General features: G+C 68.6%; 118 protein-coding genes and 3 pseudogenes (2 of these 121 cut by a window edge). 61 read left to right on the forward strand and 60 right to left on the reverse strand.

From position 1 onward, the window contains the following. Both ACWCPQ_RS03025 and ACWCPQ_RS03030 read left to right on the forward strand, forming a co-directional pair. A protein-coding gene (locus tag ACWCPQ_RS03025; protein WP_449894017.1) for an FAD-dependent oxidoreductase crosses the window boundary here: on the forward strand, window positions 1–352 show its 3' portion. It extends 908 nt beyond the left edge of the window; only the last 352 of its 1260 coding nucleotides appear in the window; its start codon lies off the left edge, out of view; it ends in the stop codon at window positions 350–352. A 163-nt stretch (window positions 353–515) separates the two neighbouring features. Next, window positions 516–1676, forward strand: coding sequence for a hypothetical protein (locus tag ACWCPQ_RS03030; protein WP_449894019.1), 1161 nt, complete (start codon window positions 516–518; stop codon window positions 1674–1676). Window positions 1677–1713: 37 nt separating this feature from the next. Here ACWCPQ_RS03030 and ACWCPQ_RS03035 read toward each other — a convergent pair whose 3' ends face one another. The 5 genes from ACWCPQ_RS03035 to ACWCPQ_RS03055 all read right to left on the reverse strand — a co-directional run bounded on the left by ACWCPQ_RS03035 (window position 1714) and on the right by ACWCPQ_RS03055 (window position 6796). Beyond that, complete coding sequence (locus ACWCPQ_RS03035; RefSeq protein WP_449894021.1) at window positions 1714–3267, reverse strand: AMP-binding protein; 1554 nt, start codon at window positions 3265–3267, stop codon at window positions 1714–1716. Between the two features lie 177 nt (window positions 3268–3444). Then, window positions 3445–4251, reverse strand: a complete 807-nt coding sequence (locus ACWCPQ_RS03040; protein WP_449894024.1) for an ABC transporter ATP-binding protein — start codon at window positions 4249–4251, stop codon at window positions 3445–3447. Beyond that, complete coding sequence (locus ACWCPQ_RS03045) at window positions 4244–5089, reverse strand: ABC transporter permease (protein WP_449894025.1); 846 nt, start codon at window positions 5087–5089, stop codon at window positions 4244–4246. The genes ACWCPQ_RS03040 and ACWCPQ_RS03045 overlap by 8 nt, the downstream gene beginning before the upstream one ends. Beyond that, window positions 5067–6089 (reverse strand): ABC transporter substrate-binding protein, encoded by a 1023-nt coding sequence (locus ACWCPQ_RS03050; RefSeq protein WP_449894027.1) that lies wholly within the window; start codon window positions 6087–6089, stop codon window positions 5067–5069. Before ACWCPQ_RS03050 ends, ACWCPQ_RS03045 begins: the two co-directional genes overlap by 23 nt. After that, window positions 6086–6796 carry a TenA family protein gene (locus ACWCPQ_RS03055; protein WP_449894029.1) on the reverse strand — a complete coding sequence of 237 codons (711 nt, stop codon included), beginning with the start codon at window positions 6794–6796 and terminating at the stop codon, window positions 6086–6088. Before ACWCPQ_RS03055 ends, ACWCPQ_RS03050 begins: the two co-directional genes overlap by 4 nt. A gap of 268 nt (window positions 6797–7064) precedes the next feature. On the opposite strand from ACWCPQ_RS03055, the gene ACWCPQ_RS03060 reads away from it, so the two are divergent. Then, complete coding sequence (locus ACWCPQ_RS03060; protein WP_449894030.1) at window positions 7065–7706, forward strand: hypothetical protein; 642 nt, start codon at window positions 7065–7067, stop codon at window positions 7704–7706. A 39-nt stretch (window positions 7707–7745) separates the two neighbouring features. Here ACWCPQ_RS03060 and ACWCPQ_RS03065 read toward each other — a convergent pair whose 3' ends face one another. From ACWCPQ_RS03065 to ACWCPQ_RS03120, 12 genes are all read right to left on the reverse strand, one after another. Beyond that, window positions 7746–8390: a LysE family translocator gene (locus ACWCPQ_RS03065; protein ID WP_449894032.1), complete on the reverse strand. Its 645-nt coding sequence runs from the start codon at window positions 8388–8390 to the stop codon at window positions 7746–7748. Window positions 8391–8479: 89 nt separating this feature from the next. After that, on the reverse strand, window positions 8480–8785 hold the full coding sequence (locus ACWCPQ_RS03070) for a gas vesicle protein K (RefSeq protein WP_449894034.1): 306 nt from the start codon (window positions 8783–8785) through the stop codon (window positions 8480–8482). Further along, on the reverse strand, window positions 8782–8976 hold the full coding sequence (locus ACWCPQ_RS03075; protein WP_449894412.1) for a gas vesicle protein: 195 nt from the start codon (window positions 8974–8976) through the stop codon (window positions 8782–8784). Before ACWCPQ_RS03075 ends, ACWCPQ_RS03070 begins: the two co-directional genes overlap by 4 nt. Then, window positions 8970–9758: a GvpL/GvpF family gas vesicle protein gene (locus ACWCPQ_RS03080; RefSeq protein ID WP_449894036.1), complete on the reverse strand. Its 789-nt coding sequence runs from the start codon at window positions 9756–9758 to the stop codon at window positions 8970–8972. Before ACWCPQ_RS03080 ends, ACWCPQ_RS03075 begins: the two co-directional genes overlap by 7 nt. Continuing rightward, window positions 9755–10138, reverse strand: a complete 384-nt coding sequence (locus ACWCPQ_RS03085) for a gas vesicle protein (RefSeq protein ID WP_449894037.1) — start codon at window positions 10136–10138, stop codon at window positions 9755–9757. Before ACWCPQ_RS03085 ends, ACWCPQ_RS03080 begins: the two co-directional genes overlap by 4 nt. Further along, window positions 10135–10470, reverse strand: coding sequence for a gas vesicle protein GvpO (gvpO, locus tag ACWCPQ_RS03090; protein ID WP_449894038.1), 336 nt, complete (start codon window positions 10468–10470; stop codon window positions 10135–10137). The genes ACWCPQ_RS03085 and gvpO overlap by 4 nt, the downstream gene beginning before the upstream one ends. Beyond that, the gene (locus tag ACWCPQ_RS03095; protein WP_449894040.1) at window positions 10467–10733 is read right to left on the reverse strand and encodes a gas vesicle protein GvpG; all 267 of its coding nucleotides are present in this window, start codon (window positions 10731–10733) and stop codon (window positions 10467–10469) included. Before ACWCPQ_RS03095 ends, gvpO begins: the two co-directional genes overlap by 4 nt. Before the next feature lie 4 nt (window positions 10734–10737). Then, window positions 10738–11529, reverse strand: a complete 792-nt coding sequence (locus ACWCPQ_RS03100; RefSeq protein ID WP_449894414.1) for a GvpL/GvpF family gas vesicle protein — start codon at window positions 11527–11529, stop codon at window positions 10738–10740. Next, window positions 11529–11930 carry a gas vesicle protein GvpJ gene (gvpJ, locus tag ACWCPQ_RS03105; protein WP_449894043.1) on the reverse strand — a complete coding sequence of 134 codons (402 nt, stop codon included), beginning with the start codon at window positions 11928–11930 and terminating at the stop codon, window positions 11529–11531. The genes ACWCPQ_RS03100 and gvpJ overlap by 1 nt, the downstream gene beginning before the upstream one ends. After that, the gene (locus ACWCPQ_RS03110; RefSeq protein ID WP_449894045.1) at window positions 11927–13156 is read right to left on the reverse strand and encodes an SRPBCC family protein; all 1230 of its coding nucleotides are present in this window, start codon (window positions 13154–13156) and stop codon (window positions 11927–11929) included. The genes gvpJ and ACWCPQ_RS03110 overlap by 4 nt, the downstream gene beginning before the upstream one ends. 6 nt (window positions 13157–13162) lie before the next feature. After that, entirely contained in the window at window positions 13163–13774 is a 612-nt protein-coding gene (locus ACWCPQ_RS03115) for a hypothetical protein (protein ID WP_449894047.1), read from the reverse strand. A gap of 336 nt (window positions 13775–14110) precedes the next feature. Continuing rightward, window positions 14111–15490, reverse strand: coding sequence for a cytochrome P450 (locus tag ACWCPQ_RS03120; RefSeq protein WP_449894049.1), 1380 nt, complete (start codon window positions 15488–15490; stop codon window positions 14111–14113). 100 nt (window positions 15491–15590) lie between these two features. On the opposite strand from ACWCPQ_RS03120, the gene ACWCPQ_RS03125 reads away from it, so the two are divergent. After that, on the forward strand, window positions 15591–16202 hold the full coding sequence (locus ACWCPQ_RS03125; protein WP_449894052.1) for a TetR/AcrR family transcriptional regulator: 612 nt from the start codon (window positions 15591–15593) through the stop codon (window positions 16200–16202). Here the strand turns inward: ACWCPQ_RS03125 and ACWCPQ_RS03130 are convergent. Together ACWCPQ_RS03130 and ACWCPQ_RS03135 are read right to left on the reverse strand one after the other, a co-directional pair. After that, the gene (locus ACWCPQ_RS03130) at window positions 16193–16807 is read right to left on the reverse strand and encodes a hypothetical protein (RefSeq protein WP_449894054.1); all 615 of its coding nucleotides are present in this window, start codon (window positions 16805–16807) and stop codon (window positions 16193–16195) included. The two genes, ACWCPQ_RS03125 and ACWCPQ_RS03130, sit on opposite strands and share 10 nt — an antisense overlap. Before the next feature lie 10 nt (window positions 16808–16817). After that, the gene (locus ACWCPQ_RS03135) at window positions 16818–17804 is read right to left on the reverse strand and encodes an SDR family NAD(P)-dependent oxidoreductase (RefSeq protein ID WP_449894056.1); all 987 of its coding nucleotides are present in this window, start codon (window positions 17802–17804) and stop codon (window positions 16818–16820) included. A 98-nt stretch (window positions 17805–17902) separates the two neighbouring features. On the opposite strand from ACWCPQ_RS03135, the gene ACWCPQ_RS03140 reads away from it, so the two are divergent. The 3 genes from ACWCPQ_RS03140 to ACWCPQ_RS03150 all read left to right on the forward strand — a co-directional run bounded on the left by ACWCPQ_RS03140 (window position 17903) and on the right by ACWCPQ_RS03150 (window position 20804). Further along, window positions 17903–18496 (forward strand): TetR family transcriptional regulator, encoded by a 594-nt coding sequence (locus ACWCPQ_RS03140; protein WP_449894058.1) that lies wholly within the window; start codon window positions 17903–17905, stop codon window positions 18494–18496. A gap of 197 nt (window positions 18497–18693) precedes the next feature. Further along, window positions 18694–19674, forward strand: a complete 981-nt coding sequence (locus ACWCPQ_RS03145) for an endonuclease/exonuclease/phosphatase family protein (RefSeq protein ID WP_449894060.1) — start codon at window positions 18694–18696, stop codon at window positions 19672–19674. Between the two features lie 263 nt (window positions 19675–19937). Further along, complete coding sequence (locus ACWCPQ_RS03150) at window positions 19938–20804, forward strand: sulfurtransferase (protein WP_449894062.1); 867 nt, start codon at window positions 19938–19940, stop codon at window positions 20802–20804. Between the two features lie 72 nt (window positions 20805–20876). Here ACWCPQ_RS03150 and ACWCPQ_RS03155 read toward each other — a convergent pair whose 3' ends face one another. Next, the gene (locus tag ACWCPQ_RS03155) at window positions 20877–21836 is read right to left on the reverse strand and encodes an NmrA family NAD(P)-binding protein (protein ID WP_449894064.1); all 960 of its coding nucleotides are present in this window, start codon (window positions 21834–21836) and stop codon (window positions 20877–20879) included. A 50-nt stretch (window positions 21837–21886) separates the two neighbouring features. Here ACWCPQ_RS03155 and ACWCPQ_RS03160 point away from each other — a divergent pair, with 50 nt between their 5' ends. From ACWCPQ_RS03160 to ACWCPQ_RS03170, 3 genes are all read left to right on the forward strand, one after another. Next, complete coding sequence (locus ACWCPQ_RS03160; RefSeq protein WP_449894067.1) at window positions 21887–22639, forward strand: TetR/AcrR family transcriptional regulator; 753 nt, start codon at window positions 21887–21889, stop codon at window positions 22637–22639. A gap of 402 nt (window positions 22640–23041) precedes the next feature. Then, complete coding sequence (locus tag ACWCPQ_RS03165) at window positions 23042–23275, forward strand: hypothetical protein (protein WP_449894069.1); 234 nt, start codon at window positions 23042–23044, stop codon at window positions 23273–23275. 674 nt (window positions 23276–23949) lie between these two features. Next, window positions 23950–24285, forward strand: a complete 336-nt coding sequence (locus ACWCPQ_RS03170; protein WP_063000782.1) for a hypothetical protein — start codon at window positions 23950–23952, stop codon at window positions 24283–24285. Between the two features lie 52 nt (window positions 24286–24337). Here ACWCPQ_RS03170 and ACWCPQ_RS03175 read toward each other — a convergent pair whose 3' ends face one another. Further along, window positions 24338–24826 carry a hypothetical protein gene (locus tag ACWCPQ_RS03175; protein WP_449894431.1) on the reverse strand — a complete coding sequence of 163 codons (489 nt, stop codon included), beginning with the start codon at window positions 24824–24826 and terminating at the stop codon, window positions 24338–24340. After that, complete coding sequence (locus ACWCPQ_RS03180) at window positions 24733–25035, reverse strand: NERD domain-containing protein (protein ID WP_449894072.1); 303 nt, start codon at window positions 25033–25035, stop codon at window positions 24733–24735. Before ACWCPQ_RS03180 ends, ACWCPQ_RS03175 begins: the two co-directional genes overlap by 94 nt. Between ACWCPQ_RS03180 and ACWCPQ_RS03185 the strand changes: the two are divergent. Next, window positions 24989–25198: pseudogene (locus ACWCPQ_RS03185) on the forward strand (integrase core domain-containing protein); the annotation flags it as partial. The gene ACWCPQ_RS03180 and the pseudogene ACWCPQ_RS03185 overlap by 47 nt on opposite strands. Here ACWCPQ_RS03185 and ACWCPQ_RS03190 read toward each other — a convergent pair. Further along, window positions 25192–25857, reverse strand: coding sequence for a TetR/AcrR family transcriptional regulator (locus ACWCPQ_RS03190; RefSeq protein WP_449894416.1), 666 nt, complete (start codon window positions 25855–25857; stop codon window positions 25192–25194). The pseudogene ACWCPQ_RS03185 and the gene ACWCPQ_RS03190 overlap by 7 nt on opposite strands. On the opposite strand from ACWCPQ_RS03190, the gene ACWCPQ_RS03195 reads away from it, so the two are divergent. Further along, window positions 25856–26779, forward strand: coding sequence for an NmrA family NAD(P)-binding protein (locus ACWCPQ_RS03195; protein WP_449894074.1), 924 nt, complete (start codon window positions 25856–25858; stop codon window positions 26777–26779). The genes ACWCPQ_RS03190 and ACWCPQ_RS03195 overlap by 2 nt on opposite strands. A gap of 684 nt (window positions 26780–27463) precedes the next feature. Here ACWCPQ_RS03195 and ACWCPQ_RS03200 read toward each other — a convergent pair. Further along, complete coding sequence (locus tag ACWCPQ_RS03200; protein ID WP_449894076.1) at window positions 27464–27862, reverse strand: helix-turn-helix domain-containing protein; 399 nt, start codon at window positions 27860–27862, stop codon at window positions 27464–27466. Between the two features lie 298 nt (window positions 27863–28160). Here ACWCPQ_RS03200 and ACWCPQ_RS03205 point away from each other — a divergent pair, with 298 nt between their 5' ends. Next, window positions 28161–28736, forward strand: a complete 576-nt coding sequence (locus ACWCPQ_RS03205) for a TerD family protein (RefSeq protein WP_449894078.1) — start codon at window positions 28161–28163, stop codon at window positions 28734–28736. Between the two features lie 201 nt (window positions 28737–28937). Continuing rightward, window positions 28938–29128 (forward strand): annotated as a pseudogene (locus ACWCPQ_RS03210) (hypothetical protein); the annotation flags it as partial. Between the two features lie 162 nt (window positions 29129–29290). Here ACWCPQ_RS03210 and ACWCPQ_RS03215 read toward each other — a convergent pair. Next, complete coding sequence (locus tag ACWCPQ_RS03215) at window positions 29291–29482, reverse strand: hypothetical protein (RefSeq protein ID WP_449894432.1); 192 nt, start codon at window positions 29480–29482, stop codon at window positions 29291–29293. Between ACWCPQ_RS03215 and ACWCPQ_RS03220 the strand changes: the two genes are divergently transcribed. Both ACWCPQ_RS03220 and ACWCPQ_RS03225 read left to right on the forward strand, forming a co-directional pair. Then, complete coding sequence (locus tag ACWCPQ_RS03220) at window positions 29462–29599, forward strand: hypothetical protein (RefSeq protein WP_449894418.1); 138 nt, start codon at window positions 29462–29464, stop codon at window positions 29597–29599. The genes ACWCPQ_RS03215 and ACWCPQ_RS03220 overlap by 21 nt on opposite strands. A 200-nt stretch (window positions 29600–29799) precedes the next feature. After that, window positions 29800–30273 carry an RDD family protein gene (locus ACWCPQ_RS03225; RefSeq protein ID WP_449894080.1) on the forward strand — a complete coding sequence of 158 codons (474 nt, stop codon included), beginning with the start codon at window positions 29800–29802 and terminating at the stop codon, window positions 30271–30273. A gap of 323 nt (window positions 30274–30596) precedes the next feature. Here the strand turns inward: ACWCPQ_RS03225 and ACWCPQ_RS03230 are convergent, their stop codons facing one another. Both ACWCPQ_RS03230 and ACWCPQ_RS03235 read right to left on the reverse strand, forming a co-directional pair. After that, on the reverse strand, window positions 30597–31028 hold the full coding sequence (locus tag ACWCPQ_RS03230) for a DUF5994 family protein (protein WP_449894081.1): 432 nt from the start codon (window positions 31026–31028) through the stop codon (window positions 30597–30599). A 469-nt stretch (window positions 31029–31497) separates the two neighbouring features. Next, window positions 31498–31926, reverse strand: coding sequence for a hypothetical protein (locus tag ACWCPQ_RS03235; RefSeq protein WP_449894083.1), 429 nt, complete (start codon window positions 31924–31926; stop codon window positions 31498–31500). A gap of 157 nt (window positions 31927–32083) precedes the next feature. On the opposite strand from ACWCPQ_RS03235, the gene ACWCPQ_RS03240 reads away from it, so the two are divergent. From ACWCPQ_RS03240 to ACWCPQ_RS03260, 5 genes are all read left to right on the forward strand, one after another. Further along, window positions 32084–32749, forward strand: coding sequence for a DUF998 domain-containing protein (locus ACWCPQ_RS03240; RefSeq protein WP_449894086.1), 666 nt, complete (start codon window positions 32084–32086; stop codon window positions 32747–32749). Between the two features lie 60 nt (window positions 32750–32809). Beyond that, a complete protein-coding gene (locus tag ACWCPQ_RS03245; protein WP_449894088.1) occupies window positions 32810–33181 on the forward strand; it encodes a YciI family protein in 372 nt (123 codons plus the stop codon). After that, a complete protein-coding gene (locus ACWCPQ_RS03250; protein ID WP_449894091.1) occupies window positions 33178–34410 on the forward strand; it encodes an RNA polymerase sigma factor in 1233 nt (410 codons plus the stop codon). The genes ACWCPQ_RS03245 and ACWCPQ_RS03250 overlap by 4 nt, the downstream gene beginning before the upstream one ends. A gap of 239 nt (window positions 34411–34649) precedes the next feature. After that, window positions 34650–35567, forward strand: coding sequence for a universal stress protein (locus ACWCPQ_RS03255; protein ID WP_449894093.1), 918 nt, complete (start codon window positions 34650–34652; stop codon window positions 35565–35567). A 503-nt stretch (window positions 35568–36070) separates the two neighbouring features. Next, window positions 36071–36208 carry a hypothetical protein gene (locus ACWCPQ_RS03260; RefSeq protein ID WP_449894095.1) on the forward strand — a complete coding sequence of 46 codons (138 nt, stop codon included), beginning with the start codon at window positions 36071–36073 and terminating at the stop codon, window positions 36206–36208. A 54-nt stretch (window positions 36209–36262) separates the two neighbouring features. Here the strand turns inward: ACWCPQ_RS03260 and ACWCPQ_RS03265 are convergent, their stop codons facing one another. Further along, window positions 36263–37405, reverse strand: coding sequence for a Glu/Leu/Phe/Val dehydrogenase dimerization domain-containing protein (locus ACWCPQ_RS03265; RefSeq protein WP_449894420.1), 1143 nt, complete (start codon window positions 37403–37405; stop codon window positions 36263–36265). 366 nt (window positions 37406–37771) lie between these two features. On the opposite strand from ACWCPQ_RS03265, the gene ACWCPQ_RS03270 reads away from it, so the two are divergent. The 3 genes from ACWCPQ_RS03270 (at window position 37772) to ACWCPQ_RS03280 (ending at window position 40250) form a co-directional block, all read left to right on the forward strand. Then, window positions 37772–38761, forward strand: a complete 990-nt coding sequence (locus ACWCPQ_RS03270) for a LysR substrate-binding domain-containing protein (protein ID WP_449894098.1) — start codon at window positions 37772–37774, stop codon at window positions 38759–38761. Window positions 38762–38875: 114 nt separating this feature from the next. Then, complete coding sequence (locus tag ACWCPQ_RS03275; RefSeq protein WP_449894099.1) at window positions 38876–39973, forward strand: WD40/YVTN/BNR-like repeat-containing protein; 1098 nt, start codon at window positions 38876–38878, stop codon at window positions 39971–39973. A gap of 4 nt (window positions 39974–39977) precedes the next feature. Beyond that, entirely contained in the window at window positions 39978–40250 is a 273-nt protein-coding gene (locus ACWCPQ_RS03280; RefSeq protein ID WP_449894101.1) for a MoaD/ThiS family protein, read from the forward strand. Between the two features lie 28 nt (window positions 40251–40278). Here ACWCPQ_RS03280 and mug read toward each other — a convergent pair whose 3' ends face one another. From mug to car, 5 genes are all read right to left on the reverse strand, one after another. Next, on the reverse strand, window positions 40279–40863 hold the full coding sequence (gene mug / locus ACWCPQ_RS03285) for a G/U mismatch-specific DNA glycosylase (protein WP_449894103.1): 585 nt from the start codon (window positions 40861–40863) through the stop codon (window positions 40279–40281). Window positions 40864–40959: 96 nt separating this feature from the next. Beyond that, complete coding sequence (locus tag ACWCPQ_RS03290; protein WP_449894106.1) at window positions 40960–41541, reverse strand: carboxymuconolactone decarboxylase family protein; 582 nt, start codon at window positions 41539–41541, stop codon at window positions 40960–40962. Further along, entirely contained in the window at window positions 41541–41867 is a 327-nt protein-coding gene (locus ACWCPQ_RS03295) for a hypothetical protein (RefSeq protein WP_449894107.1), read from the reverse strand. The genes ACWCPQ_RS03290 and ACWCPQ_RS03295 overlap by 1 nt, the downstream gene beginning before the upstream one ends. A 157-nt stretch (window positions 41868–42024) precedes the next feature. Further along, window positions 42025–43137: a serine hydrolase domain-containing protein gene (locus tag ACWCPQ_RS03300; RefSeq protein ID WP_449894109.1), complete on the reverse strand. Its 1113-nt coding sequence runs from the start codon at window positions 43135–43137 to the stop codon at window positions 42025–42027. 186 nt (window positions 43138–43323) lie between these two features. Then, a complete protein-coding gene (gene car, locus ACWCPQ_RS03305) occupies window positions 43324–46824 on the reverse strand; it encodes a carboxylic acid reductase (protein WP_449894111.1) in 3501 nt (1166 codons plus the stop codon). 115 nt (window positions 46825–46939) lie between these two features. Between car and ACWCPQ_RS03310 the strand changes: the two genes are divergently transcribed. Beyond that, window positions 46940–47554, forward strand: coding sequence for a TetR/AcrR family transcriptional regulator (locus ACWCPQ_RS03310; RefSeq protein ID WP_449894114.1), 615 nt, complete (start codon window positions 46940–46942; stop codon window positions 47552–47554). Here ACWCPQ_RS03310 and ACWCPQ_RS03315 read toward each other — a convergent pair. Then, the gene (locus tag ACWCPQ_RS03315) at window positions 47537–48571 is read right to left on the reverse strand and encodes a hypothetical protein (RefSeq protein WP_449894116.1); all 1035 of its coding nucleotides are present in this window, start codon (window positions 48569–48571) and stop codon (window positions 47537–47539) included. The two genes, ACWCPQ_RS03310 and ACWCPQ_RS03315, sit on opposite strands and share 18 nt — an antisense overlap. Before the next feature lie 96 nt (window positions 48572–48667). On the opposite strand from ACWCPQ_RS03315, the gene ACWCPQ_RS03320 reads away from it, so the two are divergent. From ACWCPQ_RS03320 to ACWCPQ_RS03330, 3 genes are all read left to right on the forward strand, one after another. After that, on the forward strand, window positions 48668–49180 hold the full coding sequence (locus ACWCPQ_RS03320) for a MarR family winged helix-turn-helix transcriptional regulator (RefSeq protein ID WP_449894118.1): 513 nt from the start codon (window positions 48668–48670) through the stop codon (window positions 49178–49180). 82 nt (window positions 49181–49262) lie between these two features. After that, the gene (locus tag ACWCPQ_RS03325) at window positions 49263–50570 is read left to right on the forward strand and encodes an MFS transporter (RefSeq protein ID WP_449894422.1); all 1308 of its coding nucleotides are present in this window, start codon (window positions 49263–49265) and stop codon (window positions 50568–50570) included. A 29-nt stretch (window positions 50571–50599) separates the two neighbouring features. Then, window positions 50600–52537 (forward strand): potassium transporter Kup, encoded by a 1938-nt coding sequence (locus ACWCPQ_RS03330; protein ID WP_449894120.1) that lies wholly within the window; start codon window positions 50600–50602, stop codon window positions 52535–52537. Between the two features lie 36 nt (window positions 52538–52573). Here the strand turns inward: ACWCPQ_RS03330 and efeB are convergent, their stop codons facing one another. From efeB to ACWCPQ_RS03360, 6 genes are all read right to left on the reverse strand, one after another. After that, window positions 52574–53854: an iron uptake transporter deferrochelatase/peroxidase subunit gene (gene efeB / locus ACWCPQ_RS03335; RefSeq protein WP_449894122.1), complete on the reverse strand. Its 1281-nt coding sequence runs from the start codon at window positions 53852–53854 to the stop codon at window positions 52574–52576. Then, a complete protein-coding gene (efeO, locus tag ACWCPQ_RS03340; protein ID WP_449894124.1) occupies window positions 53838–54992 on the reverse strand; it encodes an iron uptake system protein EfeO in 1155 nt (384 codons plus the stop codon). Before efeO ends, efeB begins: the two co-directional genes overlap by 17 nt. Next, window positions 54989–55888, reverse strand: coding sequence for an iron uptake transporter permease EfeU (gene efeU / locus ACWCPQ_RS03345; RefSeq protein ID WP_449894126.1), 900 nt, complete (start codon window positions 55886–55888; stop codon window positions 54989–54991). The genes efeO and efeU overlap by 4 nt, the downstream gene beginning before the upstream one ends. Before the next feature lie 297 nt (window positions 55889–56185). Continuing rightward, window positions 56186–56590 carry a hypothetical protein gene (locus tag ACWCPQ_RS03350; RefSeq protein WP_449894128.1) on the reverse strand — a complete coding sequence of 135 codons (405 nt, stop codon included), beginning with the start codon at window positions 56588–56590 and terminating at the stop codon, window positions 56186–56188. A gap of 106 nt (window positions 56591–56696) precedes the next feature. Then, window positions 56697–57053 carry a hypothetical protein gene (locus ACWCPQ_RS03355; protein WP_449894130.1) on the reverse strand — a complete coding sequence of 119 codons (357 nt, stop codon included), beginning with the start codon at window positions 57051–57053 and terminating at the stop codon, window positions 56697–56699. Between the two features lie 38 nt (window positions 57054–57091). Continuing rightward, window positions 57092–57895 carry a peptidoglycan recognition protein family protein gene (locus ACWCPQ_RS03360; RefSeq protein WP_449894132.1) on the reverse strand — a complete coding sequence of 268 codons (804 nt, stop codon included), beginning with the start codon at window positions 57893–57895 and terminating at the stop codon, window positions 57092–57094. A 260-nt stretch (window positions 57896–58155) separates the two neighbouring features. Between ACWCPQ_RS03360 and ACWCPQ_RS03365 the strand changes: the two genes are divergently transcribed. Continuing rightward, the gene (locus ACWCPQ_RS03365; protein ID WP_449894134.1) at window positions 58156–58431 is read left to right on the forward strand and encodes a helix-turn-helix domain-containing protein; all 276 of its coding nucleotides are present in this window, start codon (window positions 58156–58158) and stop codon (window positions 58429–58431) included. Here the strand turns inward: ACWCPQ_RS03365 and ACWCPQ_RS03370 are convergent. The 4 genes from ACWCPQ_RS03370 to ACWCPQ_RS03385 all read right to left on the reverse strand — a co-directional run bounded on the left by ACWCPQ_RS03370 (window position 58393) and on the right by ACWCPQ_RS03385 (window position 62026). After that, window positions 58393–58584, reverse strand: a complete 192-nt coding sequence (locus tag ACWCPQ_RS03370) for a hypothetical protein (RefSeq protein ID WP_449894136.1) — start codon at window positions 58582–58584, stop codon at window positions 58393–58395. The genes ACWCPQ_RS03365 and ACWCPQ_RS03370 overlap by 39 nt on opposite strands. A 422-nt stretch (window positions 58585–59006) precedes the next feature. Beyond that, complete coding sequence (locus ACWCPQ_RS03375) at window positions 59007–60542, reverse strand: acetyl-CoA acetyltransferase (RefSeq protein WP_449894137.1); 1536 nt, start codon at window positions 60540–60542, stop codon at window positions 59007–59009. Window positions 60543–60582: 40 nt separating this feature from the next. After that, the gene (locus tag ACWCPQ_RS03380) at window positions 60583–61353 is read right to left on the reverse strand and encodes an enoyl-CoA hydratase/isomerase family protein (RefSeq protein WP_449894139.1); all 771 of its coding nucleotides are present in this window, start codon (window positions 61351–61353) and stop codon (window positions 60583–60585) included. Window positions 61354–61558: 205 nt separating this feature from the next. Next, window positions 61559–62026 carry a nitroreductase/quinone reductase family protein gene (locus ACWCPQ_RS03385; protein WP_449894140.1) on the reverse strand — a complete coding sequence of 156 codons (468 nt, stop codon included), beginning with the start codon at window positions 62024–62026 and terminating at the stop codon, window positions 61559–61561. Window positions 62027–62169: 143 nt separating this feature from the next. Here ACWCPQ_RS03385 and ACWCPQ_RS03390 point away from each other — a divergent pair, with 143 nt between their 5' ends. From ACWCPQ_RS03390 to ACWCPQ_RS03400, 3 genes are all read left to right on the forward strand, one after another. Beyond that, window positions 62170–64680: an ATP-binding protein gene (locus ACWCPQ_RS03390; RefSeq protein ID WP_449894142.1), complete on the forward strand. Its 2511-nt coding sequence runs from the start codon at window positions 62170–62172 to the stop codon at window positions 64678–64680. A 231-nt stretch (window positions 64681–64911) separates the two neighbouring features. Further along, window positions 64912–65787, forward strand: coding sequence for an SDR family oxidoreductase (locus ACWCPQ_RS03395; protein WP_449894144.1), 876 nt, complete (start codon window positions 64912–64914; stop codon window positions 65785–65787). Continuing rightward, window positions 65784–66731 carry a patatin-like phospholipase family protein gene (locus ACWCPQ_RS03400; RefSeq protein WP_449894147.1) on the forward strand — a complete coding sequence of 316 codons (948 nt, stop codon included), beginning with the start codon at window positions 65784–65786 and terminating at the stop codon, window positions 66729–66731. The genes ACWCPQ_RS03395 and ACWCPQ_RS03400 overlap by 4 nt, the downstream gene beginning before the upstream one ends. A gap of 56 nt (window positions 66732–66787) precedes the next feature. Here ACWCPQ_RS03400 and ACWCPQ_RS03405 read toward each other — a convergent pair whose 3' ends face one another. Both ACWCPQ_RS03405 and ACWCPQ_RS03410 read right to left on the reverse strand, forming a co-directional pair. Beyond that, window positions 66788–67492 (reverse strand): YoaK family protein, encoded by a 705-nt coding sequence (locus ACWCPQ_RS03405; RefSeq protein ID WP_449894148.1) that lies wholly within the window; start codon window positions 67490–67492, stop codon window positions 66788–66790. 233 nt (window positions 67493–67725) lie between these two features. Then, on the reverse strand, window positions 67726–70029 hold the full coding sequence (locus ACWCPQ_RS03410) for a M28 family peptidase (RefSeq protein WP_449894149.1): 2304 nt from the start codon (window positions 70027–70029) through the stop codon (window positions 67726–67728). A gap of 255 nt (window positions 70030–70284) precedes the next feature. Here ACWCPQ_RS03410 and ACWCPQ_RS03415 point away from each other — a divergent pair, with 255 nt between their 5' ends. Beyond that, complete coding sequence (locus tag ACWCPQ_RS03415) at window positions 70285–71496, forward strand: LLM class flavin-dependent oxidoreductase (RefSeq protein ID WP_449894151.1); 1212 nt, start codon at window positions 70285–70287, stop codon at window positions 71494–71496. An 11-nt stretch (window positions 71497–71507) separates the two neighbouring features. Continuing rightward, complete coding sequence (locus ACWCPQ_RS03420; RefSeq protein ID WP_449894154.1) at window positions 71508–72887, forward strand: NtaA/DmoA family FMN-dependent monooxygenase; 1380 nt, start codon at window positions 71508–71510, stop codon at window positions 72885–72887. Here the strand turns inward: ACWCPQ_RS03420 and ACWCPQ_RS03425 are convergent. Then, a complete protein-coding gene (locus ACWCPQ_RS03425) occupies window positions 72857–74797 on the reverse strand; it encodes a hypothetical protein (protein ID WP_449894156.1) in 1941 nt (646 codons plus the stop codon). The genes ACWCPQ_RS03420 and ACWCPQ_RS03425 overlap by 31 nt on opposite strands. A gap of 1304 nt (window positions 74798–76101) precedes the next feature. Between ACWCPQ_RS03425 and ACWCPQ_RS03430 the strand changes: the two genes are divergently transcribed. Continuing rightward, window positions 76102–77181 carry a saccharopine dehydrogenase family protein gene (locus ACWCPQ_RS03430; protein WP_449894158.1) on the forward strand — a complete coding sequence of 360 codons (1080 nt, stop codon included), beginning with the start codon at window positions 76102–76104 and terminating at the stop codon, window positions 77179–77181. A 77-nt stretch (window positions 77182–77258) separates the two neighbouring features. On the opposite strand, the gene ACWCPQ_RS03435 is transcribed toward ACWCPQ_RS03430, so the two are convergent. Further along, complete coding sequence (locus ACWCPQ_RS03435; protein WP_449894160.1) at window positions 77259–77762, reverse strand: thioesterase family protein; 504 nt, start codon at window positions 77760–77762, stop codon at window positions 77259–77261. 152 nt (window positions 77763–77914) lie between these two features. Here ACWCPQ_RS03435 and ACWCPQ_RS03440 point away from each other — a divergent pair, with 152 nt between their 5' ends. Both ACWCPQ_RS03440 and ACWCPQ_RS03445 read left to right on the forward strand, forming a co-directional pair. After that, window positions 77915–78721: an SDR family NAD(P)-dependent oxidoreductase gene (locus tag ACWCPQ_RS03440; protein ID WP_449894163.1), complete on the forward strand. Its 807-nt coding sequence runs from the start codon at window positions 77915–77917 to the stop codon at window positions 78719–78721. Window positions 78722–78797: 76 nt separating this feature from the next. After that, on the forward strand, window positions 78798–79784 hold the full coding sequence (locus ACWCPQ_RS03445) for a YihY/virulence factor BrkB family protein (RefSeq protein WP_449894165.1): 987 nt from the start codon (window positions 78798–78800) through the stop codon (window positions 79782–79784). 16 nt (window positions 79785–79800) lie between these two features. On the opposite strand, the gene ACWCPQ_RS03450 is transcribed toward ACWCPQ_RS03445, so the two are convergent. Next, window positions 79801–80652 (reverse strand): oxidoreductase, encoded by an 852-nt coding sequence (locus ACWCPQ_RS03450; RefSeq protein ID WP_449894167.1) that lies wholly within the window; start codon window positions 80650–80652, stop codon window positions 79801–79803. 147 nt (window positions 80653–80799) lie between these two features. Between ACWCPQ_RS03450 and ACWCPQ_RS03455 the strand changes: the two genes are divergently transcribed. The 4 genes from ACWCPQ_RS03455 to ACWCPQ_RS03470 all read left to right on the forward strand — a co-directional run bounded on the left by ACWCPQ_RS03455 (window position 80800) and on the right by ACWCPQ_RS03470 (window position 84817). Further along, window positions 80800–81378, forward strand: a complete 579-nt coding sequence (locus ACWCPQ_RS03455) for a TetR/AcrR family transcriptional regulator (protein ID WP_449894168.1) — start codon at window positions 80800–80802, stop codon at window positions 81376–81378. A gap of 62 nt (window positions 81379–81440) precedes the next feature. Then, a complete protein-coding gene (locus ACWCPQ_RS03460; RefSeq protein ID WP_449894170.1) occupies window positions 81441–82142 on the forward strand; it encodes a response regulator transcription factor in 702 nt (233 codons plus the stop codon). Next, the gene (locus ACWCPQ_RS03465; protein ID WP_449894172.1) at window positions 82139–83233 is read left to right on the forward strand and encodes an ATP-binding protein; all 1095 of its coding nucleotides are present in this window, start codon (window positions 82139–82141) and stop codon (window positions 83231–83233) included. The genes ACWCPQ_RS03460 and ACWCPQ_RS03465 overlap by 4 nt, the downstream gene beginning before the upstream one ends. A gap of 177 nt (window positions 83234–83410) precedes the next feature. Then, window positions 83411–84817, forward strand: coding sequence for a DUF4153 domain-containing protein (locus ACWCPQ_RS03470; protein ID WP_449894174.1), 1407 nt, complete (start codon window positions 83411–83413; stop codon window positions 84815–84817). A 26-nt stretch (window positions 84818–84843) separates the two neighbouring features. Here the strand turns inward: ACWCPQ_RS03470 and ACWCPQ_RS03475 are convergent, their stop codons facing one another. Next, window positions 84844–85659, reverse strand: a complete 816-nt coding sequence (locus ACWCPQ_RS03475; RefSeq protein ID WP_449894177.1) for an SAM-dependent methyltransferase — start codon at window positions 85657–85659, stop codon at window positions 84844–84846. Between the two features lie 273 nt (window positions 85660–85932). On the opposite strand from ACWCPQ_RS03475, the gene ACWCPQ_RS03480 reads away from it, so the two are divergent. The 3 genes from ACWCPQ_RS03480 to ACWCPQ_RS03490 all read left to right on the forward strand — a co-directional run bounded on the left by ACWCPQ_RS03480 (window position 85933) and on the right by ACWCPQ_RS03490 (window position 87991). Continuing rightward, window positions 85933–86607: a HEAT repeat domain-containing protein gene (locus tag ACWCPQ_RS03480; protein ID WP_449894424.1), complete on the forward strand. Its 675-nt coding sequence runs from the start codon at window positions 85933–85935 to the stop codon at window positions 86605–86607. Beyond that, window positions 86601–87614 (forward strand): HEAT repeat domain-containing protein, encoded by a 1014-nt coding sequence (locus ACWCPQ_RS03485; protein WP_449894178.1) that lies wholly within the window; start codon window positions 86601–86603, stop codon window positions 87612–87614. The genes ACWCPQ_RS03480 and ACWCPQ_RS03485 overlap by 7 nt, the downstream gene beginning before the upstream one ends. A 74-nt stretch (window positions 87615–87688) precedes the next feature. Then, window positions 87689–87991 carry a hypothetical protein gene (locus ACWCPQ_RS03490; RefSeq protein ID WP_449894180.1) on the forward strand — a complete coding sequence of 101 codons (303 nt, stop codon included), beginning with the start codon at window positions 87689–87691 and terminating at the stop codon, window positions 87989–87991. A 124-nt stretch (window positions 87992–88115) separates the two neighbouring features. Here ACWCPQ_RS03490 and ACWCPQ_RS03495 read toward each other — a convergent pair whose 3' ends face one another. Then, window positions 88116–88808, reverse strand: coding sequence for a DUF3159 domain-containing protein (locus ACWCPQ_RS03495; RefSeq protein WP_449894182.1), 693 nt, complete (start codon window positions 88806–88808; stop codon window positions 88116–88118). A gap of 155 nt (window positions 88809–88963) precedes the next feature. Between ACWCPQ_RS03495 and ACWCPQ_RS03500 the strand changes: the two genes are divergently transcribed. The 3 genes from ACWCPQ_RS03500 to ACWCPQ_RS03510 all read left to right on the forward strand — a co-directional run bounded on the left by ACWCPQ_RS03500 (window position 88964) and on the right by ACWCPQ_RS03510 (window position 91703). Beyond that, window positions 88964–89656, forward strand: a complete 693-nt coding sequence (locus ACWCPQ_RS03500; protein WP_449894184.1) for a PhzF family phenazine biosynthesis protein — start codon at window positions 88964–88966, stop codon at window positions 89654–89656. A 130-nt stretch (window positions 89657–89786) separates the two neighbouring features. After that, on the forward strand, window positions 89787–90956 hold the full coding sequence (locus tag ACWCPQ_RS03505) for a phage tail tip lysozyme (RefSeq protein ID WP_449894186.1): 1170 nt from the start codon (window positions 89787–89789) through the stop codon (window positions 90954–90956). 387 nt (window positions 90957–91343) lie between these two features. Then, window positions 91344–91703: a hypothetical protein gene (locus ACWCPQ_RS03510; protein WP_449894187.1), complete on the forward strand. Its 360-nt coding sequence runs from the start codon at window positions 91344–91346 to the stop codon at window positions 91701–91703. Between the two features lie 101 nt (window positions 91704–91804). Here ACWCPQ_RS03510 and ACWCPQ_RS03515 read toward each other — a convergent pair whose 3' ends face one another. Further along, window positions 91805–92233, reverse strand: coding sequence for a hypothetical protein (locus tag ACWCPQ_RS03515; RefSeq protein ID WP_449894189.1), 429 nt, complete (start codon window positions 92231–92233; stop codon window positions 91805–91807). Next, window positions 92230–92670: a hypothetical protein gene (locus ACWCPQ_RS03520; RefSeq protein WP_449894191.1), complete on the reverse strand. Its 441-nt coding sequence runs from the start codon at window positions 92668–92670 to the stop codon at window positions 92230–92232. The genes ACWCPQ_RS03515 and ACWCPQ_RS03520 overlap by 4 nt, the downstream gene beginning before the upstream one ends. Window positions 92671–93037: 367 nt before the next feature. Between ACWCPQ_RS03520 and ACWCPQ_RS03525 the strand changes: the two genes are divergently transcribed. Continuing rightward, complete coding sequence (locus tag ACWCPQ_RS03525; RefSeq protein WP_449894193.1) at window positions 93038–93400, forward strand: cupin domain-containing protein; 363 nt, start codon at window positions 93038–93040, stop codon at window positions 93398–93400. Window positions 93401–93600: 200 nt separating this feature from the next. Here the strand turns inward: ACWCPQ_RS03525 and ACWCPQ_RS03530 are convergent, their stop codons facing one another. Next, entirely contained in the window at window positions 93601–94905 is a 1305-nt protein-coding gene (locus ACWCPQ_RS03530; protein ID WP_449894195.1) for a cytochrome P450, read from the reverse strand. Between the two features lie 352 nt (window positions 94906–95257). Here ACWCPQ_RS03530 and ACWCPQ_RS03535 point away from each other — a divergent pair, with 352 nt between their 5' ends. From ACWCPQ_RS03535 to ACWCPQ_RS03575, 9 genes are all read left to right on the forward strand, one after another. Continuing rightward, complete coding sequence (locus ACWCPQ_RS03535; protein WP_449894197.1) at window positions 95258–95935, forward strand: TetR/AcrR family transcriptional regulator; 678 nt, start codon at window positions 95258–95260, stop codon at window positions 95933–95935. 105 nt (window positions 95936–96040) lie between these two features. Beyond that, entirely contained in the window at window positions 96041–97243 is a 1203-nt protein-coding gene (locus ACWCPQ_RS03540) for an ABC transporter substrate-binding protein (RefSeq protein WP_449894199.1), read from the forward strand. Further along, window positions 97240–98115, forward strand: coding sequence for a branched-chain amino acid ABC transporter permease (locus ACWCPQ_RS03545; RefSeq protein WP_449894201.1), 876 nt, complete (start codon window positions 97240–97242; stop codon window positions 98113–98115). The genes ACWCPQ_RS03540 and ACWCPQ_RS03545 overlap by 4 nt, the downstream gene beginning before the upstream one ends. Next, window positions 98115–99107 (forward strand): branched-chain amino acid ABC transporter permease, encoded by a 993-nt coding sequence (locus ACWCPQ_RS03550; RefSeq protein WP_449894203.1) that lies wholly within the window; start codon window positions 98115–98117, stop codon window positions 99105–99107. The genes ACWCPQ_RS03545 and ACWCPQ_RS03550 overlap by 1 nt, the downstream gene beginning before the upstream one ends. After that, window positions 99104–99904 carry an ABC transporter ATP-binding protein gene (locus ACWCPQ_RS03555; RefSeq protein ID WP_449894205.1) on the forward strand — a complete coding sequence of 267 codons (801 nt, stop codon included), beginning with the start codon at window positions 99104–99106 and terminating at the stop codon, window positions 99902–99904. Before ACWCPQ_RS03550 ends, ACWCPQ_RS03555 begins: the two co-directional genes overlap by 4 nt. Beyond that, a complete protein-coding gene (locus ACWCPQ_RS03560; RefSeq protein WP_449894207.1) occupies window positions 99901–100602 on the forward strand; it encodes an ABC transporter ATP-binding protein in 702 nt (233 codons plus the stop codon). Before ACWCPQ_RS03555 ends, ACWCPQ_RS03560 begins: the two co-directional genes overlap by 4 nt. Next, the gene (locus ACWCPQ_RS03565; RefSeq protein WP_449894209.1) at window positions 100602–102221 is read left to right on the forward strand and encodes a class I adenylate-forming enzyme family protein; all 1620 of its coding nucleotides are present in this window, start codon (window positions 100602–100604) and stop codon (window positions 102219–102221) included. Before ACWCPQ_RS03560 ends, ACWCPQ_RS03565 begins: the two co-directional genes overlap by 1 nt. Further along, on the forward strand, window positions 102214–103065 hold the full coding sequence (locus ACWCPQ_RS03570; RefSeq protein WP_449894211.1) for a mycofactocin-coupled SDR family oxidoreductase: 852 nt from the start codon (window positions 102214–102216) through the stop codon (window positions 103063–103065). Before ACWCPQ_RS03565 ends, ACWCPQ_RS03570 begins: the two co-directional genes overlap by 8 nt. A gap of 140 nt (window positions 103066–103205) precedes the next feature. Continuing rightward, the gene (locus ACWCPQ_RS03575; RefSeq protein ID WP_449894213.1) at window positions 103206–103874 is read left to right on the forward strand and encodes a hypothetical protein; all 669 of its coding nucleotides are present in this window, start codon (window positions 103206–103208) and stop codon (window positions 103872–103874) included. Between the two features lie 88 nt (window positions 103875–103962). Here the strand turns inward: ACWCPQ_RS03575 and ACWCPQ_RS03580 are convergent, their stop codons facing one another. Beyond that, window positions 103963–104196, reverse strand: coding sequence for a hypothetical protein (locus tag ACWCPQ_RS03580; protein WP_449894214.1), 234 nt, complete (start codon window positions 104194–104196; stop codon window positions 103963–103965). A gap of 18 nt (window positions 104197–104214) precedes the next feature. Between ACWCPQ_RS03580 and ACWCPQ_RS03585 the strand changes: the two genes are divergently transcribed. Continuing rightward, window positions 104215–104871, forward strand: coding sequence for a hypothetical protein (locus ACWCPQ_RS03585; protein ID WP_449894216.1), 657 nt, complete (start codon window positions 104215–104217; stop codon window positions 104869–104871). 43 nt (window positions 104872–104914) lie between these two features. On the opposite strand, the gene ACWCPQ_RS03590 is transcribed toward ACWCPQ_RS03585, so the two are convergent. Together ACWCPQ_RS03590 and ACWCPQ_RS03595 are read right to left on the reverse strand one after the other, a co-directional pair. Next, entirely contained in the window at window positions 104915–105241 is a 327-nt protein-coding gene (locus tag ACWCPQ_RS03590) for a histone-like nucleoid-structuring protein Lsr2 (protein ID WP_449894218.1), read from the reverse strand. 281 nt (window positions 105242–105522) lie between these two features. After that, complete coding sequence (locus ACWCPQ_RS03595) at window positions 105523–105897, reverse strand: WDGH domain-containing protein (protein WP_449894220.1); 375 nt, start codon at window positions 105895–105897, stop codon at window positions 105523–105525. A gap of 63 nt (window positions 105898–105960) precedes the next feature. Here ACWCPQ_RS03595 and ACWCPQ_RS03600 point away from each other — a divergent pair, with 63 nt between their 5' ends. Then, window positions 105961–106920, forward strand: coding sequence for an ADP-ribosylglycohydrolase family protein (locus ACWCPQ_RS03600; protein WP_449894222.1), 960 nt, complete (start codon window positions 105961–105963; stop codon window positions 106918–106920). 58 nt (window positions 106921–106978) lie between these two features. Here the strand turns inward: ACWCPQ_RS03600 and ACWCPQ_RS03605 are convergent, their stop codons facing one another. After that, window positions 106979–107332 carry a UBP-type zinc finger domain-containing protein gene (locus tag ACWCPQ_RS03605; RefSeq protein ID WP_449894224.1) on the reverse strand — a complete coding sequence of 118 codons (354 nt, stop codon included), beginning with the start codon at window positions 107330–107332 and terminating at the stop codon, window positions 106979–106981. 173 nt (window positions 107333–107505) lie between these two features. Next, window positions 107506–107751 carry a hypothetical protein gene (locus ACWCPQ_RS03610; protein WP_449894435.1) on the reverse strand — a complete coding sequence of 82 codons (246 nt, stop codon included), beginning with the start codon at window positions 107749–107751 and terminating at the stop codon, window positions 107506–107508. Window positions 107752–107777: 26 nt separating this feature from the next. Between ACWCPQ_RS03610 and ACWCPQ_RS03615 the strand changes: the two are divergent. Both ACWCPQ_RS03615 and ACWCPQ_RS03620 read left to right on the forward strand, forming a co-directional pair. Next, a pseudogene (locus tag ACWCPQ_RS03615) lies at window positions 107778–108464 on the forward strand (IS110 family transposase); the annotation flags it as partial. 29 nt (window positions 108465–108493) lie between these two features. Then, window positions 108494–108874 carry an inorganic diphosphatase gene (locus ACWCPQ_RS03620; RefSeq protein WP_449894226.1) on the forward strand — a complete coding sequence of 127 codons (381 nt, stop codon included), beginning with the start codon at window positions 108494–108496 and terminating at the stop codon, window positions 108872–108874. Between the two features lie 215 nt (window positions 108875–109089). Here the strand turns inward: ACWCPQ_RS03620 and ACWCPQ_RS03625 are convergent, their stop codons facing one another. Beyond that, window positions 109090–109171, reverse strand: the 3' portion of a protein-coding gene (locus ACWCPQ_RS03625; protein ID WP_449894228.1) for a helix-turn-helix transcriptional regulator. It continues 869 nt past the right edge of the window; the window shows 82 of its 951 coding nt (coding positions 870–951); its start codon lies beyond the right edge, outside the window — the gene reads right to left on this strand; it ends in the stop codon at window positions 109090–109092.

Below are 109171 nucleotides of genomic sequence, written 5' to 3' on the forward strand. Positions count from 1 at the left end.
GATCATGGCGATCGAGGACGGATGGGTGCTCGCCGAACATGTGCGGCGGTTACGGGGCCGGGACGGTGCGGTGGACTGGACGGGTGCGCTCGCAGCCTACGAAGCGGTCCGGCCGGAACACTGCCGCCGGGTGGTTCTGACCGCTCGCGTGTGGGGTGAGCTGTGGCATCTCGACGGAATCCGGCGGGCCCAGCGCAATGTGCTGCTGCGGGAGCGGGAGGTCGCCGACTACTCGTTCACCGACTGGGTCTACGGCCCGACGGCACTGTTCCCGGCGGACGAACCTCCGATGTTCGAACCGATCCCGCTCGCCTCGGCCGATCGGGTGGGCGCCGACCGGCAGACGCCTTAGTCTCGCGGCGAGCCGCCCGCCGATCGGCACCGGCGGGCGGCCGACGCGCACTGGAGGAAACGGACCGAGTTCGAACCCGCTGCCGACCGGCGTGGCACGATCGTCGATACAGGTGAGCTGCGTGGGGTATGCACCGCTCATATTCGAATGATGCTATTTTGCAATGGCCCTGAGAGTGCGGGTTCTTAGCTTTGGGGGGTGGATGTACGACGCAACCACCGCTGCGGTTCGCGAACTCGCCCAGCGCCTGGCCGTCGATCTGCGGCAATGGGCCGAACGCCGAGCCCGGGTCGGGCACGAGTTCGCCGATTCACCACGAGGGGCGGCGACAGTGCTGCCGGAGGCCGGCCGCAGCGGCGCAGAACGGCTCAAACGCATCATGCCGGATACGCCGCATCGGTACGCGGGCGGAACGGAAGGTAGGAGAGTCGATCCGCGACTCGCCTACCGGCCCCCCGACCGGAAGATGCTCGCGGAATACAACGAGTTGTACAAGCTAGGGCGCAGCGCCGGCGACAACCCGTCGCTCCAACCCGAGGTAGTGCGCCGCAATCGCGAATATTTCGAACGGTACCCCGAAGCCAAAGCCTCGGCCACGGGGCGCCAACTAGCTCACTTCAACGCGCTCCACCGCACAATGGAGACGATGTCGAAGGAGCTCGGCATCGGCGTCCCGGAACTGCGGACCCGCATGAAAACCGAGTTGAGCGGACTCTTCGCCGGAAAATCGGTGGGGATTCGGACATCCCCGGAGTCATTGGCGAAGATACTGGAGAGCGGCCGGTACCGACCGGACCCGACACACACCACCGGGCGAAAACGCAACGAGGAGTCCTGGTTCGGATATCCGCAGGACCACCCGCCGGAGCAACGTCCGGTCTACGGGTACGTCATGATCGACGGTGAGCGCGCCGCCGGTTCACCCGAGACCGATATGTTGTCGAACTACGGGCGCTGCGAAATCGTCCTCGGCTCGGAAGTCCGTGGTCGGACGACGGCCTGTATCGGCGACTCCGATTACTATTCGTCGGGGTCGTGGGGTGGCGGGCCGAGAACCGCGCCTTCGCCCCTCGTGGACCCCGAACCGGAATCGTTCGGCTTGGTCGAACAGAGCAACCGAGAGCGGCAGAACGAGCCGCTACGCGGCATCGACCGCGATTACAGCAGCGAATCGTTCCGCCAGCGGCAATTCGCCGAGGCTCAGATCCACGGGGGCGTGACACTGGCCGATATCGACCATGTCAACCTTCCGGAATCACCCCCGACCGCATTGCGGGAGGCCTTGGACAACGCGGGAATCCAGTGGCGCGTTCTGGCGTCGTAGCCGGGCCGGCAACGGCCCGCCACCGGTCCACCGTATTTCAGTTGACCTGGCGCCCGCGCCCACTCCAATACGGTGCGCGCAGTTTGAACTTCTGCAGTTTGCCGGTCGCCGTCCGAGCCAGCTCTTCGCGGAACTCGACCGACGTCGGCGCCTTGTAACCCGCCAGCCGCTGTTTGCACCAGGCGATCAGCTCCGATTCGGTGGCGTTGCTCGCGTCGATGCCCGGGCTCAGCACCACCAGCGCCTTGATCGTTTCGCCCCATTTCTCACTCGGCACCGCGATCACCGCCACCTCGGCCACCGCGGGATGGGAGAACAGGCAGTCCTCGACCTCGATCGAGGAGACGTTCTCGCCACCGGTGATGATCACGTCCTTCTTTCGATCGGCGATCGTCAGGTAGCCGTCGTCGCCCACCACACCACCGTCGCCGGTGTGGAACCAACCGTCGGCCAGCGCCTGTTCGCTTTCCTCGGGCCGCCCCCAGTAACCTTCCATCACCACGTTGGAGCGCGCCAGCACCTCCCCCGCGCCCGCTTCGGACTCTTCGACCCGCAACCGGACACCCAGTGCCGGGGCGCCCGCACGGGTGAGTTCGGCTGCCCGGTCCTCCGGTTCGAAGTCGTCCCATTCCGCCCGCGAACGGTTGACGGTCAACAGTGGGGAGGTTTCGGTCAGACCGTAGATCTGGATGAACTCCCAGCCCAGTTCCCGCTCCACGCGGGCGACGGTTTTCGTGGGCGGCGGGGCGCCCGCCATGATGATCCGGACCCGGTCGCGCCCGGGGATCTCGCCTTCCCAGGTCTGTGCGGCTTCCAGGACCGCGGCGGCGACCGCCGGAGCGGCGCACATCACCGTGACACCGTGATCGCGGACCCGGCGCAGGATCTCGGCGCCGTCGATCTTGCGCAGGACGATGTGCCGGGCGCCGACACCGGTCATCGCGAACGGCATACCCCAGCCGTTGGCGTGGAACATCGGCAGAGTGTGCAGGTAGACGTCGCGATCGCTGATCGTGGCGTGTAGGCCGAAGGTGACCGCGTTGACCCAGATATTGCGGTGGGTGATCTGTACGCCTTTCGGGCGGGCGGTGGTGCCCGAGGTGTAGTTGATGGTGGCGGTGGCGGATTCGTCGGGTTGCCAGGCCTGCGGCACCGAACCCGGCGCGGCGTAGAGGTCGGTGTCGGAGCCGAGGACGAAGGTGTGCTCGCAGTCGATCTCGGCGAGGGAGTCCGCGAGTTCCGGATCGACGTACAGCGCCCGGGCGCCGGAGTCCGCCACGATGTAGCGCACCTCGTCGGGGCGCAGGCGGAAATTGATCGGTACCAGCACCCGGCCCCATCCGCTCACCCCGAAGAAGGAGGTCAGCAACCGGCTCGAATTGTGACTGGCGATCGCGACCCGGTCGCCGGGTCCGATACCGAGTTCGTCGAGGCGGGCGGCCTGTCTGCGCGCGAGGTCGGCGACTTCGGAATAGGTCGCTGCGCCCTGACCGGGTGCGGGCTGGACGGGTTCGTCGACGATACCGACCCGGTCGCCGTACACGGTTTCGGCGCGGTCGAGGAAATCGGGGACGGTGAGCGGGACGAACATGGTCCTCCTAGGAGATCGTGCGTGCGCCCGGGAGACGATTCCGCGGACCTTCCGGCGGTCCGATGATTGTCTCCCCGAACCGGCCCCTGCCGGGCCGGAATTATTACGGCGGCCGGCCACAGTCCGGTATGCGGCGATTCCGGTGCGCCGCGGAGCGCCGCCCGCGGCGCGTGGGACTCAGGCGTCGCGCTGAGCCAGCGCGTGGCGCGCCTCTTCGTGGAGCACCTCGAGCAGTTCCTGCTCCGCGACGACGAACTCGGGCGCCGTGATCATCCCCAGTTCCCGGGGCCGGGGCAGATCGACCCGCACCTCACGACGCACCGTGGCCGGTCGCGCCGACAACACGATGACCCGATCCGACAGATACACGGCCTCACGGATGTCGTGGGTGATCATCAGCACCATCCACCGGTACCGCTGCCAGACCTCCTGTAGCCACGACTGCATCTCGGTGCGGGTCAGCGAGTCGAGGGCCCCGAACGGCTCGTCGAGCAAGAGCAGTTCCCGCTCCTGGACCACGGTTCGCAGCAGTGCCGCCCGTTGCCGCATACCACCGGAGAGCTGGGACGGGCGGGCGTCCTCGAAACCGGACAGACCGAAAACGGGGAACAGCTCACGAGCCCGGCGGCGCGCCTCGGCCTTGGCCACCCCGTGCACCTGCAAGCCCAGGATCGTGTTGTCGAGGACCGTTCGCCAAGGGAACAGCAGATCCTTCTGTGGCATGTAGGCGCAGTGCGCCGCGGCGGGCTCCCCGTCGCCGGTGCCGAACCGGATACTGCCGGAGTCGGGGGTCTCGAGGCCGGCCAGCATATTGAAAACAGTGCTCTTACCGCAGCCGCTCGGACCGATCACGGATACGAATTCGCCCGGCTGCGCGGTGAACGACACCCCGCCGAGTATCTGCCGGGCGGGACGCCGGCCGGGCCGGGCGAACGATTTGGTGAGGGCCTCGACGACGATCCGGTCCCCGCGCGCGTCAGTCACGCCCGCTCCTGTTCTCCGCACGCGACCACGGTGCGACGAGACGTTCGATCGCGAAGGTCAGCAGGTACAGGGCGATACTGATGAACGCGGTCACGAGTACGGCCGCCAGCACCAGATCGGTGCGGAAGGAGTTCTTCTGCAGGCTCATATAGATGCCGAGACCTTCGGTGGCACCGACGTACTCGGCGAATACGGCGCCGACGACGGCATAGGTGATCCCGATCCGCAGCGCGGTGAAGAAGCGCGGGATCGCGGACGGCAACCGGACGTACCGGAACACCTGGACAGCCGAGGCGCCCATACTGCGCAGTAGCGCACCGGCCTCCCGGTCGGCCGCGGCGAACCCTTCGATCAGCCCGATCGCCATCGGGAAGAAAGTGACCAGGGCGACGACGAGGACCTTGGGGAGCAGCCCGAAGCCGAACCAGATGATCATCAACGGCGCGATCGCGATGATCGGCAAGGTCTGGGAGGCGACGAACAGCGGTACGAACGCGCGCCGCAGCCAGGGCGAGAAGTCGACCACGACGGCCAGCAGCCAGGCCAGGCTCAGCGACACCGCGAAACCGGCCAGTGTCACCTGGAGGGTGGCGGCGGCGTGCGTCGCGAGCTCGGCACGGTGTGCCCACCCCTGCGTCGCGACCCGGGCGGGGGACGGCAGCAGCTGCGGCCGAATTCCGCTGAGCACTACATAGGCCTGCCAGAGCCCGACGAGCACCGCAACCGTCACCACCGACGGTATCGCCCAGCCGGCCCCCGCGGATCGGCCGGAAATCCTACGGACGACCGCGATCCGGCTATCGGCGCCGGTGTCGCTACGGGGTGGCGAGGTATTCATCGGTGAAATAGCTCGACCAGTCGGGTTCCTCGGTGAGCGGTTTACCGTCGGGCCCGGTGAGCAGGCCTTTTTCGTACAGGAACCCCGAATTGGCTGCCCACTGCTCCCGGGTCTGGGCGCCCACCCGACCGTCGGGACCCTTCATGAACTGATCGGCCAGCATGCGCTGACTCTCGAACACCAGGCCTTCGTCGTTGAACGCGCCGGGGTTGGCGTCGATGAGATCTCGGGCGGCCGCGTCCGGGTCGTCCGCGGCGAATTGGTATCCGCGCTGCAGCGCCTGTACGAATTTTCGGGCACGGTCGGGGTTCGCGGTCAGCCAGTCCTGGTTGGCGTCGACGACGATGGCGTAGGCATCGGGAAACCCGAAATCGGTATAGCGGAAGTACCGCATCGGGGTGCCGTGGTGCTCGGCCTCGATACCCTCCCACCCGAGGTAGGAGACGGTGAAATCGGCCTTGCCCGAGTAGACGGCCTCGTAGGCCGAGGTGCCGAGCGTGACCGTCGTGAATTCGCCTCTGCCGCCGTCGTTGCGGATGACCTGCTGGAGTGCCTCCACCTCGCCGGGGTCGCCGAATCCGGCGTAGGTCTTGCCGTCGAGGTCTTTCGGACGGGTGATATCGGCACGGTCGGCCTTCACTCCGATACCCGTCGCCCAGTGTTGCAGGGGTGCCAGCACCGACACCGTATGCGCGCCCGAAGCACGTGCGAAAGTGGATGAATTGTGGGTGCTGACGCCGAATTCGGCATTCCCCGCGTCGATGACCGTATCGACCGCGGTGTTGTTGTAGGGCAGGATCTGTACGTCCAGACCGGCATCAGCGAAATAACCGCGTTGCTGCGCGACGAACAGGCCGGTGTGGTTGGTGTTCGGGGTCCAGTCCAGCGCGAACCGGATGGTTTCACCGTCGCCCGGTCCGGGAGCGCAGGCGGTGAGTGCGGACAGTGCCGCCACGACCGCGACCACCGCCGCAAGGGCGCGGCGCAGGCCGCCGCTCATGACGCGGGCCAGGGCTGCGGGTGCAGGGCGGTATCCCAGAACATGAGTTCGTACCGGGTGGCGACGGTGAACGCGGTCGCCATCGCCGCCCGATCCCGTTCGCTCGCGAGCTCGGCCACGGCGTCGACGAACGAGCGGGCCGACGCGGCGGACTGCTGGAAATCCTCGGCACCGTAGGTGGACACCCATTGCGCGTAGGGGTGGTCGGGGTCGGCTGCGAGGACCTCGGCCGCGCTCGCGGCCAGGTCGCGGCCCACCTCGGCGTAGATCCAGAAACACGGCAGCGCGGCCGCCGCACCCACGGCGTACGACTCGGTCGCGGCGGTCGCGATCAGATAGGAGACGTACCCCAGGCAGGCCGTCGACGGTTCCGGCTCCCCTTCCCTCGCGGGGAGCCGGCTGTCACTCAGCAGATCGTTGTGCAGCGCCGATTCGACGGCGACCGCCGTCGCGGCCGATCCCGCCCAGAACTGCGCGGCCTGCGCGTCCGGCGCCTTCGCCGCGAGCAGGGCCAGCACTTTGGCGTAGCCGGCGAGATAGAGCGAATCCTGCTCCACGTAGGTACGGAAGGCCCCGAGCGGCAGGGTGCCGTCGCCGAGGCGGCGCAGGAATTCGAGTTCGTCGATGGCACCGCGCAGGGTTTTCGTCCGATCCCAGAGGTGGTCGGTGAAGCTGCCGGATTCGGTGGTGTGCGCGCGTAGAGCCAAGACATTCCTTCGTCAGCATTACCTGGACAGGTTCTCGGGTATGTTCTCAGCCCCGCGTTCGCGGAGCACCCCGTGTCAGAACGCATCCGACCATAGCAGTGACGCGGCGCGCGGTGGGGCGCAGGTGGGCCGCGGGCGCACCCGCTCCGTGCGGATCGTGCACCTCGGTCGACGATGGCCCATGTGCGCCAGTAGCCGTGACTTTGCCGCGACCCTTTCGTAATCTAACAGTGATCTTGTCAGTCGAGCGTTACGAGTGGTCGTCATCATGCCTGGTCAACACCGCAAACCGGCCCGTCCCAAGAAGATCGCGCCACTAGCCGGGAGTGCGATCGCGGCGACGGCGGTGATCGCACTGTCGGTCGCGACCCGGCCCGGTCCGGCCGCGCCGCCGGCCGCCGCCGCGGTCGATTCGCCCGCGATACCCGCCGGTATGGGCAAGGCCGCACAGGACCCGGCAGCGGACTCGCCCGGTGGCCTGCTGCCGGTCGTCGCCGTCGATCGGCCGCGGGAGCCGCCCAGATACGCGAAGCGGCTCGCACCGCCGGCCATCCCCTGCTCGACCGAACTCGCCGGGGCACAGCCGCACGTGGCGCAGGTCGGCAATCTGATCGACAAAACCTTCGGCATCGCCGAGATCGGCGGCGCCAACGGCCGGTACGACGGTGAACACGGCGCCGGTCTGGCGCTCGATTTCATGGTCTCCGACCCCGCACGCGGCGATGCGATCGCCGACTTCGTCCTGGCCAACAAGGAACGGTTCGGGGTGTCGTACGTGATATGGCAACAGCGGTACAACGACGGCAACGGCTGGTCGTATATGGAGGATCGCGGCAGCCCGACACAGAATCACTACGACCACGTACACGTATCCTTCGACTCGGCCGCCGATGTGCACGTGACCTGCTGATCGCGGATCGTCCCTCCGCCGCCGAACGTCGCAGTTCGGTCAGCGTCCGGAGAACCCCTCCTCCACCGCAACCGACGCGCCCAGCCCGACGATCAGCGCTCCCCCCGTACCACCGACCGCCTCCAACCGCTTCGGCGACCGTGCGAACCAGTTGCGGGCCGAGGCCGCGAGCAGGGCCCACGCGGTATCGCTGACCAATGCGATCACCAGGAAGAACGAGCCCAGCACCAGGAGCTGGAGCGGCAGCGATCCGGATGCCGCGTCGGTGAAATGCGGTAGTACCGCTGCGAAGAAGACGATCGCCTTGGGGTTGGTCACCCCGACCACCACGCTCTGCCGGAACACCCGGCGGCCACTGGTCGGCTGCGCGGGCGAACCCAGCACCTCACGCAACGCCTTGCGCTCCCGGAACGCCTGCACCCCGAGGTGGATCAGATACAGGGCGCCCGCCACTTTCACGATCGCCATGGCTGTCGCCGAGGCCGCGAGTACCGCGCCCAATCCCACCGCGACGAACAGCAACGCGATCTGCACTCCCAGCGAATGGCCGAGCACCGAGATCAGGGCCGCGCGCCGCCCCAGCGTGAGCGCACGCCCGATGGTGAACAGGACACCGGGCCCGGGGACGACGACGATGAGCGTGGCCGCGGCCACGAATGCGAGCAGATTGGCGGCGGGGACCATCACCGGATTCTAAGTGGGAACAGCCTCGACGGCGATCGGATTACAACCCCGTTCGGGATCCGGTCTCGGTCCCGGATCGGGATTCTCGGTCACCGTCCCGAGGGGTTCTCGGGGAGCAGCGGACCGAGTGGCCCGAGATCGATGTTCAGGTCTTCCGGAGTGAGTCCGAAATGTTCACGGAGCTCGTCCATCCGCTGTTCCAGCAGCATCAGCGTCGTGCCGATGCGTTCGACCTGGTCGTCGCTCAGATCACCGGCGTCCACCCGGCGCAGAGCCTGTCGTTCCATCAGCTGGCGTAACAGTTCCACCAGGGTCAGGACGAGCGTGACCAGACCCCGCTCCACCGTTTCCGGGTCGGTGTCGATACGCGGTGACAGCCCGTCGAATTCGGTCATCGCGGCCGCTCCGGGGCCGGACCGTACAGGGTGCTGATCGAGGAGATCAGGGCCCGCAACGAGATCTGGACCAGGTCGACATCGGCGATGGCGAGTTTGATGTCGCCGGAGACGACCACCCCACCCGCCAGTACGCGATCCAGCAGGTCGACGAGTGCGATACGGCGCTCGCTGTCGACGCTGTTCACGATGCCTCGCGGTCCACACCCGCGAACGAGTACGGCGGCCACGGCCCGGTGAGTTCGAGCCGGATACCGGGGAATTCGGCACCCAGGGTGTCCACGGTCGCGGCGAAATCGTCGGCGCGGTCGTCGTCCACCAGATAGGTACCGTTGAGCACCATCCAATCGCTGCGCCCGCTCAGCGCGGGATCGGTGGTCGGCTGGCGCCTACCGGCCGCGGCCCGGCGGCTCAACCTGGTGTGGATGGTCTCCGCGCGCCGCGCCGCATCGGCTTCCACGGTCTCCTGAGCGGACAGCTGAGCACGGCGGCGGGCGAGGTAGGCCGCGCCGGCACCCTGAGCGGTCGCGTCGGCCCGGGCCTCGGCGACTGCCGCGGTGAGTGCGGCGCGGTCGCCGTAGACCTTCACACCCCATTCGGCGCGACCGCTGACCAGGACAAGCGCCGCCTCCAGATCCGCCTGCCGTTCACGGAGCAGTTCACGCACCCGCGCGTCATCGAGAAAAACGGTCGCCAGCCGCAGCGGCGCCGCGGGTGCCCGGCGCACCGCGGCCGATACCACCGCGTCGTGCGCCCGTGCTGTGGCGGCCAGCCAGTCCAGGTCCTCCAGGTTACGGCTCAGCGGCTGCGCTCCGAACACTGCGAGCGGGACCGACCCGACCAGCGCGGCAAGCGGTTCCGCGGCCACGACGCGGACGGGTTCACCGGCCACTCCGGTGAGCCCGGCGAACCCCGCCGCCGCGTCCGCGGCCGCGATCACCGCGTACAGCCAGACGCCGGTGTCGCCGGTCACGGCCGCTTCTTCTCCCGCTGTTCGTGCCGGGGCTCGACGGCCTCCCGGCGGCCGGCTTCGAGTTCGGCTATCCGGTCTCGTAATTCGCGATTCTCGAGTTCGAGATCACGGTCCTGCCGCTCCAGGGTCCGGGCCTTGCTGTTGAGCCACGGATCGGTCTCCCACCAGTCGATGCCCACCGCCTTGGCCGTTTCCAGGGACGCGACGACCAAACGCAGTTTGATCGTGAGCAATTCGATATCGAGCAGATTCACCTGGATATCACCGGCGATCACCAGGCCCTTGTCGAGGACCCGCTCGAGAATATCGGCGAGGTTGGTGGACTGGTGCCCGCCGCCGTAGGGTTGCGGCTCGTACGATCCGCCACCGACCACCGTCATCGCCGCCCCCGTCCGCCGATCTCGGTGCTACCGCGGGCGTAGCGGGTGGTCCGGCGGTAGGCCAGCAGATTTCCGTCGAAATCCACCTCCACCTCGTAGAGCGCCAGCATATCCGCCGACGAGGGGATGCGGTGATCCTCGAGTACTTCGATCTCCACCAGCCGGCCGTCCTCGAGCGGCTCCATGGACGTGACGCCTTCCACCTGCTTCGATGTCAACTCCATCAGGTGCTCGACCGCTGCCGCCGCGGCCTCCCGGGCAGTGAGCGGTTGCGGCCCGTCCGGATCCTGATCGACGCCCTCGGCATCCTCGGTGACCGGCCTGCGGCTCATAGTGGCTCTCTCCTCTCACCGGTCGGCGGGGATCCTCGGGCCGGGCGCCTGATCCGGGAGAGAACCTCCCGCAATGCCCGGTCCCGCTCGTCCGCGGAGATCTCACCGGCCCGGGCGGCCTCCTCGATCTCTTCGATATCGCGCCGGACAGCGGCCGGACTGCGCCATTGCCGATCGACCTGCTCCTCGATCACTTCACCCAGCCAGATCACCCCGCGGACCGGAGCCAGCGGCAACAGCACGATCGACGACAGCAGTCCCATGTCCTCACTCCGGGACTTCGCCGACGGCGACGAAATCGTAGGGCGCCATCGGCCCGAGCAGGTTCAACCGGACCCGTCCGTCCCACTCCTCGCCGAGTTCGGTCAGTGCTCGCAGCAGATCGTCCTCCTGGGACAGCTCGAGTAGCACGGCGAGGTGCACCGCCTCCTCTTCGTGCGTGGGTTCACGCTCCCGAACGGTCGGATCGAGATCGCTCAGGGCCGCCGCCACCCGGCGGGTGTCCGCGGCGCGTTTCGCCTCGATCTCCCGGTTCACGATCTCGCCCAACCTGATCCGCTCGTTCCGGGTGGCTTCTTCGGGTTTGTCGCGGATCTCCGCGCGCAATCGTGCCGCGTCGGCATTCTCGTCCACGATCTCCTGGAGCACCGTGTTCTCGGTATAGCGTCCGCGGATCACGTACTGGGCGCGGCCCTCCAGATCGTCGAGCGCGCTGCGGAACTGGTCGTGGTTGGGGGCGAGGAGTTCCTTTTCCACCGCTTCGGTATCGGTGACCACGCCGCCGAACTGCAGCGGCAGCACGGGGGCGACCGCTGCCGTCCCGTCCAGCAGGCGGGCGTGCGCGGTGAGATCGTCGGGCATGCCCAGCGGGCGGTCGAGCGAGACCTCGCTGACCAGGGCGGCGATATCACCGTGTCGTACGACGGCGACCCCGGCAGGGGGGTCACCGACACCCTCGGCGTGCGGTTGCGGCTCCACATCGGCAGTCACGATGCCGTAGACGTACACCCCGGTCCGCTGATCGCGATCGCTCTCGGCTGCGGTGCCTGCGGTGGACATCATCGCTTCCCTCGTTCGGAGGCCCGGGAGGTCTGGCGCTGGTCCTGCACGTCCCCGAGGAAGTCCTGCACCTTTTTGCCCGCCGCTTCGATGGCGCCTTTCGTCTTGTGTTCGGCCGCGCCCTCGGTGACATCGCCTACGAGGTCGGTGAGCCCCTTGGGCTCGCTACCGGAGATCTCCAGACGGTTGACGGCCTCGGCGAAACGCAGATACGTGTCGACGCTGGCGACCACGACGCGGGCGTCGATGGTCACCAGCTCGATACCGACCAGCGACACCCTGACGAACGCGTCGACGACCAGTCCTTTGTCCAGGATGGTGTCGACGACCTCGGCCAGGCCCGATGAGTTCGGACGGGCGACAGCGCCGCCGCCACCACCACCCGCGGGTTCTATGGTCATGTGCGCGCTCCTCGCCTTTCGCGAGCACGGCGTGGTGCGGCGGCGCGGCGCCGGGCACCCGGGCGGCGCCCAGGCTCCGGTTCGGCCTCGTCCGCCGCGTCGTCTTGCGCCGGATCCTCTTCGGTCTGGCCGTCCTCGTCCTCGTCGAGTTCGCCTGCTTCGTCTTCTGCGCCGTCTTCTTCTTCGCCGTCTTCTTCTTCGCCGTCTTCTTCGCCTTCGGCGGCTTCCTCGTCCTCGCCGGTTTCTTCCTCCGCGCCCTCGTCCTCGGCGCTCTCCTCTTCTTCCCGGCGCCGCGCGGTCTCGTCGTCCTCGACGACCTCGCCGTCACGGATCTCGCCGTGCCAGCCCACGATGTCGTCGGGACTCAACACTGCCTCGGTCATGACATAACGCTCGAAATGCTTGAGCTCCAGGCGGCATCGGCGCCCGGCCGCACGCCAGATGTTGGCGGTCTTCTCGAAAAAGCCCTGCGGATGATATTCCAGAACCACCAGCACCCGGGTGAAATGCGGGCCCAATTCGTGGAAGGTGACCGCGCCGTCGATATAGCCTTTGGCCCCTTTGGAACGCCAGACGATCCGCTCGAACGGCACCTGTTCGAGGATGGTGGACTCCCAGATCCGCCGCGACCAGAACACACGCCCGGTCCAGGAGAGTTTCTCGTCGGCGACCTGTTCTACCTGTTCCAGCTTCTTCATGAATTTGGGGAATTCCGCGAACTGGGTCCACTGGTCGTACACGAGCTCGACCTCGGCGCCGATATCGATGTGCTCGACGATATTGGCGAGTTTGAGTTTCTTCCCCTTGCCGCCCTTGCCGCCCCCGCCGGTGAGCGCGTCCTTCGCGGACGACACGGTGCCCTTGACCGACTGGCCGAGTTTGCTCACTCCCGCGCTCAGGGCCGCCCGCATCGGGGACGCGCCTTCGGAGAGCTTTTCGACGCCCGTCAACGCCGCGAGCAGGTTGCCACCACCCTGGCCTTCGGCATAATCGTTCAATCGCTCGGCCGCACCCGACACCCCGCCGGACAGGCCGGACACGGCCCGCTGGGCAAGGGTTCCGGCGAGATTCTGCGCCGACTGCCGGAGCAGGTCGCCGGGGCTTGCCTGCGCCGCGGTCTTCCTGGCCGTCGAACCGGCCGATTTCGCGGCCCCGGTCGCCCGGTCGGCGGTGCCGGTAGCCGCCTTTCCGACGCCCGAGGTGGCGTCACGCAGTACTTTCGCCATGACTGGTCACCGCCTGGTGCGCCGTACGGGCGCCTCGTCGGTATCGGTCGTCGCGCGGCGCCGACGCGCCGCGGTGTTACTGCTCTCCGCGGATCGGGACGACCGGGCCGGGGTACGAGCACCGGAACGCGATGTCCTGGCCGCAGTCGATCGGCGCGCACGCGGCCGCGGCGCGGGGTCGCCGGCTTCTTCCTCGTCCGGTTCTTCCTCGTCCGGGGACTCGTCGGTCTCGTCGCCGGTTTCCTCGTCCACCGGCTCGGGCGCGGCGTCCTCCGTCGCTGCTGCAGCGGCCCGCCGGCGGCCACCGCCGTCCTCGTCTTCGGTCGACACGGGTAGCTGCAGCCGCTCGTTGAACGCGTCGAGGCGGTTGCTCGCCGCGGTCACGGCCGCCGACCGCACCGCGTCGAGCAGTTCGCCCCGCACGGTATCGGTGATCTTTCCCAGCTCCGCGGAACCACCCAGCGTGGATGCGCCGCGTTCGAGCAGTTCACCTGCGAGCCCCGTGGATCGTTTGGTCATCGCCGCGCCCGCCAGTCCCATGGCCCAGCGCATTTTGCGGGTACGACCCAGGAAATATCCGATCCCCACCCCTAACGCAATTCTTGCTCCGCCCTTCATGCTCACTCCTCGCCGACTCGGGTACCGCTACACCTCACGACGGGAGCGGCCGAAACCTGAGACCCCAGAAACGGGATAGACCACAGTACGGTGGACGGTTTCCAGCGTATTCCTGGTTACCCGCATGGTCGATAGGAGTACAGGGCAAGAAACGAACACGGCGGCGGACCGGCGAGACCCCGTAGCGACCATTTCTCCGACAAGGGCCCGGCCAGCCGGCCCGATCCGGACCGGGAACTCGTATTCGTGTAGAGCGGTAGTCGCGGTCCGGCTTGCGAGTTCCAGGTGAGAATTCCGCCGAAAGCGACCGGCCCGGAGGCCGGGGCTCCGGCGGCTTCAGTTACGGATCAAGGTGATCGGCAGGCCGTCTTTAGGAAACGGCAGCGAGTGGTAGTCCATCGGCGGCACATAGCCGGGATCGACGGTCCAGTGGTACTCGCGCAGCAATTTGTGCATGATCGCCTTCACCTCCAGACCCCCGAAATACATTCCGATGCATTTGTGTACGCCGCCGCCGAACGGTTCCCACGCGAAACGGTGCGATTTGTCCTCGCGGCGTTCGGGGCCGAACCGGTCGGGGTCGAAGGACAGCGGATCGGTCCAGTAGTCTTCCATGAGCTGGGTGAACTGGATTCCCACGATGACATCGGTACCGGCGGGGATCCGAACGCCCTCGACCGCGGTGTCCTTCACCGCGTACCGGACCAGCACCGGAACCGGAGCCCGCAGGCGCAGTGCCTCCCGCATCACCAGATCGATCGAGACCAGCTTGTCCAGCTCGGCCGTCGACGGCGCCGGCCCGAGGGCGAGCGCCTCGGCCCGGCAACGCTCCTGCCAGTCCGGATGCTGACCGAGGTACTGCAGCATGGTGGAGGTCGTGATGGTGGAGGTGTCGTGCGCCGCCATCATCAGGAAGATCATATGGTTGACCACGTCGTCGTCGCCGAACCGCTCGCCGTCCTCGTCTTCCACATGGCAGAGCACCGAGAAGATGTCGTCGGTCCGCTCGGCGCGTTTGGCGGGCAGATAGTGGCGGAGGAAATCCTCGAGCACCTTGCGACCGCGATAGGCCCGGCCCCAGCGAGTGAACGGCGCGTTGATCCGGACGATCCCGGCAGCGGCCTGCACACAGGCGATGAACGCTTTGTTGATCCGGTCCATCTCGGCCTGCCCGGTGTCCTGCACACCACCCATGAACAGATCCGCGGCGATATCGAGGGTGAGCTGCTTGAGTTTCCAGTACGACGGGAACTCGGTACCTTCTTCCCAGGCCGCCACCCCCTGTTCGATGGCCGGATGCAGACGCTGGGTGTAGGCCTCGAGTCGAGTTCTCGTGAATGCCTCCTGCATGATCCGCCGGTGCGTCAGGTGCTCCTCGAAGTCGATGAGCATGAGACCGCGATGGAAGAACGGGCCGACGAGTTCGGACCAGGCCGGTTCGTTGGCGAATGCCTTGTCCTTGTTCTGTAGTGCCGCACCGCAGGCGTCGGGCCCGAGCAACATCACCGCGTTCTTCCCGAGCGCCCGGAACGGGGCCACCGGCCCGTAGCGCTCCCAGCGGCCGCGGCACAGCGCGACCGGGTCCTTCGCGTATTCCAGGACCTGCCCGAGCAAGGGCAACCCCCGATCGTCCCGGTGCTGGGCCGGAATCGGCCGCAGCTCCGCCGTACCCTTCGCAGCCGCTTCTTCGCGTGGTTCCAGGGCCTCGGCCTTCATGGCTCACCTCATGCTGATGTGGCAGTGATCACGTCCAGATTGATTCAGGAAGGGCATCCTGTCAACCTTGGCCGCCGAATCCCTGTGGCATGCTGAGAGCATGGCCGTGCAATCGGGGGTCTACCGGGGCGTGAGCGCGGCCGAACGCGTCGCCGAACGCCGCGGGCGCCTGCTCGAAGCGGGCCTCACAGTGTGGGCGAACCCGGACACACGGACCACGATGACCGCCGTCTGCGCCGCGGCCGGACTCAGCGAGCGCTACTTCTACGAGAGTTTCTCCGGGCTGGACGCACTGCTCGAGGCGGTGATGGACCGGATCGCGGCCGAGATCGAGGAGACCGGCCGAGCTGCCGCCGAGCAGGTCGGCGTGGATCCGGCGGCGCGGGCCCGGGCCTCGATCCGCGCGTTCGTCCAGCTGCTGCTCGACGACCCGCGCAAGGGGCGGGTCGCCATCGTGGAATCCGTTGCGATCCCGGAACTGCGCCGGCGCCGGACCGAACTGCTGCGCCACCTCGCACATCAGTCCGCGGTGGAGGCCCGCGAGTTCTTCGGCCCCCGCGACCGCAGCGAGAACGCCGACGAAACCGCCGGCCTGCTGTTCGTGGGCGGTATGGCCGAACTCGTCACCGCATGGCTGGACGGCACCCTGCGGGCCTCCGCCGACGAGATCGTCGAGGCGGCGTCGCGGGCGCTGGTCGGCCTCTACCGCTGATCGCCGGCGACACGATTCCCCGCCGGCCCGGACAGCGGGGAGCCGATCGACGAACCGGCGCCGCCCCGGCGCGCGGCTCGGTACGGCAGCACGAAGAGATACAGCCCGGAGCCGAGCAGCAGGGCCAGCGGGATCAGCGGCAGGTAGGACACCCAGACGATCGGATCCGGCAGTGACAGTGCGACGAAGGTCGCCAGCACGGTCACTGTGAAGGCAGCGGCTGCCCCGCGGTGCAATCGCCGGACCCGGGGTGCGCCGGAACCGGCCCGCGCTTGCGGCCCGCGATCCGCCGGCCGCCGACCGCGCCGAACCGTGCGGACATACCGCACATACAGGTAGAGACCGGAGAACAGCAGGAATGCCAGCGGCGGCAACGGCAGGTAGGACACCCATTCCGGACCCTGGAACGCCAGCACAGCGACCGCGACGACCACGGTCGCCGTGAACAGCAACGCCAGCACGCGGTGCGTCTGCCGGATCCGCCGGTTCCAGTCCATCATGTCCTCCTCGGGCGAACTCGCGTTCCCGGCGCCCTGCCGCGCGAATGTCGATGCCGCCGACGTTAACGACAGCGCCACGACCAGCGCTTCTCGATTCCCGATCACCTGCCCCGCGTCAGCCGGCCGGGGTCGCGCCGTCGAGCTGCGCCGCGACCAGTTCTTCGAGCTGCGCCCGCCCCGCCGTGCCGAGGGCACCGCCCAGGGCCGTCGCCAGCCGTTCGAAAGGATCCTCCAGCGGCAGCGCCGCCAGCCGCGCCGCGAGTTCCGGAACCGTCCACAACGCGCCCTTGTCGATCTGCTCACCGCGATACCAGCCGTGGTTCACCGCGACCGAACCACCGCGCACCGACAACACCTGACCGGTCAGCGGGCATCCGGCCCCGACGAGATAGGCGACCACCGGCGCCAGGGTCACCGGATCTTTCGGGTCGAACTCGTCCGCCGGCGGCACCTCGTCCATCGTCGGCACCGATTCGGTGAGCCGGGTACGCACCATGGACGGACTCACACAGTTGACCCGTACACCGAACCGTCGCAGTTCCAGCGCATGCACGGTCGTCATCGCCGCGACTCCGGCATTGGCGGCGGCGTAGTTCGTCTGGGTGGGTAGCGGATTGAGCAGACCGGAACCCGACGAGGTGTTGACCAACGAACGGTCGATGCGATCACCGGCAGCGAACCGGTCGCGCCAGTAGGCCGCCGCGTGCCGGCTCACGGCGAAGGTTCCCTTCAGTTTGACTCCGACCACCTCGTCGAATTCGGCCTCGGTCAGCCGGTCCAGCGGCCGGTTGGCCTCGATCGCGGCATTGTTCACCACGGCGTGCAGATCCCCGAATTCGTCCACGGCCCGGGCGATCATGGCTTCGGCGGCGGCCCAGTCGGACACACTTCCCGTATCGGCGACCGCGCGACCGCCCCGCGCTCGGATCTCCGCGACGACGGCCGCCGCCACCGACTCGTCGCCACCGGACCCGTCGATCCGCACGCCCGGGTCGTTGACCACCACGTTGGCGCCCGCTCCGGCCAGGTACAGGGCTTCGGCTCGCCCGATCCCACGCCCCGCACCGGTCACCAGGACGGTCCGACCACTCAGTTCGCTCATTGTCTCTCCTTCGCAGGCACCGACTCACCGCCGTATTGATGCACTAGTGTAATTCTGCACTAGTGCATGCAGGGGTGGCAAGGCGTTAGTCTTCTCGAATGGGCGAGACGACAGGGCTTCGGGATCGGAAACGTGCGGAGACCCGTGCCGCCATCATTCGCGCCGCCACGGATCTCTTCCTCGACCGCGGATTCACCGCGACCTCGGCGACCGATATCGCGAACGCGGCCGGTGTCTCACGACGGACGTTCTTCCTCTATTTCCCCGCCAAAGAGGACGTCCTCTTCCACCATCTGGAAGGGCATATCCGGGCGGCGGTGGAAAGCGTCGATCGGCTGGATCCCGTTGCCACTCCATGGGATTCGGTGCAGGCCGCGGCACTCGCGCTGGTGGACGCCTTCGATACGGCGACCGACCGCTCCGACGAACTCGCCGATGTGCGCGCCGACGTGGTGCGCGCCGCGCGGGGCATACCCGGATCGCTGATGCTGCGACTGCAATCCGCGTATACCGGACTTTTCGAATCACTGCGGAAGCGGTTCACCGACCCCGAACTGTGGCCGACGCTGGCCACCCACCTCGGCGCCTGCCTGGGCGCGGCGGTCGCCGCCGCCGTATCGACCGCACCGTCCGCGCGCGCGACCGCGATGCGCGCCGCGATCGCCCACGCCGGAGCCGGTTTCGCCGATTGACGCCCGGCCGGGCAATACCGGCGACGTCGGGATCACCACACCGCAGGGCTCACCCCGCCCTCGACCACAGGCGGGATCACGAGCCACCCGACCCGCACCGGGAGCGATGGAAGTGGTGTCCGCCGAGCGACCGCCAGGGGCGGTCACCACCCCGGGGACGATCGGCACGACCCGAATCGTGTGCTTCGCTTGCGAACGTGAACTCCACACCGCTCCGGATCGCCGCCGATATGCTCGCCTGGTCGGCGACCCTTGCCGGTACCGCCGGAATCGGGCTGCATTTCAGCCGTTCGGCCGCGCGGTTTCCGGTACTCGCCGCGGCCGGTGCACCGTATCTGATGGGCTCCGCGCTCATCGGCGCCGCCGCGTTCGCCGCTGGACGCCGCTGGAGCGGTGCCGGTCTGGCGCTACTCGTCGCCGCGGCCGGGGTGTGGACGCAACTTCCGCTGTACCGGTCCCCCGCAACAACCGATACCGGGACCACGGTGACGATCATGCAGGCCAACCTGCTCTTCGACGGCGCCGATCCGCGGGCGCTGGTGGACGAGATCAGGGCCCGACGGGTCGAGCTGCTGACCGTCGACGAACTCACTCCCGCCGCCGTCGAAGCGCTCGGCCGGGCCGGGCTCGACGCGATCCTGCCCCACCGATACCTCTCCCCCGGCAGGACCGCGGCCGGAACCGGGATCTGGAGCAGCTACCCGTTGTCGGAAACCGTCGAATACGACGGATACGTGCTCAACCAGCTCTCCGCGACCGCGACCGTCCCACAGATCGGCCCGGTGACCGTGTACGCCTTCCATCCGGTACCACCGGTGTACGGAACGCGGATATGGGCCGACGAGCTGACCCGGTTGGGCGACATCCTCGAACGGTCGCCCGCGGACCGTCCGGTGATCGCCGGCGGCGATTTCAATGCGACCTACGATCATGCGCAGTACCGCGCGCTGCTGTCCGGGCGCTTCGGTGACGCGGCCGTGCAGGCGGGTGCCGGGCACCTGGTCACCTACCCGACCGATAAACGGTGGCCGCCGCTGGTCGGCATCGACCACATCCTGGTGGCCGGTGGGCGAGCGGTGGAAGTGGAAACGGTCGGCCTGCCGGGCGCCGACCACCGGGCCCTGGTGGCCCGGGTCGCGTTGCCGCGAAACGGTACTCACGACAGCGGCGGTCGGTGATCGCGGAAATCGGCAGCCGATTCCGTGCCGAACCTGTCCGGCGGTGGTTTCCGCAGGCCAATCGGCCGAGCGCCCGCGCACAGTTCACCTCGCGACGATTCGAATCCGGCAGCACCGCCGGAGCAGAACAGTGGCGCCGCAGCCGCCGACACCCAGCCGTCCCGCTGCTAGCATCCGGCTGTGTCGTCGCCGGCCCCGCCGGGCCGGCCACCCTACGGGGTGCGAACTCGCGACGGCAGACCCGCAGAGGTGGAGGCTGTTCGATGGCTACTCGTGCCGCGGTGTTCACCACCGCGGGTGAACTGGCGGATACGCTCGCGGCCGGAGCGTCCGTGACCCTGCTCGATGTGCGCTGGCGGCTGGACCGTCCCGACGGCCGGGCGGACTATCGGGCCGGTCACCTACCCGGCGCCGTCTACGTCGACCTCGACAGCGAGCTCTCCGACCATTCGGTGGCCGGCCGCGGCCGCCATCCACTGCCCGACGGCGCCGCGCTGCAACGGAACCTGCGGGCGTGGGGTGTACGCGACGGGGTCCCCGTGGTGATCTACGACGATTGGAATCGTGCGGGATCCTCGCGTGCGTGGTGGGTGCTCACGGCCGCCGGCCTGCACGATGTGCGCATCCTCGACGGCGGTCTCGCCGCCTGGCGCGAATCCGGCGGCGCCCTCGAGCGCGGGACCGTCGTCCCCGCTCCCGGCGACGTGACGGTCACCCGGCCCGATCTCTACGCCGGGGCGCTCGGCGTCGTCGCCACCGGGCAACTGGGCGATATCGTCGCGAACGGGACGCTGGTCGATGCCCGGGCACCGGAGCGATACCGGGGCGAGAACGAACCGGTCGACCCGGTGGCCGGGCATATTCCCGGGGCCGTCAATGTTCCGGCGACGAACCTGCTCGACGATTCGGGCCGATTCCGGCCGGACGACGAAGTGCTCGCCCGGTACCCGGGATCGGATACGGAACCCCTGGCCGTCTACTGCGGTTCCGGTGTGACCGCGGCGATCGCCGTCGCCGCACTGACCGCGGCCGGGCGCGAGGCGAGCCTGTTTCCCGGGTCGTGGTCGCAGTGGAGCGCGGACTCGTCCAATCCCGTCGAGATCGGCGATCCGGCGGTGACCGACGCCTGAGACCCGGCGGCGGCCTCCCACCGCGACACGGCCCGGGCACGGCGCGCCCGTGCCCGGGCGTCGCTGCCCGTCCTACTTCACCCGCCCGGCCCCGGTGAGGTGGTCGCGCAGCACAGCGGCACCGGATTCCGCGAGCCAGTCGGCGAATGTTCGCAGGCCGGGGTGGATCACGCGCAGTGCCTCGATATCGGCGTGCCAGCGGTGACCGGCACGCCAACGTTTCCCGACCCCGGCGATTTCCGGACCGAGGGCGGCAGCCTCGTCGTCGGTGAGCTGTTCGTACCGCACGGTGACCCCGGTGGCCGCGCTGATCGCCGCCACCGCCGCGACCGGAGTCGGCTGATCACCGGCGAGTTCGAGGGTCCGGCCGGCGAAGCGGGACGGATCGGTGAACGCGAGCACGGCGAATTCGGCGATATCCTCGACCGCGATGACCTGCATCGGCTCGTCCGGCGGGAACAGGTGCCGATGCACCCCACCGGATATGCCGTCGATGCCGGCTACCGCCAATCCGAGATAGTTCGTCATGAAGCGGACCGGACGCAGCACGGTGACAACGGCGATGTGCTCGCGCAGGTACTGCTCGATCTCGGCTTTTCCGGCCCATCCCGGTGTGGGCGCCGAAGTCGTAGCGACCGTGCTGAACACGATCTGTTCGACTCCCGCGGCCGCGGCCGCATCGATCAGCGACCGGCCCCGCGCGGCTTCCAGTTCGGTATCGGCGCCGGGCGGCCCGAAGGCCACCGGCGGTACGCCGAACACAGCGGCGACACCGTCCAGCGCGGGAGCCAGACTGGCCGGATCGTCGAGATCCCCGTGCACGAGCCGGGCTCCGGCAGCCGCCAGTGCCACCGCCGCCGGGGCCGTCGTATCCCGGACCATGGCACGTACCGGTCGTCCGGCGGTGAGCAGGCGCCGCGCGGTGGCACCACCCTGCTGGCCGGTTGCGCCGGTGACGAGGACAGGTGCGGTGGTATCGATCGCGTTCTCGGTGGTCATGGTGTCCGTTTCGTGAGTGGTGGATACTGGCACGATCCGGAATCATCCGCCCGTTTCCGTTCCACGAACAAGGATTACGTGACATGACAGCTGCAGCCGTGCCCGCCGTCGTCCGCGCGGACGCCCGGCGCAACCGCGAACTCGTACTGCGCACCGCCGTAGAGGTATTCGCCGACGAGGGCCCGGAGGTGTCGATCGGCCGGATCGCCCAGCGCGCGGGGGTGGGTGCCGGGACGGTCTACCGCCACTTCCCCAGCAAGGAAGCACTGGTGGAGGCGGTGCTGGCCGAACACGTCGCGGGCCTGGCCCGCGCGGCGGATCGGTGGGCCGCGCGCGCCACCCCCGGTGACGCACTGTTCGGGTTCCTGTTCGAAGTAATCGAGAAATCGGCCGGCCGCAAACAGATATGCGATGTACTCACCGCGGATCGGAGTTGGCCGCACGCTGTCCTCGCCACCGCGGGGCAACAGTTCGGTGCGGCGCTGGAACGTCTGCTGCACAACGCGAAGCAGGCACGGGCCGTCGACCCCGATGTGCAGGTCGCCGATCTGACCGCGCTGACCGTAGGCGGCGCGGCGGTCTGGTCGGCGCACCGGAACCGGACCCGCGGCGCGCGGCTGGTCCGGCAGCTGCTCGACGGACTGCGGACCGCGCCGGTAACGGAAAGCGGGATGTTTCGTGACAATTCGCGGCGCCGCCGTCACGAAACCTCCGCCGTCGCACAGCTCTGCGCCGAATGCGGAACCCGGCTGCCCGCCCGCGGCACCGGCAGACCGGCCCGCTATTGCGGGCCGACCTGCCGGCAGCGCGCGCACCGGCGGCGCGCGGCCGGCTGACGGTCGCTTCGGGCGGCTGCCGCCGCCCCGCTGCCGCGCTAGGTGACGCCATGACCGAGACGCCGCATACTGATCGAGTAGATAGCCGCCGGTAGGCAGTCGCAGTGTTACCACAGCACCGCGTTCGCCTGCCGCGGTCACTCGACCCGGTAGTGAGGAAAGCCGATGTTCAACCGTGCGCGCGCGTGCGCGATCTTGACGAGCGCACTCGTCGGTTCCGCAGCAGTGGCCCTGGCTGCCGGACCCGCCTCTGCCAGCGATATCGACCGATTGACCTCGGTTGACAACGCCCTATATCTGGTCCGAAGTCCAGATCATGATGCGACGGTGTACTTCAGATCCCCGGATGGGCGAGCCTGCGCGATCTATCTCGAGGGGCTTTCGGGCTGCGATGCTGTGCCGATGGACGCTCCACCCGGTACGAACCAAGTCCGTGTCACCGGTGAGGTGCCCGCTCATTACTCGGCCTCCGTCACGGCCACCTTCACCTACTCTGGCGAAACGCATGTACTGCCGGAGGGGCACAAGGTCTCGTTGGGGTATGCCACGTGCGGGGTGGGTCTCCAGGGCACGGTCACCTGCGAGATCCTCGATCACGGGTTCACCATTGCCGCTACCTACGGTGTTCTGCACTGACGCTCGGTTCCCCGGATCGCGTCGCCGGCGGTCAGCGCTCGAGACAAGGTATCGGCGAGTACGCCGATCGACGGGCTGAGGGCGGCTGCCTCGTAGAACACGCTGTGGCGTAACACGCCCTGCGCGCCAATTCCATCCAACCCTCCGCCCGCACAATCCCGCCACCGATCATTTTGACCGCGTACTCGACATCGGCCGGATCGTCGACCGACCGATCCTCCTGACGAGTACAGATCTCCAGCTGGTTTCCCCGGATCTCCCAGTACATGACCCAAACCTGCTTGTCCGCATCTGCCCTGGTGAGGGCCACACAGCATCCAGACCCTTCTTCAAATCCGTGTTGATCTGGGGGAACTTCGAGGCATGGCTCCAATCACGCCAGGCGGATTCGAAGGCCAGGTCCACACCGATCTTGTCGAACGGCAACACAGCCCGGCCGCACCTGAGAAGCCCGAGCGCGGCTCCTTCCGAGACCGCATTGCGTTGCCGGGTAGAGGTAAGCGTGCTCATCGAACAACTCTCCATCTGTGTTGCCGGCTTCAGGGCGCGGGCCGGGGACATGCGCGGACTGTGGCCGCGGCGGGAATCCGCTGTCAGAGCCCTTCCATCGGTGGGGAGCTGCCGTGTTGACGGATACCCTTCGGCAACTTCACAACTCGTTCGAAAGGCGAGCAATGATCTCGAACAATGTCGTCAAAACCGTCGTCGCCTCGACGCTGCCGCTGATCGCCGCCACGGTCGTCGCCGGAGGCGCTTCCGCCGACGCCGGGCCGATGGCCGATGTGCAGGCCACGCCGATCGCCGGTATTCCGCTGGAGGAGCCTCAGGACGTCAAAACCAACCCAGGCGCCCAGTACCCCGATCCCGTGTTGAACGGCGCCGCTCTGGGCGCCGGTATCGGCTCGGCAGTCGGTTCGGCCACGGGTTCCGGTGGGCCGATCCTCGGTGGGCTGATCGGCGCCTTGGTCGGTGCGGTGAATCCCGACGTGGTCCCGCAGGTTCTTCCCTGAACTGACTAGTGTTCCGCGCCCGATATATCCAACGGATTTCAGGCGCGGAACACTAGCCGGCTTCGGTGGTGTCGTGATCTTCGTTCTTGGACGGCCACGGCGTACTCGCAAACCATCGGTCCCACAGATCGGTGACAATCGGGTTGTCCGCGGGTCTCAGGCCCTGCACCGCGCGACTCAGAGTTGCAGGCGTGGGGTCGTCGAAGGTCAACGCGGTCAGCAGCCGGGCACCGGCATCCGGTGCTTGCGCGAGAGCCGGCAGGACCTCTTCCAGGTCGTGGGCACAGACCGTTGCCGATTCGACGGCGTTGGCTCCTTTGAGCAGGTCATCGAAGATGTAGGTGTCGATCAACGGGATCGGTTCCAAGGTGACCGGCAAACCACGGACCGGACGGTCGTCGGGAATGTGAGCGAGCTCGGGCACTCGATCGCGGATTGCTACTGCGGTCACATCGATCTGGTCGCGGGCAGCTCTGATCCGTCCGGCGAGATCCGCCAGCGCCTCCTCATCGCCGATCCGTGCCCCAGCGGTGGACCGCATACTTTGGCTTCGACCACCAGCACCACATCGGGGAGCACGACGATGTGATCGACAGTCTTCTTCCTTGCCTTCTCGGGCCCATCGGTGATGTGCGGAAATACGACCGCACCGGCAGGGCCGAGCAGCGCAAGGTGGCGCCCAACGAGCTTTTCGAAGGAAGCACCCAGCGCGGCGCAAACCAACGGCAGGTTCGAACGATTCCACCGCACCCTCGCCGACGGCTGGGCCTACGCCCGGTTCTACGAATCCACCGAACACCGCAACACAGCCCTACCCGGCTGACTGCACTTCTCCAATCACCACCGAGCCCACTCCGCCCTCGGCGGCCGGCCACCGGTCACCCGACCGACCAACCTCCCTGGACATCACACCTTGGGACTCACTCCGGCCACCGTGAGCCGGAAGAGCCGGTCCGCCTCCGCGGCGGGGTCGGGGAAATGTTCGGTGGCCAGCGCTATTCCGACGATGAGCGTGATGAGATCACCGGCGGTGGTATCCGCGGCGACCGTCCCGTCCCGGGCAGCACGGCGGACCAGCGGCTCGACCGCTTCCCGCATGATCGCCGCGCAGGTGTTCTCGTGCACCGGATCCGCGGCGCCGTCGTAGGACAGCGCGGCCGCCAAGCCGCGGGCGGCAACGCAGTAGTCGACGAGGTCGCTGAGCCACTCCAGGAGCGCGCCGCGGCTGTCGGCCGCGTCGACGAGCTCGTGAGCGCGGCCGCGCAATGCTTCGATCCGCTCGCGGGAGACCGCTTCGAGTAGTGCATGGCGGGTGGGAAAGTGCCTGCGCACGGTCGCCGAACCGACTCCGGCGGTGCGGGCGATCTGCTCCAGGGACGCGCCGGCTCCGTTCGCGGCGACCTCGGCCTCGGCCACGGCCAGGATCCGGGTGTAGTTGCGCTGTGCGTCGGCACGCCGACGGTCCGGCATGGCGTCCTCATCTCCGATATTGCTAAGTGGCGGGGTCCGCCGTATTCTAGCCGAACATAAGTGGCGGGCCCCGCCATTTAGTGTCGAGCCGAGGAGCACCATGTCCACAGATTCCGCACCCGTCCTGGTCACCGGCGCCACCGGCCGGCAGGGCGGCGCTACCGTACGCGCCCTGCGTGCGGTCGGCGTGCCGGTCCGCGCGCTCGTCCGCGACCCGTCCACCGCACCTGCCGCGGCCGTCGCGGCCCTCGGGGCCGAACTGGCCGTCGGCGACCTGCGCGATCGCGATTCGGTGATCCGGGCCGCGCAGGGGGCCCGATCGGTCTTCTCCGTACAGATGCCCGCACTCACCGCGGCGGGTTTCGATTTCGTCGGCGAGATCGTCCAGGCCACCAACCTCGTGGAAGGCGCCGCGGCCGCCGGTGTCGAACAGTTCGTCCATTCCTCGGTCACCGGCGCCGGGCAGCACACCGAAACCCCCGGCTGGGCGGAGGGACGATGGCCGGCGGTCGCACCTTCACTGGACGCCAAAGCCGCGATCCAGGACCGCGTCCGCGCCGCGGGGTTCCCGCGCTGGACGATTCTGAAGCCGGGTTTCTTCATGGAGAATTTCCTGCCCTCCATGGCATTTCTGTTCCCACGCGGTATCGACGGCGGACTGGTGACCGTATTGAAGCCCGCGACCCGGCTGTCCCTGGTGGCGGCCGAGGATATCGGCCGGGCCGCCGCCGCGGCGATCGCCGACCCCGACCGATTCGACCGGGTGGAACTGGAACTGGCCGGTGCGCATCTGTCGATGACCGAGATCGCCGAGGTGCTGTCGCGCATACTGGACCGGCCACTGGCAGCACCCGAAATGACCGAGGAGCAGGCGCTCGCCGCGGGCATGCCGCCGATGGGCGCTTCGCACGAGTACCTGAACGCGGCAGGACAACCCGGTCGCCCGGAATACGCCCGGGCGCTGGGTATTCCACTCACCGGTTTCACGGAGTGGGCCCGGGAGCGGATGCACGCCGACGCCTGACCGGAACGGCCCGGCTGCACGCTCGCGGCACGGCCGGTCCGGAGATCGGCACCCGCCGACCGACTCCCGCCGTGCAGGGATCCATATTCCGCAGGCCCGCAACAGCGTGCTGTCTTCGATCGTCACGGCGTTTCGGTTCTCTCGATGGAGCTGTCCGGAACAATCGCGATTCAGCGGATAGGTGAGGTGTCACGAATTCCCTGTCCACATCCTCGGATCAGCGGCTCCCCGCGGTGCCACCGCCGAACCGGTAGCCACTCGATCTCGAGAGTTGTACGAGCGCGGATGAATTGAACGAGCCACGAGAGGACGGACCTGCGGTGTCCAGGATTCGCCCCGGCCACCTACCGCCGGGGCCCCTCCGGCCGGTCGACATCGACCGCGCACGAAACCGTGACCCGATCCCTTGGGTCGGGATCCGCGTTCACCACCTCGCCCCGAGCTTCGGTTCGGGAGAGGCCATCGAGATCAGCGTGACGCGCGAGGGGCTCGGCGCCTGATCCGGCCGAGGGCGACCGAGCCGGGTTCGCCACCGGTATGGCTGTGGCGGCGGGTTGCCACGAAGGTTCCCCTGGACCGATCGAATTCCGTTCGCTGACAGTCTTTTACCCGACGGCATTCGTCAACGGCACTCCGCCGCCGCCCCCGCCGATCGCCGTTGCTCGCCCGGCCCGCCTGCACAGTTCACAGAATCGGGATATCGGGCGGCAGCTGCAGGGCGACCGTGATCAGCGAATGGATGCGGGCGCTGATCACCAGCAGCAGGCCGTGGATCTCGGCCGGCGCCGTCTCGGCCGCGGTGTGCAGGAGTTTGAGGTCGTCGTCGATACTCTCGAGTACCCGGCCGATATCGCCGGGTCCGGCGGTGAGCGCGGTGGCGATCTCCTCCAGGGGCAGCCCCTGCGCCTCCAGCCGGCGGATCAGCTGGACGCGGCCGATATCGGCCACGTCATAGAGCCGATAGTTACCGCTGGTCCGCTCCACGGGGGTGAGCAGGCCGAGACCGGTGTAATAGTCGATCGTGCGCGCGCTGACCGCGGCGCGGGCGGCGAACTCGCCGATTCGGAGCAGGGACGCGGGCACGGTTCACCTCCTTCTGCCACCCACAACCATACAGTGGCGCGTGCTAGTGTCGGATACATGTCCGCACGCGGGACTCGGCAAACACACCGCACCACCGGCACGGGAGGGCCGGCGGGCCGGATCGCCTGCGCGTGCTGATCCGCTTCGGCCGGAACACGATTCGGGCAACATTCACGCACGCATAGTGTGTCCGGCCGGTTCGCGAGTACCGTCGGGCGATACGGCCTGTGTCGCCGCGGGTCGGCCGATGAGCGCAACCGGACAATCGATGAACCCTCGAGAATCAGGAGAACCCGGAATGAGTGTCAGTCTCGCCAAGGGCGGCAATGTGTCGTTGTCCAAGCAGGCACCGAACCTGACCGCGGTGTCGGTGGGCCTGGGATGGGACGTGCGATCGACGACGGGCTCGGATTTCGATCTGGACGCCAGTGCCATCGCGACCGGTCCGGAACAGAAAGTGGTTTCCGACCAGCATTTCGTGTTCTACAACAACCTGCGCTCCCCCGAAGGCAGCATCGAACACACCGGCGACAACCTCACCGGCGAAGGTGAGGGCGACGACGAGGTGATCAATGTCGACCTCGCGGCCACACCGCCGACGATCACCAATATCTTCTTTCCCGTCTCGATCCACGACGCCGACGCGCGGCAGCAGTCGTTCGGCCAGATCCGCAACGCGTTCATCCGGGTGGTGGACCGGGCGAACGGCACCGAATTGGCCCGCTACGACCTGAGCGAGGATGCCTCGACCGAGACCGCGATGGTGTTCGGCGAGTTGTACCGCAACGGCGCGGAATGGAAATTCCGCGCCATCGGGCAGGGGTACGCCTCCGGCCTCGCCGGGATCGCCCGGGACTACGGCGTGAACGTCTGACCCGACCGAAACGGGCCGACGGCAATCGACTACACGAGGAAGCCCGGACCGTCGGGGCCGCCGTCCGCGACCGGCGGCCCCGAGGCCGGGCCCACCGAGCAACCCCGACCGAAACCGAGCGCCGGGTCGACTTCGTCGAAAGCGGTGGGCGCCGGGGTGTGCTGCGGGTGAACCTTACTGCCCGGCACCGGAGTCGGAGTACCGACCGCCACCAGGCTGCAGCCCGCGGTCCTGGTACCCGAATCGCTGCCGCTTCCCGAACTGGTCGACCGCCTCGGTGCCGAACACGAGGAGATGGCGCTCGTCGTCGACGAATACGGCGGCTTCGCCGACATCGTCACCATCGAGGATATCGCCGAGGACCGGTCGGTGAGATCGCCGACGAGCACGACGCCGGTGTCGCCGCGGATATCGTCGCGCTCGACGAGCGCTGTCACGGCAACCTCATCAGCGCACTGGAGCGGGAACAGCTCACCGTCGCCGATATCGTCCGCCCCGATTCCCGGCCCGGGGCTGTCGACCCGGATGCCGGACCGGCAGCGATCCAGGCAATCTCACGCGAGACCGGGCATCTGCGCCTGCTGGTCCGCGACGGTGAGCGGATCGACGGCGTCCTGCACGTACGCGACAGCCTGCAGAGCGAACCGGACACCACCGCGCGCGGGCTCCTGCGCCCGGTACTGATCCTGGACACCACGACGAAGGTGTACGAAGCATTGCGCACGATGCGGGAAACCCGCAATCACCTCGCGCTGGTCAGCGCCCCGGGCGCGGGAACACCGGTCGGACCGATCACCATCACCGATGTTCTCCAGCGCCTCCTGCCCGCCACCGGCCGGACGGAGACCGCTCCCGACCGATGACCGCGCCCGGACCGATATCCGCCCGCACATGCGCCGGGCGGATGCCGGCCATATGCCACGAGCACCGAAACAGCAACGGCCGCAACCACACGACACCGAACGACATCTCACATCTAGCCGAGATGTGAGACGGTGACAACCGCATCCCGGCGGGGGCCAGTGCCCTGCCGGGGATGCGGACGCTATCTAGAAGGAGCACGATGAGCACCGGCAACTACGACCCCCACTTCGCGACGGCAACCGGAATCACACCCGGCGGTCTCGGCAAACGTGCCGCGGCCCGATTCGTCGATTGGATCGTCGCGGCGATCGTCGGCGGGATCTTCTTCTGGTTGCTGAGCAAATCCGCCCATACGCCCGGCTGGGTATCGATTCTGCCCGGTGCCGGTTTCGCTTTCCTGTACTTCGTCGGCTTCGAGGTGACCACCGGGTCGACACCCGGCAAGAAATTGCTCGGCCTGCACGTGAACGGCGCCGGAGGGGCGGCGAAACCCGATATCAAGGAATCGGCCCTGCGCAACGCCTACATGTTGCTCAACCTGGTGCCCTGCATCGGTGGCGTGCTCTGGTTCTTCGCTGCACTCGCCATCGCGGTCACTGTCGCTTCGAGTCCGACCAAACAGGGTTGGCACGACCGGGTCGCGGAGGGAACCCAGGTGGTCGAAGTCCCGTAGCCGCACCGTCCAGAACCCTCTCGAAGGGATGCAGCCGCCCGCTCTCCAGCTCGATATCACTTTCCAGGGCGGTGTATCCGGCGGCGTCGCAGAGCGCCACCACCTCGGGCCGGCGCGGACCCGTCGTGGGGTAGATACGACGGTCTCGAAGAGTCAGTGCATCACCGCTGTTCAGATGTTCTCGGCCGGCTGCGGGTAACCACGGATCCGGTGGGACCGGTGGTTGAGTTCGCAGGCGATGGCATCGAGGTCGGAAAGGTCACGCTACGGCGTTGTCGCTGTTAGCGGCAGTATCCGCGATCGTGGTCCGTGGCTCGTGATCGTCACCTCGGCGTCGGGCCGGACCGGGCGGGTTCCCCGGACGCTGCGAGCATGGACACCGCCAAGGCGTTGTCGGTGCCCGAGGGGATGGCCTGCAGCACGATCACCGTGCCGTCGGTGCCGCACATGTACATGGCGCCGAACAGTTCGAACGGATACGGGTCCAGTCGGATGGTGCCGTCGTTGATCCGGTGCCGATCGGTCGCCGACCAGGCGCGCGGGTCGTAGACGATGCGCCCTATCTGCCCGGTCAGCGCCCGTAGTGCAGGGATCAGATCGCGCAGTTCGGTAGCGAGGTTGCTCGATCGTGGCCACCAGGCCGCATCGATGTAGCCACTCGCCTCGGAGTCCGGGCGCAGACGTAACCGTGGAGTATGAGCGGGTGTGCTGTCGACCGGTGCCGGAGCGGGCGCATTCGGTGGTTGTGGCGTCATCGGACGCTCCTGTCCCGACCCGGGTAATGCCGGATCGGATGAACTCGGGGACGGCGCAACCTCTGCTGGTCAGCGCGCATGTTGCCACCGAATACTGTCGAGCCTACACGCAGGTGCGGCCCGCGCGGCCCGACGGCAGCAGGAGATCCGGTCGGGCCATCGCGCGCACCCGGGCTCACTCTCGGGGCTGGGTGCTGCCGATGTGCCCGGAGCAGCCACGAGAACCCCACGGCGAAGGGTCTCGGTCCCGCATCGAGGCGTTCGTGGAGTCGGTAGCGGCTCCGTGCGGCGCTGAGGGTGTCTCGAAGCGGCCAGTAGAGCCGACACCTCCGATCACTCGGCCGCGAACCGCCATCTCCACGAGTCACGGCAACCGCCGAGTGTTCATAAAGACGATTACTGGACGATAGTTCACCGAATCCCGCCACGGCCGGGTCGGGCCGGGGCGGGGCGATCGAGTCGAACCGGTTCAGATTCGGGTCATGGCCGAGGTGTAGCCGCCCCCGCCGGGGTAGATCCATTCGCCGGTGACGGTGGTGTCGTCGGCGTCGAAGACGCCGCGGTAGTAAGCGGGGCTGTCCTTGGCGCCGGCCCAGATGGTGAGCGTGTCACCGATCAGTTCGTAGACATAGTCCAAGGTATTGCCGACCGAGTCGTAGTACCGCGAGGCCACATCGGGCCCGGTCGGCTCGCCGAACGGGCGCAGGTTCCCGATCACTTCCATACCGGCGACGGGTTCGCCGTACTGCACGAGGTCGACATGCTGGAGCAGGAAGAACCGGCCCGGCATCCATTCGTAGCGCACAGTTCCCGCCGCTCCTCCGCTGACCTTCCACGTGCCGACGAGGCGGTCCAATGCCTGCAGTTCGGGGGTGGGCTGCTGCTGAGTTTCGATCATTTCGTCCTCCTGTGTGGGTTGTGCGCTGCTACCTCGGAGCAGGCCCACGGATTTCGACATCCTCGACTGTGTCCTGAATCACTTTCTTCGGTGTCGAAACCTGCCCGCCGGCTCCGAGGTAGCAGCGACCGCCCTTCAACCGAGGAAGGAAATCCCGATGACCTCCACAGCCACCACCCCGACTGCCCTTTCCACTACCGCCCGTGCCCGGAGCCGGGTCTCGGAGGGCTTGTTCCTCGCCGGTGCTGCCGCCGGCCCGCTGTTCTTCCTTTCCGCGATCACCCAGATGTTCACTCGTGCGGGTTTCGACATCACCCGGCATCCGATCAGCCAGCTCGCGACCGGCGATCTCGGTTGGATCCAGATCCTCACCTTCATCACCGCAGGGATGGGGGCGCTGGCCCTGGCCGCCGGGATCGGCCGCACACTCACCGAAGGAACCGGGCGGCGCGCATTACCGATCCTGGTGGGGACTTTCGGAATCGGGCTGGTCGCGGCGGGTGTTTTCACCATGGACCCGGAGAACGGCTTCCCGGCCGGCACTCCCGACGAGCCGGTGGCGCAGATGTCCTGGCACAGCGTCGCGCATTCGGCCGCGGCCGCGGTAGCCTTCACCGCGCTCGCGATCGCGGCGCTGGTGCTGAGTGTGCGGTGCGCGCGCCGGCGCGCGGTGCTGCCCGCCGTGGCGAACGCGGTGACCGGGCTGGTCCTGCTGGTGCCGATGTCACCGGAGTACATGAGCGTCCAGATCGCGATCAACGGCGCGGTCGCCTTCACCTGGACCACCGTGGTAGCGCTGTCCCGGCGGCGCCACGTCGCCTGAGCAGAGCACGCCTGCACACCGGTTACCGTGACCACGAACCCACGATCTCGGGAGACTTCCGTGAAATATCTACTGCTCGGCTACACCCCGGCCGCCGCGTGGGACGCCGCGAGCGCCGACACACCCTCGGAGGAGGCGCTGGCGGCGTTTGCCACATACCAGCAGCTGGAAAAAGAACTGATCGCCTCCGGCGAGCTGGTCGCCACCGAAGGATTGGGGCACCCGGCCGTGAGCACCACCGTCTGCAAGACCGCCGATGGTGTGATCGCCACCGACGGGCCGTTCGCGGAGCTGAAGGAGGTCCTGGCCAGCTTCGCCGTGATCGACGTCGCCGGACACGAACGGGCCGTGGCGATCACCGCACGCATCGTCGAAGCGCTCGGTGAACCGATCGAGATCCGCCCGATCATGGGCGCGGACTTCAGCGCGTGACCCGTGAGATCGAGGACCTGTTGCGCGACGAGGCGCCGCAGGTCCTCGGTGCGCTGGTCCGCCGCTTCGGCCGCTTCGATATCGCCGAGGACGCCGTGCAGGAAGCGTTGCTGACCGCCGCGCGCACGTGGCCGGTCGAAGGCGTCCCGGACAACCCGCGCAGCCGGCTCATCCGCATCGCCTATCGGCGAATGGTCGACCTGCTGCGTTCCGACCGGGCGCGGCACCGCCGTGAGTCGGAGACGGGTATCGCCGAGCTGGCCATGGCCGAGACCGCCCGCGCCACGCAGGCCGTCGACACCGACGACAGTCTCACTCTGCTCCTGATGTGCTGTCACCCCGCGCTCGGTCACACCGCCCAGGTAGCGCTCACTTTACGTGCGGTGGGTGGTCTGAGCACTGCCGAGATCGCCCACGCCTACGGCACGACCGGAGCCACCATGGGCACCCGGATCAGCCGCGCCAAACAACAACTCACCCAGGCCGGCGCCCGCTTCACTCTCCCCACCGGCACCGACCGGGAGAGCCGGATGGCCGCAGTTCTACAGGTGTTGTACCTCGTCTTCAACGAGGGCTACACCGCCACCAGCGGAACCGATCTCACCCGTGTCGATCTCACCGACGAGGCCATCCGGCTGACCAGAATGCTGCACACCGCCCTCCCCGACGACGCGGAGGTGACCGGACTGCTCGCACTGATGCTGCTCACCGAATCCCGTCGCAGCGCACGCACTGTCGCCGGCGAGCTGATACCTCTGGCCCAGCAGGACACCGCCGCATGGAATCGCGAAATGATCGAGGAGGGAACGACACTCATCGACAGCGTCTGGAACCGCGGCCCGGCCGGCCCCTACCAGCTCCAAGCCGCCATCGCTGCGGTCCACGCCGCCGCCGAACCCGGCCACACCGACTGGCCCCAGATCGCCGTGCTCTATCTGTGGCTCGAACGCCTCACCCCCACACCACCGGTCCGACTCGCCCGCGTAGTCGCCGTCGCCCACGCTCACGGGCCCGCCCGCGCCCTGGCGCTGCTCGACGACCTCAACCGACACCACCATCTCGACAGCAACCCCCTCACCCGGCAACGCGAACGCGCCGTCCGCGCTCACCTCCTACAACAAACCGGCGACCACACCACGGCCGCCGAACTCTTCCGCCGCGCCGCCGAACTCACCGCGAACGAGGTCGAACAACGCTACCTCCGGCACAAGGCCGATCGACTCGACTGACCGAGACCCCGGCGACTTCCACACCCCCGCAGCACACTCACCTGGTCTCGAGATCTCGAAGCGGGGCCCCGGCACGGGAAATCCCCGGCCGCCCCGACGCGTGTCGCCCCGCCGGCCCGGCGCGGCGGACTCCTATCCTGTCCTCGGCGGCGCGACCTACTCCCCGACATCGCCGTCGTGTCGGTCGAAGAAGCGGTGAACAGCGGACGATCAGGCGATACGGCACGAAAGGCGGAGATATGGCGACGTCCCCGGCGACCTATATCGTGGTGGGTATCGATGGTTCGGAGACCGCGTCGGCGGCCGCCCGTTGGGCGACGGTGTTCGCCCGGAAACTGGGCCTGCCGCTGCACCTGGTGCACTCCGCGCCCGCGCCGGGCCCGATGCCCGATATCGCACTCGACCCCGCCGAACTCGCCGAGATGCATCGCGCGTACCGCGCCGAACTGCTCTCCGCGGCAGCGACGGCGCTGCGCGAATACGCCCCCGGTGTCGAGTTGACCACGATCGCCGCAACCGAGGCCCCGGCAGCGGGGATCCTCGCGGCGGCGGAACACGCCGCCATGATCGTGCTGGGCGCGACCGGCGCCGGATCAGTGGAGCGCTGGCTCCTGGGCTCGACCGCGCTGCGCGTGGCCGGCAGCGCCCGCTGCCCGGTCGCCGTCTGGCGGGGCGACCCGGCACACACCGACCCCGACGACCGGCCGATCGTGGTGGGTGCCGACGGGAGTCCGCTCTCCGCCGCGGCGACCCGGCTCGCCTTCGAATGGGCGCGGCTGCTGGGAGCTCCGGTCCGGGCGGTGCGGACGTGGTCGGACGGTACCGCGGTCGGCGATTCCGTCCCCACGGCGCTGGCGCTGATGGGACCGACGGCGATGGTGGTCGACTGGGAGGCGATCGCACGCTCGGAGTCGGCGACTCTGTCGAAGATCGTCGCGCCGTATCGGAAGGATTTCCCCGAGGTGGCGGTCGAGGAACGCTCTCGCCGCGGTTCGGCGGCCCGGGAATTGCTGCGCGCATCGGACGGCGCACAACTGGTGATCGTGGGCAGTAAGGGCTGGGGCCGGATCCGTGGCGCGTTGATGGGATCCACCAGTCAGAATCTGCTCCATCGCGCCGATCGCCCGGTCGTCGTCTACCGCGACCCCGACGCCTGATCACCGTTCGCCGGGATCGGCACCGGGCGGATATCCGCGGAGGGCTCGGTGCCGGATGTGCGGGAGCGGCGGCACGATCAGGCGCGGTCACGGCGGTGATTCGCCCCACCGACCTCCCCGTGGCCTTTTCGAACCATCGATGCCGACACGAGATCGGCTGCGGCGGAGAACGGTTCACCGAGAGACCGGCGGCGACAGACGCATCCGGCGGCCGAGTGCGGGGCCTCGGTCTCCTACGCGCGAGGCGTTCTTGCCGTCGGTGAAATGAGGTACCGAATGCGAAAAACCAGCTATGCCAGCGCTTTCGAAACGATCTACGACATACCGCAGAGCTGATCACTGCGGCTGGACCGTCGCCTCGTCGTGCGCGAGCTGCGCACCCGCGAGTACACCGCCTGGTCGGACGAGGAGATCCAGCGCGCCGAAAGAGTCTGTCACAGTTACGACTGCGGCGGCATCATGTGCCGCAGTGGGTTCATACCCGCCGATGTCGTCGCGGATTCGTGGGGCGATTCGCCGCGGACGTGCTGGAACCCTTGTTCGGGAAGTACCGCGAAGACCGCAACGCACCCGAGCTGTGGGACGACTTCGAATGGCTCGCCCGCCCGGCGATCGAGATCAAGCGACCCGTGAACACCTGACCGCCGGGGGTTTCCGGCGGCCGGGTGCGGGTACTCCGAAATCGTGTCCACGCATCACGGTATGACGACCGCGCCGAGCAGCGGCGACGGCTCGTCGGCCCATCGATGCCCGGTGTCACGCGGGGTGACGGATTGATCGGCCCAGGCAGCCAGCAACAGCGCGACCTTGGTGTGCATGATGGTGCGCAGACGGTCGAACGAGTTCTGGGGAGTGTCGTCCACCTCGCCGAGCAGCAGCCACCACGCCCAGGCCACCGCCCCTGCGTTCGCGACGAAATCCGGCAGTACCGGCACACCCCGTGCGGCGAGCATCGCCTCGGCCTCCGGTGTGGTGGCGGCGTTCGCGGCCTCGACGATGACCCGGGCCCGGACATCGAACGAATTGTCGGGCGTGATCGCGTAGGAGATCGCCGCCGGTACCAGAATGTCCACCTCGGCCGACAGGATCGCCGCACGCGGCAGCTGCTCGATACCGGCGGGCAACCGGGAGCGATCGATCTCGCCGTAACCGTCGCGCAGATCCAGCAGGGCGGGAATATCGAGACCCTCGGCGCAGTGCAGGGTCCCGGCGGCATCGGCCACGGTGGTGACCTTCATTCCGGCCTCGTGCAGGTAGTACGCGGCCGACCCGCCCATCGTCCCGACACCCTGGATGGCGACGGTCGTCGCGGCGGGCACCTGGCCCCACCAGACCGCGGCCGCCAGGCAGGCATGGGCCACCCCGTAACCGCCGATCACATCACCGAGCAGGAATCCGCCCTCGACCGCGGCGTTGAGCCCGCGGCGGACGCGTTCCAGGGTGGCGGCCGGGTCGTCGGCGCGCCGGATCGCGGCGTGATAGCTCTGGCCCAGGCCGAGCTTCTCGAAAACCTCGTCGATCAGATGCTGCGGCACCCCGAGATCCTCGGCGGTCACCCAGTGCGAGTCGATCCAGGGGCGCATAGCCTCGCAGAACCGCTCCAGCACCTCGACGGCACGGGGATCCTTGGGGTCGAAATCGATCCCGCCCTTCGCGCCACCGATCGGCAGGTCGAAGGTCGCGGTCTTGTTGGCCATACCGCGAGCCAGATCCTCGACCTCGGTCACCGTGCATCCGGACCGCATCCGGGTGCCGCCGGTGGCCAGGCCGCCGCGCAGCGTGTGCACGACGAGATAGCCGACCGCGCCTGTGATCGGGTCCGTCCACTGCAGGCGCATATACGGCTCGGAACGACGGACCGCGGGGGTGAGGGCCACTGCCGCCGGTGCGGCCGGAACAGCCGGTACGGCCGGAACAGTCTGCGCGGTAACCTGTGCGGCGCTCCCGGCCGGTTCCTGCATCATCGTCATGGCGAACCACCTCCTCTTCGTGTTCGTGCCGGACACACCATCACCCACGGAGAAACGCCGGGTCGCGTGATCCCCTGCTCGGACCACGTCGTCCCCGGCCGATGGCTCGATTCCGGTCCAACCAGCCTGCATTCGTACCCGACCACACGTCTATTAACGGTTCGTTGACGGCGGTGTTCAGCGTTGCTGCACAACGCTCGGGCGCGCAGGCACCGAGCGCCTAGGCTCGTTGACATGGACTTGTCGCTGGCCAGGCTCCGAATGTTGCGTGAGCTGCATCGACGCGGCACGGTGACCGCGGCCGCGACGGCACTGCACTACACCGCCTCGGCGGTCTCCCAGCAGCTGGCGCAGTTGGAACGTGATGTCGGCACCCGGCTGTTCGAGCGGCGGGGGCGCCGATTGCAGCTCACCGATCTCGGCGTGTTGCTGGCCGAACACGCCGAGGAGATCCTCGCCTCGGTCGAGCGCGCGACCCAGGCGCTCGAGGACGCCGGCGAAACGGTGACCGCCAAACTCACCGCGGGTGTCTGGGCCTCGGTCGCGTCCGGTCTGCTGCCCGACGCGCTCACCGCACTCGCGCGCACCCATCCCGGTATCTCGGTACGCACGCGGGAACTGGCGCCGGAGTCGACTGCCGCGGCGGTCCGTGACGGCGCACTCGACTTCTCTTTCGTTCTCGACTACTCGAACTATCCGATGACCTGGGACAGCGGTCTGGAGCGCGCGGTCATCGCGGTGGAGCGGATCTATGCGGCGGTGCCGCCCGGCGCGGTGCCGTCGGCCAGCGTGACACTGGCCGAACTGGCCGACCATCCCTGGATCCTCGCGCCCGCACGGTCGCATTTCGGGCATGCCACCCGGCTGGCGTTCCAATCGGTCGGCATCGCGCCGCGGATCGACCACGAGGTGGAGGAACAGGCGACCGCGATGGCGATGGTGGCGTCCGGTCTCGGTGTCACCCTCGTCTCCGATCTGGGCCTGGCGTTACGACCGCCTGGGGTCGATATCGTCGCACTCGGTGATGTGCTGACCCGGACCGTCTCGCTGGCCTACCGCACCAATACCGCGCGGCGAGCGGCGTTGCTGCTGGTGGTGGACGCGATCCGGACTACTGCCGCGGAGAAGGGCCTGGGCGCCGACGCCGCGCCCGCCGAGACGGAAACCGTTGTACCGCACGCCGAAACATTCGACCCGGCCGCCAAGGGCCCGCGCCTCGTCTGATCGCCGGCACTGCGAAGTCCCGCACCGACGCGCCCACCGCGTTCGGGCACGTCCGGCGTGGTCGCGGAGTACGCTCGCACGCGTCGGCGTGGCGGTGACTACTGGAGGTCGGCGATGGAAGTTCTCCTCGGAATCGGGACACGCAAGGGTTTGTTCCTGGCCCGCAGCAGCGACGGCCGGGCGAGCTGGGAAGTGAGCACACCGCTGTTCGCCGTCGCCGATGTAAAAGCGCTGGCGATCGATACCCGGCGGTCGCGCCCACGAGTACTGGCCGGGGCGCTGGACAGCCATTTCGGCCCGACCATGGTCACCAGCGATGATCTCGGCCGGACCTGGAGTGAACCGGACGACGCCCCGCTGGCCTTTCCCGCCGATACCGAGGCGGCACTACAGGGCGTCTGGCAGATCGCGCCCGCGACCGCGGCCGAACCCGATGTGGTATACGCGGGTGCCGAACCCTCGGCCCTGTTCCGCTCCGCCGACGGCGGGAAGACATTCGAACTGGTCAGAGGATTGTGGGAGCATCCGCACCGGACACAATGGATGCCGGGTGGCGGCGGGCTCGCGCTGCACACGGTGATCCCGCACCCGGCCGATACCCGGCGGATCGCCGTCGCCATATCCACCGGCGGTGTCTATCAGACCGCCGACGGCGGGGTGTCCTGGAAGCCGACGAACAAGGGTGTGACCGCCGATTTCATGCCCGGGGAACTGCCCGAGTGGGGGCAGTGCGTGCACAAGGTCGCGATGGACGCGGGTACGCCGAGCACGCTGTACCTGCAGAACCACGGTGGCGTGTTCCGCACCACCGACGACGGCGCGAGCTGGCATTCCATCGACGGGGGGCTGCCACCGTCCAACTTCGGCTTCCCCATCGTCGCGCACCCGCGGCGCCCCGGCGTGATCTACACCTTCCCACTGGTCGCGGATATGGAGCGGTTCCGCTTCCCACCGGCGGCCGAATGCGCTGTGTATCGCAGCACCGACGCCGGGCAGACCTGGTCCGCACAGACCGACGGTCTCCCGCGGGTGCCGTTCTGGGCGGCGGTCATGCGCGATGCCATGTGCTCCGACGACGCCGACCCGACCGGGATCTACTTCGGCACCCGCAACGGTGAGGTCTACTGCAGCGCCGACGAGGGTGAGCACTGGCAGCTGGTCGCCGACAAATTGCCGGATGTGCTGTGCGTCCGCGCCCGGGTCGTCGGATAAACCCGTGGCCCGCGTGCGCTTGCCGTCCGCGCTGCGGACCTATGCCGCCGGGGAGCGCGAACTCGCGATCGACGGCGCGACCCTGCGTGAGGTACTCGATGCCCTCCGCGAACTGTCTCCCGCGCTCGAACGCCGCCTCCGCGACGAGAGCGGCGCATTACGCCGCTACGTGAACTTCTACGTCGACGGCGACGAATGCCGGACGTTGCGCGGGCCGGACACCCCGCTCGCCGCCGATACGGAGATCATGATCATTCCATCGGTCGCCGGCGGATGATGCGGTCGGGGGCGGCATTCCCGCGCTGTCACCCACCGGCTCGCCCGTCCGGCGCGCCGTCCGCCGCCGCACGGAGCTTGCGGAATTCGGCTGCCAGCGCATCCAGGGTGTAATGGGCGTTGAGTCCGCTCGGGTTCGGCAGGACCCACACCTCGGTGGCACCCAGCGGATCGGGCCGGCGCCCGACGGCGGTGCGCGGCCGGGCGAACGCGGTCCGGTAGGCGCCCAGACCGAGGACCGCGAGGATTCGCGGCCGATACCGGGCCACCCGTTCGGTGAGGGCATGCCCGCCGTCCCGGAGTTCCGCCGCGGTCAGCTCGTCCGCTCGGGCCGTCGCGCGGGCGACCACATTCGTGATCCCCAGCCCCAGTCCCGGCAGCTCGTCCTGTTCGTCGGGCCGGAACAGCCTCGGTGTGAACCCCGATCGGAACAGCGCGGGCCAGAAACGATTCCCGGGCCGGGCGAAATGATGTCCGGTGGCCCCGGACCACAGCCCCGGGTTGATCCCGCAGAACAGCACACGCAGATCCGGTGCCAGCACATCGGGAATGGTCTGCCCGGCCGCGGCCGCCAGATCCGCGGGGGTGGGCCGGTACGCGGCGGATCCTGCCATCTGCCCAGTCTGCCAGCGACCCGGCGGCCGTACTCTCGGCGGCCCGTGGCGGAACCGCGCTGAACAGAGCGGCCCGACGCTCGACGGGTCGTGGTGCTATCGGTACCCGCGCCGGAGCAGATAGGCGGCGCCGGCCGCGAAACCCTCGGCGCTGAGCAGTTCGAAACCGAAAGCATCGGCAAGGCGATCGGTGGTGTCGAAAGCGGCGCATACGGCGAGCGCGTCCTCGATCCGGCGCGGCACGACTCCGGCGGACAGCACGGCCCGCATATCGGTGGCGTCCACCGTCCCGTTGCGGACCAGGGTGCCGAGCATCCGCAGCGTCGCCCGGAGTCCGGGTTCGAGCGGTGCCGAGTCGAGGTCGGTCAGCGCCGCGCGCACCCTCGCCTCGTCCCGGTACGCACGGCTCGCGGTGGCGGTATGCGCGCCGATACAGAAGGCCGATCCGTTCACCTGGGAGACGAAGGCGGCCATCAACTCCCGGTCGGCGACCGACCAGGCCGAAGGGCCGCGCATCGCCTCATGCGTGAATTCCTTCGCCGCGGCGCCGTAGAAAGCAGGACGATAGAAGACCAGTTTCGCGGCATCGGGCGGCGGGTGCCCGGAGAACAGCCGGATGATCGCGAAGAGCAGTTTCGTGGGCGCCCGGTAACCGTGGTCGAGGATATCGAGCCGCATCACCGGGCTCCACGGTCATCGGTCGCCGCGGCGAGAGCGGCGAGACCGGCGTCGTACAGCCGGGCCGATCGGCCGACCGCGGCACATATCACCAGTTCGAAGAGCTGGTCCTCGCTGAATCCCGCTGTCTCCGCCGCGGCGAAGTCCGCATCGGTGATCTCCCCGGGCCGGTTGACGACCTTGTCTGTCAACAGCTCCACGACCGGCGGTAGTCCGGCGCCGCTGAAAGCCCGGGCCCGCAAGGCCGGCGTAGCCGTGCCGTCGCCGCGCAGGACACTGTCCACCAGCGCGCGATGCGCCGCTCGCTTCGCGTCCCTGTCCGACACCGCGCTCTCCTTCCGGTCCGGCTCGGCTCATATAGAACCACGTCGCGGGAACCGCCGTCGCGATACGCGCCGCGCCGGCCGATGTCGCGTGCCGTCCCTGGACGGCCGGTGAACGGGCCCGGAACGAAGTCGGCGTGACCGGCGAGTACGGCCGGTTTCACAGCGCCAGCCGGGAGAACTCCGCGAGCGCGGCGTCGATGGGATGGGGTTGCGGCCGGCCCGCCGCGTCGAGCCGGTTCCAGCGCTGCCTGTTCACCGCGATCGTCAGCTGCCGCCCACCGTCGGCCCGGGTCATCGACAGCGCGCCCCCACCCCATACCGAACCGTCGTGACCCCAATAGGTACCGCTCCCGGGCACCTCCCACCGGTGCAATCCCAGGCCGTAGTCGATCGTCTTGCCTTCGAAGGAGATCACCGGGACCGTGCGCTGCATCTGCGCCAGCGACGCGGGCTCGACGATCTCACCGGCGAGCAGCAGACCGAAGAAACGGCCGAGGTCGGCGACCGTCGATATCAGCGAGGCCGCCGGTCCCACCCAGGACATGTCGTAGACGCTGTAATCGCGCGGCGGGTCGATCATGCCGAACCACGATTCGTAATGGCGCGAATGCGGGCCGTCGATGGACGGGCCCACCGGCAACTCGGTGTCCCGTAGTCCGGCACGTTCGATGACATCACGGGTGATGCACTTCTCCGCTGTGGTACCGCTGGTCAACTCCAGGAGCCGGCACAGGAGCAGGTAATTGGTGTTGGAGTAGATGCCCGGGGACGCGCCGGGGGCACCGACGGCAGGTGCGGCCACACCCATCCCGATCAGTTCGACCGGGTCGAACCGGGTGAATCTGTTGTCGTCCAGGCTGTCGGGCGCAGTCTCGGCGATGACCGGAAAGCGCATCAGGGACCGATAGGCGTAGGGGAGATATTCGGCCAGCCCGCTGGTGTGATTGATCAACATCCGGACCGTGATCTCGGCACCGCGTGCACCGGGAACCAACGTCGGCAGATAATGGCCGACCGGCCTATCGAGGTCGAGCTGCCCCGCTTCCACCTGCTGCAATACCGCGGCGGCGGTGAAGGTTTTGGTGATGCTGCCGACGCGGTGCCGCATATCGGCCGTGACGGGACGACCCGTCTCCGTATCGGCGACCCCGGCCGCGCCACGCCACACCTCGTCCCCGTCTCGTACCTCGGCGAATACGCCCGGCACCCCCGCGCGGTGGATGTTGTCCAGAGCGGTGTGCAACTGCGCGGGATCGAACGGGTTCGGCATGACGGGTGTCCTCTCGAGTGGCTGTGCGGCGGCCCGGGCCGAGGCGTCGGTCTCGGCCCGGGCCACCACTGTCCATCGACCGGTCCCGTCCGGTATTGGAAGAATGTTCCCGACGGCCGCGCCCCGGCCGGCGGAATCACCGCACCCCGGCTACCGGTGGACGCTCACGCTCGGCGCCACCGCACCTCACAGCAGTCCCAGCAGTTCGAGGTCCGTCGCGTATTTGACGATGATCTCCGGAGTCACATGCGGAATATCCGCGGTGGAACCTATTTCCGCGTTCCGCACCGCCGTCCGGAACCGGTCGGTCGGCGCGATCGAACCGTGCACCACCGGCTGCGGCTTGCGGTAGTTGTCCAGTAACGGCAGCAGCGAATACCGGCGCTGTCGTTCCGGGAGAGCGCGGACGGCGGTCTCGAACCGCTGCAACCAGGTGTCGTAACCGGATACCCGCTCGATGGGATGGCCGGCCGCGACCAGCCAGTCGACATAGGTGTCCAGCGAGATACCGTCGTCGTACGGATTCATCACGTGATAGGTCCGGAACCCGCCACCCGCCCGCGCGCCGAGCGCGGTCACCGCCTCGGCGATGAAACCGACCGGCAGCCCGTCGTAGTGGGCACGCTGTCGGTGGCCGTCGGGATCGAGTTCGTAGAAGGAGCCGGGCGCCGTTCCGGTGGCCTCCAGGCTCAGCAGCAGCCGGGTGAACATATCGGGAAGATTGAGCTGGCCCGCGTACCCGGTATCGGCCAGGATCATATCGCAGCGGAACACCGTAACCGGCAGCCCGGAATGATCGGCGGCCTCTCTGAGCAGTACTTCGCCCGCCCATTTGCTGTTCGAATACCCGTTGGCGTACCCGCCGTCGACCGAGCGGACCGGGCTGGTCACCCGGATATCGGCGTCCTCGGTGAACGCGGCCCGGTCGATCTGGTCGCCGACACCGATGGTCGAGATGTAGGTGTAGGGCTTCTGCTTCGTCGTCAGCGCGAGCCGGATCAGTTCGGCGGTGCCGGCGACGTTGGGCCCGAACAGTTCACGGTAGGGCAGGACATGATTGACCAGCGCGGCCGGATCCACGATCGCGTCCACCGTGGCGGCCAGCCGCCGCCAGGTGGCGTGGTCCAGTCCGAGTTCGGCGGCGCTCTTGTCACCGGCCGGCACCTCGAGCCGGCCCGCGGCCAGTTCTCGATACCGGGCGGCCAGTTGCGGGTCGCCGGTTTCGAAGACCGCGTCCAGCCGGGCCCGGGCGGCCGCATCATCGGACGCCCGCACCGGGCAGATCAGCGTGCCACCGGAGCGGGCCAGCCGTTCCAGCCATTCGAGCGCCAGGTAGCGACCCAGGAAACCGGTCGCGCCGGTCAGCAGAACAGTCCGCACCGGTTCGCCCGGACCCGGGAGGTCCGGCGCGGCGGCGAGCGTGCCGGGGTCGAGGAATTTGTCCAGCATCAGATCACCGGCGCGTACCTCGGTGACCCCGGCCCCGTGCACCGCGGCGAAGGTCGGCCGCGCGCGGCCGCCGCGCTGTGCCTCGATATATCCGGCGAGAGCGCGCAGATCGGTGGCCGGGCCGATGACGAAACCCACCGGCACCTCGATATCGAAGATCTCGCGCAGCAACTGCGTGAAGGTCAACGCCGACAGCGAATCTCCGCCCAGCTCGGTGTAATGCGCGTCCGGCCCGATATCGCCGGTCGCGGTGCCGAGCAACGCCCCGGCCGCCCGGACGACAGTTTCCAGCACCGGACGGTCGCTGTCACGGTGCAGTGCACGCAATTCGCCGGCCTCGGCTTCGGCCATTTCGGTGTACAGCTGCTCCAGGCGGGTTCCGTAGCGCTGCACGAGATTCGGCCGGGCGAGTTTGCGGATCCCGGTGAGCAGCCCGTTCTCCGGGGTGAACGGCTGCGTTTCGACCAGGAAGTCACGCGGGATCTCATAGGACTGCAGGCCCGCCGATACCGCGACCTCGTGCAGTGATTCGGCGATCAGCGGTTTCAACGCGTCGATATCGCCGCCGGTACGTTGTACGGCACCCTCGGCCGGTACCACCACCGCCAGCGGATAGGACCGGGTGCTGTTGCCGTAGACGTAGATCTGACCGACGAGCGGGCTCTCGGTCAACGCCGTCTCCACTTTCGACACCGTCACGAATTCGCCCTGGGACAGTTTCAGGACGAAACTGCGCCGATCGAGGTAGACGAGCTGATCGGGGCCGATCTCGGCGACGATATCCCCGGTGTGGTACCAGCCGTCGGCGTCGAACACTTCGGCCGTCGCGTCCGGGCGCTTGTAGTAACCCGGGATCAGCGCCTCGGACCGGATCAGCAGTTCGCCGCGCGGGTACGGCCGGTCGGTGTGGAAGTACCCGAGATCCCCGACATCGGCGAGCCGGTAGTCGAGCACCGGGGGCCGGCTGACCAGGCCGTCGACCGCGATGCTTCCGGCTTCGGTGGACCCGTATCCGTCGACCAGGTGCAGATCGAGGAAGGATTCCACCCAGGTTCTCAACTCGGGCGATATGGGCGCCGAACCCGTGGTGGCCGCTAGGAACCGGCCGCCCAGCAGATTCTCCCGGAGGTCGGCCCTCGTCGTCGCCTCGGCCGGATCGGCTCCGTCCCCGATGCGGCGTTGCACGGCACCGCGGAACCGCTGGAAGAGCATCTCCCAGATCCGGGGCACGAAGGCCAGCTGGGTCGGCCGGACCAGGGCCAGATCGTCGAGCAGCGTCGACAGGTCGCTCGCGGCGGCGAAGTAGACGGTGCCGCCGCGAGCCAGCGCGGTGTACAGGATCGCGCGACCCATGATGTGGCTCATCGGCATGAAACCGAGCGCGATGGCCGGTTCGGCACCACGCTGACCCCACCGCTCGCTCGTCGAGGCCCGCCATTGATCGGCCACCAGCCGTTCGGTGAGCATGGCACCCTTGGGCGCTCCGGTACTGCCGGATGTGTAGATGAGCAACGCCAACGGATCCGGTTCGGTGGTGGCCGGCACTCGTACCGGTGGCAGTGCGGTGCCGCGGGCGATGACATCGGCCAGCGCCTCGACGGCCACCGAACCGGCCAGCCGGGCCACGGCGGACTCGAACGCCGCGCGCTGCTCGTCGTCGCGCGGGTGATAGTCGAAGACGATCAGCCGCTCCGGGCGGCCGGTCCGCGCCAGTTCGACGGCAGTGGCCAGGTGGTCGATACTCGACGCGATCACCGTGGGACGGGTTTCGGTGACGACCGGCCGCAATCGGTCGGCGGTCGCGCTGGTCTGCAACGGCACCGCGACCGCGGCCGACCGGGTGAGCGCCAGATCCACCAGGGCATAGTCGACACTCGCGAACCCCAGCACACAGACACGGTCACCGGGGTGGACGGAGCCGGCGGCCAACGCCGCCGCGATCGCGCCGGCGCGATCCCAGGCCTCGCGGTAGGTGAGAGTTTCGAAGTGGGAACGCAGCCGGGCGGTGGTGCGGCCGGTTTCCGGATCGGTGACGAACTCGACCGCGCGCTGCCCGATCGCGGGGCGCTGCGCGTACCCCTGCACCACGATCTGCGCGACCTCGAACGGGCGCAGCCCGGGTTTCGCCGCCCGCGCGGTGACCGAGGGGTCGGGCCGGGCAGCGGCGAACTGCCGGTCGGTGCGGTACAACTCCGCGATGCGGTGTTCGAGCCGCGATTCGCGCGTATCGATGGACATCGGACTCACCTTCGGAACTCGTCATTCGGAACGCGTAGGTGGCACTCTCGAGTGTCATGTGACACTCTCAAGTGTCGGAGCCGCAGTGTGGCGCGTCAAGGAGAGAGCAGCGAACGTGACCGGTACCACTGACCAGCCGGTTTCCGGCTCGTCGAGGCGGGCGCGGGCGACGACGGACGCCATCGTCGATGCCGCGCGGCGCGCGATGCACGAGCACGGTCTCGACGTCACGGTCGACGAGATAGCCATTCTCGCCGGAGTCGGCCGCCGCACCGTTTTCCGTCATTTCGCCACCCGGGAAAGCCTGATCCAGGCCGCGATCGCGGCGGGATTCGCCGACTTCTCCGATTCCCTCCCCGCCTACGACGGGATCGGCTGGCAGCCCTGGCTGACCGAACTGATGGAACAGGTGCACCGCCGGACCGCCGACGCCGGCCGGACCATCCGGCATCTGCGAACCCGCCGGTTGCCGCCCGGCCTCGCCGCGGTCCACGAGGAGAACCTGCTGGCCCTGCACCGTATGTACGCGGCCGTCACCGGCACCCTGTGGACGGCCGCCGGCGGATCCGGCACCCCGCCGGAGCAGCTACGCCGCACGGTTGCCGCGCACCTGAGCCCGTTGTTCACCCAGGCGGTACTGCTCGATGCCGAGGGCACCCCGGAGTTCGCGGCCGAGATGGCCACCACCGCCGTCACCGCGACGCTGTACCGGCTACTCGACAACCGGTAGCGTCCGCGCCCGGCCGGGTACCGGATCGACCGGTAACGCGAGCGTGTCCTTGACCATCGCCAGGGCCGCGCCGAGCGGGCTCGATCGGCCGCCGGAGATGGTGATGTCACCCGCCTCGCCGCAGCGGAACTCGACGGCCTTCTCGGGCCCGGTCAGCGCACCGAACGGCACCGCGGTCCGGGAGAACTCCCGCAGCGCGACGATCACCCGGCCGGGATCGTCGGCCCGCGCCGACGCGATCTGCCGGAGCACCGCACCGCGTCCGGACGCGAGCACCGCACGGTCGGCGGTGCCGGCGGTGATCGGTTCCGCGTCGACCCGGCAGGCTGCGACATCCCATCCCCAGAGCAGGCCGGCCAGGAGCCGTATCTTCGTCGCGGCGTCGGCACCGGAGAGATCCGCTGTCGCGTCCGCCTCGGCGATACCCCGATCGCGAGCGGCTGCCAGCGCCGCGCCGGTCGTCATCCCCTCGCCGAGCCGATCGAGCACGAAACTCGCCGTCCCGTTCACGCACCCACCCACCTCGTCGACCTCGAACCCGCGGAGTCCGGTACGGGCGAGATCCCCCGCGGGCAGCGCCGCCCCCGTCGCCCCGGAGATCCGGATGTCCCGGCCGTATCTGTCCGCCGCGGCGTGCAGTTCGGACCAGCCGGTGAGCAGCGGCGATTTGGTCGCCGTCACGAGATGTGCCCCGGCGGCGAGTGCCGCGAGCCCGTCGGTGAGCGCCTCCGCCGCACCCGCGGGATGTGACGGCACGGCTTGCGCGACTACCGCGGGCGCAGCCGCGGTCAGCAGTTCGCCGAGCGGAGTGCGCGCCGCCCACCGGCTCCGATCGGGAGGTTCGCCACCGTCGGGTATCAAGATCTGGCGTTCCCGCCCCCGGATCGCGACGACCCGCGGATCGACACCGTACCGGCCGCGGAATTCCGTGCGGCGCGCGCGCAGCACGGACGCGTAACTGCGGGCCACCGGCCCGTAGCCGAGCAGCACGATGGGTAGCGGTATCGGACCCTTCATCGAGATGGTCTCCCGTTCCGTCGGACTCGCCCACGTGTACCCACCGGGCCACGTTCGGTAGAACCGTAGTCGCTGCCCGGCGGTACGCTCGGCGCTGTGGACGGAGTGGATGTCATCGTGGCGAACTGGGCTGTCGCCCGCCCGGAGCTCGATGTCTCGGCCCTGCGCGTATTCGGCCGGCTGCATCGCGGCTTCCTCGTCTACAAGACCACCATCGCCGCGACGTTCGAACGGCACGACCTCACCGATTCGGGTTTCGACGTCCTGGCCTGCCTGCGCCGCGCGGTGCCCGACCATCGGCTCACCGCCGGGCAACTGGCCGAACAGACCCTGGTGACCACGGGCGGCCTGTCCCTGCGGGTGAAGCGCCTCGAAGAGGCAGGCCTGGTCACCCGCACCCGCGACGCCGCCGACGCGCGCATCGTCTACGTCGAGATGACCGCGCGGGGACGCGGGCTGGTCGATGTGATCGCCGACGAACACTTCGCCGTACTGCGGTCGATGCTCGCCGGCCTGGACGAGACGGAAGTGGCCGCCCTCGAGGTCCTGCTCGGGCGGCTGGAGACCTCCGCCCGTGCGGCACGTCCCGATCTCGTCGCCCGCGGATGACTGTGCTCGCCGTGGCCACGGTCGCCGCGCCCCCGTATTCCGTGATGCCCGGCGACGGCCGCTTCGCGGGCACCCCCGGAACATCACCGTGAGCCGGCCCGTCGTCGTCCCGAGTACCGTCACCCGCCCCGGCCGGATCGTGCTCGCCCTGACCTTCATCGCGGTCGTGCTCGACGGCTACGACACCATCGCCCTGGGCCTGTCTATACCCGCGCTCGCCGCGGAGTGGGACGTCCCGGCGTCGCATTTCACCCCGGCGCTCTCGCTCACCAGCCTCGGCGTCGCACTGGGCTATATCGCGGTCGGCCGGTTGGTCGCCCGGTTCGGGAGCAGGCGTGTCGTGCTCGCGGCCGTACTGCTGTTCACGGTGGGCTCACTGCTCACCGCCGCGACGTCGTCCATCTGGGAACTCACCGCGCTGCGCTTCGCCACCGGCATCGGTCTGGGTGCGGTGATGCCCGCGGCCGTCGCCCACGCCACCGCTCTCAATCCGCCGCGGCTGCGCCAGTCCATCGCGGTGTTCGTGACGACGGGTATCTCGCTCGGCGCACTGCTCGCCGGCGTCCTGGGCAGCCGGCTCATCGGTGACTACGGATGGCAGTCGGTGTTCGTCGCCGGGGCCCTCGCCTCGGCCCTGCTGTTCCCCCTGCTGTGGCTGGGCCTGCCGGACGCGGACACCGTCCTGGGCTCGGTCGATCCCACCGCTGCCGCCCACAGCGCCTCGGTGGCCCGCCTCTTCGATCCCGGAGTACGCCGCCGCACAGTGCTGCTCTGGGGGTTCTCCTTCCTCGTCTTCTCGGTCTACTACGTCTTCTCGTCCTGGCTGCCCACCCTGCTCACCAGCTACGGTTTCGGCGCCGGAACGGCCCCGCTGGGCTCGGCCGCACTGGGTGTGGGCAGCATCGTCGGCGCCGGACTGCTCGTACTGGGCGCGCTGCGCTACCGGATGACCTCGGTACTCGCGGTGACCACTGTCGCGGCCATCGGCTTCCTGATCGTCTCCGGGTTCCTCGGAGCGGACAAGGCGCTGCTGCTCATCGTGTTCGGTGGGGTCGGGCTCGGGCTCCAGGCCGGCATGATCGGGCAGGCAGCGGTCGCGGTATCGCTGTACCCGGACCGCACCGCGGCCACCGGTGTCGGGTGGGCCTCCTCGATGGGAAGGCTGGGGTCGGTGGTGGGCCCCATCGCCGGCGGCGCCCTCATCGCATCCGGCGCCGCCACCACCACGATCGTGCTGCTCGCCGGTGTCCCGCTGGTCGCGGCGCTGGTTCTCGTCACCGTGCTGGGCCGGATCACCGCGACCCCGCCCGACCGTATGCGGCGCGACCCCGCCTCGACGTGCGCACGGGCAGCGGCTCCCACAAACCGACAGTCGGCCGGGGCACGATAGGTCGGACCCGGCCGACGAGGAGCGAATGAATGGTCAGCGAAACACGGACCGATTCCCCGGCGCACACGGCCGGTCGCGTCCCGGTGCGGGCGGCAGTGGTGGTCGGCGCGCTCGGGGTGGTGTTCGGCGATATCGGGACCAGCCCGATCTACACCATCCAGACCGTCTTCGATCCGGAGGACCCCCACCCGGTCCCGGTCAGCACCGCCAATGTCTACGGGGTGGTGTCGCTGATCTTCTGGTCGGTGATGATCATCGTCACCTTCACCTACATCACGCTGGTCATGCGCGCGGACAACGACGGCGAAGGCGGCATCATGGCGCTGATCACGCTGCTGCGCCGCCTCGGTGCCGGTCGCGGCGGCCGGGCCGCCCGCGTACTCGCCGGGCTCGGGATCTTCGGTGCCGCGCTCTTCTTCGGCGACAGCATGATCACTCCCGCCATCTCGGTACTCTCCGCGGTGGAGGGGCTGCGGATCGTCGAACCGGATCTGAAGGACCTGATCATCCCGATCACGGTCGTGATCATCGTCTGCCTGTTCAGTGTCCAGCGGCGCGGCACCGCCACCGTGGGGCGATTGTTCGGACCCGTCATGATCGTCTGGTTCGTGACCATCGGCGCTCTCGGCATCGCCGAGATCGCCCGGCATCCCCAGATCCTCATGGCACTGTCCCCCACTTACGCCCTGGGTTTCGCCACCGGCCATTTCCATATCGCGTTCTTCGCGCTCGCCGCCGTCGTCCTCGCGGTCACCGGCGCCGAGGCACTGTACGCCGATATGGGCCATTTCGGGCGCAAAGCGATCACCCGGGGCTGGCTGGGCCTGGTCCTGCCGGCCTGCACCCTGAGCTACTTCGGGCAGGGCGCACTCGTCCTCGGTGACGAGGCGATGGTGAACAGTCCCTTCTTCCTGCTGGCGCCGGGCTGGGCCCGCCTGCCGCTCGTCCTATTGGCCACCGCCGCGACCGTGATCGCGTCGCAGGCGGTGATCACCGGCGCCTTCTCGGTGGCCTCCCAGGCGATCCGGCTGGGATATCTGCCCCGGCTGCGGATCGCGCACACCTCAGAAGCGACCATCGGGCAGATCTACGTGCCGTGGATGAACTGGTTGCTCATGGTGTCGGTACTGACGCTTGTCTTCGCTTTCCGCAGTTCCGCGGCACTGGCCTATGCGTTCGGTATGGCGGTGACGGCGACCATCACGATCACGACCACCCTGTTCTTCTACGTGGCCCGGACGAAATGGCGCACACCGCTGTGGCTGGTACTGCTCGGGGCTGTTCCGCTGCTGGCGGTCGATGCGCTGTTCGTGGCCGCGAACCTCACCAAACTGGTACACGGGGCGTGGCTTCCGCTGCTGATCGGTGTCACCGCGTTCACCGTGATGATCACCTGGGCCCGGGGCCGCGTCATCGTCACCGCCGCACGCGAGCGCGCCGAGGGTTCGCTCGACGAGTTCGTCGAGCAGTTGCGGGTGCGACGCCCACCGCTGGTCCGGATCCCCGGTACCGCGATATTCCTGAACCGTGGCGGCAGCACCACGCCGCTGGCGATGCGGGCCGATGTCGAACACAATCGGGTCCTGCACGAACACGTCGTGATCCTCTCCCTCGAGACGCTGCCGCTACCCCGCGTCGCCGGTTCCGGCCGGATCCGTATCGACCCGTTGGGCTACACAGACGACGGCATCATCCACGTCACGGTCCAGCACGGCTATATGGAGACCCCGAGAGTTCCGCACCTACTGCACCTGCTCGATCCCGCACAGACCGAGGGTCCGATCTCGGTGGAAGGCGCGTCCTATTTCCTGTCGAAGATCGAACTCAAGAGGGGCCCGGAACCCACCATGGCGCCGTGGCGGAAACGCCTGTTCATCGCCACCTCATACATCACATCCGACGCCGCCGACTATTTCGGGCTGCCCCGCGACCGGACCGTGATCATGGGCTCACAGATCGAAGTCTGACGGGTTCGACCTCCTGCGCACCGGATCTCGAATCGTCTAGCCCTCGAACAGGTCCGAACCCCAGTAGGCGCCCTCCCCCGGCCCGCCCGGGCAGGCGAACACCGCCGACCCGACGTGCTGGATGTACTCGTTGAGCGCGTCGTTACGGGCCAGGCGGTCCTGCATCGGAACGAACTGGGTGCGCGGATCGCGGCAGTAGGCGATGAAGAAGAGCCCGGCGTCGAGGTGGCCGAAACCGTCGGAGCCGTCGGTGAAGTTGTAGCCGCGGCGCAGGATCTTGATACCGCCGAGTTCCTCGGCCGAGGCCAGGCGGACGTGGGCGTCGGTGTCGATGAGCGGTCCCGACGGCCCGGCCGACTGCAGATCGAGTTCGTCGAACTCACCACTGCCGCCGAGCGGCGCGCCACTGCCCTTCGCCCGGCCGATCACCCGTTCCTGTTCCCGCAGGCTCGTGCGGTCCCACGGTTCGATGAGCATCCGGATCCGGCGTGCCACCAGATACGTTCCGCCGGCCAGCCACGGCTGGTCGTCGCCGGTGCCGACCCATACGAAATCGTCGACGTCGGCCGTCTCCTCGGCCTTGATGTTGCGGGTGCCGTCTTTGAAACCGAACAGGTTGCGGGGGGTCGTCTGGGCGGTAGAGGTCGACGATGTTCGACCGAACCCCAGTTGCGACCAGCGCACCGACACCGCACCGAAACCGGCGCGGGCCAGATTCCGGATCGCGTGCACCGCGACCTGTGGGTCGTCGGCACAGGCCTGAACGGCGATATCGCCACCGCTGCGGTCCGGATCGAGTGCGTCGCCGGTGAACTTCGGCAGGTCGGCCAGCGCCGCGGGTCTGCGGGCGGCGATCCCGAACCGGTCGCGGCCCGCCGCATCGGTGAACAGGGACGGACCGAAGCCGATCGTCAGGGTCAGGCGCGCGGCGGAGAGATCCAGTGCCTCGCCGGTATCGGCGGGTGGGCTGTAGGCCCCGGCACCGATCGCGCCGTCGGCGACGGCTTCCCGGCCCTGTGTCATCCGCTCGGCCATCGCGGTCCAGGTCTTCAGCAGGTCGACGAGTTCGGCCCGGGATTCGGTGTGGACGTCGAACGCGGCGAAATGCAACCTGTCCTGCGCGGCGGTCAGGATCCCGGCCTGATGGTCTCCCCGGAACGGCTCGACCTCCGATGCGGCCGGGGTCGTCGCCGCGACCCGGCCGGCCAGTACGCCCGCCCCGGCCGCGACGACTCCGACTCCGGCCGAACCGATCAGGCCGCGGCGGCTGATCCCGCCGCGGCCCCCGGCTGCCTGCGGTTCAGGAGCCGGCGACAACGCCCTGCACCTGACTCACCACTGCCGACAGCGCATCGATGCGGCGCGAGAGCGCACCACGCTGCGCGGCGCCGACGGTGTCGTAGGCGATGTACCCGTCGCCGCGGCGGTACTGTGCCAGTTCGCCGTCGAGCTCGGTGAAGCGGCGGTCGATCTGGATGCCCAGCTCGGCATCGCGTTCGTCGAGGATCGGACGAAGGCTCGCGATCGCCGCTTGCGAACCGTCGACATTGGCCTGGAAATCCCAGAGATCGGTGTGCGAGAACAGATCCTCCTCGCCGGTGATCTTGGTTCGGGCGATCTCGTCGAGTAGCGTCTGCGCACCACCGGCCACCTGCACCGGATCGATCGAATAATCCGCGGCACTCACTCCGGCCGCCAGCTCGTCGATATCGGCGAGCAACTGACCGGCGATCCGATTCGTATCCGGTTGCGGCCCACGCACCCACAGATCCTTCTCGAGCCGGTGGAATCCCGTCCAGGTATCGCCCGCGGCCAGATCGGCCTCGCGCAGGTCCAGACGCGGATCCAGGTCGTCGGGGAAACTCTCCGCGACCGGTTCGATGCGCTCGTAGTAGGTACGGGTCACCGGATATTGTTTCTTCGCGGTCTCGATATCCCCGGATTCGATCGCCGAGACGAAAGTCTTCGCTGTTTCCTGCAACGCCGTGACCTGGCTGACCAGGTACCGCTTGTACCCCGCCGCCGCTTCAGCGAGTTTGCCCGATTCGTCGCGCTGCTGCGCCTGGCCGGTGACCGTGAAATCGTGACGGATCCCGTCGCCGACCATTCCCGGTTTGCACGCGGTCCGGTAGGTTCCCGGATCCGGCATCGAAACGATCAGCCGGCGGGTCAGGCCGGGGCCGATGTTCTCGACCTCACCGAGCACCCGGTCACCGGTCCCGTAGACATAGAACTCGGTGACCTTGGTGCCGTTGTTGGCGATCCGGAATGTCACCGTCCCCGTCTCGGCTGTATCGCGAGCGATATCGCAGGCGGAGTCGCCGGCGCTCACCGCGATCTCGCCCGGTGCCGCCGGATCCGATTTACCGGTGCACGAGACGAGCAGCAGCGGGGCTGTCGCCGCCAGCGCGACCGCGATCATGGAACTTCGCACGGAAGTGGACCTTTCCCTCATTTCGACGGCACCGCGCTTTCCGGCGCAGGCCGGTCTCCCCCGCCCGGACCGGCGACCACCGGCCGCAGGAACAGCGGTAACACCACGACCACGTACAGCACCCAGGAGCACACCTGGAGAACCGTCGGGTCCGCGCGGAAGTTGAAGATGCCCTGGGCCACCGTGCCGTACCAGCTGGACATGGAGAACCACGACGAGATGTCGAATGCGTAGCGGGAGACTCCCGGCAGCCAGTTCGCGGTCTGCAGCGCGCGGATGCCGTAGGCGAGAATGCCGGCGGCGACCACGATCAACAGGGCACCGGTGTACCTGAAGAAAGTCCCGAAGTCGATGCGCACCGCACCGAGATACATCGCGACGGTCAATACCGCGGCGACCGCGATCCCCCCGAGCAGGCCGATCAGCGGCCACTGGCTACCGGAGGCGTTCTCCGCGTAGCCGACCATGAGCAGGGCGGTTTCCACCCCTTCGCGACCCACCGCCAGGAAGGCCAGGCTCACGACGGCGGCCGGACCGAGGTGCAGCGCACGCGCGAGGTCTGCCCGCAGCCCGCTCGATATGGATCTCGCGGCGGTCCGCATCCACAGCACCATCCAGGTGACGATCACGACCGCGGCCAGCGACGCGAGGCCGGCGATCAGTTCCGCAGCCAGGCCGGTGATCGTGGAGGTCCCGAAATGCACACCGGCGAAGATCACCGCCACCATCACGACCGCGGCACCGACACCCAGCGTGACCCATTTCAACGCGTCGCGACGCTGGGATTTCACCAGGAAGGCGACGAGGATCATGACGACGATCCCGGTCTCGAGGCCCTCCCGGACACCGATCAGGCCGCTGCCGAACAGTTGGGCCGCCACCGACGGCGCGTCGGAAGCGAACGCACGCTCGACCACATCCACTCCCGGAAACTAAACCTAGGCTTACCAAATCTCGGTAAGTGGATGCAGTGTCGCACAGAATCCGCCGCGCGGGAAACCCGGACTCGAAAAAGCGGCGACAATCCGATTGTATCGATGACCTGTGGATACACACCGAACATTTCGGACAAAACGACACCGGAATACCGCCGGCAATTACCCGGCGGCATTCGGTGCACGGTCGCCCGTAACGCGCGTTTCCGGTCCACGGGCCTCGGCGGAATACAGGGCGCGGAATACGGGGCCGGTACTGCGCCGAACCCGCGGAGTCGGTTATTCGATCGAGAAGGAGTCCGACTCTCCGTAATAGGTCGAGGTCTTCTCGACACTCGCACCGTCGTCGCCCCGCGCCTTGATCCCGACCGTGACCACCACCCGGTCCCCGTGCTCACCGGCACCGAGATCGGTGGCGACGGAGCGGATCGCCGGCCCGCCGGCGCAGGTCACATCGGTGACGGCTCCCTTACCGACCCGGCTGGTCGTCGCGTTGGTGAGGTCGACGGTGATGGCCGCCGTCGCACCACTGGGGCAGTCGTAGGCCACGATCACGGAATGGTCGATATGGACCACCTTGAACACGCCGACATTGGCATCCAGTCGCTGCGGACCGGCGTGCGCGCCCGGCGCCGCCGCCGCTACAGCGGCCGCCAACGCGAACACTGTGCAGATCTTCCTCACGAACCGCTCCTTCTCCCGGTGACGCCGATGATTTGTACGGAAGTGTTATAGCAACAGTCGATCAATCGGCGAGCCAAGGAGATCCGGGGTGTCGCGGCGCGGCGCGTCACCCCGGCGCCGAACCGGCGATGCGGATCTCTCCCGGTTCGAGCGGTGGCGGAGGCGGCACATCGACCCCCAGGTCCAGCAGCGACGACCGGACCACGATGTCCCAGCTGGCATGCTGGGGCGCGGCGAGCCGGCAACGCTGTTCCGCGTCGGCGACCATCCGGCGGTGCGCCTCCAGTTCGGCCGTCATCGCGGCGAGCTGCCGCGACAGCGGTTCGACCATCTGAGCGGCCGCCCGGGTCAATATTGCGACCGCATCGGCACGGCGTTTGCGCCTGTTGAAGATCCCGGCCGCGCACGCCCCGCCGACGCCGGTGACCAGGCCGCCGAGGACAGATACCATTTCACTGATCATGCTGCCCTCCCTGTTGCGGCAGGTTCGTGGCGCCTCCCTCAGGCGCGCTCGTCGGTGGCGGGGTCGCGGAAACCCGGAATCTTCAGTGCCGCGCCGATCACGCCGAGCGCCTCGGCGGTCGTCCGGTCGCCCAGGAAATCCCAGCCCGGGAAATTCGCCCCGCGGGCGGTTCCGGAGCCGGCGAGCTGGTCGAGGGCCAGCCCCATATGTTTGTCCAGGTAGTGCAGCAGGGTGCCGACCGTGACCTGCTCGCCGTGATAGTTGGTGATCTTCTCTTCCAGGAACGCCATCTCGTCACCTCTTCCGTCGATCAGCGCCTGTACGTCCCGGCGGAAGGCGTTCATATCTATGCCCGCCGGATCGATCTTTCCTTCACTGGAGTACTCGCGGTGCGCGACACAATCGCCCGCGCCGCGACCGATCCGCCGCAGCAGCGCGGCACAGCCACGCTTGTAGGCATCGAGCTGGGCGGGGGTCCAATCCCACGGCGCCGTCCCGCGCGAAACGGCCTCGATACCGATGGTGTGATAGTTCGCGTTGTCGGTGGGCCAGCCGGGCCAGCTGCCGCGCCCGGCGTGCCAGCAGACACCGACGGCGATCACCCGGTAGGTACCGTCCTTTTCCAGGACCAGCTGCGCCAGCGGACCCGGCAGCCCGGGCCGGCCGTCCTGCACGATCCGCCAGTCGTTCGGTCCGCCGCCGGCCGTGTGATGACAGAGCACCCCGCGAATATCGAGGAAGTCGCCGTGCCCGCGCTCGCGCCAGCCGTCGTGCTCGATCACCGCCAGACCGGCACTGCGCAGCACATCGGCCAGCCATACCGGGTCTCCACTCCAGCTCATCGGACCCTCCTGTCTCCGTGCCGGTCTTCGGCGCTCGGATCATCGATCGCGCCGGCCGTGCGTACACAACCGATACCCGTGGCGTGAACTGCGGTGATAGTCAACCGCTCTACCTCACCGTAGTCCTTTTTCAGTCTCTTTACAACCTTTTTTGGTCCTCATAAGTCCCCATACGGTCGCCTTTCGGGGTTCATTCGTTCGGCCGACGCGTAACTATCGGGCACTTGATTCAGAACCTGCCCGATCCCAGAATGGTCGACATGAATGCGACGCCCGCGGAGTCGGAGGAAGCGACCACCGAGGAGGCGCGACTGGATGCGGCGTTGGGTGCCGAAGTGCGCGCGATGCGGGCGCGGCGCGGCTGGAGCCAGGAGGTCCTGGCCGAGAAGACCGGTTACAACAAGAAGACCATCATCCGGCTCGAGCGCGGTGAACGGGCGATGACGATGGCACAGATGTACAAGATCTGCCGGGCCTTCGGTATCCGGCCGAGTGAACTAGTCGGTGCCGCGGAGAAAGAAGTCGGCATCCAGTAGCGGCGACGGGTCGATGCCGCGCCTGCGCGCCTCGACGACGAAAGCCGAGACGGTCCGTGCGCCGAGATCATCGTCCAGATAGTCCGCCATCGTCACGGTGGGGCGGTCCGGAGCTTCGTTGCCCATGAGCGTTTCCAGTTCTGACCGATCCACGCTCGCGAGGTGTTCCCGCTTCCCCCGCGGAGCCCGACAGTTCCAACTCGACACTCTCTCGCGAGGCCGACGTGGGTGTAGTGGGCGGATTCGCCTATCGGATCAGCGGAGCAAGCGGCCGGATCTCCGGGGCGGGCCGACACACTCGACCCGTCTGCCGTGTCCCGTACCGAACCGATCGCGCCGACCCTGTACGCCCGGAACAATCTCGATATCCATACCGACACCTTCCAGCTACCCGACCCCTGCCTCAGGCTCGTAGCCAGAGCCTGAGGCCGAGTGTAATTATTTTCCCGCTCGCCGCCTAGGTCCGGAAGGATCGGAAGACCAACACCTTTCGCCGAAACGGTCACCGAGCACTCGCAAACGCCCCGCTCGACACCGGTTTTCGGTTCCCCGATCGCCGACGCGGGCCGGTTCCGCTACCCGAGGCGGGCCCGGTTGCCGCGCGCCGTCGACTCGACGCGCACAGCGTGTCCGAGCGGTTCGCCCGTACTCAGCAGCGAGAGCAGTTTCTCGTCGTCGTCGACCAGTGCGTAGCACCGGCTGTCATCGGCGCACAGCCGGGCGATCAGAATTCCGCGCGGTGCGGTACCAGGCCGGCAACGCACGGTATAGGACTCGATGGCCGCCGGCCCCTCGGCGCGCACCGATACCCCGACACGAGGGGCGCTTTCGATCTCCGCCTGCAGCTCCGCGCTCCGGTCGGGCACCCATTCGGCCGGTTCGGCCGAATACACGCCGACCGAATACTTGCTCATGATCCCGCCGTTGGCGCCGACCAGCCCGAACTCACCAGGCCGCAAACGCATCGCCGATACCGTCTCCGCGATCGCGTGCATCGAATAGTTGTTACCGGGACCGCCGAAGAAGGGCAGTCCACCGGTGACCGTCAACCGTCGCGGGTCATCGGCCGCCAATCCCAGGCCGTCACAGATATTGAAAACCGGAGCGGGAAAACAGCTGTAGAGATCGAAGGTGGAGGTCTGGTCGAGGTCCCGGCCCGCGACCCGTAACGCCTCGGTCACCGCGCGGACCGAGGCGGGTCCCGACGCGAGGTCGGGGCGCTCCAGCAACGGCAGATCCTGCAGATCGGCGTGTCCACGCAGAAAGACCCGATTCGCCTCCGGCACACCGGCGGCGTCGGCGGCCCCGGCCGACATCAGTAGGATCGCCGCACCCAGATTCACCTTCTCGCGAGCGATCACGGACTTCGGATAGGGCGCCCAGATGATCGGGTTGCGGTCGGTCGGGGTCGACAGTTGCTCCGGGGTCCGCGCTGTCCGCACGGCCGAAAGCGGATTGGCTGCCGCGACCCGGGAAAAAGGCGCGAACAGCCGGCCGATCTCCGCCCGGTACTCGTCGACGCCGAGACCACGCCGGGCCCGGCGCGCATTGTCGAGCAGTGCGTATGCCGCCGGTGCCGTGTACATTTCGTGCGCTATCGCGTACTCGTCGAGGTAGTACCCCGTCTGATCACCCCGGTCCTCGAGCTGACCGCCCGGCGGATACGACAGTTGCGCAGCGCCGCCGTGATCCCGCCGGTGATACGAGGTGGACAGCGCCTCCGCTCCCACCAGCAGTGCCGCGGTGCAGTTCCCGGCCGCGATCCGGCCCGCGAATTCGGTCACCAGATGTTGTGGGCACTGCCCGCCCGCAACCTCGAGCACGGCCAGACGCGGATCGCATCCGAGCCCGCGGGCGATCGCCCGCGGATAGTTCGGGACCGACCCCCCGGACCGCCCCGGTGCGACCGGAATCGACATGTCGAAAGTGCGGACCGCCGCGACCGCATCGATGGCGGCCAGGATCCCGGCCGGCGGCGCCGCGCAATCCGCTACCGCCGCGCGCGCCGCCGAAACCGCGAGTTCCAGCGGCGACCACGCCCGATACCCTGCCTCGTGCAGGCGGTCGATCGACTGCCCCACGCCGACGACAACGGGTGTACGGGGATCCACTACTGCCCTTTCGTCCGAAATGCGCCGTCACTCGCGGCGGTTATCCACCGGACCCGCGGCGGCCGGCGAACTCCCGCAGCCCCTCGGCATTCGCCGCCCCGCCGACGAGCCGGTCGAACTGCTCGAGTTCGCGGGCGACCGCGGCGCGTATCTGCTCTTCCAACGCCTCGGTGATCGTTCGTTTGACCGCGACCAGACTGGCGATCGGCTCGGCCGCCAGCCGCTCGGCATACTCGGTCGCCCGGGCCAGCAACTCGCCGGGATCGCACACCTTCCAGACGAGTCCCATCTCGAGTGCCTCCTGGGCGTCGATCCATTCCGAGGACATCAGCATCCACGCGGCGTTCTGCCGACCCACCGAGCGGGGCAGCAGATACGACGATGCGGCTTCCGGCGCGACACCCAGATCGGTGAACGGGCATTTGAGCCGAGCGGTGGACGCCATGAACGAAAGGTCGGCGAACCCGAGGATCGTCGCACCGATGCCGACACCCGCGCCGTTGACGGCGCAGACGAGCGGTTTCGGAAACGCGATCAACTCGTCGAGGAACACCGTGAAACCGTGCGGCCCGGTGCGAGCCGGGCCGGTGATCGCGGCCTGCATCTCGACCAGGTCGTTACCCGAACAGAACGCCCGGCCCGAGCCGGTGAGCAGCACCACGGCGATCTCGGGATCGGCCGCGGCGTCGCGCAGCTGCTCCGCCACAGCACGGTAGAGCGCTTCGTCGAAGGCATTGAGCACCTCCGGGCGCTGCAGCGTCAGTGTGCGCACCCGGTTGGCGTCGGCGATTCCCAGGATCCCGGCCGTCATTCGTCTGCCCTTCTCCTCGGCGGGCCGCGATGGACACAGCGCCCGGTGCGGCCCGAGCGGTTCGCAGAGTACAGCCGGAAATGTCCACCTGTCCAGAACAGTGTCCAGAGACATGGGGCCGCCGGTCGGACCACTCGGGCGCGCGCAGCAGACAATCGGCCCGGAACCCGACCGCCACCCGAGCGGAGGCGGTACGCGCGACAGGTCAGACGCGCTCGAGGACGACCACGGGCGTCTCGTGCGAGCGCAGCGCCGCGTTCCGTGCGAAGTCCGCGCCACCCCAGCTGTTGTACAACGGGAACTCCACCCACAGCCGATCGCGTTCGGGGCCGGTCGCCTCCCGCCCGCGCAACCGCACCGCACCGTCGACGGTATCGGCCGCGACCAGCGGGTGGGCGCGCAAGTTCAGCCACCAGGCAGGCGCCGGATCGGCCCAGCCGTTCATCGCCAGCGTGACGAAATCGTCCCCGTCCCGGAAGTAGCCGAGAATGACCGCGTGTTCGCGGCCGGTTCGCCGGCCGCGCGTCCGTAGCCGGAGCATGCCCATCCGGCCGTGGTGTTCGGGGCGGACGAGCCCCCGCTTCGTAACCCGGTAGAACAGGCGGTGACCCGCCCAGAAGAACCGGATGAACCACCGTGGTGGCAGGGACGGTTTCTTCGACCGACCGGACATGTTCCCGCCTCCCGGAACTCGGTCGCCGACAAGGGATCGGCTACGCCGTGCGTCCAGAGTAGACCGGCAGCGGAGTCCACCTGGACGGAATCCACCATCATCGGGACAGCCGCAACCGGGTCCGCGTCGCTTACGCTCTGTCCATGAGCAAGGCCCCCGCTACGGTAGCCGCGCCGACCCCCAGCGATTTCGTCGGACGACAACTGGAACTGGAGCGGGTCGGCCGATCGATCACCAATTCCGCCGGGCTGGTGACTTTGATCGGTTCGGGCGGAATCGGGAAAACCCACCTTGCGGTGGAAGTCGTGCACCGGATTCGCCGGACCGCGCGGCTGCCGGTGTACTGGGTTCGGCTGGCGCGACTCGACCGAGGCGCCGACGCGAGCGAGATCGGGGACGAGATCGCCCGAGCGGTCGTGGAACTCGACTACTCGGGGCGCCCGGCCGGGCAGGTACTGATCGCGACCCTGGCCCGTGTCGCAGCGTCCGGCGCACCGCCGATGTTGGTCCTGGACAACTGCGAACATGTACTCGACGGCGTCGCCACCGTCGTCGGCGAACTGCTCGCCGCAGTCCCGGAACTGCGTATTCTTGCCACGAGCCGGGAGCCCGTCGGCTGGGCCGACGAACGTCTGGTGACCGTGCCCCCGCTTTCCCGGTCGCAGGCCCTGGACCTGCTCCGGCGGCGCGCGGAAGCACTGGGAGTGCACCTCGATCCCGACGACACCCGCCTCGCGGAGCAGATCTGCCGGCACCTGAACTACCATCCGCTCGCCCTGCGGCTGGCCGCGGCACGGCTGCGCCATCAGCCACTGCCGACGATCCTGCGCGAAGTGAGCGGGGAGACCGCCGACCGGCGGCTGCGCTGGGCGCCGGTATCCCGGGACGGCGCCGGTGACCGGCACCGCGGCCTCGGGCAGGTCATCGGCTGGTCCTACGACCTGTGCGAACCGGACGAACAGTTGCTGTTCGAACGCCTGTCGGTGTTCGCCGCCGGATGCGACCTCAATCCCGAGGACGCGGCCGGATCGGTGAACCGCTGTGTGGGAGTGGACCGCGAAGCGGTCGAAGCGGTCTGCGCGGACCCGGTTCCCGGCGGCCTCGCCGTGGCGGATATCGAACGGCTGCTGGAGCGATTGGTCGACCGCAGCCTCGTGTCGATTCATCTGGGAACCGATACCGCGCATTACTCGCTGCTGGAGAACTTCCGGGTATTCGCCCGGCAGCAGTTGCAGCGGCGGGACCCCGCCGAAGTCGGCCGGGCGGCCGCCCGGCATCGCCGCTACTACCGGGACCGAGTGGCCCGGGCGCGTCTCGGCTGGCTCAGCAGTGATGAGCAGAATCTGCTCGGCTGGGCGCGAGGCGCCTGGGACAACCTGCGGTATGCCGTCGAAGGCAGTCTCGACGAGCCCGGGGAAGCGGCGATCGGCCTCGAGATCGCCGGCGGGCTGATCGCGCTGCGGCTCCCGTTCTTCATCGGGACCCTGCGTGAGGCCCGGTCGCTGGCCGAGCGGGCACTGGCAGCCACTCGCGCCCAGGATCACCCGCTCAGCGGAGCGCAGATCGCGGTCACCGCGCTCGTCGGCTGGGTGAGCCTGTGCCAGGGGCAACCCGATACGGCCGGACGCCGGTTGGACGAATGCATCGCGGCCTGCGTCACCGATCCGGCCGTCCGCTCGGCCGCGGCCGCGGATCCGGATGTCGACCTGGGCCTGCCCCCGGAGGTCGAATACCTCTGGGGCAGTGTATTGCTGCTGGAGGGTTGCGATACCCGCGCGACGACGGTGCTGGCCCGGGCGCGGGCGAAGTTCCTCACCGCGGGCGACCCCGGCGGCGCCTCCATGAGCCGTCTGTTCGAGGCCCTGGCCGCCGCCTTCCACGGCGATTCCGACTCCGCGCTGGAGGTGAGCCGCGCCTACCTCTGGTACGCCACCGGCACCGGCGCCGAATGGGTGCTGTCCTGGGCCGAACTCACCCGGGCGATCGCGGCGGCGGCCCACGGCGATCCGGCCGAGGCCACCGCGATGTTGCGCTCGGCGCTGACCCGGCAGGCCGCGATGGCGGAACACTGCGGCACGACCTGGAGTGTGCACATCCGCACCTGGGTCCTGGCGCGGTTGATCCGCGACCGCGCGCCCGGAGCCCGCGATTCGGCAGTCGAGATCGCCCGGCTCAGCGGCGGCGCGGCCACGCTGCGTCACCGTCTGGGTGTGGATCTCGAACCGCTGCGGCCGTTCGCCGAGCGCACCGCGGCCGCGGTGGATACAGCGCGTACCACGCTGGGCGCGCCCGCTTTCGATATCGCATTTCGAGAAGGAGAAGCCCTCGACGCGGGAGATGTCGTGCGGCTCGCGCTCGGCACACTGTCCCCGCCGGTGGCTGTCGTGGACGACGCGCCACCGCCCGACCGGCCGGCGCGGTGGCAGCAGCTGTCCGAGGCGGAACACGAGATCGCGATCCTGGCGGCGGCGGGATGGACCAATGCCGCGATCGCCGCCCGGCGGAGAAGTTCGCAGCGGACCGTGGATGCGCAGGTCGCCGCCGTCCTGCAGAAACTGGCGATAAGGTCGCGGACCGCGATCGCCGATTCGGTGCCCCACGATCAACGGGACCGGTTGCGCGTGGAAAGTGACCGCCGCCCTCGCCGTCGCTGACGGGGCGGCGCGGCACACCGGTTGCCGTGCCCGGGTATTCACCCGGTGCGCGGGCGAACGGCCGGCGCCGGCGCGCCGGTATGTCGTCCGGCCCCGGATCCCACGGGCCGAACGCACGACCCTGGCGCCACCGCCGGTATCCGCACTATGGTGAGAATGACACGTCATTCCATAAGTGACGATCGGTTCCCGAATGGTTGCCGCCGGGCGAAGGAGTACACAGTGACAGGTATGGCCGGACTGCGGAGAAAAGACCCCGACCTGCATGGTTCGACTGTCGTCGTCACCGGCGGAGCGCGCGGGATCGGCGCCGCCACCGCCACCGCCTTCGCGAGCCGCGGCGCGCGGGTGTGGATCGGCGATATCGACGCGGCGGTCGCCCAGACCACCGCACAGTCGGTGCCGGGCGCACGCTCGGCCGCCCTGGACGTGACCGACCGCGATTCGTGGACCGCCTTCCTCGAACGGGTCACCGCGGAATCCGCCCGGCCGGTGGACATCCTGGTCAACAATGCCGGCGTGATGCCGGTGGGCGCATTCGACCGAGAGGACGACCGCACAACGGACCTCATCCTGGATGTCAACGTCCGTGGCGTGCTCAACGGGATGCGCGCGGTCGTTCCCGGCATGATCGACCGGGGCAACGGGCATATCGTCAATATCGCCTCCATGGCGGGCATGATCCCGCTGCCCGGCATGGTGACCTACAACGCCGGCAAGTTCGCGGTACTCGGCGCCTCACTCGCGGCCAGGCGTGAATACGACGGCACCGGCGTCACGGTCTGCGCGGTACTGCCGGCCGCCGTCCGCACCGAACTGGCCTCCGGTGCCCGCCTCGGTGGCGCGCTCCCCACGGTCGATCCGGAGGATGTCGCGGCGGCCGTCGTCGCCACGGTGCGCACCCGCGCAGCGCGAACCTCCGTCCCAGGCTGGGTGGCGCCGGCCTGGGCAATCGTCGACGCCTTCGTTCCCGAAGCCGTCGAGAAACTCGCACGACGCCTGGTCGGCGACCGGCGGGCACTCGACCTCGACACCGAGGCCCGGCACGACTACCTGGCGCGTATCGACCGGCAGGCACAGGCGCATCACGAGGGGACGCGGTCGTGACCCGGCGCGCCCTCGTCATCGGCTGCGGCGGGACCATCGGCGGCGCCTGGTCGGTGGCCGCGCTGGCCGCGCTGGCCGACCACCTCGACTGGGATCCCCGGGAAGCCGACCTCCTACAGGGCACCTCCGCCGGAGCCGAACTGGTCACACTGCTCGCCGGTGGGTACGGCGTCGGCGATCTGGTCGATATGCACACCGGCCGGGCCACGGATCCCGTTCTCCGGCGCCATATCGCCGCCACCCCGGCGAGCCTGCCGCCGATTCCCGTGCCCCTTCCGCCGGCCCCGGGCAGCCTGCTGCGAAATCGTGGCGGACACAGCCGGATCACCGGTATCGCACCACGCGGGCGGGGCGACGCGACATGGCTCCAGCAGCTGGCCGATTCGGTCGCCGGCGCCGACGGCCGGCTTCCACATCCGGGAGCGCGCCTGGTCGCCTACGACCCCCGCCGCGACGAACGAGTCGTATTCGGCGCCCCCGGCGCACCCGAAGCGACGGCCGGGGAGGCCTTACGTGCCTCCTGGGCCGTTCCCGGATGGATGCCGCCGGTCCGCATCGAGGGAAGGGATTTCGTGGACGGCGGGGCCGCGTCCACGGCCTCCGTCGATCTGATCGGCCCCGGCGCGGCCCTCGAGATCTATGTCATCGCGCCGATGGCCTCGGCACCCGGCGTCCGCGCGCCGGGCCTCGGCGGCCTCGCCGAGCAGAAGCTCTTGCGGAACCCGATGTCGGCGGTCCTGCGCCGCGAGACGGACGCGGCCCGCGCAGCCGGTCACACCGTCGTGACGATCATGCCCGGACCCACCGATATGCGCGGGCTGGGATGGAATTTCATGAACCGGCGCCATCGCCGCGCCGCCTTCGAGTCCGCGCGCGCCCACGCGCCCGAGGCGGTCCTGCGGGCACTGCACTCCGCCGGTCGTCCGCCTCGCCGGATCGGATAGCGGTACGCGGGCGCGGCGGTGGCGGTGGCGGTGGCGGATCGGGGCGGCCAGCGGGTTCATTCCGCGAGCGGCCCGTGCCGATCCAGGTGCGAATAGGTGTACCCGGTGACGACGAGGCAGACCCCGGTCGCCGTGATCAGCATCGCCCAGCCGGCGACGAGCAGGCTCAGCACACCGCCCGCCAGCGCGCCGAGCACAAAGCTCGCGTACAGCAGGAAGTAGCCGAGCCAGTCCGCGTAATCACCGCCGCTGGCATGGCGTTCGATCCCCTGCCCCAGCTTGACCAGCGTCCCGGTCACATAGCTCAGCGGTATCGACACCTCGTCGCCTGCGAGGAAAGAGGTATTGAGTGCGCCGACACCGAACGCGACGAAAAGTATGGGGACGAAGTCGATATCGTTCGGATTCCCCCCGAACAAGAGCAGATCCGTTCCGGCCGCGAGTGCCAGGCAGACGGTGGTCAGCAGGGTCGGGCCGTGCGGATGCCTGGCCCAGTAGCGGCGACGGCATCGGGAGGCCACCACGACCCCGGCCACGAACGCGGCGATCAGTCCCAGTGCGGCCGCGGCCATATCGGACTCGTTCCGGAAATAGCCCAGAACCGCGCGCTCGGTGTTGCCTGTCATGAAGGTGACGAAATACCCCGCGGTGTGGGTGAACGCCGCCGCGCCGATGAGCCCGGCCAGCGCGGCGAGCACCCACGACAACCGCGCGTCGGCATCGAACAATGCTGTCCTGCGGGATATTTCCGGTTTCGGCACGGGCCGGATCCTTCCGGGCGGGAGAGTTGCTGCGGCCGATCGGCCGGTGATCACCGGGTGGGCACTCGGGAGACGTCGGGTGTCACGGTAGCCCGCGTCTCCCGATACCCGGCCGACCTCGGCCGATACGCTGTGTCGCCGGCGACGGTGGTGACCGCGCCGCCCGGCTCCGCAGCACCCGGAACCGACTGGACCGGCGGCCGATAGGCGGCGGGTTCGAGTGATCGGCCCGATCAGAATTCGAAGGACCGCGTCACCGCGATCAGTTCACCGTCCTCCCGGATCGAGGGCACCGAATCGCCGGGGCGGGGCCGGAAACCGGGGGCTGCGGCGAGATCGTGGGTTTCATCGATCGCGGTCACCCGGATGTGGGTGGCGCCGGGCGTGCGCACCGTGAACTCGACACCCGCGGCCGGTAGATCGCGGAAGCGGATCTCCCCCGGCCAGGTACCGGCCCGGACCCCCGAGACAGTGAGTTCGACCGGTGCGGAGCCCGGGACAGCGGCGATCACCCGGTCGACCCGGTGATCGATACGCAGCACCACCGAGGTCGCCGCGCGCGGGGACCGCACACGCATCGAGACGGTCTCGCCGTCGCGTCGCTGCACTGCTACCTCAGGGCCGGGTAGCAGCACGGTTTCCGCCGGACCGGTCCACACCCGGCCGCGGGCGTAGCCCGGCGAGAGGCGCGAAGCGTCGGTGTCCCGCAGGAAATCGCGCGACCAGCCGGTGGGCTCGGGATCACTGCTCACCCAACTCGCCGCACCGGTATCGGCGTTCAGCACATACGCGAGATGGGTGCGGCCGGGATGCTCGGGGTCGGCGGTGTCCACGACAGTTCCCGCGCCGATCAGCAGAATCGTCGCGGCTGCCGCCGCAGCCGGTGTCCCGACAGTGGCCCGGCGACCGGTGGTGGCGTCCGGGCACAGCAATTCGATCAACGGCAGCACCATCAGTCCGAACAGCGCCGCACCCGCCGCCGCGACCGCACCGAAAGTCAGGCCCATTCCACCGGACAGATTGCCGGACAGTGGCGCCAGCAGCGCAGCGGACACTACGCAGCCCAGCGTGAACACTGTCACGGGCCACAGACTCCACCGCACCGGCAGCGCGGCCGCCAGCGCGCCCAGTGCCACGGACAACGTCGGCAGCGCGAACAGGAACGACATCCCGGGTGCCACTGCCGCGCACACCACTGCGAACACCGCAGGCCATACCCAGGCACCGACCGCCGTCGCGACCGCCCCCAGCCTGCGCCGCGCCGGCAGATACCAGGCGAGCACCGCTGTCGCGGCCAGCGCGACGAGAGCGCATTGGTAGATCTGCGGGCGATGCAGCAACCCGCCCATCCGGTCGTATTCGGGACGCAGCCACACCAGCACCCACCACAGCGACTGCCCGAGCAGGGCCGCCGCGGCCAGCGGCACCGCCCCCGCCGCGATAGCGAGAACCAGCTGCCGGGCCCCGGCCGACCGCCGGCGGTAGGCGGTGATCGCCACCGCGCCGACCAGAAACAGTGCCAGCAGTGCGATCGGCAGGGTCAGCGCGTTCGAATAGGTGATCATGACACCGGCGAGGCGGAAGTACGTCGCATCGTGGTCGGATGCCAACTCGGCCAGATCTGTTCCACCCAGGGCCTGCGTGAGGTGGAGCATGTTCTCGCCGTGGTGTTGCAGACTGCCCGGATCCAGGGCGGCGATGGTGTCCCGGGCGGTGTGATAGTGGGACGACTTCTCGATATAGGCGAAATTCAGTCCGGTGAGTCCGGCTTGCGACAGCACCGTGAAATCGGTGGAATTCGGCATCTTCCGGTACAGCTCCACCAGCGACGAATCGCCTCTGGGATGCGGTACGGCATCGGCGAACAGTGCGACCAGCGCGGCATTGTCGGCCGAGGTCTCGAACATCAGCGACGGGCCGGCGACACCGCGCGCCTCCCAGTTGAGCACCACCGCGTCCGCTGCAGGGTTTTCCCGGGTGAACACGTCGGCACCCAGCAGGCCGTCTTCCTCGCCGTCGGTGAACAGCAGGACGAGGTCGTTGCGCAGGCCGCCCCGGCCGGCGATCATCGCGCCCACCTCCAGTGCGGCCGCCACCGCGGCCCCGTCGTCGGAGGCTCCCGGCCCGGTGGCCGCCGAATCGTAGTGGGCGGCCAGCAGGACGGTCCCGGTGGAGTCGCGGCCGGGCAGCGTGGCGATCACATTGTCGACCCGGCCGAATGTCGCCAGTCCCCGCGACGCCCGTGCCCCCACCCCGTGCTGGATTCGTACCGCGAAACCCGCCGACGCCAACTGCCCGGTGATGTATTCCCGCGTCCTGTCACTCGCCGCACTGCCCAGAGGCCGTGGCTCGGTCGCGATCCGGTGCAGATGAGTCATGGCCCGTTCCGCGCTGAACCGGTCGGGCACCGACGCGGGAACCGGCTCCGGGCCGCGGTCTTCGGCGACCACGGTGGCGGCCGCCACCACCACCAGTACGAACAGCGCCGTCAGCCCCGCGATCACCCGGTGTGGGGCTTCGATCAGTCTTGTGATCACGATGCGACCCTATGCATCCATATTTCGCCGGGCTCGAACTGATCCCAATCGTTGACAGTTCCGGCTCTCGCGCGGCGGCCTCCCCCGGCGAAGACACCGGACGCGCCCGGCCACCGGTAATCGATCCCCAGGCGGATCCCGTGCCGATCACTGCGAGCCGGATCGGCTGCGCCGGGCACCCACCCCGGCGGCCCCCTCGCCCGAACCACGCGTTGTCCTGTGCACCACTCGCGTACGCACAGGAAACGGGAGACGATGACACCGAAATTACATCTCGGCGTGGCGCTCGACGGAGCGGGCCGGCATCCGGCCGCGTGGCGGGAGCCGAATTCCCGGCCGGCCGAACTCTTCGGCCCCCGCTATTGGACGGATCTGGCCGCTACGGCCCAACGCGGTCTGCTCGACTTCCTGACCATCGACGACAGCCTCGCGGTACCCGGGGACCGCCACGCGTCGGCCGACAGCGCCCTCGACCGCGTCCGGGCCAGGATCGACGCCCATCTGATCGCGGCGCGGCTCGCACCGGTCACCCGACATATCGGGCTCGTACCGACAGTGACCACCACCCATACCGAGCCGTTCCATGTCTCCACCGCCCTCGCGACACTCGATCACACCGCACGCGGCCGGGCGGGCTGGCAGGTCAGGGTCTCCGGCACGGCGGCCGAAACCGCGCATTTCGGCCGCCGGCCGCTTCGCGAACTCACCGCCGCCGAACTGGCAGAGGTCCGGGCCACGGGCACCTTCCCGGGTTTCGTGCACGACCGGTTCGAAGAGGCCGCCGATGTCGTGGAGGTCGTCCGGCGGCTGTGGGACAGCTGGGAGGACGACGCCGAGATCCGCGATGTGGCCACCCGGCGGTTCATCGATCGCGCCAAACTGCACCGCATCGATTTCGAGGGCCGGTATTTCAGCGTTCGCGGGCCGTCGATCACGCCGCGACCGCCGCAGGGACAACCCGTGGTGACCGCACTCGCGCACGCGCCCCTGGTCTACGAATTCGCCGCGCGCAGCACCGATCTCGTGTTCGTCACGCCCACTCGGGCGACCGGTCCCGCGCCGATACTCGGCCAGGTCGCCGCGGCGACGGCGAAGGTCGGCCGCACGGGCGAACGACTGCGCGTATACGCGGACCTCGAGATATTCCTCGACACCGCGACCGCGACCGGGCCACAGCGCCTGGCTCGGCTGAACGACGCGGCCGGGATCGAATACACCTCCGATGCCGACGTTTTCGCGGGGAGCGCCGACGAACTCGCCGAGCTGCTCATCGACTGGAGTGCGCAGGGCATCGACGGCTTCCGGTTACGGCCCGGAGTCGCGGTCGACGATCTGACCGCAGTCACCGACAGCCTCGTTCCGGCCCTGCAGCGGCGCGGTGTCTTCCGCACCGGCTATCCGGACGGCTCCCTGCGCGCGCTGCTCGGGCTGCCCACCACCGTCCCCAACCGCTACGCGAACGCCTGAGCGAGGTAATCATGAGCACTCCCCGTAAACAGGTCATCCTGGGCGCCTACCTCGGCGGCGTCAATCACCACACGGCATGGTGGCATCCCGAAGCCGGTAGCCAGATCGATTTCGACAGTTTCGAACACACCGCGCGGACCGCCGAACGTGGCCGATTCGATTTCTTCTTCCTCGCCGAAGGGCTCGCGCTGCGGGAACGCGCGGGTGAGATCTTCGACCAGGACATCATCGGCCGGCCCGATACCTTCACAGTGCTGGCTTCGCTGGCCGCGGTCACCGAACATCTCGGTCTGGCGGGAACGATCAACGCGACCTTCAACGAACCGTACGAACTGGCCCGCCGGTTCGCCAGTCTCGATCACCTCTCCGGCGGGCGCGCCGCCTGGAATGTGGTGACCTCGTTCGACGCTTTCACCGGCCGGAACTTCCGGCGCGGCGGATTCCTGGATCCGGCCGATAGGTACGTCCGCGCCGAGGAGACGTTGAACGCGGTACGCGCGCTGTGGGATTCGTGGGAGGACGGTGATCTGGTCGCGGACAAGGGGTCCGGCCGGTTCCTCGCCCGGGCGCAAGCCGGGACCTTCGCCTTCCACGGCGCACAATTCGATATCTCGGGCCGGTTCACCGTACCGCGAAGTCCGCAGGGTCGGCCGGTGATCCTGCAGGCCGGTGTTTCGCCGCAGGGCCGAGATTTCGCGGCGGCCAACGCCGATGCGATCTTCTCCCCCTACGGCCGGCTCCCCGAAGCCGCAGAGTTCTATCGCGATATCAAGGCGCGCGCGGTGGCCGCGGGCCGGGCGGCCGACGATATAAAGATCCTGCCCTCGGCGAGTTTCGTACTCGGCGATACCGAGGCCGAGGCGGTGGAGAAATACCATGCCGTCCGCAACGAACAGGTCACCGGACAGACCGCGTTGATCCTGCTCGAGCAGATCTGGAATCGCGACCTGTCCGGCTACGACCCGGAGGGTCCGGTACCCGATATCGATCCCGACCCCGATGCCGCGCCGATCATCCAGGGGCGCGCGTTCCTGCACCAGGATCGCTTCGCCACGGTCCGGCGCCTGCGCGAGGTGGCCGAAGCGAAGAAACTCTCCCTGCGTGAAGTGGTGATCGACCAGTTCGAACGCGGCCCGCTGGTGGGCACGCCGGCCCGGGTCGCCGAACAGATCGACACCTTCGTCCAGGACAACGGCTCGGACGGTTTCATCCTCGGCTCCCATCTCGTGCCCTGGGGATTGGACGAATTCGTCGACAAGGTCGTTCCGCTGTTGCAGGACCGCGGAGTACTGCGTACCGAGTACACCGGGACCACGCTGCGCGACAATCTCGGATTGCGGAACGCGTACGCGCGTCCCGATCAGGCCGAGGTCTCCTCGGGCCTGGCCTGAGCCATCTTCAGCAGTGCTCCGTGCAGCGTGGTGGCCGGTTCGCCCGCGCGTTTACCGTGCAATTCGAATTCGGCGAAACCGTCGATCAGTGCCCGGCGCGGGTCCAGCAGACCGTTTCCGATATTCGGGCCGCCGTTGAGAGAACCGGCCATCAGGATTCGCCAGGCTTCCTGGCGGGCGCGGTAGCCGCCCGCTTCGTCGAGCGCGGCGGCGAATGCGCGGACCACCGCCGTGTACACCGGCCGGTCGGCGCCCCCGGCCCGGCGGAACCGTTTTCTGGCCGGGCCGGCCGTGCTGACGCCGGTGCCGGCCAGCTCGGCCTGCTCCAGCGTGATCCAGACCTGCGGAGCGTCGACCGGACTGGGCTGGTGGGCGTTCTTGCGCTCCCGGCGGATCGTGTCCTCCCGCTGTTCGGCGATTTCGATGCCGTACAGCGGAACGGTGTACTTTCCGAACAGATCGTCCAGGGCGGTGGCGATCTCACGAACCACCTCGGTATCGGTCACCGCGGCGTCGAAACCGCGGCTCTCCAGGCCGTGCCGGCGAGCCATATCGCGGGCGAGACGGATCACCTCGGATTCCCGCCCCCGCCGCACCACCGGCAATACGGTCAACTTCTCGGGGCCCGATGCCGGATCCGGCTCGGCCACCCGAACTTCCGGTGTCGCGCGGGTGTCGGGTGGACGCAGCTCACCCACCAACTGCAGGGGTGCCGCCGACCGCGGCGCGGCATGCGCGTCCGACGGCCCGGGCGGATTGTCCGTCCCGGCGGCATCGGCCCCCACGGGCGCGCCGCGGTCCGTCAGCAGCGACAGCCCGGGTGGGGATTCGCCGGACGGCGGTCCCGGCGGGGACCGATGGACCGTTTCGTCCTGCGTGTCGATCGGAGGCGTCCCGGACGACGCGCCGGACACCTCGCTCCGGTGTCCGGACGACGGTGGCTCCGCGGCCGCCGGCTCGCTCCCGGTTTCCGGGGAGACAACCGGTGGTGCGGCCGTATCCACCCCATCGTGGGCCCGGGGTCGCCGCCTATCCGGTGAACCGACCGTCGCGAGGTGGGCCACCGCGGCGAACAGTGAGTCGGGCAGCGGCACACCGCGCTCCGACGCCGTGGCCCCGACCGGCTGACCGCCGCCCGGGGCGGGCGCCGGCTCGGCGTCGACCTCGAAGAGCTTCGCCGCCGGACGGGCCTCGCGCGCCGGACCGGGTGGCTCCGCGGCCATCCGTGGCGGCGGTCCGGGTTGCGGATCGACCGGGGCGGGTCCGTACAGCGCCCCGCCTGCCGCACCGGCGGCCTCGTACGACCGGGCACTCGGCGTCGGATCGGCCGTGGGCGACACCTGCGCGGCACCCGCGTACTCGATCGCCGCCGCGGTGACCGGCGCCACCGCCGGGGGCAACGGCGGCGGCGCCGCGGGCAACGGAGGTGCTGCCACGGGCGACGAAGTCGGCGCGACAGGCGCCGGGGATGGCGCGACAGGCTGCGGCGGTGGCGCGACAGGCGCCGGGGATGGCGCGATCTGCCGGGCGGCCACATCGGTGGCGGCCGAAAGCGCAGCGGTGGCGGAAAGTGCAGCGGTGGCCGCCTTTCCGGGCGTCGCGGACGGTCTCCGGGCCGCGGCGTTCGCTCGTTTCCGTGCCCACGGGCTCGCGGCCGGTTTGCGGACGGCACGCGACGCGTCCGGCGTCGATTCGGCGCTGCCGTCGCGGTTCTCGGCCGGCCCGTCCGTGGTGACCACCGCGGTCAGGTCGGTGACCACGGCGATCCCGTTACGGGCTTCGCTCTGCTCGGCGGTGACTATGGCCGCCTTCAGCTCCCCGGCGATCCGGGACGCCTCGGCGATCAGCGTTTCCAATGTCGATACCAATGCGCGTAATTCGGTCGCGTCCACCTTCGGGTCCTGGCTCACCGATATCTCCGCATATCGTCACAGCAGGCGGGCCGCACCGTGCACCGGTTCGGCCCGCATCAACGGTATGACGCACACTGACATACAGACATTTTGTAATGTTGCGGTTCGCCACGCGAACCATCACGGCTCTCCCCGTTGGGAAGGTCCCGGACCGGCCCGGTGAACCGGGACAGGCAAGATGGGTCGGATGGGCGAATGCGCCGCGTACAGCGGCGGCGCCGATCCGCTCAGAAGATCAGGGCACCCAACGCCCACAACACACTGGCACCAGCCGCCACGGCCGCAGAGCCGAGACCGATTATCGCACTCATGACATTTCCCTCTTCCTCCGAAGTGTTATTCGGATCGTTCTCCGGCAAACTGCAAAAAGACGAAGCCCTCCGAACCGGGGATGCGATCGACGAACCTCCGAAATACGTTACCGACAGGGCTGTCGTACGAGTGGAAATCCCCTTTCTGCGGAGAGTTCGCTTTTTGCAGATCGGCATCTGTGGTCAATATATTCAGGATCTTCTCACCCAGCCTCCGACTGCACTGACGAATTTGTCGATCGGGCACACTTCAGCTCCAAAATAATTTCAGCTCCAAAATAATTCGGACACTTACGACATCGGGCCACCCCTCCAGCCGCCGCGCCCACCTGGTTTCCGCGCGCAGATCATGCCGATGAACTGCACAGACAATCACCGAGAACCGGCGGCCCGCACCCGGCGGCCGCCTACCCGTGTGCCGGGGTCACCGCCCGGCGACAGCCCCGAATTGTTAGAAATCGACCCCGGCAGTAACGAACCGGACGGCGCAGACTCTGCACCGATCCGTATCGAAAATCGATTCCGACCGCCGCGCACGAAACGGCAGGTCCGATTGTCACGATCGACCCCCGGGGAATGGATATCGAATTGAGAAATATATCGTTGTGAGTGCGATTCTAAATCGTCGCAGGCTTCTTTTCCGGAGCGGGCGAAACGCAGTTCTCGGAGACCATCGGCGAGCCGATCGGGCGAACTGCCGAAACGGTCCCGTAGGAATTCCGGCCCGGCCCGTCCGCGCGGATTCGACCGCGGCCACCGGCGACCGTATCGCGGAATCCACCCCCGAGACAGGCACAAGGCCGCGCCGGGTGCGGCGGCGCGGGTTCTGCGAGGATGGGTGCGTGGTCGAGTTGCCCGACGAGGAAGCCGTATCGCACCGGCCCCGGCCCGGGGCAACGGCTGAGGAGGATCCCCGAACGTTTCGGCCGTCGACACCGCACGCCCCGTGATGTCCAGCCCTACCCGCCCGACAGTGAGAGAAGTCCAGCGATGCCGAAAATCGTAGTGTTCGGAGCCACCGGCTACACCGGCCGCCTGATCGCCCAGAACCTGGTGGCCCGGGGCAGCGCGCCGGTTCTGGCCGCGCGCGACGCGACAGCACTGGAGAAACTCGCCGCGGATATCGGCGGTGCGGCGACCGCGGTCGCCGATGTCACCGATCCCGACTCGGTACGCGCGCTGCTGGGCCGCGGCGACGTCCTCATCACCACGGTGGGCCCGTTCCTGCGCTACGGCGGACCCGCGCTGGCCGCCGCCGTCGCGGCCGGGGCCCACTATTTCGACTCCACCGGCGAAGGCCCCTTCATCCGCACGGTTTTCGAACACGACGAGGAAGCGCGCACGGCGGGCGTCGGCCTGCTTCCCGCCTTCGGATTCGATTACGTCCCGGGCAATCTGGCCGCCGGAATCGCATTACGCGAAGCGCCCGCGGCGGTGCGCGCCGATATCGGCTACTTCATCGCCGACCCGGGTACCAGCGGGGGCACCCGCGCGTCCATGGCGGGCATGCTGTTCGAGAACGGTTTCGCCCTGCGCGCCGGCCGGGTCGTCCCCCAGCGGACGGCCGCCCGGATCCGCAGCTTCGATGTCGCGGGCCGGGAACGTTCGGGTGCCTCGGTGCCCGGTTCGGAACATCTGACACTCATCCGGTCCTATCCGGGACTGCGGGACGCCGATGTGTATCTCGGCCTGCCCGCGGGGGCCGCGCACGGGCTGCGGGTCACCTCGTTGCTCGCCGGTGCCGTCGCCCGGGTGGACCCGGTGAAAAGGCTGGCCGAGGACGTATTGACCCGCGTCGTCAAAGGGTCCACCGGCGGCCCGGCACCCACCGCCCGCGCCCGCACCCGGACCTGGGCGGTCGCCGAAGTATCCGACGACACCGGCAAGGTGCTGGCATCGGTGACGCTCGCGGCCGGCGATCCCTACGATTTCACCGCGGCGATCCTGGCCTGGGGCGCGCGGACCGCGCTCGACGGCGGTTTGCGAGGCACCGGGGCCCTGGGCCCGGTCGAGGCCTTCGGTCTGGACGTGCTGAGCGCCGGAGCGGCCGAAGCCGGACTGACCCGGTAGCGCCGGGCACGGGGCCCGGCCGGCGCCGAATGCCCACCGGCTGCCCGGGCGGCTTCCGAACCCGGCCGTGGGTCTCGTCAGCGCCGGATACGCATGGCGCCACAGACGGGCGCCGACCAGGGCAGTGCGCGTGAACGTGCGATGTGCTCGTCCAGCGCGACAGCGATATCCGCCGGCAGGTCGACCGCACGACGATGTCGCAGGTCCACGTGGACCAACATGATCTCGACAGTATTGGCGACCCGGCCACCGGCGGTATCGGCCAGGAACATCATCATGTGCACGGCTCTGGCGCTGCGCTCGAGGAATCGGCCGGCCACCGTGAACCGATCGCCTTCACGCAGTTCGCTGTAGTAGGCGAGATGGTGCTCCGCGGTGAACACCCCCATTTTCCGGTCCGCGCGGTAACCGTCGTCGATACCGACCGCGCGTACCAGCGCGTCCGCACCCAGGGAACCCCACTTCAGGTACTGCACGATGTTCATATGGTCGCCGCCGTCGAGTGCTTCGCCGGTCACCGCGCCGGCGATCGCCTCCGGCAGTGCCGCTACCTCGTTCGCTGTGGGGAGTCCGTCGATCATGCCCGTGATTCTCGGAGCCCGGACCCCGCTTCCGGACCGAAGAGTCCACTCAGCGGAATCGTGGCGTCGCGCCGCCGCCGCGACCCCCAATCCTCGGGAGTCGGGCAGCGCACCGGCGCATCGCCCTCCGACTTCCGACAGGAGCCCCCTCGATGACCGAACTCCAGCGCTACGACGGCCGCCGCGTCCTCATCACCGGCGGCGGATCCGGTATCGGTCAGGCCACCACGCTGCGGATACTCCGCGAAGGCGGCCGCGTGGTGGCCGCCGACATCAGCGAGACCGGGTTGGCGGACACCCTCGCGAAGGCCGGCACCGACCGGGAACGGCTGACCACCTCGATCATGGATATCGCCGACGAGGAATCGGTCCGCTCCGGAGTCGCCGACGCCGTCCGGGTGCTCGGCGGCCTCGACACCCTCGTCAATGCCGCCGGCGTGCTCCGATCGGCTCATTTCGAGGACACCTCGGTCCAGGAGTTCGAGCGGATCCTGCGTATCAACCTCGTCGGCACCTTCCTGGTCACCCGCGAATCCATCGCGGCGCTGCGGACCGGAAACGCCCCGGCGGTGGTGAATTTCAGCTCGACCTCCGCGGTGTTCGCGCATCCGTACATGTCGGCCTACGCCGCGTCCAAGGGTGGTATCCAGGCGATGACCCACGCGCTGGCCATGGAGTTCGGCAAACAGGGCATCCGGTTCAATGCCGTTCAACCGGGTTCCATTTCGTCCGGGATGACCGACGGCACCGGCGCGTCCGGACAGAGCATCGGGCCGGGCCTGCCCGCCGACGCGGATATCGCCCTGTTCGCCAAGGCCGCACCGGCCCTGCCGCTGCCGGGCGGTGTCCCGTTCGCGGGGCCCGACGCGGTGGCCGCGGTGGTGGCGATGCTCGGATCCCCCGATGCCTATTTCGTCACCGGAACCGAGGTCCGCGTCGACGGCGGTTCGCATATGTGAACCGGCACGCCACCGGAACTGTCGCGTTTGCTCCGTGTCGCGCGCGGGTAGTTGACAGAACCGGAGGTGTTGCCGGGTGAAACGGCGTTTTCGCAGGTTGCGCGGCCGAGTGCTGCGCCGCGCCGAGGCTCGGGTCGCGGTGCGTACGCTGCGGGCAGCGTGGTCGGACCAACTGTCCGACTGGGCCGCCGCGCTCACGTACTACAGCATGCTGTCGCTGTTTCCGGCGCTGTTGCTCACCGTCGCCGTACTCGGCCTGGCCGGGCCGGAGCCCACCGGTGCGCTGGCCGGAGCGGCGGGCCATCTGGGCCCGGAGGGCAGTGGTAGCCTGCTCGCCGATTCGGTACGCCATCTGGAGCAGGTCCGGGCCTGGTCGGCACCGATCGCGATCGTGGGGCTGATATCCGGGTTGTGGACGGCATCCGGCTATATCGGCGCGTTCATCCGGGCCGCCAACGCGCTGTACGGCGTCGTCGAGAGCCGGTCCCGGCCCAAAACGATCCTGCTGCAGCTGTCGTTCAGCGCGGTACTGATCCTGATGCTGGTCGTCACCGGTATCGGTTTCGTGGTGACCAACGGAATGGCCGGGCGGTTCGGTGGCCTCTTCGCGGGCCTGCCCTTCGTGCACGGCGCCTGGGCGATCCTCGAATGGTTCGTACTCGCGCTGGTGGTCAGTTTCGCGCTGTCGCTGCTCTACTGGGTCGCGCCGAATGTGACCGGGCAGCGGTTCCGCTGGCCGTCGGCAGGCAGTTCGATGGCGGTGGCGTTATGGCTCGCCGGTTCGGCGGGCTTGTCCTTCTACGCCTCGCATTTCGACTCCTTCAACAAGGTCTACGGGTCACTGGCCGCGGCGATCGTCTTCCTCATCTGGTTGTGGGTCACCAATTTCGCGGTTCTGCTGGGCGCGGTGGTCGATGCGCAACGGGCCCGCCGACCAGCGCCGACCACCGCGGACCAGGACCGAGACGCGGGCGCGGGCGGTACAGGCGATACCGAGGAGGCGGACGAACCAGCCGAACCGGACCAGCTCGCCACAGCGGTGCAGAGCCCGGGCGCGGGCTGACCGGCGGCCGCGGCGGTCACGAACGCCGGGCCGGGAAGTCGGCGCTGCGGGCGACCGATGCCCACCGTCGCGTCTCCTCGTCCCGCTCGGCGCCGGCGGCCAGCGCCTGCTCTACCGCACCGCCGCCCAGCAGCAACCGCCGCGGTGGTTCCGGACTGTCGACAGTATCGACGATGATCCGCGCCGCCCGGGCGGGGTCACCGGGCTGGACGCCGTTCGTCGCGCGGCGCATCTCGTGTATACGGCCGACGGTGTCCAGGTAGTCCGGGCCCGGCTCGTGCATCGCCATCGACGAGCCCTGCCAGTCGGTACGGAACGCACCCGGCTCCACGATGATCACCCGCACACCGAACGGGCGCACCTCGCTCGCCAGCACTTCCGAGAAGCCTTCCACGGCGAACTTCGCGGTTTGGTAAGCCCCCATCCCCGGCGTCCCGCCGACGCGGCCGCCGACGGAGGAGAACTGCACGAATACGCCGGACCGCTGCGCACGCAGCACCGGCAACGCGGCCCGGGTGACATTGACGACTCCGTAGAGATTCGCTTCGATCTGGTCGCGGAAGCTCTCGATGCTCATCTCCTCGATCGCCGCGCTGTCGGCATAGCCCGCGTTGTTCACCACCACATCGAGGCGGCCGAACTCGGCGACGGCGAATGCCGCTGCGGCCCGGGCCGCAGCGGCATCGGTCACATCGAGGGCGAAGGTTCGGGCGCGGTCGGGACTGTCGGCGACCAGTGCGCGCAGTTGTTCGGGACGGCGTGCGGTCGCGACGACGCGGTCGCCCCGCGCGAGGGCGGCGCGCACCAGTTCCGCGCCGAATCCGCGTGAGCTGCCGGTGACGAGCCAGACTTTCGAGGTATCGGACATGACCTGCGCTCCTTCGGTTCCAGGCGGTGGATCGGCGCCGCCGGACGAGGCTTCCGATTCCTACACCGCCAGATATTGTCTACAGCCGTATACTTACCGCGTGTATACAGACGTAGACTCCGCCTCGGCTATTCCCGGGCCGCGAAAATGACCACGTCCGGTCCCCGCCCGCGCAATGCGGCCGCCACCCGCGCGGCGATCCTGCACTCGGCGATCCGGCATTTCGCCCGCTCCGGCTACGACGGTGCCGGGGTGCGATCGATCGCCCAGGACGCGGGAGTCAGCGCGATGATGGTGAACCGGTATTTCGGGTCCAAGGAACAACTGTTCGCCGAAGCCGTGGAAGTCGCCTTCGCACCCCCGGCGGTGATCACCGAGAACTCGGTGTCGCTCGCGCACGACACCGCCGCCGCCCTGGTCGCCCGCACCCATCCGGACGCCGACCCGCTGGAGCCTTTCCTGATCATGCTCAGGTCTGTATCCAGCCCCTACGCCGTCGAGATCGTGCGCGACGCGATCGAACGTCATGTCGGGCAGCGATTGTCCCGGCAACTGCCCGGACCCGACAGCGACCTCCGCGGCGACATCACCCTGTCGGTGATCGCCGGTGTTCTGTTGATGCGCCGGATCGTCGGCACCCGGGCGCTCGCGGAAGCCGGAGCCGACCGGCTCACCGCGATACTCGAATCGGTGTTCACCGCTGTCGCGGACGCACCGCGGCCGTAGCACACGAAATCTCCACAACTGGCGCCCGTTCTCTTCACACGCACTGGCTAGGCTCCCCGAGCATGGAACAGAACGCACCGGCAGGGGGAGCGACGGCGCGGCGGATCCTGGTCGTGGACGACGAACCCACGATCGCCGAATCGGTGGCCGCACGGCTGCGCGCCGAAGGGTTCACCGTCGATACAGCGCACGACGGGCCCGCCGCCGTGACAGTCGCGAGCACCTTCGATCCCGATCTCGTCGTCCTCGATGTCATGCTGCCCGGGTACGACGGACTGGAGGTGTGCCGGCGGATCCAGGCCCGACGTTCGGTACCGGTGCTGATGCTCACGGCACGCACCGACGAAACCGATCAACTGGTCGGGCTCGGCGTCGGCGCCGACGACTATCTGACCAAACCGTTCTCGCTGCGGGTTCTCACCGCGCGCGTGCACGCCCTGTTGCGCCGGGTCGATCGCGCGGTCGCGCACAACGGCGCTGTCACCGTCGTCGGCGATCTGCGGATCGATGCCGACCAGCGCCGGGTCTGGCGCGGCGGTGTCGAAGCGCAGCTCACCCCGCTGGAGTTCGATCTGCTCTCCAGTCTGGCCCGACGGCCCCGGGCGGTCCTCGCTCGCGAACGCCTGCTCGAGGAGGTATGGGACTGGGCCGATGCCGCGGGCACTCGCGCGGTCGACAGCCATATCAAGGCACTGCGCCGGAAACTCGGTGCCGACCTGATCCGGACCGTCCACCGTGTGGGTTATGCCCTGGAGACACGATGAGCGACCGGATCGCCGCACCCGCCGGAACCGATTCTCGTGCCGGACTCGTCCGCGCGGCACAGCGGGCATCGCAGCGGCTGGCGGCAGTACTCCCCCGCCCGCTGGACCGGATCCGTTCCGTCAAACTGAAGCTGGCCGTATTGATGACCTTCGCCGGCGGGATCGCCTTCGGCTGGTTCCGGCTGCGGATCGGCTGGCTGCCGCCGACGACGACGCTGGCCGCCATGGTGATCGCGCTGGTGTCCTCCCAATTCCTGGCGCACGGGATCACCATGCCATTGCGGGAGATGACCGCGGCGGCCCGGCGGATGGCGCAGGGTGACTATACGAGCAGGGTCCGCGCCACTTCGCGCGACGAGGTCGGGCAGCTGGCCGAGGCGTTCAACCGGATGGCCGCCGACCTCGCCGCCGCGGACCGGCAACGGCGTGAGCTGATCGCCAATGTCTCGCACGAGTTGCGCACACCGATTGCCGCGCTGCACGCCGTATTGGAGAACCTGGTGGACGGCGTGTCCCAGCCCGATCCGGGCACGCTGGAAACCGCACTCGCCCAGACCGACCGGCTCGGCCGCCTCGTCGCCGAACTCCTCGACCTGTCCAGTATCGAGGCGGGTGCGGTACCCCTGGAACGTGAAGAGTTCGCAATCGCCGCACTGTTCGCCGAAGTCGTGGCCGAGGCCGAGGTGACGACGGCCGGTTCGGGCCGTGCCGTCCGCTTCCGGAGCATGGTCGACCCCACCACCGCCACCGTGTACGCCGACCGGGCCCGCCTGCACCAAGTCCTGCTGAATCTGCTGGACAACGCCGCCCGGCACGGGCCGGCCGGCGGCGAGGTCCGCCTCCACGCCAGGCTGGTGGGCGACGACGCCGTCATCGATGTCGACGACGACGGCCCCGGCATCCCCCATGCCCAACGCGAGCACATATTCGACCGTTTCACCCGTGGCGGCCGTACCGACGGTGGCGGCACCGGACTGGGTCTCGCCATCGCGCGCTGGGTGATAGACCTGCACCGCGGCCGTATCGCTGTCATCGATCCCGGCTCGCGGATCCGGGTGACACTGCCGGCCACCGAGATCCACACCCACTGACCTGCCCACTCCCTCGACCCCGGCTGCCGATCGGCTCCAGGGGCGATACCGCACACCCTCAGGAGGCCGACCGTGCCCGAACCATCAGCCCCGGAAACCACTGCGACCGAACGCGTGGAAAAGACAGCACCCGCCGGTCCGGAAGCCTCGGGAGACGCGGTTCGAACGCAGTCGCCGGTGGAGCCGCCCAGATGGCACCGGGTGGCGTATCAGCCGGGTGCCCTGACCGCGGCGGTGATCGCCGGACTGGTCGCGGCCGCCGCCGTTCCCGTGGATCGCCCCGGAATCGGCTGGCTGCCGGCCGGTGCCGCCGTCGCGGGCGCGGTGATCGTCGTCCGCCGCCGGGCCGGACGGTCCGCCGGCTCGGACACTGTCGGCCCACGGATCGATCGGGAACGGTTGTGGTGGGCCGTCGCGGCATCGGCATTGCTGGCGGTCGGTACCTTCCGCGCCGCCGGATGGTTGTTCGCCCTCTGCGTAGTCGCGGCCGCCGTGGCCGGGTCGCTGGCGGTGGTGGGCCGGCGATCCACGCGGGGAATGCTCCGCGACGCGGCGGCGGTTCCACTCGCTTCGGGCGGTGCCCTCGCATGGGTCTACACGGCGCAGACCGGGTTACGGCACGGCACCGGAGATCGCCCGCGGCGCCTCGCTGTATCCGGCGCCGTCACGATGGGGTTGCTGGCGGTGTTCGTACCGTTGCTGGCCGGAGCCGATGCCACCTTCGCCGCACTGGTCGAAGCACTGGTGCCGCGGATGGACGGTGGCACCGTCGTTCGCTGGACCGTGGTGTTCCTGCTCGCGGGCGTCGGCAGTCTCAGCGCCGTATATCTGCTCGCCGGGTCCGAAACGGATCGGCCGGCCGGTAGTCGCGTCCGGACGCTGACCCGGTGGGAATGGGGTCTGCCGGTCGGGGCGCTCGCGTCGGTGTTCGCGGCCTTCGTCGGCGCGCAACTGATGGCCCTGTTCGGCGGCGACGGGTATGTGCAGCGCACCGCGGGCCTCACCTACGCCGAATACGCGCGCAGCGGATTCTGGCAACTGTCCACGGTCACCGTGCTCACTCTCGCCGTCATCCTTTTCGTATTGCAGCGCGCCGCCCGGGATTCGGCCGCCGACCGCCGGTGGCTGCGCGGACTGCTGTCCGCCGTCAGCGTGCTCACCCTGGTGATGGTCGCCTCCGCCCTCGGCCGCATGTGGACCTACCAGGAGGCGTACGGGTTCACCGTGCTCCGCCTGCTGGTCGGGACCTGTGAACTCTGGCTCGGCATCGTGTACATCCTGGTGATCGTCGCCGTATCGCGCCTGGAATCGGCCTGGCTGCCCCGGGCCGCCGCCGGAACCGCCGTGGCCGCACTGCTGGCACTGTCCGCCCTGAACCCCGAAGGGCTGATCGCGCGCGAGAACATCGACCGCTGGGAACGCGGCGAGGAGATCGATCTCGACTACCTCGCCGGCCTGTCCGCCGATATCGTTCCCGCGATCGATCGCCTGCCCGCCGCACTGCGCGTCGACCTCCGTGACCACCTCCGGCTCGACGACGACACCTGGAACAGCTGGAACCTCGCCCGCGCCCGGGCGCGATGACCGGTCGCAACGGGTTCCGGCCGCGGCTACCCGGTCTTACGGCCCACCGCGCCGTAGAGCGACACCTTCTTGTCGTGGCTCGGCGGATGCTCGATCCCGCTGTTGCGCCACCGATGGATCACCTCGACGCCGGGCTCCACCAGCTCCAGCTGTTCGAAGAACCGCGCGACCTCGGCCCGGGTGCGCGGCCGCACCGGAATCCCCCGGTCCACGTAGACCTGCAACAACCGCGCCATACCGTCGGGATCGTCGGGCCCGTTGTCGAACTCGGTCGTCACATGCGACATCGCCAGATAGGAACCCGGTGCCAGTGGCGCCATCAAGGTGTTCACGATGTCGTACACATCGCCGGGCACGAAATGCAGGAGTGCCATGAGCGATACCGCCACCGGCTCCGAGAAGTCCAGCGTCTCCCGCAGTTCCGGGGCGGCGAGAATCGACGCGGGGTCGCCGGCATCGGCCTGGATATAGGTGGTGCGGCCCAGTTCGGAACTCACCAGCAAGGCCCGGGCGTGCGCCAGCACGATCGGGTCGTTGTCGACGTACACCACTCGTGCGTCCGGTGCCAGGTCCTGGGCCACCTGGTGCAGGTTCGGCTCGGTCGGGATACCGGTGCCGATATCGAGGAACTGGCGGACACCCTGTTCGGTGAGGTAGCGCGTGGCGTGCCGCATGAACTCGCGGTTCGTCCGGGCGGTCAGCCGGACCGCCGGAAAATCCCGTAGCGCCTGTTCCGCGGCGGCCCGGTCGGCTTCATAGGAGTCCTTGCCGCCGAGAAAGTAGTCGTACATGCGGGCCGGGTGCGCCACACCGGTGCGAAGGTCGATGGAGCCGTCGGACACGGCGAATTCTCCTAGGGACGTCGAAATCGGTACTCCCGCAGGTATACCGCATCCATGAGAGCTGCCCGGCACGTTCCGGCGGATCGATACGGTGCAGATGGGCCCTGTCTCCACCACACCGATTCGTTTCCGGCCGCGGTCTGCCGGGCCGGTGCCGGTGACCTCCCCTCGCTTCGGCGACACGGTCGGCGGTCGTAGCGCGAGCCGCGCCACCTCACACATTTGACCTTGACACTGTGACAAGGTCTTCACTGAGCGGAGGAGGTGGTCCCCATCAACTCGTCACCCGATTCATCGACCCCGCGACTGCTCGACGCCCTCGGTGCCGCGAATTCGTCGATCCGGCTCCAGGCCGCCCTGGCGGCGGGCACGAATCCCGACCCCGGTCTCACCGTCGCGCTCCTGGCGCGGTGCGCGATCGAACCGGATTTCTTCGTCCGCGACATGCTCACCTGGGCGCTGACCCGTATGCCGGCGGAGATCACGGTCCCCGCCTTGTGCGCGGAACTGCGGTCCGAACGCGCCCAGGCGCGCAGCCAGGCGCTGCACACCCTGTCCAAGATCGGCGACAGCGCCGTCTGGCCCGCGATCACCCGGTCGCTGTTGCGCGACGCCGACGACGAGGTCGCCCGGAGCGCGTGGCGTGCTGCCGTCGTCCTCGTTCCTCCCGGACAGGTTGTCGGCCTGGCCGCGGAATTGGCCACCCAGCTCGGTCGCGGTGACCGGACGCTGCGGCTGAGTCTCAGCCGGGCGCTGGTCGCGCTCGGCGAGCGGATCGAGCCCGTCCTGCACACGGCGCTGACCGCTGCCGATCCGGCGGTGCGGGCCCACGCCCGGGCCACCGTACAGCTGCTGCACGATCCGGAGGCCGCGTTCGACCCGGGCGTCGACGAAGCGAAGCGGATCGTCGCGCTCGGACCGGAACCCGCCGGGGACACCGCATGCTGATCGGTGAGGTCGCACATCGCTCGGGGGTGAGCACCCGGATGCTCCGGCATTACGACACCCTCGGGCTGGTGCGGCCGACCGGCCGCACCGTGGGCGGCTATCGCGAGTACACGACCGAGGACATCCGGCGTATCTTCCATGTGGAGAGCCTGCGGTCGCTGGGCTTGTCGCTGCGCCAGGTCGGACATGCGCTGCGGGATCCGGCTTTCGCACCGTCGGAGCTGGTGAGCGATCTCATCCGGCAGACCGAGGACCGGCTCCGGCGTGAGCGGGAGCTGCTCGACCGGCTCCGGACGGTCGATGCCGCGGAGCCGACGGGCTGGCAGGATGTGCTGCGTATCGTCGAACTGCTGCACGGACTCGGCTCGCCGAACGCCGCGCGGCGGCAGCAAACCGTCCTGACCTCGACAGAAGATACGCCGATCGCCACCGATGTCCTGGCCGGGGCGGTGCTCACCGAGTCCGATCCCAATGTCGCGGGTGCCCTGCGCTGGGCTCTCGCGCGGGCGGGCGCCGACGGTGTCGCGCGCGTGGCGGCCGGATTGTCCTCGGAAGACGCCGAGATACGGCAGCGCGCGGTACTCGCTCTCACCGAGATACCCGGTGACGAAGCGAGGGCGATCCTGGTCCGGGCACTCGGGAACGCGGACGCAACGGTACGCCGGCATGCCGCCCTCGCCGTCGGCGGCCAGGGCGATCCGACGGCCGTCCCGGTGCTCGTCGAGATGGTGACCGAGGGAACGCAGGATGTGGAGGCCGCCGAGATCCTCGGTTTCCTGGCGACGAACCCAGAGCAGGCGGACCGGATATCGAGCGCACTCGCCGCCGTGCTCACCGCGCACACCGCCGATACCGTGGTACGGATCCGTGTGGCGCAGGCTTTCGCCGAGATGCCGCGGGCCGTCGCCTTGGCCGGTCTGCGCCCGTTGACCGAGGATCCCGACCCGGCGGTCGCCCTGGTCGCCTCGGCGTTCACCGGGATGTTCGAAGCGGCTCCGGGCGACTGAGCCCGCCGGCACCGCGGCGCCGGCGGGCCGCCTCGGGCAGGTTTCCACACGGTCCGGCTGGGCAACCGGGGGCCATGGACACCGACAACCCCACACCCGGCACCACACCGGCCGCCGCGAGCGAACCGGTGCCACCCCACACCCAGGTCACCCCCGCCGATCTACGCCGCCTCCTCGACACCGACGACCCGCAGGCCACGCTGGTACTGGACGCGGGGCAGATCCGGATCGAGACCGATCCCGATGCCGCGGCACGAGAGCTGCCCGTCGTCACCCGCGCCGCGCTCGCCGAGCGGATCGGCGCGGCATCCGACGACCGGGCGCTCACCGTGCAGGCCGCCGAGCTCAATACCGAGATCCGAATGCTCGGCGCCTGAGCCCGCCGGGCCCCGTCCCGCCACACTTCACCCGGACGATCGCAGTCCGGTCGGCCACACACGGAATCGGAACAAGCGGGTGCGGGCCGGCCACTGTAGTGGCCGGCCCGCACCCGCCCGGCACTCATCCGTCCTGGGTGACCAGACGCTTGGTGGTCTGCCGGAACGCCCACAGCACCACCAGTGCGGCCAGCACCGTCAGCGGCGTTCCCATCGCGATCTTGGCGACCGCCAGCCAGGTCGTCGAGTCGGCCAGGTACAACCACTCCTTGACGACGAACCGGGCGCCGAACATCGCCGCTACGGCCAGGGTGGCTATATCGTGCGCGCGCAATGCCACCGGGTCGGCGCGCCAGTTCCGCGCACCGCCGTGCACCAGATTCCAGACCACACCCGTCAGTGGCCGCCGGATCAACGCCGAACCGAATGTGACGACGAACCCCGCCAGCGCCACCCAGATGCCGAGCACGAAGAAATCCTTCGCCGAACCGGTCCAGGCGACGATCCCCACGGCGACCCCGATACCGAGCAGCCCGCCGATGGCGGAGGAGAACCGCTCCCCGCGAACCAGCCGGAACACGGTGAGCGCCACCCCGACCGCGAGTGAGATCCCGATCGTCGGCGCCAGCGGTGACACCGCGTTGGCGGCCACGAACACCACGACCGGCAGGGTCGAATACACGAAGCCCATCGGGCCGCCCATCTGGTCCAGCAGGGTCGGCTTCGGCGCGGCGGTGGCGGTTTCGGCGGCCGGCTCCGCGACCGGCACCGCCGCCTCGGTCTCCGTCCGGTCGGTGTGCTGCTCCGTCATGGTCATCCCGTCCTCCCATGTGGTTTTCGAGCTCGAATCCATGAAAAACCATGCCGCAACGGCACACTCAAGTCCGGCAGGAAACCCCGGCAGCCGCAACGGCGCGCGGCCGTCCTCCGCGGTCGCGAAGGGGAGTGATACAGCCGAGTAGGCTCGCCCTCGTGAATCCTGACGAAGAAGGTGGTACGCAGGTCGAGGTAGTCCGGGTCTTCACCGATGCCGCCGGGCAGTGGGGCAACGCACTCGGCATCGCGCGCGGCGGTGACGTGGCCGGTGTCGATCACCAGGAACTGGCCGCCCGGCTCGGCTACAGCGAGACCGTCGTCGTCGAGAATCCGACCGGCGATATCGCCCGGATGCGGATCTACACCCCCGCCATCGAACTCCCCTTCGCCGGTCATCCCACTGTCGGGACAGCCTGGTGGCTGGCGGATCAGGGCACTCCGGTCACCACCCTCGAGGTGCCGGCCGGCCCGGTGGCCGTCGACACGGCCGACGGCCTCACCTGGGTGCGCGCCCGAGCGGACTGGGCGCCCGATTTCACCTTCCACGAATTCGACGATCTCGAACTGCTGCGCACCCTGCACCCCGCAGATTTCGACAGCGGACAGCACTATGTCTGGGCCTGGACCGACCGCGCGCGCGGCACCGTGCGTTCCCGTATGTTCGCACCCGCGATGGGGATCGCGGAGGACGAGGCCACCGGCGCGGCCGCCATCGCCCTCACCGCCCGGCTCGAACGCGACCTGGACATCACGCAGGGGCAGGGTTCGCAACTGTTCACCCGGCACGACCCGGGCGGCTGGGTCGACCTGGGCGGACGCGTGGTCCCCGACCATCCCGTCGTTCTCTGACCATCCCCCCGGAGCCCGGACCCCGCGGCTTCACCACATATTTCCGGGCGACGACCACGTTCCCATACTCGGGAACATCCGATAATCAACGGGTATCGACACTGTCTGCCGAGGTGAGAGCGAGGCGTCCATGAGCCCCGACGGCACCAAACGGCTGGGCGATCTGCACAAACTCCCGGACTGCGCACCGCCCGGACTGATCGCTCTGGTCGGTGTGGCCGAGGGCGTCATCCAGGAACAGGTCGAGCTGCTGGGCTCCGGCAAACCGTCCAAGGCACCCGACCTGCGCAAACTGCTGCGCGAGCAGGGAATCGAGAAGCCCGAGGACCAGTCGACGATGCTCGAAGAGTACGACAAGCACAAAAAGGACGTCGAGGAAGTCAAGTCGACCTACACGAGCAAAGACGACGGCATTGTCGTGAAAACCTCGGGTATCGGCGAGATCGTGACGGATGCCTACGATGCCATCGACACCTCGGTGGGGGAACTGAACGAGAAGATCGACGCCACCTGGACAGCCCACACCTGGACCGACAAAGAAGGCAAAGAGCATCACCGGGTGGCCCAGCACCTCGTGGACAAAGTGTTCACCGGGGTCTGGGACACGTTGAACACGACCTACAAACAGGTTCACGGAGTGTCGGACCAGGCGGCGGCCGCGGCGATCACCATCACCGGCGACGATCCGACCGTCAACCCCATGCGCGGCACCGGCGGTGTCCAGCAGGTGCCGTACAACGGCGGCGGCGGCTCCGGTTACAGTAGTTCCACTCCTTGGTCTTCCAACGCGACTCAGATCGCCAGCGCACCGGTCTCCGGCGCCGATGAGCTGAAGAGGGCCCGGGAGATGATGGACTACCTCATCAACAGATACGGCTTCACCCCCGAGCAGGCAGCCGGAATCATCGGTAATGCCCAGGTCGAGGCGCCCGGCTTCGACTTGGGCGCCGTGGGTGACGGCGGGTCCGCCCACGGCCTGTTCCAGTGGCGCCACGGGCGGTGGGCCGCATTCCAGGACTTCGCGAGCAAGCCGGACCCGAATCAAGATCCGAATCTGCCGCCGCGGAGCAAGGACAACTGGCGGACCCACCTCGACTACATGGTCCAGGAGTTGCGCGGGAACTCTTCCTACCAGGACGCCGAGAACCTCATCAACAGCAATTCGAAGGATGCCGCCGAGGTGGCGAGAGCGTTCGACGCGAAATACGAGATCAGTTCCGGGGAGCTTCGGGAGAAGCGGGTGGGCTACGCGAACCAGTACCTGGAGGACTGGCGGGCGCATCAGACCGTCAGCGCCTGACCGGGAGCTGCGGCCGCACACATTCCAGCACCCCTGCCCGGCAAACCACGCACCACGGACGGTGAATTCCGGTCGGTGCGCGCGAGTATCTTCCCGGCATGTCGACAGACCCGGTCGATCCGGCTCACGGAGTACCGCTCACCGAACGCGTCCTGGAACGGGTGCGCGCCGATCCGAGTGCCGCCGTACTTTCCTACGCTTCCATCCCATGGGCCGACGGTGACATCGCGCCGATCGCACCGGATCGGTTGTCGGAGTTGACATTTACCGGGACGCGCCCTCTCACCGAGCCTGCGGGCCTGGCTCGCCTTCGACACCGGACTGCTGGCACAGTACGGCTGGTTCGATACCGACGGCAATCTCACCCCGCTCCCGCTGCACCGCATCGTGGCCGACGAGATGGGCGGGCACTGGGAGGCCGAATTCCTGCCCTTCGCCGAGCGGTTCGGCGAATGTTTCCTGCTCCCCGGCGGCTCCGATTCCCGGCGCATCCTGGCGGTGGGCGAACCCGATTCACTCAGCGAATATTCCTTCCTCGCCATCGATTTCGACGATCTGCCCTTTATCGGTCTGATGTATCCCGGATTCGACGTATATCTCGCGCATACGGCCGGTGTGGTGGAGCGAGATCTCACCGAGTACACCATGCTCGCCGGTGACCGGACCTACGGCCGTCGCATACGTGAGCACCCCGCGCTGAGATTCGGTGGCGCGCTCTACGAGCAATTCCCCTTCGCCCACTCCTGACCGGAAGCGGCGGTCCGCGCATCATCACCGCCGTCGCTCCATTGCCTGCCCGGCCGGTAGCGGCGGACCATACCGGTCAACGGCAGCAGGACGCGCCCAAATCAGTCGTGCGGTACATAGTTAGGTATCCTGCGGAGTTCGCGCAAGTACCGAAGACGTTCGAGGGCACCCTGAACCGCGTTTTCACTCATTCCCGTATCGGAGAGCGCGATGTGCAGCCGAGCGGCGTCCACCCGATCGAGAGCCGCCAAGACCTCCGGCCGCAATTCCTCGCTCTTACCCGCCCAGGCTGCGAGGAAATCGGATTTCATCGGCACCTTCAGCGGATCGAGCGATTCGGGAAAAGCACGGCCGTGGTCGATGGCGAGCAGATCGAACGTACCGTCGGCGTGATACACGGTGCGGTAGTTCGCCGCGCGCCGGTCCAAATTGCCCATGATGTAGTCGAGCACGGCAACTTGCTGCTGGTGGCCGTCGTCGTACTCCGCGACCCCTCGCGCGGATCCCGACTCGACGAATTGCTGGATCATTCCTGGGCCGTCTGCGCTCTATCCGGCCCGCTCGTTCCTGCCGTCCGAGCCGTCGGGGGAATCCGGATGTTGGATCTCCCATCGGTCGAGCGCATCTTCCGAATGGAAGCGCTCGCGGCCTCGCGGACGTCTCTGCGCATATCACCGGTGAAATCGATATCGGTGGTCAACCGGCGTCCGGCCATGGTCGATTCGGCCGCATCCGTTCTGTAGCTCAGCATTTCGAGCCGATTCGGCCGCGAGGGAATTCCACCGCTCGGCACTTCCCAGAGAACGTGCATGCCGCCGCGATGCTCGAGCAGGTGCGCACCTTCACGCATCAAGTTACCGGTGGTCGGATACAGAAGCACCTGCGATTGCGCGATCCGTTCGGCTGTCTCCACAAGACCCACTGCCAAACGCCGCGAGACGGATTCGAGCAGGCCGGCCTGTCCCATCTTTCACATCCGGCAGCCGCGCACCGCACATTTCCGGAGTAGTGACGCTATGACACCACGGTCGACTCTTCTGCGCGGATTCGACGGCAACAACAACCAGGGCTGCATCGATCCAGCTTCGCACCGGCCAGGTCATCGTGCGACCGGGCGATGGAATCCGGCCGACCGAGTGAGGACCGGGACGGCACCGGGAACCTTGCCGCCATCACACCCGCTCACTAAAATGTGACCCACACCACATCAGAGCCAGCGGTCGCGCCCCCGGGCACGACGAACAGCCAGGGCGCGTCCGGATCGTTCCGGACAGCGCGGGGGCCGGGATGCCGATCCAGCAGGAGCAGAGCACGGCAGTACCAGGAGAACGATCATGTCCGGTTTGGTACGAAAGAATTTCGATTCACCAGAGGAGACCCGTCCGTTCGAAGGGAACAGCGGCAGGATCGACGTCGTCAACATCGACGCCGGTGTAGTGGGACGGGCGGTTTTCGAACCCGGCTGGCGCTGGTCGGAGCATGTCCGCCCGATTGCGCAGACCGACAGCTGCCAGGCGGCCCATACGGGATATTGCGTTTCGGGACATCTGATGGTCGCGATGGACGACGGCGAGAAACAGGAGTACGGACCCGGCGATTTCATGATCGTCCCGCCCGGGCACGACGCGTGGACGGTCGGCGACGAACCCTGCGTCATGATCGACTGGCAGGGGTCCGCGGACTACGCCCAACGGTGAACCTACCTGCGGTCCGGTCGACCGCCGCCGGTGACGGCACCGAGACCGGGGCTCGTCTCGGGGCCCCCGCCGGTCGCACCTACCGCCCCGGCAGTTCCCGCAGTAGCGCGGAGGAACGTCTTCGGATAAGACCGTCGGCATCGCCGGTTCACCACAGCCCACGCGACCCGACCCGGGCACGCCGGCATGCCCTCGGTATCTCAGCCGGCGGGCTGCTGGCTGCGAACACGCGGACCCGTATGCGCCGGCAGATGCTCGTAGCCGTGGAGGGTGAACAGCGGCCGCCGGACCGGCGGACCGGTCAACCGCAGATCCGGGAAGGTCTCGAACAGGCCGCGCAGGGCGTGCACCGCTTCCATCCGGGCTAGGCCCGCGCCGAGACATACGTGGATACCGCTGCTGAAGGACAGGTGGTTCTTGGCATTGTCGCGGGTGATATCGAAACGGGCCGGATCGGGGAACACCGCGGGGTCCCGGTTCGCTCCGGCCAGCGACAGCACCACGGTCGACCCCTCGCGCAGCCGGACACCGCCGATTTCCAGTGCGGTCCGCGTGGTCCGCCCGGTGGACTGCACCGGCGGGTCGATCCGCAGGATCTCCTCCACCGCGTTGGGCCAGAGCTCCGGTTCGGCGCGCAAGCGGTCCAGCTGATCGGGGTGGGCGAGCAGCCGGACGATGCCCTTGCCGATCAGGTTGACCGTGGTTTCGAAACCTGCCGCCATCAGCAGGGTCGCCGATGCGCACAGTTCGTGGGTGGACAGGTCGCCCGCGGTGACCAGACTGCTGAGCACATCGTCGCCGGGTTCGGCGCGCAGGCGTTCGATGTGCTCGATCAGGTACCGGTGCACCCGCTCGGAGGATTCCATCGCCCGCTGGTGCGTCCGCCAGGAAATGCCGAGATCAAGCAGCGGACTGATGTCGTCGCCCCAGCGCAGGAACATCTCCCGGTCGGCGTCCGGGAAACCGAGCATTTCCGAAATGATGGCGATGGGCAATTGCGCCGCGTACCGGGCCACCAGATCGGTGGGCCCGTTGTCGGGGAGGGCGGCGAGAAGTTCCGCGGTGACCGTCTCGATCCGGTCGCGCAGCCTGGCGACGGCGCGCGGAGTGAAGGCGGTGGTCACCGGTTTGCGCATGCGGGTGTGCTCGGGCTGATCGAGCACCAGCATCGACGGCGCGTCCACTGGATTCGGTGGCAGTGGCCGGCGTTCCAGTGCGCGTCTCAGTGGTGGCGGCGCACCGAACACGGTCGGGATGCCGACACCGAAACGGTTGTCGCGCAGTATTTCCCGAACGAGTTCGTGATCGAAGGCCGTCCAGACCGGCAGTGTCCGGCGCAGCCCGCCGTCCCCGCGCATCTCCTCGATCAGCGGATACGGGTTCTCGATTCCCTCGGCGCCGCAGTTCAACCGGGCGAACAGATCACCGCGCCGGAGCCGGACCTTCTTGAACAGGATGATCAACGCATGATTGTTGACCCAGCGATACACGTACTGCGGTTTCATCGAGCCCCTCCATCGTCGAACCGTCATACCCTTCGGACGTTACGGATATCACAGTCCACGCGGAGGCCGCCGGAGCGGATCTCCGGTCTGCCGCGGCGGGCCGAGCGCCGGCCGGGCCTGCGCGCGGCCGCGATCCGGCTCGGAGTGCACCGAATCGCCGGGGCCGGAACGAGATCGGCCTCGCGCACGCATGCTTCGTGGATCGCGCCGCGGCCGTTGTTATCTCGCGCCGGAAACCGGCACACGGACGAGGGTGACCGCGGCGCGGGCACCCGGCATACCGTCCGGCGCCCACCGGCCCCGCGGGCCCGGTTTCTCGACAGCGGTCGATGCCGAGGGTATGCATTAGCACGTGGGTAACCGCCGAGACCAGATCAAAAGCGTAGCCGCGGAGCTCTTCGTCGAGAACGGAGTGGCGGGCACCAGTGTCCGGGATATCGCCGAGGGCGTGGGCATGCTGTCCGGCAGTCTCTACCATCATTTCCCGTCCAAGGACGCGATCGCCTTCGCGATACTCAGCGATTTCCTCACGGATCTGAATGCCCGCTACCGATCGGTGCTCCCCCATGTCAACGGGATGCGTGAGGAGTTGCGCGCGCTGGTCCATTCGTCGATCGAGATCGCCGAGGCGCATCCGTACGCGACCGAGATCTACCAGAACGAGAAGGCCTATCACGGCCCCGGCGCACCCGACGAGATCGCCGACGCCGTCCGTGCGGCCCATACCTTCTGGATCGATGCGGCGACCCGGGCGAGTGCGTGCGGTGAACTCCGCGCCGGGCTGGATCCGGTGGAGTTCGCGCGGATGTTGCGCGAAAGCGTCTGGTGGTCGATTCGCTATCACCGGGACCACCTCGCCGAGCGGCGTGACGAGGTGACCGACACCGTGGTCGCGGCATTCGTCGACGGCGGCGCCGCCCCGGACGCGCGCGGCGACGGGCGCGGCGACGATCCGGCCCTCACCGATCGGCTGGACCGGATCGAGCGGCGGCTCGAAGAGTTGACGAACGCCCTGCTCAGCGATTCGTGAAGGGCCGGGCACCGGGCAACCCATTGACAGCCACAGTGGCGCAGGCCACACTATCGAGCATTCGCTTGGCTACTGCCAAGCGTTCGCTTGATTGGTGGTGGTCCCATGAGACGTGCCCGGGTTCTTGCCTGGGTACTGGCCGCGGCGCTGATGCCCGCGGCATGTGCCCAGGTCCGCGAACCGGTGGACGAATACATCGTCATCGGTATGGACGAGGATTCGACCGGGCCGGGAGCGTCCTATTCGACGATCGCCGGTGATACGGTCCGCGCCACGGTGGATCGGCTCAACGCCGAGGGCGGGATCGGCGGCAAACCGGTCCGGCTGGTCGTGGAGAACGACGAGAGCAGTCCGACGAATACGCCCTCGATCATCCGGAAGCTGGTCGACCAGGGCGCCTCCGCCGTCATCCTCGCGACCGGCAGCGGGTCGGCGCTGCAGGCCAAACAGATTTCGCAGTCCACCGAAGTCGTCACGATCGCCCCCACCGCGCTGACCGACGCGGTCGCCGGCCCGCCGGGCAACGAATTCGCGTACATGGTGCCCAATCCCCTGGCCCAGTACGCCGATGTCTACTGCGGCGCCTTCGCGGCCCAGGGCAAGAAGCGGCTCGGCGTACTCGCAGATTCCAGTCCCGCGATCGCCGGGATCCTGGCGACACTCTCCCCGAAGCTCAACGAGTGCGTCGACGTCGTCGGCACCCAGAAGGCCGCGGTGGACACCGCCGATCTCACCGCCGGGGTGAGCCGGCTTCTCGACAGCGATCCCGATGTGGTGCTCGTCGCCAGCGTCGGCGGGAATTTCGAACTGCTCGCGCAGAACACCGTCCACCGGCTGGCCCCCGGACTCCAGCGGTTCTCGCTGGCCTCGATCGGTAATCAACCGCAGTCGTGGAAGCTCGCCGCGCCCGGTTCGCTCGACGGCCTGATCTACATGGGGAGCCTGAGCGACGACAATCCACGCACCGCGGCCCTGCAGGACTGGTTGCGCACCGTGAAGGGACCCGACTACTCGCTGACTGCCTACGACGCCCAGGCCTACGATTCGGTGATGCTGCTCGCGCGGGCCATCGAACTCGCGGGCACCCACACCGATCGGCACCGCCTCAACGAGGCCGTGCAGCAGATCCGCGGTCTCCCGGCGAGTTTCGGCCAGGCGCCGCTCACCCTGTCGTTCACACCGGACGATCACATCGCTCCCGATTCGGCCTGCGGGCTGGTGCTCATCGAATTCGGCGCCCACAACGTTCCCACCGGCCCCTGGGCGGAGTACCAGCCGGAGTGCACACCGAAGGGGGCCGGTCGATGAGTGACCCGCAACTGTGGCTCGCCGCGGCCGAGATCGGCTGCTTCTTCGCCCTCGTCGCCCTGTCGATCTATCTGGTGGTGGTCGGCGCGTCGTTCTTCAACTTCGCCGCCGGCCCGTACGCGATGGCCGCCGCCCTGCTCGCCGGGTACGCGGCCGCGCACTGGGGAGTACCCATCCTGCTCGGTGCGCTGTCGGGAATCGCACTGGCAGTGGGTATATCGCTGCTGACCGAGCTCGTCGTGGTCCGGCCGGTGCAGCGGCGGTCGGGCGGAGCCGAACTCCCCGCCCTGGTCGCCGTCACCGCGACCTTGTTCGCCATCCAGCAACTGGCCGGCACGATCTTCGGCCGGACTCCGGTATCGGTGGCGAACCTGCTGCCGATACCCGACTTCCGGGTGGGCTCGGTATCGGTTCAGGGCACGACGGCCATCATCATCGCGGCCACCGCGATGGTGCTCCTCGCCACGGTCCTCTGGCTGCGAACCACCACCACAGGCCGGCTCCTGCGGGCCGTCGGGGACAATCGCGAAGCCGCCCGCATGATCGGCGTGAACGTCGGACGGGTCCGGCTGTGGGCGTTCGGTATCTCGGGAGCCGTCGCCGGGATCGCCGGGATCGTCTTCGCGGCCAAATCGGGCGCGCAGTTCACCAGCGGTCTGTCCTGGACACTCACCGGATTCCTCGCCCTCGTCGTCGGCGGCACCGGCAAACCATGGGCGCCGCTGATCGGCGGACTCGCGCTCGGCTGGGTCCAGGTGTTCGGCAGTTTCTATTTCGGGGCGACCGGGAGCTCGGTCGCGATATTCCTCGTCGCCCTCGTGTTCTTCGCCTTCCGGCCCGAAGGCCTGTTCCAGCGAAAGGTCCGGGTGTGATGACCGCCGCCGTGATCACGACCACCAGACCCGCCCTCCGCACCGTGGCCGGGGAACTGGGTATCTGCCTCGCCGTCGTCGCCGGGGTACTGCTCTGGATGGGTCCCAGCCTGTACCGCCAGGACCTCGTCTTCCTGGCCGCCACCTACGCGCTGGTCGCCCTGGGTATGTACCTGCCGTTCGTGCTGGCCGGCTCACTGTCCATGGCCTACAGCGCCTATGCCGCCATCGGCGCGTACGCGGTGGCCTACCTCTCGGTCGACCGGGGCCTGTCGCCCTGGTGGGGCTGGCTCGCCGGAGCACTCGTCGCCGGAGCGGTCGCCCTGGTGCTCGCGATATCGACCAGGAAACTGTCCGGCTTCTATCTGGCCGCGGTCACCCTGCTCTTCGCCATCGCATTCGAGCACTGGCTCGGCGACGCCGCCACGATCACCGGTGGCGCTTCGGGCATCTCGGGAATTCCGGTGCCGTCGCTGTTCGGCTGGGATCCGCCGCGTTACGCACAGGTGGTGGCGGCCGTCGTATTCGTCTGCGCGGTAGCGGTACTGATCGACCGGTTGCGCCGGTCCGCCTGGGGACTCTCGCTCTCGGCCGCCCGGGAGAACGCACCGGCGGTGCAGTCCACGGGCATCTCGCCGACACATCTGACCGTGGTGGCGCTCGCCGTCGGCGCGGCGATCGCCGCCACCGGCGGCGCCCTGTTCACCGTATCCGTCCAGGCGGTGACGCCGGAGACCTTCGGCTTGGACCTGGTGTTCCTCGCGATCTTCATGCCGATCATCGGCGGCCGCGGCTCGGCGTGGGGTGCTCCGCTCGGCGCACTGATCGTCGTGGGGGTCACGCTGAACATGCCCGGTTATCAAGGATCGGGTGAGTTGTTGCTGGCGGTGGTCGTACTGGCGGTCCTGCTGCTCGCACCCGGCGGCGTCATCGGCTGGACGCACCGGATCACCCGGCGACTGCGATCGTCCCGGAATCAGGACAGGAGATGACGACGATGTCCTCCCGCACTTCCCCGGCCCTGCTGTCGGTCACCGGGCTGAGCAAACACTACGGCGGTGTCACCGCGGTCGACGATGTGAGCTTCGAACTTCCCGCGGGCAGCGTCCTCGGCCTGGTGGGCCCCAACGGCGCCGGCAAGACCACGCTGGTCGACTGCATCGTCGGCACACAATCCCCCAGCGCGGGTGCGGTCGAACTGGCGGGCCGGATGCTGCGTCCGGGACCCGAGGTGCGGGCCCGGGCCGGACTCGCCCGCACCTTCCAGCATCCCCAGCTGGCACTGGAACTGACACCGGTCGAGAACATCGTGCCCGGTATCGTCGGCCGGTCCATCGGGTCCTACGGCGCCTCCGTGCGCGCCCTGCTGCGCGGTTTCGCCGGAACTCCCCGGGCCGTACTCGACAAGGCGGCGGCGGTCGCCCGGGAGTACGGAGTCACCACCGAGCCGATACCCACCGGCAGTCTCGGCCTCGGTTCCCAGCGGCTCGTCGAGATCGCCCGCGCGATGGCCGCCGAACCCCGGGTGCTGCTCCTGGACGAGCCGTTCGCCGGCTCCGATACCGAAGGGATCGCGGCGATCTCACACGCCGTCCGCCAGGTCCGTGCCGCGGGACGCTCGGTGGTGCTGATCGATCACAATGTCGATCTGATCGCCGAACTCGCCGATGCGGTGGTTCTGCTCGCCGACGGCGCGGTGGCCTTCACCGGCACCCCGCACGACTGTATGCGCAGCGCCGAGATGCGATCCGTCTACTTCGGCACCACTGCGACCGAGGAGGCTCGTTGATCACCACCCAGGGACTCACCGTCCGGTACGGCAGCGCGGTAGCGGTCCGTGATGTGGCACTCGAGGCGCGCGCCGGGGAGGTCACCGCCGTAGTGGGGCCCAACGGTGCGGGAAAGTCGAGTCTGCTCTCCGCCCTGTTCGGCAGCACACCGGCCACCGGCGCGGTGACCGTCGGCGGCACCGAGCTCGGCAGGGCTCCGGCGCAGCAGCGGCTGCGCGCCGGAATCGCGTTCGTTCCACAGGGACGGCAACTGTTCCCGCGACTCACCGTGCGGGAGAACCTGGAGATCGGGGCGCGGCTGCTCGGTGCCCGGAACGACGCTCTCGGTCCGGCGTTCGAACGGTTCCCGATCCTCGCGACCCGCTCGCGGCAACTCGCCGGCGTCCTCTCCGGCGGCGAACAACAGATGCTGCTGCTGGCCCGGGCGCTGCTGGGCACACCGCGCGCACTGCTGCTCGACGAGATGACCACCGGGCTCTCGCCCAAGATCTCCGGGGAGCTCCTCGACCACGTCCGCGAACTGGCGGATTCGGGGATCACCGTCCTCGTCGCCGAACCGGCACTGCACCGGGTGTCCCGGATCGTCGACCGCGGATACGTCATGATCCGCGGATCCCTGTCGGAACCGGAGAACGGCGCCGACGATCTCGCCACCGCCTACCGGGCATCCATGGGGATGCTCGAGGAAGCCCTGTGATGCCAGGAACGCACCGAGCCGATATCGCCGGGTTCACCGCGGACCCGGAGGCATTCACCGGCTACTCCGTCAGTGATCTGGTCCGGCAGTGGGCGACTACCCGCGGCGGCGATCCCGCCTATATCAGTCCGTCCGGGACCACCACCTGGGCCGGATACGACCGGCTCGCCGACCGGGTCGGCGCGGCGCTGCGTGCGCTCGGGAACGTTCCCGCGGCGGCGGTGTATCTGCCCGATACAGTGGAGTTCCATGCCGCGCTGGTCGGCGCCTATCGGGCCGGGGTACTGGCCGTCGCCGTCGGGGCGCGGTCCGGGCCGGCGGAACTCGCTCATCTCATGTCCGCGTCCGGTGCGACCGTACTGGTGACCACCAGCGACAACCGGGGGCGTGCGGTCTCGGACCTGCTACGCGAACTGGGTACGCGCGACGCCACTCCCGGCCATCTCGTGCTGATCGACGGTACCGGCGTCACCACGGTCAGCACCGGCGTGACCGAACCCGGCCAGAGCGCCCCCGGGAGTGCGCCGGAATTCTCGGTGGACGACATCTGTCTGCTGAACAGCACCTCGGGGACCACCGGCCGGCCGAAACTGGTCATGCAGACGCAGCGGAGGTGGAACGCTTTCGCGGCGATCGCCTGCCGTAATGCCGCCATGCACCCGCAGGAGGTCGTTGCCGCGTTCGTTCCCGCGCCGTTCGGTTTCGGGCTCTGGACCTCGCATTTCCTGCCCGCGTTGCTCGGCCGCCCGGCGTTGGTGATGCAGCGGTTCGATCCCGCGATCGCCATCGACCTGATGGCCGAGCACCGGGCGACGATCCTCGCCTGTGTCAGTACTCAATTCCGGATGATGCTGCAACTGCCGGACCGGGCGGTGGCGCGCGCCGACGCGTTGCGGGTCATGTTCACCGGCGGAGAAGCCGTACCCTACGCCGAGGCAGCGCGTTTCGAAGAAGCCACGGGCGCGCTGGTCCTGCAGTTCTACGGTTCGAACGAAACCGGGGCCGCGAGCGCCACCACAATCGGCGACGACCGAGAGACCCGGCTCGGCACCGGCGGACATCTCATCGGCGCGATGAACGTCCGGATCCTCGACGACGGCACGGGCGACGGCGGCCCGGGTGTCCGGCGTGGGCAACCGGCGGTGCGTGGACCCCTCATGTCCCCCGGGTATTGGAACGACGACGCGGCGAACGCCGAACTGTTCACCGAGGACGGGTGGATCCTGCTCGGCGATATCGTCGAGGTCGATGCCACCGACCGGTTACGGGTGGTGGGCCGGCTGGCGGATCTGATCATTCGCGGCGGCAAGAACATCTCCGCGCTCGAGGTGGAGGATTTCGTCCGGGAACACCCGTCGGTGCAGATGGTCGCCGCGGTCGGGGTGCCGGACCCGATCTTCGGCGAACGGCTGTGTGCGGCGGTCACCTTGGCCCAGGGTTGCGATCGGCTGACACTCGCGGAGTTGAACGCGTGGCTCCGAGCGCAGGGGATCACCCGGGAGTACCTACCGGAACGGCTGCGAGTATTCGACCGGATGCCGCTGGCGCCGGGCGGGAAGATCGCGAAGGCACAGGTCAAGCAGATGATCGAACTCGGCGAAGGAGACGACGATGGGTGACGATACGACCGGCGGCGACCTCGGCGGCCGCACCGCGATCGTGACCGGTGCCGCGCGCGGGCAGGGTCGCGCCGTGGCGCGGATGCTCGCCCGGCGCGGTGCCACGATCCGGATCACCGATCTCTGCGCGCCCGGTGACACCGCCCCCTACCCGCTGGCGACACGGGACGATCTCGCCGAAACGGCCCGGCTGATCGAGAGCGACGGCGGCGTATGCCACGCGTCCGTCCTCGACGTCCGGGACTCCGCTGCCGTGACATCCTTCGCCGACGCCGTCGCCGCGGAGTCCGGCGGTATCGACGTGCTCGTCACCTGCGCCGGCATCGTCGGATTCGCCCCGGTCACCGAACTCACCGACGCCATGTGGGCCGATATGCTCGCCACGAACCTGACCGGGACCTTCGACTGCGTCCGGGCGGTACTACCCCATATGCGCACCGCCGGATCGGGCCGGATCGTCGCCATCTCGTCGATGAGCGGCCGCCAGGGAACCCCGAACCTCGCCCACTACTCCGCGTCCAAATGGGGCGTGATCGGCCTGATCAAATCCGTCGCTCTCGAGTACGCGGATCGCGGTGTGACAGCCAATGTCGTGTGCCCCACCAATGTGGATACGCCGATGCTGCACAATCCGGCCCTGTATTCGCTGTTCGCTCCCGATCTCGACAACCCCGCACGCGAAGACGTCGAGGAACGCTACGCGCGGATGAGCCCCATGCGGATCCCGTGGTGCCCACCGGAAGCGATCGCCGATGCGGTCGGCCATCTCGTCGGTGGATCCGGGCGATATGTCACCGGATCGGTTCTGGACGTGGGGCTCGGAGTGACCGCTCGGATGCCGTGACACCGGTCCGCACCGAACCACGGCCGGTCCGGCGCGGCCGCCCCGCTCGCTCGGCGCCGGGCGAGGCTCCGGCGACCCACCGGGTCCCGATGGGCAAGCCGCGGCCCCGAGCTGTCGGGCGGCATCGATAGTCTGCCCGAATGGTCAAAACGGATCCGGCGCTGCGGCGGCTGCTGCGCGACACCGCAAAGTTGCTACAGCCGTACGGTTTCGACGGCACCGAGGCGCCCTGGGTGCGGGTCGAGCCGGACGGTGTCGCGTCCGTCGGCCGGACCAGGGTGTCGCGCACCTGGGCCGACGGTCGGCAGGTCCTGAAATTCGGCCTGCATCTCGATGCCACCCCACGGGCGTGGTGGGAATTCGGCAACTGGCGCAATGCGCAGCACGGACTGCCGCCGATACCGCTGGAGAAGGCGAGCGGCCCGGATCTGATCGACGATCACGGCCTACCGGAGGAACTCACCCGCCCCTGGTCGCTCCGGGTCGATCCCGACCAACCGGGCGGGCACGCACTGCAGGCCGATATCGACACCATCCGCGCCGAGATGCCCCGGCGCGTCCACGCCTACGCGCGCCGGGCGATCGCGCTGAGCGATCCCGACCGCTATCTCGACGAACTCCTGGCACAACCGGGCGAGCGGATCGGAACGCGCGAGGCGATCGTCGTCCTGCTCGCCGACCGCGGTCCGGGGCCCGAACTCGACGAGGCGATCCACCGGCTCCGGTCCTGTTCCGGGCACCGAGCGGCCTCTCCCTTCGCCGAAGAGGTCATCGCGTTCGCCCGGATCCGGTCCGTCGCCGTCGTCTGACCCGGGACCGCATCGGTCCCGCCGGGAAGACGGGGAAGACCGCATCCGCGACGGGCGGAATTTCCCGCCCACGGGAAAGGAACCGCGGTCAGCGACGGAACACCCGTCGTATCCGCGCGCGGACCCGGGCGAGTCGCGATTCCGGCTCCGCGAGCTCGACGGCCTCCTCGGCGGCCACCGCCTGCGCGAACCGGACGTGCAACTGTTCACGGACCTCGTCCGGGGTGTAGGCGCGGCGGCGGCGTTCGGCACGCACCACCACCACACCGGTGGCCACGACACCGGCCGCTCCCGCCAAACCCAATACCTTCCACCACCTCATAGCGCATAGGCTACTTCCATGGCGGGTGCGGATCTCGATCTCGACCGGGCTGTCGAGATCACCAGGACTGGCGATATCTGGTTGTTCCGTGGGCACTCCACGGCCGACCGGATGATCCGGATGACGACCAACAGTCCGGTCAACCACGTGGGTATGTCGGTGGTGATCGACGATCTGCCCGCGCTGATCTGGCATGCGGAACTCGGGCGGTCGCTACCGGATATGTGGTCGGGCAACGCACATCGCGGTGCCCAGTTACACAATCTTCGCGACGCGGTGATGGTCTGGGCGAACCGGTACGGCCAGCAGGCCTGGCTGCGCCAGCTGGAGCCGCCCGCCACCCGGGAGATGGAGGACGGCATGCTGCGCACGATCGCGCGGCTCGACGGCACCCCCTTCCCGTCGACGGCGGCACTGGCCGGACGCTGGTTCCGGGGCCGGGTCAGGCTGCCACGCCGCCGCTCACGCCCACCGGCTGCCCGGGAGGTGGAGAACGCCTACTGCGCGGAGATCGTAGCGGCCACCTACCAGGCGATGGGACTGCTACCGGATACCCGCAGCCCCGACTGGTACGACCCGGGCCGATTCTGGAGCGGAGATCGGCTGCGGCTCGACGGCGGTCATACGCTCAGCGGCGAGATCGCCGTACACGCACCGTCCGACCCGGCGAACTGATCGCCGCCGGGAACGGCCGGCCGCACGCGGACAGTTCCGGGTACTAGCCGGCGGCGCGCTGATAGGCATCCAGCACGACACCGGGGATACGGCCGCGGTCGGGAACCTCGTGCCCGTTGCGCCGAGCCCACTCCCGCACCGCTTTCGCCGAATGCGGCCGGTCCGCTACTTGCCCCTTCACCCGGCGCGGCTTGCCGACTCTGCGCGCGAACGGTACCCACTTGTCCAGGGCGGCGCGGAACTCTCGCGCGTTCGCCTCGGAGAGATCTATTTCGTACAGCAGTCCGTCGACGCCGAACGACACCGTCTCCGCCGCTACGGATTCGCCGTCCAGATCATCGACCATCGTGACAACTACTCTGCGCGCCACACCCACGTCCCTTCACTCACTACACCACCGGCCGACCCGGCACGCGACACCGTACTGGCCTCACCCCGGAATACCGCCTCAGAAACGCTGAGAAACCAATGAGAAAGAGGCACTTGGACTCTCGTCCGACAACCCGCGACCGCGACGGCACCCCGGAACCGGTGGGCGGTGACCCCGGGAAGAGGGCGTCGGCAGCGATTCCACGAGCGGTCACGATGGCCACCACCTCGGCATATGCCGACGGGTGATCGATCCCGGATCTGGTTCGGCACCGCCGCCGATCAGATCGTGGGCCGGCCGCCGGTATTCGGGCAGACCTGCCCTGTCAGGAACCGGAACATCCGGTCGGCGGCTTCGTGCGCGGTGTGCCCGTCCCACACCACCGGCACCGGCCGTTCGGGAATCCGGAAGAGCGCCCAGTGCCGCAGCCGGTAGTGGTTGGCGATCTGGCCGGTCGGCAACGTCGCATAGACGACGAACCAACCACCACCGAAACAGAGTTCATTGTCGCTGTGCCGGATGCTCTTGTGGACGTCGTACCGGCCGGCGGCCGCCCATTCGTTGAACACGAGCGCGTTGTACAACATCCGGTAGCGGTACAGCTCGGCGAAGGTGTGTACGCCGTCGCTGGTGTTCTCGTCGGTCTCGCTGTGCACGCCGCCTCCCGGTGATCACTCCGATAATCGGACGGGTACCCGGTCCCGCTACCATTCGACGCGATGCACATCGACTCGATGCTCGATTCGCTGGACGGACTCTCGGTGGGAGACGCACTGGGACAGCAGTTCCCGGTCATGCGCCGGTCCCTCGCCGACCTCCGGGCCGGTGATCTGCCCACCGAGCGGCCGTGGGCGTGGACCGACGACACCGAGATGGCGTGCAGTGTCGTCACCGAACTGCTCCGCAACGGTGCGATCGACCAGGACCGGCTGGCCGCCGGGTTCGCACGCCGGTTCCAGCCGCACCGCGACTACGGATTCAACACGGTCGGGGTGCTGCGCCGGATCGGTGCCGGTGCGCACTGGCGAGATGTGGCCGGCGCCGCATTCGAGGACCAGGGATCGTGCGGCAACGGCGCGGCCATGCGGGTCGCTCCGCTGGGCGCCTTCTACGCGGACGATCCGGCGACGGCGGCCGCCGAGGCGGCCAGGTCGGCGGAGGTCACCCATACGCATCCGGAGGGGATCGCCGGCGCGGTGGCGGTCGCCGTCGCCGCGGCGGTCGCCGCCCGGTCCGGCGCGGCCGGAACCCGGCCCGCACCGGCGGAATTCATCGATTCCGTCCTCGGCCATCTCGGCGACAGCACGACCCGCGGATCGATCCGCCGGGCCCGCGCACTGCTTGGCGCCTCCACTCGGGAAGCAGCCGACGAACTCGGCAACGGTTCCCGGGTGACCGCCCAGGACACAGTTCCGTTCACGATATGGGTAGCGGCGACACATCTCGGTGACTATCCGGCCGCGATCACCGCCTGTATCGAAGCGGACGGGGATATCGACACCACCGGTGCCATCGCCGGCGGAATAGTCGCCGCCCACACCGGACGGCGGGCGGGAACCGGGATACCGCAACGGTGGCTGGCCGCGCGCGAACCGTTACCCGGCTGGTTCGATCCGGACCGGCGGCCGCCCCGGCCCCGGGGGTTCGGACGGGTGCGCCGCTGGTTGTCCGGCGCCTGACGCCGAAGCGCGCGGACGGCCCGCCGACAGTCACCGACTGTCGGCGCGGGCGGCAGGTTCAGTGGATATGGTCCTGCCAGTCCGCCGGAACCCGGTCCTGCGGTCCGGGCACGGTCTGGGTACGCGGGTGATCCCGGGGCGGCGCGAGTTCCGGTCCCGCACCGAACATCTCATCGGATCGGTAGTCCCAGAACCACTCCTCCCCCGGTTCGAAGCTCTGCACGAACGGATGACCGGTCGCCGTGAAATGCGCGGTGGCGTGCTGAGCGGGCGACGAATCGCAGCATCCGATATGCCCGCACTGCGCGCAGCGCCGCAGATGTACCCACCAGCCCTGCGCTTTTTCACATTCCACACATCCGGGGCCGCTGGGCGGCACGGACGGGTCGATGCCCTCGATGGCCTGAGACATGTTCAACCTCCGCAGCTCTGGACGAACCGTACGACAACGGACCACGACAGCGCGGGTAGCGCGGGATCGACCGCGAGGTGTGCGCGCACCGTACCGGCCACGAACCGGACCTTACCGCGTCCCCTCGGCTTCGATCGAAGCCGCCGCGCAGGATAATCGCCCATCGTGGGCGGTCAGCCGGGCAGCCCGGCGTCCAGGCCGGTCAGATAGTCGCGCCCGTAGCGACCGTTCTCCAGTGTCTCGAGCAGCGGCACCGGTAGATCCCGCGCTTTGGCGGCGCCGCTCTTGTCGCTGTCGAGCCGGATCCGGCAGAGGAATTCCTCTCCGTCACCGACGGAGAGCACGGTGTAGGCGCCGGGGCGGATCCCCACGTGCCGTGGGTGCTGCACATATCCGATCAGCGTGTTGTGGTCCGCCACGAATTCGGCATCCGCGTATTCGAATCCCCCACACGATCGGCGCTCTGCCGGTGACCGTGGCCCGTGCCTGCGGGCATGATGCCGCCTACCTGCCCAGGTTGTCGATGCGTCGCATCGCCGACCTATACCCGGGCCAGGACAAGACCGACGCCCGCGATGCCCACATCGTCGCTGATGCCGCCCGCGCCATGCCGCACACGTTGCGCCGGGTCGATGTCGGTGATGACGCCCTGACCGAGCTCGGCGTTCTGGCCGGGTTCGATGACGATTTGGCCGGTGAGGCGACCCGCACCAGCAACCGCATCCGCGGCCTGCTCACCGGCGTCTTCGGCTCTCGAACGCGTCCTCGGTCCGAGGATCGCGCATCCAGCGGTGCTGGAAATTCTGTCGCGCTGCGGCGGCCCAGAGGGGATCCGGGCCGCCGGGCGGCGCACACTCACCGCCATCGCGACCAAACACGCACCCCACATGGGCGCCCGGCTGGTCGAGGAGATCCTGGCCGATCCGGCAACCACAAACTCAAACGAGCCTTGCTTCTATCCGCATTCGCCGCTCTGCACGACCCGGCCGGCCGCACTTACTACAACCGCAAACGCGCCGAGGGCAAGAAACACAACGCCGCCCTCATCTGCCTGGCCCGAAGACGCTGCGACGTCCTGTTCGCCATGCTCGAAACCAAACAGCCATACCGGGCACCGCAACCAGCCGCATGATGATCGAGACCGCTCGATAGTCTGCGACGGTGACCAGCCCAGCACCGTTCGAGGAATCCGAATCGCTGAGACTGGCGCGGCCGTTTCTCGGCCGGGCGGTCGATCTCTTGATCGACCGCCCCTACGGGAGCCGCCACCCGACCTGCGGATTTCTCTATCTGGCGAACTATGGCTATGTCCCCGGCACACTCGCGCCCGACGGTGAGGAACTCGACGCCTACTATCTCGGCCCTTCCGAACCGGTGACCTCAGCACACGGCACATGCATCGCGATCGTCCACCGGTTCCACGACGATGACGACAAACTCATCGTCGTTCCCAACCCCGCCACGGCACTCGACGACGCGGCCATCGCCGCGGCGATCGAATTCCAGGAGACCGCCGGGCACTACACCGTCATCAGGCACTGACCCTGCCGCTGCCCTTGACGAAAACCATAGGGACACCCCTCTTCACCGGCCATTCTGCATGTTACGCGGACGGTAGTCGAGCGGATTCGCACGCCACCCGGCGCCGCCCGGACCAGGGCAGAACACGGGCCGGATCCAGCCCAGGGCAAGCCGGTTCGTCGCAGCCGCCTCGGCCGGCGGAACGCCGGCGCAGCGCGGCCGGACAGCGCCGCCGTTCAGCTGTGCAGGACTTCCGACGGCGGACGGCCGTAGTGATCGCGGTAGGCGATGGCGAAGCGGCCCGGATGGGCGAACCCC

It is taken from the genome of Nocardia sp. NPDC001965 (assembly GCF_053594175.1).

What these genes read in the sequence shown, in the direction of transcription:
- ACWCPQ_RS03030 (WP_449894019.1), top strand. Translation starts at nt 516, where the DNA reads ATGGCCCTGAGAGTGCGGGTTCTTAGCTTTGGGGGGTGGATGTACGAC.
- ACWCPQ_RS03035 (WP_449894021.1), bottom strand. Translation starts at nt 3,267, where the DNA reads ATGTTCGTCCCGCTCACCGTCCCCGATTTCCTCGACCGCGCCGAAACC.
- ACWCPQ_RS03045 (WP_449894025.1), bottom strand. Translation starts at nt 5,089, where the DNA reads ATGAATACCTCGCCACCCCGTAGCGACACCGGCGCCGATAGCCGGATC.
- ACWCPQ_RS03050 (WP_449894027.1), bottom strand. Translation starts at nt 6,089, where the DNA reads ATGAGCGGCGGCCTGCGCCGCGCCCTTGCGGCGGTGGTCGCGGTCGTG.
- ACWCPQ_RS03060 (WP_449894030.1), top strand. Translation starts at nt 7,065, where the DNA reads ATGCCTGGTCAACACCGCAAACCGGCCCGTCCCAAGAAGATCGCGCCA.
- ACWCPQ_RS03065 (WP_449894032.1), bottom strand. Translation starts at nt 8,390, where the DNA reads ATGGTCCCCGCCGCCAATCTGCTCGCATTCGTGGCCGCGGCCACGCTC.
- ACWCPQ_RS03070 (WP_449894034.1), bottom strand. Translation starts at nt 8,785, where the DNA reads ATGACCGAATTCGACGGGCTGTCACCGCGTATCGACACCGACCCGGAA.
- ACWCPQ_RS03085 (WP_449894037.1), bottom strand. Translation starts at nt 10,138, where the DNA reads ATGACGGTGGTCGGTGGCGGATCGTACGAGCCGCAACCCTACGGCGGC.
- gvpO (WP_449894038.1), bottom strand. Translation starts at nt 10,470, where the DNA reads ATGAGCCGCAGGCCGGTCACCGAGGATGCCGAGGGCGTCGATCAGGAT.
- ACWCPQ_RS03095 (WP_449894040.1), bottom strand. Translation starts at nt 10,733, where the DNA reads ATGGGACTGCTGTCGTCGATCGTGCTGTTGCCGCTGGCTCCGGTCCGC.
- ACWCPQ_RS03100 (WP_449894414.1), bottom strand. Translation starts at nt 11,529, where the DNA reads ATGTCCACCGCAGGCACCGCAGCCGAGAGCGATCGCGATCAGCGGACC.
- gvpJ (WP_449894043.1), bottom strand. Translation starts at nt 11,930, where the DNA reads ATGACCATAGAACCCGCGGGTGGTGGTGGCGGCGGCGCTGTCGCCCGT.
- ACWCPQ_RS03110 (WP_449894045.1), bottom strand. Translation starts at nt 13,156, where the DNA reads ATGGCGAAAGTACTGCGTGACGCCACCTCGGGCGTCGGAAAGGCGGCT.
- ACWCPQ_RS03115 (WP_449894047.1), bottom strand. Translation starts at nt 13,774, where the DNA reads ATGAAGGGCGGAGCAAGAATTGCGTTAGGGGTGGGGATCGGATATTTC.
- ACWCPQ_RS03120 (WP_449894049.1), bottom strand. Translation starts at nt 15,490, where the DNA reads ATGAAGGCCGAGGCCCTGGAACCACGCGAAGAAGCGGCTGCGAAGGGT.
- ACWCPQ_RS03125 (WP_449894052.1), top strand. Translation starts at nt 15,591, where the DNA reads ATGGCCGTGCAATCGGGGGTCTACCGGGGCGTGAGCGCGGCCGAACGC.
- ACWCPQ_RS03135 (WP_449894056.1), bottom strand. Translation starts at nt 17,804, where the DNA reads ATGAGCGAACTGAGTGGTCGGACCGTCCTGGTGACCGGTGCGGGGCGT.
- ACWCPQ_RS03140 (WP_449894058.1), top strand. Translation starts at nt 17,903, where the DNA reads ATGGGCGAGACGACAGGGCTTCGGGATCGGAAACGTGCGGAGACCCGT.
- ACWCPQ_RS03150 (WP_449894062.1), top strand. Translation starts at nt 19,938, where the DNA reads ATGGCTACTCGTGCCGCGGTGTTCACCACCGCGGGTGAACTGGCGGAT.
- ACWCPQ_RS03160 (WP_449894067.1), top strand. Translation starts at nt 21,887, where the DNA reads ATGACAGCTGCAGCCGTGCCCGCCGTCGTCCGCGCGGACGCCCGGCGC.
- ACWCPQ_RS03165 (WP_449894069.1), top strand. Translation starts at nt 23,042, where the DNA reads ATGGACGCTCCACCCGGTACGAACCAAGTCCGTGTCACCGGTGAGGTG.
- ACWCPQ_RS03170 (WP_063000782.1), top strand. Translation starts at nt 23,950, where the DNA reads ATGATCTCGAACAATGTCGTCAAAACCGTCGTCGCCTCGACGCTGCCG.
- ACWCPQ_RS03175 (WP_449894431.1), bottom strand. Translation starts at nt 24,826, where the DNA reads ATGCGGTCCACCGCTGGGGCACGGATCGGCGATGAGGAGGCGCTGGCG.
- ACWCPQ_RS03195 (WP_449894074.1), top strand. Translation starts at nt 25,856, where the DNA reads ATGTCCACAGATTCCGCACCCGTCCTGGTCACCGGCGCCACCGGCCGG.
- ACWCPQ_RS03190 (WP_449894416.1), bottom strand. Translation starts at nt 25,857, where the DNA reads ATGGTGCTCCTCGGCTCGACACTAAATGGCGGGGCCCGCCACTTATGT.
- ACWCPQ_RS03205 (WP_449894078.1), top strand. Translation starts at nt 28,161, where the DNA reads ATGAGTGTCAGTCTCGCCAAGGGCGGCAATGTGTCGTTGTCCAAGCAG.
- ACWCPQ_RS03220 (WP_449894418.1), top strand. Translation starts at nt 29,462, where the DNA reads ATGCGGGAAACCCGCAATCACCTCGCGCTGGTCAGCGCCCCGGGCGCG.
- ACWCPQ_RS03225 (WP_449894080.1), top strand. Translation starts at nt 29,800, where the DNA reads ATGAGCACCGGCAACTACGACCCCCACTTCGCGACGGCAACCGGAATC.
- ACWCPQ_RS03230 (WP_449894081.1), bottom strand. Translation starts at nt 31,028, where the DNA reads ATGACGCCACAACCACCGAATGCGCCCGCTCCGGCACCGGTCGACAGC.
- ACWCPQ_RS03235 (WP_449894083.1), bottom strand. Translation starts at nt 31,926, where the DNA reads ATGATCGAAACTCAGCAGCAGCCCACCCCCGAACTGCAGGCATTGGAC.
- ACWCPQ_RS03240 (WP_449894086.1), top strand. Translation starts at nt 32,084, where the DNA reads ATGACCTCCACAGCCACCACCCCGACTGCCCTTTCCACTACCGCCCGT.
- ACWCPQ_RS03255 (WP_449894093.1), top strand. Translation starts at nt 34,650, where the DNA reads ATGGCGACGTCCCCGGCGACCTATATCGTGGTGGGTATCGATGGTTCG.
- ACWCPQ_RS03265 (WP_449894420.1), bottom strand. Translation starts at nt 37,405, where the DNA reads ATGCGCCTGCAGTGGACGGACCCGATCACAGGCGCGGTCGGCTATCTC.
- ACWCPQ_RS03270 (WP_449894098.1), top strand. Translation starts at nt 37,772, where the DNA reads ATGGACTTGTCGCTGGCCAGGCTCCGAATGTTGCGTGAGCTGCATCGA.
- ACWCPQ_RS03275 (WP_449894099.1), top strand. Translation starts at nt 38,876, where the DNA reads ATGGAAGTTCTCCTCGGAATCGGGACACGCAAGGGTTTGTTCCTGGCC.
- mug (WP_449894103.1), bottom strand. Translation starts at nt 40,863, where the DNA reads ATGGCAGGATCCGCCGCGTACCGGCCCACCCCCGCGGATCTGGCGGCC.
- ACWCPQ_RS03290 (WP_449894106.1), bottom strand. Translation starts at nt 41,541, where the DNA reads ATGCGGCTCGATATCCTCGACCACGGTTACCGGGCGCCCACGAAACTG.
- ACWCPQ_RS03300 (WP_449894109.1), bottom strand. Translation starts at nt 43,137, where the DNA reads ATGCCGAACCCGTTCGATCCCGCGCAGTTGCACACCGCTCTGGACAAC.
- car (WP_449894111.1), bottom strand. Translation starts at nt 46,824, where the DNA reads ATGTCCATCGATACGCGCGAATCGCGGCTCGAACACCGCATCGCGGAG.
- ACWCPQ_RS03315 (WP_449894116.1), bottom strand. Translation starts at nt 48,571, where the DNA reads ATGAAGGGTCCGATACCGCTACCCATCGTGCTGCTCGGCTACGGGCCG.
- ACWCPQ_RS03330 (WP_449894120.1), top strand. Translation starts at nt 50,600, where the DNA reads ATGGTCAGCGAAACACGGACCGATTCCCCGGCGCACACGGCCGGTCGC.
- efeO (WP_449894124.1), bottom strand. Translation starts at nt 54,992, where the DNA reads ATGAGGGAAAGGTCCACTTCCGTGCGAAGTTCCATGATCGCGGTCGCG.
- ACWCPQ_RS03355 (WP_449894130.1), bottom strand. Translation starts at nt 57,053, where the DNA reads ATGATCAGTGAAATGGTATCTGTCCTCGGCGGCCTGGTCACCGGCGTC.
- ACWCPQ_RS03360 (WP_449894132.1), bottom strand. Translation starts at nt 57,895, where the DNA reads ATGAGCTGGAGTGGAGACCCGGTATGGCTGGCCGATGTGCTGCGCAGT.
- ACWCPQ_RS03365 (WP_449894134.1), top strand. Translation starts at nt 58,156, where the DNA reads ATGAATGCGACGCCCGCGGAGTCGGAGGAAGCGACCACCGAGGAGGCG.
- ACWCPQ_RS03380 (WP_449894139.1), bottom strand. Translation starts at nt 61,353, where the DNA reads ATGACGGCCGGGATCCTGGGAATCGCCGACGCCAACCGGGTGCGCACA.
- ACWCPQ_RS03385 (WP_449894140.1), bottom strand. Translation starts at nt 62,026, where the DNA reads ATGTCCGGTCGGTCGAAGAAACCGTCCCTGCCACCACGGTGGTTCATC.
- ACWCPQ_RS03390 (WP_449894142.1), top strand. Translation starts at nt 62,170, where the DNA reads ATGAGCAAGGCCCCCGCTACGGTAGCCGCGCCGACCCCCAGCGATTTC.
- ACWCPQ_RS03395 (WP_449894144.1), top strand. Translation starts at nt 64,912, where the DNA reads ATGGCCGGACTGCGGAGAAAAGACCCCGACCTGCATGGTTCGACTGTC.
- ACWCPQ_RS03415 (WP_449894151.1), top strand. Translation starts at nt 70,285, where the DNA reads ATGACACCGAAATTACATCTCGGCGTGGCGCTCGACGGAGCGGGCCGG.
- ACWCPQ_RS03420 (WP_449894154.1), top strand. Translation starts at nt 71,508, where the DNA reads ATGAGCACTCCCCGTAAACAGGTCATCCTGGGCGCCTACCTCGGCGGC.
- ACWCPQ_RS03430 (WP_449894158.1), top strand. Translation starts at nt 76,102, where the DNA reads ATGCCGAAAATCGTAGTGTTCGGAGCCACCGGCTACACCGGCCGCCTG.
- ACWCPQ_RS03435 (WP_449894160.1), bottom strand. Translation starts at nt 77,762, where the DNA reads ATGATCGACGGACTCCCCACAGCGAACGAGGTAGCGGCACTGCCGGAG.
- ACWCPQ_RS03440 (WP_449894163.1), top strand. Translation starts at nt 77,915, where the DNA reads ATGACCGAACTCCAGCGCTACGACGGCCGCCGCGTCCTCATCACCGGC.
- ACWCPQ_RS03450 (WP_449894167.1), bottom strand. Translation starts at nt 80,652, where the DNA reads ATGTCCGATACCTCGAAAGTCTGGCTCGTCACCGGCAGCTCACGCGGA.
- ACWCPQ_RS03455 (WP_449894168.1), top strand. Translation starts at nt 80,800, where the DNA reads ATGACCACGTCCGGTCCCCGCCCGCGCAATGCGGCCGCCACCCGCGCG.
- ACWCPQ_RS03460 (WP_449894170.1), top strand. Translation starts at nt 81,441, where the DNA reads ATGGAACAGAACGCACCGGCAGGGGGAGCGACGGCGCGGCGGATCCTG.
- ACWCPQ_RS03465 (WP_449894172.1), top strand. Translation starts at nt 82,139, where the DNA reads ATGAGCGACCGGATCGCCGCACCCGCCGGAACCGATTCTCGTGCCGGA.
- ACWCPQ_RS03485 (WP_449894178.1), top strand. Translation starts at nt 86,601, where the DNA reads ATGCTGATCGGTGAGGTCGCACATCGCTCGGGGGTGAGCACCCGGATG.
- ACWCPQ_RS03490 (WP_449894180.1), top strand. Translation starts at nt 87,689, where the DNA reads ATGGACACCGACAACCCCACACCCGGCACCACACCGGCCGCCGCGAGC.
- ACWCPQ_RS03495 (WP_449894182.1), bottom strand. Translation starts at nt 88,808, where the DNA reads ATGACCATGACGGAGCAGCACACCGACCGGACGGAGACCGAGGCGGCG.
- ACWCPQ_RS03505 (WP_449894186.1), top strand. Translation starts at nt 89,787, where the DNA reads ATGAGCCCCGACGGCACCAAACGGCTGGGCGATCTGCACAAACTCCCG.
- ACWCPQ_RS03515 (WP_449894189.1), bottom strand. Translation starts at nt 92,233, where the DNA reads ATGATCCAGCAATTCGTCGAGTCGGGATCCGCGCGAGGGGTCGCGGAG.
- ACWCPQ_RS03520 (WP_449894191.1), bottom strand. Translation starts at nt 92,670, where the DNA reads ATGGGACAGGCCGGCCTGCTCGAATCCGTCTCGCGGCGTTTGGCAGTG.
- ACWCPQ_RS03525 (WP_449894193.1), top strand. Translation starts at nt 93,038, where the DNA reads ATGTCCGGTTTGGTACGAAAGAATTTCGATTCACCAGAGGAGACCCGT.
- ACWCPQ_RS03530 (WP_449894195.1), bottom strand. Translation starts at nt 94,905, where the DNA reads ATGAAACCGCAGTACGTGTATCGCTGGGTCAACAATCATGCGTTGATC.
- ACWCPQ_RS03540 (WP_449894199.1), top strand. Translation starts at nt 96,041, where the DNA reads ATGAGACGTGCCCGGGTTCTTGCCTGGGTACTGGCCGCGGCGCTGATG.
- ACWCPQ_RS03545 (WP_449894201.1), top strand. Translation starts at nt 97,240, where the DNA reads ATGAGTGACCCGCAACTGTGGCTCGCCGCGGCCGAGATCGGCTGCTTC.
- ACWCPQ_RS03550 (WP_449894203.1), top strand. Translation starts at nt 98,115, where the DNA reads ATGACCGCCGCCGTGATCACGACCACCAGACCCGCCCTCCGCACCGTG.
- ACWCPQ_RS03555 (WP_449894205.1), top strand. Translation starts at nt 99,104, where the DNA reads ATGACGACGATGTCCTCCCGCACTTCCCCGGCCCTGCTGTCGGTCACC.
- ACWCPQ_RS03565 (WP_449894209.1), top strand. Translation starts at nt 100,602, where the DNA reads ATGCCAGGAACGCACCGAGCCGATATCGCCGGGTTCACCGCGGACCCG.
- ACWCPQ_RS03570 (WP_449894211.1), top strand. Translation starts at nt 102,214, where the DNA reads ATGGGTGACGATACGACCGGCGGCGACCTCGGCGGCCGCACCGCGATC.
- ACWCPQ_RS03575 (WP_449894213.1), top strand. Translation starts at nt 103,206, where the DNA reads ATGGTCAAAACGGATCCGGCGCTGCGGCGGCTGCTGCGCGACACCGCA.
- ACWCPQ_RS03580 (WP_449894214.1), bottom strand. Translation starts at nt 104,196, where the DNA reads ATGAGGTGGTGGAAGGTATTGGGTTTGGCGGGAGCGGCCGGTGTCGTG.
- ACWCPQ_RS03585 (WP_449894216.1), top strand. Translation starts at nt 104,215, where the DNA reads ATGGCGGGTGCGGATCTCGATCTCGACCGGGCTGTCGAGATCACCAGG.
- ACWCPQ_RS03600 (WP_449894222.1), top strand. Translation starts at nt 105,961, where the DNA reads ATGCACATCGACTCGATGCTCGATTCGCTGGACGGACTCTCGGTGGGA.
- ACWCPQ_RS03605 (WP_449894224.1), bottom strand. Translation starts at nt 107,332, where the DNA reads ATGTCTCAGGCCATCGAGGGCATCGACCCGTCCGTGCCGCCCAGCGGC.